The sequence below is a fragment of the Bacillus sp. FSL R5-0585 genome, from assembly GCF_038004545.1.
GTDB lineage: Bacteria > Bacillota > Bacilli > Bacillales > Bacillaceae_G > Bacillus_A > Bacillus_A cereus.
Window position 1 is genome coordinate 1 of the sequence record NZ_JBBORJ010000003.1, and the last position, 115,343, is coordinate 115,343.

The following is a 115,343-nucleotide window of genomic DNA, read 5'->3' on the forward strand; positions in this document are numbered from 1 at the left end:
TTTGAGATGTGGTTGCGAACTGTCTTTTCACTTATAAAAAGTTCACCTGCAATTTCCTTCGTTGTTTTATCTTGAACCAGCAATTCAAATACTTCTCTCTCTCTCTTTGTGAGTAAAGGTTTAGATTGATACGCTTTTTCCTTCAACTGGTATAACCCTCCTTGCTTAAGCCAGAGCTGTGTATGTGTAAGTTGGGTGTTTATTTAGTCAAGATATTGTATGAACGAAATGTGCAGGTGGTGAATGAAAATGGGCTTTATTTCCTATGTTATTTTAGACTTTTATACAGTGCGTACACTCTTTTTATCCACTTACTTTCCAACGCGCCATATTTGTTCTAGCAATATACTTACAACCGTACCTACAAATAAACCATTACCGAATATATATTGCATAACAGACGGCAAGGATTGGAGTGCTCCAGACGGTAAAAACATAACGCCGCTGCCAAATAATACTGCAACGCCTAAAATCGTCACATTCCTTTCACTCATCGGCACTTGTTTTATATTATTAAATCCAATTCCAATTAACTGTACGAACGAAGCCATTAAAACAGCCGATGCGACAGCTGATGGTAAAGATGCTAAGTAACGAATAATACTTGGAAAAAGAGACATTACGACTAGTAACGCACATGCCATTAAGAACGATCGTATATACTTTTGTTTTGTTAAACGTATAAATCCTGCCGTTGCTGGTAACGGAACGACACCTACAGTTGAAAATACAGAAGAGATGATATGCGAAATCCCTCCAACCCATGTTCCATCTTTCAACTGTTTTTGTTCAATAGTCGCTTTATGAATAGTTGCTTGATTAATTGCTATAATAGCTGCCACCGTATTCGAAACTAAAATACATACCATAACAAAACTTGATACAGCCATACCTGTATTCCATTTTGGAAGTCCCCAAGCAAATATATGTGGAAGTTGCACAAAATGAGTTACTTGAGATGGGATTGTCACTTTTCCTGCAATGAGAAAAATAACCCACCCACTAATTAATCCTATTAAAACTGCATAACTTTTGACAAAGCCTTTTCCAAAATTAGATAGTATAATAACGAACAGAAATATACTAAACGCGATCATTGCTGTAAATCCGTCGATTTGAGAAATAGTAGCTGTAATTCCTAACATTCCTTTTAAAAATACACCACTTAATTGTAAACATAATAAAAGTAAAAACGTCCCTGTCACAAGCGGCGTAAATAAAAATAAAATACGTCCTATAAAACCAGTTACTCCTAATCCTATTAAAATAACACCGGAGATTATCATTCCTAATTCTAAAATTTGCAGTGTACTATGTAATTGATCTTGTCCGGCCGTTGCATAAGCAAGTACGGTAAATACACCAACCCAAGATCCAGCCGGCCCATCCGCAATTGGCAGTCTATGCCCAAGCCATCCTTGTAAAAAAGAAGATATACCAACTACAAAAAATGTACGCTGCATTAAATAAAATATTTCTTCCGTCGTAAGATGAAATAATCCGCCAACGACAATTGGTAGTGCGATTGAATTTGCTAATAAAAATATAAACCATTGTAAAGTTCCCATAATATGATTTTGGTTATGTTGATTGTCCAATTTTTTCATCCCTTCTAGCTTTCCTATAAAAATATATTGTAAGAATAAAAAAGAAGAGTTCTATACTCACCATTAGAACCCTCCTCAAAATATTTAAACGATTCTTCTACACAAGATTATTTAATTCCACCTCATTTAAACTTCCAACAACAATATTTCCTTTATACACGACTAAACGTTTTTCTGTTTGACGCGCTACTGCTTCAGCAGCGCATGTCGCATTCGTCAAAACAAAGCTCGCTTCATCCCCTACATTCGGCCATACTCGCTTCCCTTCCTTATTTAACGTTTCTTTTCCTCCTGTAATAAAGCGGAGTGCTTTTCCTAAAGACCTTTCGTCACTCCACCCAAAACGCTCTGCTAATCGATTCGCCTTTTGAAGCATATCACCTGTTCCAAACGGTGACCAATGATCTGTAATGCTATCATTGCCTAATGAAACCTTAACACCTTTTTTATCTAATAACGGAATTGGGATTACTTGTTTACCAATTGGCACCGTTGAAGTAATATCAATATTTACATTTGCGAGTCTTTCTGTCACTTCTTCAGCCTCTTTATCAGTAACACCACCAAGTCCAAGTGCATGACTAATCGTTACACGGCCTTGCCATCCTGCTTCTTCTGTTAAACTTGCCAATCTCTTCATCGTAAACGTTCCAAGATTATTCGCATCGTGCAAATGAATATCAACATCCGCATTAAATTCTACTGCGATATCCATAATTGTATGTAATGACTTTTCAATGTCATTATCCACTGTAGCTGGATCTACTCCTCCGACTAGATGAGCCCCCATACGCATCGCATCTTTCACGAGTTGCACAGAATTACTGCGCAATAATCCATGTTGCGGAAACGCAACAATTCTACTAGATACTCGATTTTTATATGTTTCTAATGCCGCTAACGTCGCCTCCAAATTACCAAGCCCAATAATTGGATCAACATTACAATGCGTTCTAATATTCGTTGCACCATTTTGCAGTAGTAACTCTAGCATATTTTCCGCTCTATTTTGGGCAGTCGCTAATTGCTTTGGTAAAATTTTTTCTTCTTCATTAAAACGTGTAAAAATACTTTCTGCTGGCATACAAGCTTTCCATGGGCCACTATAATATGTTTTATCAATGTGAATGTGCATCTCTTTGAAAGCTGGCAACATTAATAAGTTCTTAGCATCAAAAGTTACTATCTCTTCCTCTTGAACAATCCCTTTTATAATTTTTTTAATTCGACCATCTTCAATAAGTAAACTGCATAATTCTGTTTCTGTTTGTGAAATTCTCTCTTCTTCATATGTATATCCTGATTCAAGCATTACGTTAGTCAACCAATATACTGTCATCTCTATTTCCCCACCCTTTATTAAAAATCACCTCATAACTACAAGTTTAATATCCACTGAAAATTAAGACAATTAATACGATCACTTCTCACAAAAAAATGTAATACAACCCCATAGTCTTCTCATAAATTTCCATATAGAATAAAAGTATGCAGTTTGATATAAAAAGGAGTTGATTGGAATATGTCAAAAAAGTTATGTAAATCCGAAACTGATAAAATGCTATTTGGTATATGTGGTGGTTTAGGAGAATATTTTGATATTAGCTCTACTCTTATTCGTATCATTTGGGTTATTGCTGTTTTATGTTTTGGGACAGGATTTTTAGTTTATTTCATTTGTTTATTACTTATGCCACGTTCGTACTAACGGCATTATTTCACATACTTAAGAAGAGCAAATCACCTATAGAATCCTATAGGTGATTTTTTCATGAAGAATATTTCATCGTTAAATGTAATACCGCTACTACTTCTTCTTCATTTTTATAAATATGCTTCTTATTCGCTTCAAATTGAATGGAATCAAACTCATTTAATTCGTATACATCATTCTCCACTTGAATAGACACTTTCCCTTTCATTACCGTTACAAGCTCAATCGCACCTTCATGATGAGCTTCTGGCTCATATATACTATTTGATCGTAAACAAGCGCGGTGCATTTCCATCCCTGTTTCTTTCGTATAACGGAACATCGTTTCTAAATGCCACGCTTGTCCTTCATCTACTGCAAATCCTTCTCCACAGCGCGCAACAGCTACAGGTTCTCCAACAACCATTAATCTGGATAAAGGAATTGATAACCCTTTCGTTATTTTCCAAATGACAGCTAGTGTCGGATTTGTTTCCCCTCTTTCGATCTTTCCTAATGTTAATTTACTAACTCCTGTTTTATGGGCTAATTCTTCTAAACTTAATTTCTGTTCATTTCGAATTTGTCTCAATAACTGTCCAACTTGTTGAATGACTTCTTTCGTTTGCATATCTTCATTTTCTTTCATATATAAAACCACCTTAAAGTATAAAATAGTTTACTTCTAATAATAAAAAGTATATTATACTATACATAATTATTTATTTTCGAAAGGAGTGCTATACTTCATGCGCGCAATTTTATTAGGTCTTTTATCATCGGCCTTTTTTTCTGCAACCTTTATTATTAATAGAGCAATGAATGTATCTGGAACGAGCTGGGCTTGGACAGCTTCCTTCCGTTTTTTATTTGCTCTTCCTATTTTATTCCTTATCGTTTTATTTCGCAAAAACTTTAGGGGATTATGGGAAGAGTTAAAAAAACATCCATTGGCATGGATCGGATGGGGTTCTGTTGCCGGTATTGGTTTTTATTCTTTATTAAGTTTCGCAGCTGTCTTTTCTCCAGCTTGGCTCGTTGCTGGAACTTGGCAAGTTACGATTTTAGCTGGTTTACTACTATCACCACTATTTTTCGTGAAAATAGAAAAAAAATCAGGTACGAAACTTGTACGTGGAAAAATTCCACTTCGTAGCTTATATGTTGCATTATTTATTTTACTTGGTGTAATTTGTATGCAAGCAACTGCCGCAGGCCATATTACAATGACTCAGTTCATTTCAGGTTTCTTACCTGTCGTATTAGCCGCTTTCTTATATCCGTTCGGTAACCGAAAAATGATGGAGCTTGTTGGTGGACGCCTTGATACGTTCCAACGTGTATTAGGAATGGCAATTGGAAGTCTTCCTATAACAATCTTGCTTGGTATATACGGATTTTCTACTACTGGCATTCCAACATCCAACCAAATGCTTCAAGGATTTTTGTTAGCATTATGTTCCGGCGTTATTGCAACGATGACATTTTTCTTTGCTACTGACTTAGCAAAAGATAACCTCGCTCTACTTGGAGCTGTTGAAGCAACACAAGCTGGAACGATGGTCTTTACCGTACTTGGAGAAATCATTTTCTTAAATGGTTCACTCCCTGGAGGACTTTCTCTCATCGGAATGATTATTATCATGTTAGGAATGGTTGCAAATAGTATTTTAAACCGTTCTGTTCCAGTCGTTAAACAGAAAAAATCGGCATAAAAAAAGGGTATGGTTCTATAGAGATGAACCATACTCTTTTTTATTGTCCCCCTATTTCGCCTTATCAGAATAGTATTTCATTGGCTGTTTATACTAAAACTTATGTTATAATACGTTTCATGCGCATTAATAGGAGGTAAATTATGTTAAAAAAAGCAATCGCTGAATTTATTGGTACATTTGTACTTGTATTATTCGGAACTGGAGTGGCTGTCACTGGCGACGGAATTGAAGGAATTGGAACATTAGGAATCGCCATGGCTTTCGGCTTATCTATTGTAGCTATGGCATATAGCATCGGAACAATTTCTGGATGTCACATTAACCCAGCAGTATCAGTAGCTATGTTCATCAACAAACGAATGAACGCTATGGAACTTTGTTATTATGTATTAGCTCAAATTTTAGGTGGTTTATTAGGAACTGCAACGTTAGTAACAATTTTAAAATCTGCTAAAACACCTTTAGATAATTTAGGACAAAATGGTTTCGGAACTCTTGGTTTATCTGGAGCATTTTTAGTTGAGTTCATTTTAACTTTCGTATTTATTTTAGTTATCGTTGCTGTAACAGGTAAAAAAGGAAGTTCTTCTTTAGCTGGACTAGTAATTGGTTTCACATTAGTTTTAATTCACTTATTAGGAATTCCGTTAACTGGAACATCTGTTAACCCAGCTCGTAGTATCGCACCAGCTTTATTTGTTGGTGGAGAAGCACTTTCTCAACTATGGGTATTCATCGTAGCACCAATTCTTGGTGGTATCTTCGCAGCTATCGTAGGTAAATTCATTTTAAATACTGAAAAATAGAATTTTCAATATTTCTGAATAAAAAAAGGCGAGCCCTCATTATGAGGAAGCTCGCTTTTTTTTATTCTTTCATTTTAGACTTTAAATTTGTAACTAATTGATCTACCGTTACATTTGCAAGTACGTTTTCCATCGCTTCTTGCGCTTGCATTAAAATAATTTCTAATACTGATTGAATATTAGCTCCTACTGGACATTCAATGTTGGGATTTTCATGGAAGGAAAATAGCTGTCCTTCTTCTACAACTTCCACTGCTTTATATACATCAAGTAATGTAATTTCTTCTAAATCTCGAGCAAGTGTCGTACCACCTTTACCAGCTTGTACATCAACAAGTCCTGCTCTCTTCAACATTCCTGTAATGCGACGAATCACAACTGGATTTGTATTCACACTACCGGCAATCCATTCAGAGGTACAGCGAGAGTTTCGATCTATCGCAAGTAATGTCAGCATATGAACACCTACTGTAAAACGACTACTAATCCCCATCTGCACACCCTCCTTTTTATTCATTCTATTAAAAGACGACTCTTATTATTATATACTATTTTTAATTTATACATAAAGAAAAAGCATGATTTCAATAGGAAATCATGCTTTTCTCTCATTATTGACGCTTTATAAATTTCGCTAAATCTTTAAATTTCACCTTATCTGAGTAATTCATTACGCCGTTTACGTAAATGCGGCTTGTAACAGCATTTAATACCGCAATTGTCGCCAATAAGACTGCTAATGTTATCGTAATTTCTAGCATACCTGCTTCACCAGCTACAATACGTGAGAAGGTAACCATCGGTGTAAAAAATGGAACGTAAGAACTTACAACAACGATAGTACTATTCGGATCACTTAATGATTTAATACTAATAAAGAATGCAGCCATAATTAAAATCATTACCGGGAAAGATACAGCTTGTAAATCCTCCGTCTTAGACACGACAGCTCCAGCAGCAGCATACATCATCGCATAAAGTAAATATCCCGTAATGAAATAAACAAGAAACATGCTGATAACCTTTGCATCTAATTTCGTAAAGTCAATTGGAATACCAAATAGTGAGGCACTTTCTAAATCGACCCAGCCTAACAAATATGGAATAAGATAACCACACGCCAATATGACAAGTTGCAATAACGCCGTTGAAACAACCGCTAAAATTTTCGCATACATCATCGTAAGAGGCTTCACTTTCGGAAGCATTACTTCCATTACACGTGACGCCTTTTCAGATGCAATATTCATTGCGATTGTATTTCCGAACGCTACAATAAACATATATAAAGCAAATGTAAAGAAATAGGCAATTCCGAAAGAAGATGTACGATCTTTTATCGCTTCTTGCTTTACTTGAATTTCTGTTTGTAATTGCTGTGCAATTTCTGGTGAAACATTATTTTTGGCAATCGTCACCATCGTATATTGTTGCTTTAAATATCCTGCCATAATTGCAGAAGTTGCTTGGCTTGGAAATCCATTATACATATATGTAATCGATGGAGCCCCACCCTTTTCCGTCACATGGAATAGACCATCTAAATCGCCTTCTTCTACTTGCTTATGCAGTTTATCAAAATCATCCTTTGAACCAATTGTTATTTTTGCTGATGGCAATAGCTTATTTAGCTCATCTTTTTGTACTTTATATGTGGAACTCTCTACTACAACTGCAATTTTATCTTTATCCTTATTTTTATCATCGCCTGAAGTAAAATGATTAAATGCAAAAATCCCAAACACAACTAAAAATAAAATCGCACTCGTAATTAATGATTTCTTAGATAAAAACGCTTCCCTAAAATAAAATGAAAATACGTGAGAAAATTTACGCATCGTTATTTCGCCCTCTCTACAAAGATTTCGTTTAACGTCGGCTCTAACATTTTGAATTGTCGTAAGCTAACACCTTGCTCTTGCAACTGTTGCAAAATCTTGAGAGCTTCCGCATCGTCTTGTACTTTCACATAAAGAAGGCCTTGTTGTTTTTCATACGATACATGTATAGCTTCTAATCCCTTTTCATTCTCTACTGTATCTTCAATCGTTAAATTACGGAAACCGTATTCTTTCTTAATATCACTTAGCTGTCCTTTTACGACTGCTTCACCTTTTTTCAAAATACATACATGTTGGCAAAAAGCCTCTACTTGTTCCATACGATGACTTGATAAAATAATCGTCTTTCCGCTCTGTACTTGTTCTTCAATAATACTAGCTAGCATCCCAGCATTAACTGGATCAAGGCCGCTGAATGGTTCATCTAGAATGAGAAGTTCCGGATTATGAAGAAGAGCAGCAATTAATTGTATTTTTTGCTGATTCCCTTTTGAAAGCTCTCCAGCCGTTTTAAATTTATATTCTGGTATCGCTAAACGCTCTAACCAGTGATCAATAGCGTGATCCACTTCTTTCTTCGACATTCCTTCTAATCTACCAAAATATCGCAGCTGATCTATTACTCTACTTTTTGTATATAAACCTCTTTCTTCTGGTAAATACCCAATTGTTACAACACTATTTCCAAATGCTTTTCCATCCCATGTAATCGAACCTTCATTAGGCGTTAATAATCCGAGAAGCATTTTGATTGTTGTTGTTTTCCCTGCACCATTTCGTCCAAGTAACCCTAGTACTTCACCTTTTGGTAACGAAATTTGCAAACCGTTAACTGCTTTTGATTCCCCAAATTGTTTCGTTAAGTTTTGAATTTGTAAACTCAAGTATAAAGCCTCCCCTTTAGTATCATTCGTACTCTCTTTCAAAGACTATGTTTATTCAAGACAAAATATAGCACCACGCTTCATCCTCTTATATGTAAACATCGTCATGAATCCATCATTTACTCTATTTAGTTAAAATTGTAAATAACAAAGTTCTTTTTGTCAATTATAATTGTCATTACGACAATAAAACTTGTCAAAACAACTATTATTATTTTGCTCATCTTTCTAATATAGGACATACTACTATATATACAAAAGACAATATGCAAATGTTCATATAAAAATATTATATTTTAATATATAATATAAAATGATTTTCTAACATCAAGGAGGATACATATGAAGATGAAGAGGGGCATTACCACTTTATTATCTGTAGCGGTTCTATCTACATCACTTGTAGCATGTTCAGGAACACCAGAGAAAACAGTGGCGAAAGAAGAGAAAGTAAAATTAACAGAACAACAATTAATGGCTGATTTATGGTATCAAACAGCCGGTGAAACGAAAGCACTTTACTACCAAGGGTACAACATTGGTCAATTAAAGCTTGATGCAATTCTTGCAAAAGGGACAGAGAAAAAACCTGCTATCGTGCTTGATTTAGACGAAACTGTTTTAGATAACAGTCCTCATCAGGCAATGAGCGTAAAAACAGGCAAAGGCTATCCTTACAAATGGGATGATTGGATTAACAAAGCTGAAGCTGAAGCCCTTCCAGGTGCAATTGATTTCTTAAAATATACAGAGTCTAAAGGTGTAGATATTTACTACATCTCAAATCGTAAAACGAATCAACTAGATGCAACAATTAAAAATCTTGAGCGTGTAGGTGCTCCTCAAGCAACGAAAGAACATATATTACTACAAGATCCGAAAGAAAAAGGAAAAGAAAAACGCCGTGAACTCGTTTCTCAAACCCATGATATTGTCTTATTCTTCGGTGATAACTTATCTGATTTCACAGGTTTTGATGGAAAATCTGTAAAAGATCGTAACCAAACAGTAGCAGATTCAAAAGCACAATTTGGTGAGAAATTCATTATTTTCCCGAATCCAATGTATGGCGATTGGGAAGGCGCTTTATATGATTATGATTTCAAAAAATCAGATGCAGAAAAAGATAAAATCCGTCGCGACAACTTAAAATCATTTGATGTAAAATAAAAGAGGATGGCATTCGCCATCCTCTTTTATTTTACTTTCTCTGTTAAAGGCAAGATAAATACTTCCACACGTCTATTCTTTGCCTTTCCTTCTTGTGTATCGTTTGGAGCAATTGAACGGTATTCTCCGTATCCAATCGCACTAAATTTTTCTGGTTGTAATTCTTTATTTTGCAGTAATACTTGCATAAAATTAACTGCCCGCTGCGTACTTAATTCCCAATTCGACGCAAACTGCGCATTGGCAATAGGGACATTATCCGTATGACCCGATACTGTAATTTCACGAGGTGACGCTGAAACAAGTAAGCTAGACATCTCTTTTGCAATCCCTAAAGATTCTAATTTCACATCTGCTTTCCCCGAATCAAACAGTATATTTTCTAATATTGTCACCATTAATCCCTTTTCAGTTAATTTAGTTTGAAAAGAAGAAGATAATTGTTTTTCATTAATATATTGATCAATCTTTTTTTGTAATGCTTTCAATTCATCCATCTCTTTTTTTTCTTTAGCTCTAGCTTCTTCTTGTTTTTTTGCTTGTTCTGCCTCAAGGCTACTTGCTGATAATTCTTTTTCATCATTTGGCTTTTGATCACTTAAAAATTCTTTGTTACCTGTTCCCCCAGCTAATTCACTTCGAAAAGCAACTGCCATCTGTTTAAACTTCGCAGCATCTATACTACTCATTGCGAATAAAACGATAAACAATGCAAATAACAACGTTAACATATCAGAATATGGGATTAACCACGTTTCATCGATATGCTCATCATGTTTTTTCTTTTTGCCTCTTCTATTTTTCTTACTCCGCATTTTTTTCTGCTCCTTTTTCTAGCTTTTTACGCTCAGTTGCAGAAAGTGCACCTAAAATGCGGTTCTTCATAATAAACGGATATGTACCTTCTTGTAACATTAATAAACAATCAATGATTAAACGTTTTTTCTCAATTTCAGCTGAAGATTTTTGCTTTAACTTATTTGCAAATGGATGCCATAATACATAACCTGAAAAAATACCAAAAATCGTTGCAATAAACGCACCCGAAATAGCATGACCTAACTTTTCAATATCAGTTAAGTTACCAAGCGCAGCTACAAGACCGATAACAGCACCTAAAACTCCTAATGTCGGTGCATACGTACCAGCTTGTGAAAAAATAGCAGCTCCCTTTGCATGTCTTTCTTCAATTGCTTCTAATTCAGATTCCAAAATCTGCTCTAAATCTTCTGCGGATACGCCATCAATCACAAATTTCATACCGCGCAAAAGAAATTCATCTTGAATTTTGTCTAATTGTTGCTCTAAAGACAAAATACCGTATTTTCTACTTTCAGATGTCCAATGAACAAATAATTCTAGCAACTGTTCATAACTTAAATCCTTTTTATTTGAACCAAAAAGAACTTTAAATAGTTTTGGAACCCTTTTTAGTTGATTCATCGGAAATGCAATACATACTGCAGCAAATGTACCGATAAAAATAATTAATGCTGCGGCAGGATTTAATAAGGCTGTTACGTCAGCGCCCTTGACGACCATCCCTACTACCACTGCTACAAATCCTAAAATAAGTCCAATAATTGTTGCAAAATCCATTCCCATTCACTCCTAGTCTATACAAGAAGTTCTTTATTCTCGATAATCGCTACATCTTCTTATGTATATATATTACATAAAAAATGCAAATCATGAAAGATAAGAAATGAATTATATAAAAAAATACTACAAATTCACACATTTTCTGACATTTTCTTTGCATTTCTATTACGTTATGACTCTTATATTCCTTTTCCAACAAACTAGATTTATAATAAAAAAAACAATATACATTTTATGAAGAAGGGACTGTGATTACAAGGCATCATGAAAAAGATAATAATTATTTCTGCCACTACTATTGTAATCGGGATCACATCTTTCGCTTACTTTGGTTCTAAAACACCACTACATAATGAAGCAAAAGCTGTCGAAAGTCAAAAGCATAATAACCATAAAAAAGAAGAGATTCCTGTTTTTCCAAAAGCTGATCATAATGCAAAGAAAATAGACGATGACTTTTCAGTTGTAACAAATCCAAAATCTAATCTTGTCTTAATTAATAAACATCGAAAACTACCAGATGGATACATTCCTGAAGACTTAACGAGACCAAATGTACCATTTATTAGTCCAAAAGATAAAGAAAAAACATTGCTGCGCAAAGATGCTGCCGAGGCACTTGAAAACATGTTCAAAGCTGCGAAAAAAGAAGGGCTTGATCTTACAGCTGTATCTGGTTATCGTTCATATAAACGCCAAAAATCGTTGCATGATACATACGTTAGACGTCAAGGAAAAGCCGAAGCTAATTCGGTAAGCGCAATTCCTGGTACAAGTGAACACCAAACGGGTTTAGCAATGGATATTAGTTCAAAATCAGCTAAATTTCAATTAGAGCCTATCTTCGGAGAGACAGCAGAAGGAAAATGGGTCGCGGAACATGCTCATGAATTCGGCTTTGTCATTCGTTACTTAGAAGATAAAACAGATACAACAGAATATGCCTATGAACCATGGCACTTACGCTACGTTGGTAATCCATACGCTACATACCTATATAAACATCACTTAACATTAGAAGAAGCGATGGAAGACAAAAAATAAGAGAGCAAATTGCTCTCTTATTTTTCTTTCACTCTATTATTGTAGTAATTTCTTCTTCCATTCTTCAGGCCATGGCTCGCCTCTTCCTGTTTTTTTCGACGCTTGAACCATCATTCCACGACCTACTAAACAAATCTCTCCTTCTGCATTCTTCACCATATAATGTAAATCTAAAGAAGAATTCCCGACCGATCCTGCCTTTACATACACCTTCAGCTGTTCATCAAAATATATTTGCTTAATAAAATTACATTGTAAATCCGCAACAACGATCATCGTTTCTGATGATGCATGTGTCCACTCTTGCATAAATCCAAGTTCTTTAAACAACGCAATACGAGCTTCTTCAAAATAAGTAAAAGCAACGACATTATTTACATGTCCAAACATATCTACTTCACCAAAACGAACCTTTACAGGGTTGTAAAACGAAAAACCACTTTCCCATTGCTCAAAGTCTTCAATATAAGAAATCCTCTTCATTGTTATCTCTCCTTTTCACCTCGAAATAAACAGAATAAACAGAAAAATACAGTTATAAATATTGCCTCTTCGATATGAAGAGGCAATATTTATTAATAGTTATTATCGCTACCAAAGAAATCTTTGAACGATTGAATTGTTGTATCACGGTTTAATGCCGCAATTGAAGTTGTTAAAGGAATACCCTTCGGACATGATTGCACACAGTTTTGAGAGTTACCACAGTTTGCTAGTCCTCCATCTCCCATAATTGCACGTAAGCGATCTGCTTTATGCATTTCACCCGTTGGATGTGAGTTGAATAAGCGAGCTTGTGATAACGGTGCTGGTCCAATAAAGTCAGACTTACTGTTTACGTTTGGACATGATTCTAAGCAAACACCACATGTCATACATTTTGAAAGCTCATAAGCCCATTGACGCTTTTTCTCAGGCATTCTAGGTCCTGGACCTAGGTCATACGTACCATCAATTGGAATCCACGCTTTAACGCGTTTTAGAGCATTAAACATGCGACTACGATCAACTTGTAAGTCACGTACAACCGGGAACGTCTTCATCGGTTTTAAGCGAATTGGTTGCTCTAATTGATCAATAAGTGCCGTACATGATTGACGTGGTTTTCCGTTAATCACCATCGAACATGCACCACATACTTCCTCTAAGCAGTTCATATCCCATGCAATCGGAGTTGTTTGGTTCCCTTTTGAATCAACAGGATTACGACGGATTTCCATAAGTGCTGAGATAATATTCATATTCGGACGATATGGAATTTCAAATTCTTGGTCAAACGCTTGCGCATCTGGCCCGTCTTGTCTCGTAATGATGAGGCGGATTGTTTTCTCAGACATGTTGTTTATCCCCCTTCTCTTCACCCTTAGCAGCTACATCGTGTTTTGAAGAATAATCACGTTTACGTGGTTTAATTAACGAAATATCAACGTCCTCGTAATGGAATGCTGGTGCATTTCCTTCTCCCTCAAATTTTGCCATCGTAGTTTTTAAGAAGTTTGCATCATCACGATTTGGGAATTCAGGTTTGTAATGCGCCCCACGGCTCTCATTACGGTTATATGCGCCAATTGTAATAACACGTGCTAACTCAAACATATTTGCAAGTTGGCGTGTAAATGAAGCACCTTGGTTACTCCATCTTGCTGTATCGTTAATGTTAATACGTTTGTAACGAGCCATTAATTCTTCAATTTTCGCATCTGTTTCTAATAATTTTTTATTTTCACGAACTACTGTAACGTTATCTGTCATCCATTCTCCAAGCTCTTTATGAAGAACATACGCATTTTCGTTACCATCCATCGTTAAAATATTGTTAAATTTCTCTGTTTCGATTAATTCATTTTGCTCATATACAGTAGATGAAACAGCATCAGATGATTTAGAAAGACCTTTCATATACTCAATTGCGTTTGGTCCTGCTACCATACCACCATAAATTGCTGATAATAGTGAGTTCGCACCAAGACGGTTACCACCGTGCATAGAATAATCACACTCACCTGCTGCAAATAAACCTGGAATATTTGTCATCTGTTTATAATCAACCCATAGTCCGCCCATTGAATAGTGAACAGCTGGGAAGATTTTCATCGGTAGTTTACGAGGATCATCCCCTGTAAATTTCTCATAGATTTCAATAATTCCACCTAGTTTAATATCTAGTTCTTTTGGATCTTTATGAGAAAGATCTAAGTACACCATGTTTTCACCGTTAATACCTAGTTTTTGCTCTACGCAAACATCAAAGATTTCACGCGTTGCGATGTCACGAGGTACAAGGTTTCCGTAAGCCGGATATTTTTCTTCTAAGAAGTACCATGGTTTACCATCTTTATATGTCCAAACACGTCCACCTTCACCACGTGCAGATTCACTCATAAGACGTAATTTATCGTCTCCAGGAATTGCCGTTGGATGAATTTGAATGAACTCACCGTTTGCATAATATGCGCCTTGTTGATATACAGCAGAAGCTGCTGTACCTGTATTGATAATGGAGTTTGTTGATTTTCCGAAAATGATACCAGGGCCCCCTGTTGCCATAATCACGGCATCTGCTCCGAAACTTCTAATCTCCATAGTTTGTAAGTCTTGTGCAACGATTCCTCGGCACACACCTTCATCATCAACAACAGCTCGTAAGAAATCCCAACCTTCATATTTCGTTACAAGTCCTGCTACTTCGTGACGACGTACTTGCTCATCTAATGCGTAAAGTAATTGCTGTCCAGTTGTTGCACCAGCAAATGCTGTACGGTGATGTTGCGTTCCACCAAATCGACGAAAATCAAGAAGTCCTTCTTCCGTACGGTTGAACATAACACCCATACGGTCCATTAAATGAATGATACCAGGTGCTGCTTCACACATTGCTTTAACTGGTGGTTGGTTCGCTAAGAAGTCCCCACCATAAATTGTATCGTCAAAGTGGATCCATGGAGAATCCCCTTCACCTTTCGTATTTACGGCACCGTTAATTCCGCCCTGAGCACATACAGAATGTGAACGTTTTACTGGTACTAAAGAAAACAGTTCAACATTTACTCCTGCTTCTGCCGCTTTAATCGTTGCCATTAAGCCAGCCAAGCCACCGCCGACTACTATAAGTTTCCCTTTCATGCTCTCCCACTCCTTACTGGTTTGCTAGCTGTGGATCGATGAACGCTAATAATGCACTCACACCTACATAAGATAAACCTAAGAAAATAGCTAATGTTACATAAGTAGAGATTCTTTGTGAACGTGGAGATACTGTAATTCCCCAGCTGATGCAGAATGTCCATAGTCCATTTGCAAAGTGGAAAATTGTTGAAACAACACCAACTAAGTAGAATGCAAACATAGCTGGATTGTTTAAAATATCTGCCATCATATCATAGTTTACCTCTTTACCTAACATTGCTTGAATACGAGTTTCCCAGACGTGCCAAGAAATGAAGATCAGCGTAACGATACCTGAAATTCTTTGGAAGACGAACATCCAGTTACGGAAATAACCGTAAGAAACCGCATTGTTCTTAGCTGTAAATGCAATATATAAGCCATATATAGCATGGTACAGTATCGGTAAAAAGATGATGAAAATTTCTAGCGCATACCGGAATGGAAGGAGCTCCATAAAGCCTGCAGCTTTGTTAAAAGCCTCTGCTCCTCGTGTTGCAAAGTTGTTTACAATTAAATGTTGCGTCAAAAAGACACCAACCGGGATGACCCCCATTAATGAGTGCCACTTACGAAACGTATACTCGCGGCCTTTCATGTCCCCATTACCCCCCTTGAATGTTTGACTGCTGTTTTCAGATTAGTTTATGACAATAATGTTTTTTCACTATTGGCATAAGAAAAACTGAAAAAATTATTCGAAATATTTCAGCATAATTTGATACCAAGTTCATTTTACTCCTATTTTTGTCGAAGCGTCAAGAAAACGTATACATAATTTGCATATAATTTGCCAATTCTTTTTTTCTTCTTATATATTCAGATTTTCCTAAAGAAAAATCTGTTTTTATAAATGTGAAATGTTATATAATAATCCCTATAGAAAGAGGGGAATATTGTGAGTAAAAATACAATCGATACAACATCTTTAGAAGATGTTTCATTGAACGCCTTCGCTTATGAATTGCTACGTGAAGAATTACTACCTGATTTAATCGGCAACGATTTAGATGGTATTTTATACTGGTCTGGTAGAAACCTTGCAAGAAAATATCCGCTAGAAACAATTGAAGAAGTCATTCAATTCTTTGAAAAGGCTGGCTGGGGCACTTTAAGCATTGTTGAACATAAGCGTCGTGAAATGCAGTTCCAACTTAAAGGCACACTCATCGCAGAACGTCAAAAACAAAAACGACATTCTTCTTATCAACTAGAAGCCGGATTCATCGCTGAACAAATCCAAAAGCAACGGAACGTCGTTGCGGAGTCATACGAAGAAAAGAAAAAACGTTCTGACTCTATTACATTTCTTGTAAAATGGGATATAAAAGATCTCATTGAAGTGTAAGCATTACCTACAGTCAACTAGACATATCAGTTTAGTTGACTTTTTTGTATTTTCATTCAGATACGTTTATTTTAAATCTTCAGAAATTATACCAAAAAACAGAAGACGTTGTAAACTACAACGTCTTCTTATCTGTTAAATACGTATAAATCGTCTCCGCGACATTTTTCGGCATACCCGCTTCGACAAATTCCTCTATAGAAGCTTCTTTCATCTTCTTTAATGAACCAAAATGTTTTAACAATACCTTTTTCCGTTTATCACCGATTCCTGGAATATCATCCAATGCTGATTGAATGACAGATTTCCCATGTAATTGACGATGGAATGTAATCGCAAATCGATGCACCTCATCTTGAATACGCTGCAATAAATAAAATTCTTGGCTATTTCTCTCAAGCATCACAGGTTCCGGTGGATCCCCAATAATTAAATGGGAGGTTTTATGTTTATCATCTTTTACAAGACCTGCCATCGGAATATATAATCCGAGCTCATTCTCTAAAATATCACTTGCAGCCGCTAGATGGCCTTTTCCTCCATCAATAATAATCAAATCAGGTAAAGGTGAATTTTCTTTAAGCGCCCTTGTATAACGGCGCCTCACAACTTCTCTCATAGACTCATAATCATCTGGTCCTTGAACCGTTTTAATTTTATATTTTCGATACTCTTTCTTCGCCGGTTTCCCATCGATAAAAGCAATCATTGCAGAAACGGGATTTGTTCCTTGAATATTTGAGTTATCAAACGCTTCAATACGATATGGCGTTTCAATCCCAAGCTGCTTCCCTAAATGATCTACCGCTTTAATCGTTCGTTCTTCATCACGTTCAATTAAGTAAAACTTCTCTTCCAGAGCAATCTTCGCATTTTTATTTGCCAATTCTACAAGGTCTTTTTTCTTACCACGTTTCGGCTGCGTCGCTTCCACTTCTAAAAAGCGCTCTACTAATTCCGAGTCTATACTTCCTGGAACGACAATTTCCTTCGGCTTAAAATGACTACTGTTTTCATAAAATTGGCCGATAAACGTTAAAAAACCCTCTTCTGGTTCATCGTAAATTGGAAACATAGAAACATCACGTTCAATTAGCTTTCCTTTTCGAACGAAGAAAACTTGAACACACATCCATCCTTTATCCACTGCATACCCAAACACATCACGATCCACTAAGTCACTCATAATCATCTTTTGTTTTTCCATAATCGCATCAATATGAGCAATTTGATCACGCAACTCTTTTGCACGTTCAAACTCTAGTTTCTCTGAGGCCTCATACATTTTTATTTCTAGTTCTGAACGAACTTCTTTATGTCCACCATTTAAAAACTTAATAATTTCATCTACAATTTCTTTATTTTGTTCTTCCGTCACTTCTTTCACACAAGGCGCTAAACATTGCCCCATATGATAATACAAACAAACTTTATCTGGCATATTCGTGCATTTCCGAAGTGGATACATACGATCTAGCAGTTTTTTCGTTTCATGAGCAGATTGTGCATTTGGATAAGGACCAAAATATTTCCCTTTATCCTTTTTTACGTTTCGAGTAATGAGTAAGCGCGGTTGCTTCTCCGCCGTAATTTTAATAAAAGGATATGTTTTATCATCTTTTAATTGAATATTATATTTCGGATCATATTTTTTAATTAGATTTAACTCTAAAATAAGTGCTTCTAAATTCGAAGAGGTTACAATATATTCAAAATCAACAATTTCTCCTACAAGCCGCAGTGTTTTCCCATCATGTGAACCAGTAAAGTACGAGCGCACACGATTTTTAAGCACTTTTGCCTTTCCGACATATATAACCGTTCCTTGCTTATCTTTCATCAAATAACAACCAGGTTGATCTGGTAAAATAGCCAACTTCTCTTTCAAATGTTCGTGCACTCGTCTCCCTCCATTTCTACATACTTAGCATTTTTATTTTCCCTTGAAAACATACTATGCCCAAACACCCAACATACGTTCTTTCATTGTAACGGAAAGACTGTAAAAAAGAAAATAAAAAAAGCTACCAAATGGTAGCTTTTTTTATTTTAGAAGTGTTTAGAAACTAATTCTACTAACGCTTCTTTCGGTTTGTAACCTAACGCTTGATCAACTACTTTACCGTCTTTTAATACGAAAAGAGCTGGAATGCTCATTACTTCGAATTGACGAGCAGTTTCTTGGTTTTCATCAACGTCTACTTTTACTACTTTTACTTTTTCGCCTAGTTCTGCATCAATTTCCTCTAATACAGGAGCGATCATTTTACAAGGTCCACACCAAGGTGCCCAGAAATCTAATAATACAACACCTTCGCTAGTTTCAGCTGCGAAGCTTTGGTCATTTGCGTTTACAATTGCCATTTTATTTCCTCCTTCAAGTATATTCTACCAAGAGTATATCATTAACTTATATACGTGGCGAATAATATGTATCGTTATGTATTGTAACAAAAAAATGTTCCTTTATACTATATAAAAATATGGATTAAATACTAAAAAGATGAGAGACAGGGGATCTCTCACCTTTTTCTATATATAGGGGTACTTCACTTGGAACTCAAGGGTACTTAAATCATGAATGTACTTTTAACTTTTTAAACTCTTCTGTTAAAAGAGGTACAACTTCGAACAAGTCACCAACAATACCGTAGTCAGCTACTTTGAAGATACTTGCTTCTGGATCTTTATTAATCGCAACGATTATTTTTGAGTTAGACATACCTGCTAAATGCTGAATCGCACCAGAAATACCACATGCAATGTATAAGTCTGGCGTAACAACTTTACCAGTTTGACCAATTTGTAATGAGTACTCACAGTATTCAGCGTCACAAGCACCACGAGATGCCCCAACAGCGCCGCCTAGTACGTCAGCTAACTCTTTTAATGGTTTAAATCCTTCTTCACTCTTCACACCGCGTCCGCCAGCGATAATAACTTTCGCTTCAGAAAGATCCACACCTTCTGCTGTTTTACGGACAACATCTTGAATAATTGTACGTAAATCTTTCACATCAACTGTAATAGAAGATACGTCACCGCTGCGAGACTCATCTTTTTCCAGAGTTGCAATGTTATTTGGACGCACTGTCGCAAATAAGATGCCGTCTGTTACAATCTTCTTCTCGAATGCTTTACCAGAGTAAATTGGACGAGTGAAGATAACATTTCCACCTTCAACCTCTAAAGCAGTTACGTCAGAAACTAAACCAGCTTCAAGCTTCGCTGCTAATTTTGGTGATAAATCTTTACCAAGTGCCGTATGTCCAAAGACAATACCTTCTGGATTTTCTTCAGCATGTACAGCTAAAAACGCTTGTGCATAACCATCAGATGTATATGATTTTAATTTATCATTTTCAACTGTCACAACGCGATCTGCACCGTAATGAATCAATTCATTTGCAAAAGAGGCAACGCTGTCTCCAATTAGAAGACCTACTACTTCACCGCCTTCTGCAATTGTTTTTGCTGCTGCTACCGCTTCAAACGAAACGTTACGTAGCGATCCATCACGAACTTCACCCATTACTAATACTTTACGAGCCATAGATTTTCCCTCCTGCATATATAATTTCGTATTTTATTAGATTACTTTCGCTTCTGTATGGAGCAACGATACAAGTTCTTTTACTTGATCTTGCAGCTCGCCTTGTAACACTTTTCCTGCATCTTTCTTAGGAGGCAAATAGATTTCAATTGTTTTTGTCTTTGCTTCCACATCATCTTCTTCTAAATCTAAATCATCTAATTCTAATTCTTCTAGTGGCTTTTTCTTCGCTTTCATAATACCTGGAAGCGATGGGTAACGAGGTTCATTTAAACCTTGCTGTGCTGTTACTAAAACTGGTAATGAAGTTGCAATCACTTCTGTATCACCTTCAACATCACGCTCAATCTTCACATTTGTACCGTCAATTTCAAGTTTTGTAATTGTCGTTACATATGGAATATTTAACGCTTCAGCTACGCGTGGCCCTACTTGTCCAGATGCACCATCAATTGCAACGTTTCCGCCTAAAATTAAATCTGCATCTTTATCTTTTAAATATTCAGCAAGTACTTTTGCTGTCGTGAACTGGTCACCATTTTCTACATCATCTTCAATATTAATTAATACCGCTTTATCACAGCCCATTGCTAATGCAGTACGAAGTTCTTTCTCACTATCTTCGCCACCGACTGTTACAACTGTAACTTCTCCACCTTGTGCGTCTCTTACTTGAATTGCTTCTTCAATTGCATATTCATCGTAAGGGTTGATGATGAATTCCGCTTCGCCATCGTAAATTGCACCGTTTTTAATTACGATTTTTTCTTCTGTATCAAATGTTCGTTTCATGAGTACGTAGATGTTCATTCCATTTACCCCCTTGTTTTTCAGAAAGATTCTATCAATTTTAATTTTCTGTTAATTTATATTAAAAAATAATTGAACTACCTGCCACTAAATGAAGGTTTACGCTTTTCTAAAAATGCGGCTACACCTTCTCTTCCATCTTCACTCGTAAATACTTCACCAAAAATTTGTGATTCACGTTGTACACCTTCATAGTAATGAGACGATTTTGTCGTTTGCAATAACTCTAGTACAGCACGAGTTGTTGCTGGACTTTTTCCAGCAATTTGTTTTGCAACTTTAAGCGTATCATCTAAAAATGATTCTTCAGAGAACAATCCGTTAACAAGTCCCCACTTTAATGCTTCTGCACCAGTAATTGGTGTACTTGTTAACATCATTTCACAAGCTTTCGCTTTCCCAACATAACGTGGTAAGCGCTGTGTACCTGCAAAGCCAGGAATTAATCCAAGTGTTAATTCAGGTAAACCAAGTTTTGCACTTTCAGTTGCAAAGCGCATGTGGCAAGACATAGCAAACTCAAGGCCGCCGCCCAGTGCCGCTCCATGAATTGCCGCAATAACTGGTTTTGAACATTTTTCAACACGCTCAAACGTAACTTGTCCAAGCTGTGCTAATTCTGTTGCTTGCTTCGCTTCAGTAACAGATGTAAATTCTTTAATATCTGCTCCTGCTGAGAAGAAACGTCCTTCACCGTGAATAACAACAACACGAATGTTATCATCCTTTTCCACTTGATCAATTAATTCAGTAACGTCATGCATAACTTGTGAAGACATCGCATTCGCTGGTGCGTGATTTAACGTCGCCACCGCAATATGATCTTCAACTCTTACAGATAGGAATTTCAACATGATCCCTCCCATTATTGACGATAACCACAAGCTGCAATAAGTAGCCCGTGTACCGTTTTTGAAAGTGCGACCAGATCATACTTATGATCGCTCATTACCCAATTGGTCACAACTTCATCTACTGTTCCAAAGATCATTTGTCTTGCCACGCGAACATTTAAATCTGCTTGAAATTCACCTTGTTTTATACCAGTCTCTAAAATCTCATCCATAACTTGTAAGTAGCCTTTTAATACTTCATTTATTTTAAGGCGCAAGTCTTGATTGGACTGCCTTAGCTCTAATTGCGTAACGATAGCAAGAGGATCATTTTGCGACAACAGCAAGAAGTGCGTTTCTACCAACATGAATAACTTCGATACAGCGCTTTCAATTCCTGCTGTTTTTTGACGAATTGTTTCGACAAATTCTCCCATCTTCTCTTGGAATAAGGATATTAATATATCTTCTTTATTTTTAAAATATAAATAAATCGTGCCATCAGCTACCCCAGCTTGCTTTGCGATTTTAGAAACTTGCGCTTGGTGGTACCCATTCTCCGCAATCACAATGACTGCCGCATCAATAATTTGATTGTATTTCGGTCTATTTTTCTTCACTTTACTGTCCCCTTCAAGAAGATGACTGAATGAATAGTCATTCATATTCTTATAATACTGACTATTTAGAAAAGTGTCAATCCTATTTTTTCAAAAAGAAAGGGCCTTAGCCCGTTTGCTCATCCTCATTCTTTCTCTTCTCTTCATCTATTAGAACACGGCGCAAAATTTTCCCTACTGTCGTTTTCGGCAATTCATCTCTAAACTCATATACTTTCGGAACTTTATAAGCCGCTAAATATTTACGTGCAAACTGATTTAATTCTTCCTCAGAGCATTCCGTACCTTCTTTTAACACAACAAATGCTTTAACTGTCTCTCCTCGGTACGGATCTGGAACTCCAATTGTCACTACTTCTTGCACTTTTTCATGCTCATATAATACTTCTTCAACTTCACGAGGATACACATTAAATCCACTCGCGACAATCATATCTTTCTTGCGATCTTTTACATAGAAGAATCCATCTTCATCCATGTAGCCAACATCACCTGTATGGAGCCAGCCATCTTGCAATACAGCCGCTGTTTCCTCTGGCTTATTCCAATATCCTTTCATAATTTGAGGGCCTTTCACTACAATTTCACCTATTTCTCCTGGCGGTAATGCCTCACCAGTTTCAAGCGACATAATGATTGCTTCTGTATCTGGCCACGGAACTCCGATGCTACCTGGCACTCGCTTTTCCCATAAAAAATTACTATGTGTAACCGGAGAGGATTCTGTTAAACCATATCCCTCTACTAGTTTACCACCTGTAACTTTTTCGAACTTTTCCTGTACTTCTACTGGCAGTGGTGCTGATCCACTAATACAAGCACGAATAGAAGAAATATCGTATTCTTTTAAAAGCGGACTATTTAAAAGAGCGATATAAATAGTTGGTGCCCCTGGAAACAATGTCACTTTATGCTTCTTAATCGCTTCAAAAACCATTTTCATATCAAACTTTGGAATAAGGACCATTTTGTATCCTTGCATAATACTTAAATTCATAACAGCTGTCATACCATAAACATGGAAAAATGGAAGAACCCCAAGAACGACTTCTTCTCCTTCTTTGCAATTATATAACCATTGAACTCCCATTAACGTGTTAGAGACGAGGTTTTTATGCGTTAACATAACTCCTTTCGGAAATCCGGTTGTTCCTCCTGTGTACTGTAAAAGAGCTAGATCATTTTCAGGATCACAAGGCACCTCAACATTCGTATTCACTTCTTTTTCTACTGAATTCCAAAGATGAATTGTTTCACTCTCTGATACTTTCACAACTAAATTCGACTGTTTTTTCTGCACAAATGGATACAATAGATTTTTAGGGAATGGTAAAAAGTCTGCAATACGAGTTACGATAATATGCTCAATTTTTGTAGCAGATTGAACATTCGTTACTCTTGGAAACACTAAATCGAGACAAAGAATTACTTTTGCTCCCGAGTCATGAAGCTGATATTCTAATTCCCTTTCTGTATACAGTGGATTGGTTTGTACTACGATACCTCCCGCAAGTAATGTACCGTAATAACCAATTACAGCTTGCGGACAATTCGGCAACATAATAGCAACTCGATCACCCTTTTCCACACCGAGTTTTTGAAGATAATTTGCAAACCGCTTCACCTTATCATGGAAGTCCGAAAACGTAATATCCTTCCCTAAAAAGTGAAGCGCTTTCTTTTCTGGGTAGCGAGAAGCCATCTGTTCTACATATCTATGAAGCGGCTGAATATCATAAGAAATCGTACTCGGAATTTTCTCTGGATAACTTTTCAACCATGGTTTTTCCACCTTCATTCCCCCTTCAAATACATAAAAAATAAATGAATGTTCATTCATGATGGTTATTTTCATTATATTATAGTCACCATAGCGTTACAATCATAATATTCTGACTTTTGTATAACTATGCTTTACTTCATTAACTTCTTATTATATGTAGAAACTCTCTTAATCTTAAAAGAGTAAGAGAGTTATGGCTTAGCTCAATCTTATTATCGTTAACACTGCTCCTGGAGTAGTTGTTGATAATGTTGCGACAGCTAACAAACCAAATAATTGCAAGCTAATAGCATCTCCTGCTGCAAGAGTTGTAATGATTGTTGCGCTAAATGATGTAGTTGCTAACGCAGGAGAATTGATTGTTCCAGCAAGTGGTGCTCCATTGATTGTAATCCGTGAACTAACTAATAATGAAGCCGTTATATTAATCGAATATGAAATATAGTAATTTCCAGCATTTGCAACCGTAAATACTGTATTTCCCCCGGAAACCGTAATACCTGGACCGATATTTTGATTATTCGGAAGCGGGACATTCGTTCCACCTAGAAGTACTGATATCGCTGTTCCTGACGTATTATTTGCAAATGCATATGTCGCCGTGATACTTGTACCTGTAGCCCCGGTTGAGCCTGTTGCTCCTGTTGGACCCGTTGCTCCTGTTATTCCCGCCGCTCCCGTTGGACCTGTTGAACCCGTTGCTCCTGTTATTCCTGTCGCTCCCGTTGCTCCCGTTGGGCCTGTTGAACCTGTCGCCCCCGTTGAACCTGTCGCTCCCGTTGGACCTGTTGAACCCGTTGCTCCTGTTATTCCTGTCGCTCCCGTTGGACCTGTTGAACCCGTTGCTCCTGTTATTCCCGTCGCTCCCGTTGGACCTGTTGAACCTGTCGCTCCTGTTGGACCCGTTGCTCCCGTTGGACCTGTGTCGCCTGTCGCTCCCGTTGGACCTGTTGAACCCGTTGGACCTGTTGAACCTGTCGGACCAACCTTAGGAACTGTCCCATCGCAACTAAAACAGCATGAATCAACATGTACACCATTTTGATTATTACACCCACAATATCCATTTATGTTATTGCTCCATGAAGACATGTTGATCACTTCCTTTACATTCGATCTTTTTAGTGCAATCACCGAATTAAAAAACACCTATCTAAATAACAAAGAAATACTTTGCCTAGTCGGGGATAAAACACAGATTTCCTCCATACATTCTAGTAATTATTACATGCAATTCTCACTCCTTTTGCTTGTACTTTCGCCCCATCTCCACAGATTATTAACCATACACATTACACTTTCGTACACAGCCAAGTTCCCATTTAAACTTTTCACATTTGCCAATATTTTTAGTAAAGAGACTTACTCTCCATAAAGTGAAACTTTAATCAGCCCGACTCCCACCTAACTTCTTTGCTCCATCCAAATTTTGAGATGTGAATCTTACAGCCGGGCAAATAGAGGGATAAATAACGACTATAATATATAAAAATTCATATAATTTGTTATTTTTCGTCAAAATTTTAAAAATATATTGACACTTAAAATACCCTCATAGTATGATTTGGGTGTTGTAATTGATAACCATTTTCACTTATGGTGCTAGTTATAAAAAACACTTAATTTGGGGGCAGAAGATGAAGAAAATTCTCAGTATTTTCATAGTAGTTCTTCTATTCGCTGTTGGATGCGGACAGCAAAAAGAGGAGAAAAAAGAAACAAAAGCGGACAATAAAAATCAAGCTATAACAATTAAACACGCTGAAGGGGAAACGAAGTTAGATAAACCAGCGAAAAAAGTAGTTGTACTTGAGTGGGTATATTCAGAAGACTTATTAACACTTGGTGTTCAGCCAGTAGGGATGGCAGACATTAAGAATTATAATAAATGGGTAAATACAAAAACAAAACCGAGTAAAGATGTTGTAGATGTAGGGACACGTCAACAACCAAACTTAGAAGAAATTAGCCGTTTAAAGCCAGACTTAATTATCACAGCTTCATTCCGTGGTAAAGCAATTAAAAATGAATTAGAGCAAATTGCACCAACAGTTATGTTTGATCCATCAACAAGTAATAACGATCACTTTGCTGAAATGACAGAAACATTTAAACAAATTGCAAAAGCAGTTGGAAAAGAAGAAGAAGGTAAAAAAGTATTAGCTGATATGGATAAAGCATTCGCTGATGCAAAAGCAAAAATTGAGAAAGCAGACTTAAAAGATAAAAACATCGCAATGGCACAAGCATTTACTGCTAAAAACGTACCAACATTCCGTATCTTAACTGACAATTCTTTAGCTTTACAAGTTACAAAAAAATTAGGTTTAACAAATACTTTTGAAGCAGGAAAATCTGAGCCAGATGGTTTTAAACAAACAACTGTAGAATCATTACAAAGTGTACAAGATTCAAACTTCATTTACATTGTAGCGGATGAAGATAACATTTTTGACACGCAACTAAAAGGCAACCCTGCTTGGGAAGAATTAAAGTTCAAAAAAGAAAACAAAATGTATAAATTAAAAGGCGACACTTGGATTTTCGGTGGTCCTGAGTCTGCAACATCTTTAGCAACACAAGTAGCAGATGTAATGACAGCGAAGAAGTGATTACACAATGAATAGCTTACAACGTACACTTCGAGCAAGTCTTGTATTCGGAGGAGGAGCAGCTCTCTTGCTCCTCCTTTTCTTTATCCATATCGGACAAGGTCAAGCAAACATTTCCTATAGTATGATTATTGATGCTCTTATCTCACCGAACCAATCGCTAGAACATCAAACTTTAATCATGCTTCGATTACCTAGAGCCGTAATTGCCATTTTAGCAGGAGGCGCTCTTGCTGCATCAGGGGTTATTTTACAAACGTTAACGAAAAATCCACTTGCTGAATCCAGTACAATGGGTATTCACTCTGGCGCATATTTCTTTCTAGTAGCGGCTACAATTTTCTTACCGAAAGGTTTACAAATTAATTCTCTTCTGTTCACATTTATCGGCGGTGCTATTACTGCTTTATTTGTATACCGTATTTCTGGTGGAAAAAAGGGAACCCCACTCAGAATGGCATTAGCTGGTATGGTCGTTACATTAATGCTCTCTGCCTTTACCGGAACGATGCAGCTTTTCTATGAAAATGAAACAGCTGGTTTATTTTTATGGGGAGCTGGATCTCTTATTCAAAATAACTGGGATGGCGTTCAATTTGCTTTTCCATTTATCATTATTTCTTTCCTAGTTTTACTATTTATATCTCGTAAACTCAACATTCTCTTACTTGGTGATGATGTTGCTGTTTCTCTTGGTGAAAAAACAGCAGTAACACGTCTTATCGCCTTCATTGCTGCAATCTTTTTAACAGCAGTAATTGTTACTGTTGTTGGACCAATTGGATTTGTCGGCTTAGTTGCACCTCATTTAATGCGCCTTATCGGATACCGTCAACACTTTACTCTTCTTCTCTCTTCTTTCTTATGGGGGGCAGTATTATTGCTTGGAGCAGATGTTGTCGGTAGATTAATAGATCCAACCGGTGCAGAACTTCCTGTTGGGGCAGTCACAGCAATGATTGGATCTCCTTGGCTTATTTACTTAGTGTACCGAATGATGAAATCGAAACAATATATGAATGATAACGGTGCGAATGCAGCTGGAGCTAGCTCCCGCTATTACTCTTATAAAAAGGTAATCATTATATCTATCACACTTTGTATTGTGACGATTGCTCTTGGTATTACAATCGGTAGTAACGCTTATATCGAAAGCATTACTAATGTTATATCAGGTCAATTAACACAATTTGACAAAAATATGATGATGAATCTTCGTTTACCAAGAATGCTCGTTGCCGCTATTGCTGGTGCATGCCTTGCAATAAGTGGGCTTGTTTTCCAAGGTATACTACGAAACCCACTTGCCGATCCTTCTATTATTGGTATTTCATCGGGAGCTGGTGTCGGTGCTTTAACTGTTATGTATGTCTTTCCTGCACTTCCTGGTTTCTTCCTACCAATTGGTGCATTTATTGGTGGACTACTTGCAGTAGGAATTGTCCTCTTCTTCTCATGGAAATCAGGGTTTAGCCCCACAGCTCTTGCTTTAATAGGGATTGGTATTTCTGCACTTGGCTCAGCAATTATTCAAATCTTTATCGTTAGAGCCAATTTGAATGTTGCCGCTGCTTTAACATGGTTATCTGGCAGCACGTATGCAAGAGGGTGGAATCACTTAGAAAATATCATTCTATATCCATCTCTAATTCTTGTATTCATTATCTTTTTCTTAATAAAACAACTTGACGTTCTCGTACTGGGAGACGATTTAGCAACTGGACTTGGGCAACCAGTAAATAAAACACGTCTTGCTCTAATTGTGCTAGCGACACTACTTGCATCAGTAAATATCGCTGCTGTCGGTACAATTGCCTTTTTAGGCCTTGTCGCACCTCACTTAGCAAGAATTGTTGTTGGTATGAACCATCAAAGACTATTCGTTTGTTCAGCACTATTTGGAGCAATCCTTCTTTCTGTTGCTGACTTACTTGGACGTACAATCGCATATCCGAAAGAAATCCCTTCTGGCCTTGTCGTCGCTGTACTTGGAGCACCTTATTTCTTATGGTTGATGAGGAAGAGTGGGAAGAAGGTTAATTAAAAGACGGCTTCATATATGTGAAGCCGTCTTTTCCTATTATGGCATAAAATTAACATAGGCTTTGTACATAATATATATAACAAGTAAATACATGATTATATTGAACACACTTCGTTTTAAAGTTAACTTTCTCTTTAATTTCTTATCTTGTAATCTCAATTCTATTCCATTCGCTATTTTCAACCTACCTACTATTTGAAATAACTCTCTGTAATCATCAGCATTTCCCAATAATACGTATTCGTTATCATTTTTATACTTTATATGCAGAAACTCACTTCCACCTTTACGGTCTAATATTGTTTTCATATAAGCTACTTCATTCAATACACATACTTTTAAATCAACTTCATTATAATAACGATCCATAAAAAACACATACAACCGTTAACACCTTACTCTGTGCCGTATCTAAAATACTATGAACTACCTTATAAATTAAATCTCCATATCGATCAATTGCTGTATGTAATGCTAACATATCTTGTTTCCGAAGACCTTCTACTATTTCTATACCCTTCACCCTTATCACCACTCTTTATCCTATTCTTTATTCATTATATATACGAATGAGCACATTCGTTTCCTGACACTTTTACAAATATTTTCTAATTGTTTTCATATTGTAGCAATGCTTAATTAATTATTTCTTGTGGAACAGGGATTATATTATCTCTCACGAATTTAATCTATGAACAAAAATAGGAGGGATAACTATGTACCAAACAATTGAAGGCTTTTTACAATCATGGACATACGAAGCAGAGTCTACTCAGAAAATGCTTGATTCATTAACCGATGCATCTTTATCACAAGAAATTGCACCTGGGCACTGGACGTTAGGTAGAGTTGCTTGGCACATCGTGACGGCAATTCCTGTTATACTATCTGGCACAGGGCTAAAGTTTGAAGGAGAAACGAAAGATTATCCTGTTCCAACTTCTGCAAAAACAATTGCAGATGAGTACCGTAAAGTGAACGCGGCTTTTGTTGAAACACTTCAAAATAAATGGACTGATAAAGACTTAGCTACTATTAACAACTTCTTTGGTCGCCCTATGCCGAATTCCATATTTTTAATGACACTTATTAATCATCAAAATCACCATCGCGGGCAAATGACGGTTTTAATGCGACAAGCCGGCTTAACAGTTCCTGGTGTGTACGGCCCCGCAAAAGAAGAGTGGGCTGCGGCTGGAATGGAAGCTCCTAAAATGTAACGAAAAAAAAGACAAGGTGTTTACACATCTTGTCTTTTTCTGTAACTTGTTTCATGTGAAACTATTTTTTAAAATGGTTGTTTTATGGAATATATAGGTTAAAATGAATACATATTACGAAGAGGAGTAACCAAATTGAATACAAAAAATAAAAAAATAGCTATGGGAACTATTTTACTAACTTCCCTTATTGGAGTTATTAGTGTATCTCTTTATTTCACCTATTATGGTACCCCTTGGGGAAAACAAGCAGCAATTACGGACTCAAAAGAATATATTACAAAATATTTTAATCTAGATGCAGAAGTCAAAAATACTTCTTACGATGCTAAAATGAATAGCTATGCCATCTCCTTTGAGACAAGTAGAGGCGGAGATTTTACTATCGAATATAAAAGTCCTAATAACTTTAATATCTCTCCAGGAGTTCAAGAGTATTTAAGCAAACACTCCAAATTTACAGAGTAGTAACGAAGCATACATATACAAAAAAGAGTTAGTGTAACCCAACTCTTTTTTCTTATTCTTGTCATACAGTTATATCTTCCTTCTCTATATTTTTAATTCCGTAATATGCAATCACAGCTCCAATTGCTGCGAGTGCTAGTTGAAGGGGAAATAAAGTTGCTGTAGGAAACGCTGGGTTGCTATTCATTGCAATTGCTACAACGATAAGAGATGAAACAATTGTAGTTGGCACTGAACGTTTACGCATTCCAAAATATAATGGGATTAAACTCATTCCCGCAGTTGCAATAGCTAAAGGAACTAGTTTTATTCCTTCTTGCACCAATTGATCTACTGTGAATGAATGAGGAAGAATTGAAAAATAACTATCTATCCCAAAGAAAATTCCTACTACTAAAATGTTAGATACAATAACTGTTATAAATGTTACTATCGCTGTAATAGCCAACTTACTAGCCATCATTTTCTTTCGGTTAATAGGATAAGAAAACATAAGTAGTATTGTTTTATTTTTATATTCACCAATTATTAACCTTGCGATTAACACACTACCAAAAATAATAAACGTTGCTCTTACTACTGTACTAGCCATTAGCAAAATCATCTGCGGATCTCTTATTTCTGAATCTCCTTCTATTTGTGCAATGAAACTAACAAAGATTAATAATGCCAGTATAATGATATTTGCAATAACTGCTCCCCTCACATACCATCCAAACTTAAACTTCTTCAATTCTAGCTTCATAAGACGTAGCATGATAGTCCTCCTTTCATTTAAACTTTAATCAATATAAATTACCCCTGTTTTACTTAAAATCTTCACTTCGTTTTTTGCATCACCAACAGTTCCTTCTTTTATCTTTTCTGTATTTTTATCTTTCTTAAGTCCTTTTAAATCCACTATTACGTCAGCCGAATTACTTTTAGCCATAAGCTTCAATGATGCAGGGACACCTTTATACCGTACGCCAATATCCCCTGATTTTGTTTCTATAAATAATGATTTTCCTTCTGTCATATCTTTCAGTAATACTTCCCCAGATGTTGAAGTGATGTTCATATTTGAGTTACTTACATTTGTTATATAGTTATCACCAGTCGTAGACTTTATATTTAATTCTTGTACTGAACTACCTTTTAAAACTAACTCTCCACTTTGCGATATGAATTCACCTTTCTCGGCTGATAGTCCTACAATCATTTCATCTCCAGACTTGCCTTTTGTCATGATATTTTTTACTACTATATCTCTTATTTTCACATCACCCGATTTATTATTTAATACAATTTTATCTATTTCTTTCTTCGGAATAGCTATAGATATACTATTTTTCTTCCTAAACGTGAAACCATTAAAAAATCTGTTCATCTTTTGTTTTTGTTTAATCACAATTTTATTTTCATCATTTTCTATTTTGACAGGATCTATCTCTTTATCTACTTGTTCACCTTGAGCGGAAATTACTATTTTATTAGCGTCTGTACTTTTAAATTCAAGATTCCAGTTTTCATTATCTACTTCTATTTCTTTTATATTATTTATCTCAAAAGACTTTTCTTTCTTAAAACCTTTCCCCTGAAACACCTTAAAACCAAAAACCGCACTAGCAATTGTAATGAATAATATTGCAATTACTATTATCTTTTTCACCATTCATACCCCAGTTCATTGTTGTTTTAAGCTTGCTTCACACCACATCAATCTTATCGATTTTACGAAACGATAAATAACTAATGAAGATCCCTAATAAACAGAGTACGATTGGGATAGCTATAAAATCAAACATACTTACTTGATCGTTTCCAGGACCAACGTTACCACTAATCAGCATACCAATTATTACTGCCGAAGTAATCGTTGTCGGTGTCGATTTCTTTCTCATTCCAAAAAATAAAGGAATTAAACTTATACCAGATATCATAAATGCACTTATAAAAGTATCTGGAACGATAGCTATTATTTCACCCATCGTAGCTGGCGTTTCAATCAGTCCCATCATGGGACTCACAAAATATACGAGTAAACTAATAATAAAAGTAGCGATAATGGTACTCACAAAACAAAAACAAAAAACAATTGTTAATTTCGCCCTCATTAGCATTTTCCTTTGCAGCGGGTACATAAACGATAATTGCATCGTTTTATTCTTATACTCATCAATTACTAAACGTGATAAAATGACCGAACTAAAAATAATGAATGTTATCCTAATAAAAATATTTGCTGCAGCCATGTTCTGCGTGAAGTCAGAGAAGAGCATGTTTTCCTCGGCTTTCATTCCCAATGCCATAAGGCTTACTGCAGCGAAAATTGCTATAATACAAATTGCTACACTTTTAAAGTAACGAGATAATTTATGTTTCTTCCATTCGAGCTTCATTAATTTAAACATATAAATTACGCCTCCATTCTTTATATACCTGTCTCTATGCTGCTAACATTCTAATTCCAGCAGTAACGAAGCTTAACATTCCTATCACTAGTACAATGAACAACCATTTCCGCTCTGGTTTTCTATAATATAAAATTCCACTTATTAGCATTACGATAAATCCACTTACCAGGTTCAGCCACAGTCCATTAAGCATGAATACCTTCTCCATCCATTACATTTAAGAAATATTCTTCTAAGGAACTATGTTTCTTATTAATACTTTCAATTTCCACATCGTTCATAATAAGTGCTTTTGAAATGGCCTGCTGAGACGCTGACGTATCATACACACGAATCATGGTTCCACTCATTATTTTGTAGTTTTTTATACCAAGTTTATCTTCTAAAATATAAGCTGCACGTTTCACATCAGGAACAGTAATTTCAATATACTCTGTTTGTTTTCCGTTAATACTCTTCATTGAAACTTCTTTTATTAGTTTTCCATTTTGAATCACACCAATTGTATCGGCCATTAGTTCCATCTCACCTAAAATATGACTAGAAACTAATAATGTAATGCCATATTCTTTGCAAAGCATTTTAAATAAGTCTCGTAACTCTTTAATACCAATTGGATCTAAACCGTTAATTGGTTCATCTAAAATGAGCAATTCTGGCTTTGTAACGATTGCCCTTGCAATACCGAGTCGTTGTTTCATTCCTAATGAAAAATCTTTTACTTTTTTATTATCTACCCCTTGTAGTTTCACTAAATGTAAAGCATGTTCAATTGCATTTTTATCGTAGTAGCCCATGTATTCACAATGTAGGTCTAAGTTTTCTTTCGCCGTTAATTTATCATAAAAGATTGGGTATTCAATAATTGTCCCCATTCTTTTTAATACTTCATAAGATGTATCTGTTAATTTATCACCGAAGATTTCAATATCACCACTCGTCGGTTTTATTAAATTTGTAATCATTTTCATAATCGTTGTTTTACCAGCACCGTTTGGTCCTAAAAAACCGTATATCTCTCCTTTTTTCACATGCATGTTAACAGTGGAAATAACTTCTTTCCCTTTAAACACTTTCGTTAACTGATTTGTTTTTAATATATATGTCATGTTACTTTCCCCTTTCGCAATACTCTATATTTCTATAATAGACAACGGAAATCTCTTTTTTCTTACCCGTTTCTTACAAATTCCTTACGCTGAAAAAAGCTTGTAGAATCTACCGCTCTACAAGCTAAAACTGTATCTTTGTTAATACAATTGTAAAAATTGTTTTTTCATACGGTTTACTAGAAAGATGAATTTTTCCGTCCATCGCTTCCACAAGCCGTTTCGTAATCGTTAATCCGAGACCGCTTCCTTGGTACAATCTATTTCTTGAATCTTCAAGTGTATACATACGTTCAAACACTTTATCAATATGAGATTCATCAATTCCTTTTCCTGTATCCCATATATCTATATACACGCTCGTGTCATCATCTCTTAACGTCATACCGAGTACCTTTCCATCGTCTCCATATGTAATCGCATTTGATATTAAATTATTCAATACCCTACCTAATACTTCCACATTTCCAAGTGCGTATATATTTCTTTCTGGTATATCAATATGAACCTGAAAACCTTTCGTCGTCACTAAATCATAAAATGATAAAATCTTCTCGCGGCAAACTTCATTCATATTTACTTTTGTCATTTCAATTGCTTTGTCACCAGATTCTAATTTTGCTAAATCAAAAAACTTATGAATTAGCTCCATCACTTCTAGTGTTTTCGTATGCACTTTCTCAAGTAATATTTGTTGTTCTTCTTTATTCATCGTGTTATCCTTATTTAACATTTCTGTATATCCAAGAATAACTGTTAGTGGTGTTTTCAAGTCATGCGAAATATTTGAAAGCATTTTTCTCATCGAAATTTCTACTTTTGCATGATCTGCATTCGTTTTCTGTTTTGCATCTAATAATTGATTAATTGCCACTAATAATTTTTGCAATTCTAGATCATCTGTCATAACGAGTAACGTCTCGCCTGTTTTTTCATTTACAATACTTTCTAACTTTTCATATGTGTATCGTAAATTTTTACTACTATTTTTTCTCATTTTATATTGCATATAAATAACACATAACAATATAAAAATAATACCTATTAACAAATTGATCATATTACATCACTTCCAGCTTATAGCCGATGCCCCATAACGTTTTAATATATTCTGGATTAGATGGATCACTTTCGATTTTTTCACGCAATCTTCTCATATGAACATTGATAACGTTATCGTCACCGTAATACTCTTCATTCCAAACTAATGTATATATTTGCGCTTTCGTAAATACACGATTTTGGTTCTTTACGAATAGCTTTAAAATCTCAAATTCTTTTAAAGTAAGTTTGAGAGACTTCCCGTTTTTTTCAACTGTAAAATTAATTGGATCAATTGTTAAATCACCAATTTGAATCATCTTTTCTGTTGTTTCTGTAGCCGAATATTTCGTAGACCTCCGAATACCCGCTTTTACACGTGCAGCTAATTCAATCATAGAAAACGGCTTACAAATGTAATCATCTGCTCCAAGTCCTAATCCAACAGCTTTATCAACATCTGTATCTTTTGCCGACATCATTAAAATCGGAACAGCACTTTTTTCTCGAATGATTCGTACAACCTCTAAGCCATCTAGCTTTGGCATCATAATGTCAAGGATAATCAAATCAAATGAACCTTTTAAATATGTGTTCACACCTTCTTCTCCATCAGACGCAATTGTTACTTGAAAACCCTCTTTTATTAAATACTTTTCCACCATCTCTTGAATTGAGATATCATCTTCAACTAATAAAATATGATGTGACATATGTCTATCCCCTTTTTACAAACGTTAACAATCCAATTGTATCGTAACTACTACAGACTGGAAACAATTATATGAATTTTCAAACCAACTTCCCTTCCTTCCTTAACAATGATATGATGAAATTCACTACGATTGTTCATAATTAACTTTATATAAAGGAGACTTATCATGTCAGAAAACAAAAAAGTAAGCTTAGCTGATTTAATGCGCGAACAACTTGCTAAGAAAAAGCAAGGAAATGGAAATGGTCAAAATGCAAAAAATCAAAGCCAAGAAACAAAAAAATTACAAAACCAACAAACAAAGAAAACAAACAACCAACGTAGACGTACAGGTGTATAAATGAACGGACAAAAACGTTCTAATATCGCCCCCGGTCTTGAAGTTGATATTGTATTAAAACAAGATCAACGAACAGGCAAATTAACACGTGGAATTGTAAAAGATATTTTAACAAACTCCCCTTCCCATCCGCATGGCATTAAAGTGCGATTGCAGGACGGGCAAGTCGGTAGAGTACAAAATATCGTTCAATAAGAAAAGGAGCTCAAGTAAACTCGAGCTCCTTTTCTTTATTAACCTTTAATTTTCTCGATGAAAACTACTTTTAAGTAGTCTCCTTCTTTAAATTGATCAATGGTACGGAAATCTTCTGGTAAAGAATGTTCTTCTAATATTTTATATTTGCCATTCATTTCTTTAAAGGCTGTATCGATAAAGCCTTTAAACTTTTTCATATCGAATGCGCTACAGTTTGTAGAAGCAACGATAATACCGTTATTTTCTGTAATAGCAATTGTTTCTTTTAATAAATTTTTATAATCTTTTGCTGCACTAAATGTATATTTTTTTGAGCGTGCAAAGCTTGGAGGATCAAGTACGACCATATCAAATTTCATTTTTTTCTTCGCTGCATATTTGAAGTAAAGAAATACATCTTCTACAATAATATCTTGCGCTTCATAATCCACTTCATTTACACTAAACTGCTCAATCGTTTTACTTAAACTACGATTTGCAAGGTCAACACTCGTCGTTTTACTCGCTCCGCCAAGAGCTGCAAATACAGAGAAAGCACCTGTATAAGAGAACATATTTAACACTGTTCTTCCTTTTGCATATTTATCACGAATTTGTTTTCGAACGTTACGTTGATCTAAAAATACCCCAACCATTGCCCCATCATTTAAATAAACCGCAAAGTTTACACCGTTCTCTTTTACGATAAGTGGGAACTCGCCGCGCTCTCCTGCTACGAAATCATCCCCCTCAATATATTTCCCTTTCGTATCAAAACGCTTTTTCTCATAAATACCTTTAAAGTTTGCTACTTTTTGAAGAGCGGCTATAATCTCGTCTCTGAAAGTGTAAATCCCTTCACTATACCAACTTACTACGTAGTAGCCATCATAATAATCGATAATTAGTCCTCCAAGACCATCACCTTCACCATTCACCACACGGAATGCTGTCGTATCACTTGATTTGTAAAATTGCTTTCGTTTATGTAAGGCAGATTTGATTTTACTTTCAAAGAAAGATTGATTAATTTGTTCACTCTCTTTTCTCGTTAAAATCCAGCCGTATCCTTTATTTTGTTTTCCATAATAGCCTTTTCCGATAAATTGGTTCTTCTCATCTACTACTTTAATGATTGTTCCTTCTTCACGAACATCATTTAAATTTTGAATCGCATCTTTTAAAATAAGCGGATATCCACTTTTAATTTCTTTTATAAATTTCGGTTTTATTTTTACAGTTACTTCTGATCGCATATAATAACTTCCTTTCCATTTGCATGCTTTCTCTACAGGAAGCATTTAAAAAACGAGACTGAAAAAACAGCCTCGTTTCACTATACCATATTATTGCTTTGCTAGTACAACTCGCTCATTCTCACACTTAACCGCCACATATTTACTACATTTTGAACCGGAAATCTTACTGTCCAATATAATATAAAAAACTTTTATATTTCACATTTAGCATTGACAATGATAATGATTTTCATTATCATTTAATGTATATGAGTTCTCGAAAATAAAGGCTATATTTAATAGGAGGAATAAACATGATTATTGTTACAAATACAGCTAAAATTACAAAGGGAAATGGACATAAATTAATTGAGCGTTTTAATAAAGTAGGTAAAGTTGAAACGATGCCAGGCTTTTTAGGTCTAGAAGTTCTTTTAACGCAAAATACAGTTGATTATGATGAAGTAACAATTAGCACTCGCTGGAATGCAAAAGAAGATTTCCAAGGTTGGACAAAGAGCGCTGCATTTAAAGATGCTCACTCACATCAAGGCGGAATGCCAGAATATATTCTTGATAATAAAATTGCTTACTATGATGTAAAAGTTGTACGTATGCCAATGGCTGCAGCACAGTAAAAACAGTCCTTTTTTAAAGTATAGAATATGAGAAGCGTTATCTATCACTTCTCATATTCTATACTTTTTTCTTTAATTTCTTTTTACTAATTTTGCGTGTACAACTAGCCTTCCAGCCTCTGGATCAAGCGCATAGTCACAAGTAGAAAGTGTTACGATTTCATCATTAGCCGTCAATTCCGTATCCGTTTTGTACAGTGATTTTTCTTGAATTTCCTTTAAGAACGATGTATATGCTGCATCATTTTCAAAATCCGTTTCAATGTAATAAAAGTCCGTTGTTGTCGTGTATACTGAAAAAACTTCCACGTCGTATCCTTCAAATAATGTATCGTAATATAATTTATGATGAGACATAAAAAAGTCTTCATCCAACATCTTTTTTAAACTACCAAACATAGAACCGTCTTTCATACGATGGCCATATAAAATCGTATTTCGATTTTGAGATTTCACATCATTACGATGGTCCATAAAAATGCTTCCCGCTCTCATATCTTCACCTTTATAATTACGAAATAAATAGTAATCATTATCTTTTGCTTGAACGATTGGATAATTAATTTGTGTATCATCCATCGTAATCCATCCGACTATCTCTGGATTAATTTTCTGGAGATCCTGAAACTGTTTACGTACCTCTCCATCTTCTGATTTTTCTTCCATTGGACTTCTTTTATAAATATGTTGTGCCTCAGCCATTACTTTACGATTTTCATAATAATCCATGAAAATCCCGCCCAACTCATACATTGAATAGAAAAAGATTCCTAAAAACACAATTGTAAGTATGCGTTGAAAAAAAGAATTCTTTTTCCGTCCTTTCTTACTATTCAAATTATCACCTCAAAACGGATTATGCTCAGCCTTTAGATTCCCATAGGTACCATGTACAATCCGGTATCTTCATCCTGCTTTACAATGACATCTACACCATATATTGCTTTAACCATTTCTTCTGTTATTACATCATTAGGATTACCTTTCGTAATGATTTCTCCATCTTTCATAACGATAATATGGTCGCTATAACGAATGGCTTGATTAATATCATGTAATACCATTACAATCGTTAGTCCATGCACTTCATTTAACTCTTTCACTAACTCTAATATTTCTAGCTGATAGTAAATATCTAAATATGTGGTCGGCTCATCTAAGAAGAGCATTGGTGTATTTTGAGCTAATGTCATTGCGATCCAAACTCGCTGCCTCTCTCCACCAGATAAAGCATAAATTGGCTTATCACGCTTACTTTGTAAATTCGTACATACTAGCGCAAGCTCAATCGCTTCTCTATCTTCATCTGTTTGCGGAGAGAATATATTTTTATATGGCATACGCCCGAAGCTTATTAGCTTTTCCACTGTAATATCTGCTGGAGCCTCATTTTGTTGATGGACAACCGCTAGTTTTCTAGCAAACTCTTTCGGTTTATATTCACTAATCGCTTTCCCATCAAGTATTACTTCTCCACTGCTAGGAGCGTGGTTTCTAGACATGACACTAAGTAATGTTGATTTCCCACATCCATTCGGTCCAATGATTGTTGTAATTTTTCCAATTTCTATTTCACTACTAACAGACTTTAATCGATTTGTTACGTTATCGTATGAAAAGGTTACATTTTTAATTTCCATGAACTTTATCACTCTTTCTAAGCAAGAATATTAAGAATGGACCACCAATAACCGCCATAATTGTTGCTGCTGGAATTTCGTTAGGTGGCACAATTAACCTTCCAATCGTATCTGCCGTCAAAATTAATAACGCCCCTGCAAGAGCAGAAAATGGAATTAATACTTTATGGTCTGAACCGACTAATTGTCTTGAAATATGCGGAACTAGTAATCCTACAAAAGCAATAACACCTGCAATCGCTGTTGATACTGCCGCTAAGAGTACTGCAATGGCAGAAATAATAAGACGAACTCTCGTCACGTGCAAGCCTAAGTTTTTCGCAGTCTTATCTTGTAGCGATAATAAGTTACACCAAGCTCCTACGAACAGAGCAAGAATAAGACCAACCGTTCCATAAGTCACCATTATTTCTACATCGCCCCATGTCTTCATTGTTATGTTAGAAGTCGTCGTTTGCTTAATACTCTTAATAAAATACCCACAAATCGTAACGAATGATTCATTTAATCCAGTAAACATCGCATTAATGGCAATACCAATTAAAATAATGCGAAGCGGGCTTAACCCTGACTTCCATGAAAACGAATAAACGAGATAACACGCAAACGCACCACCTAAAAAGGCGAATACGGGTGTCCAGAAAAAGAATTGCGGGAACAACGTAATAATAACGAGTGTCATAAAACTTGCTCCTGAAGATATACCGATTACCCCAGCATCAGCGAGTGGATTTTTCATAACAGCTTGAAAAAGCACACCTGAAACAGCGAGAGCCGCTCCAGTGAACAACGCAATAATAATACGCGGAAAACGTAAATCTTTAATGACTTCAACATCTTCATTTCCACCTGTAAATATCCCTTGTACAAGTTCAACAATACCTACTTCTAAACTACCTTTCATCGCTGACAATGATGTCATAACAATAAGCAATGCAGTAACAATGAGGAAACTCCAAGTTTTTTTATTCATTCTACTCTTCCTTTATATTAAAATGCATCACGGATACATCATTTTTTTCAATTCATCTAATGCTTCAATTGCTGCTAAGTTACCTGTCGTTCCAAATAAACGCTCTTCTAAATCGTAAACACGGTTATTTTTAACCGCAGCAAAGTGTTTCCAAATATCATTTGTTTTAAATTCTTTATCAAACATTTTTACAACTTCATCAGGCATACCATGAGCTGCTCGTAAAATAATATCTGGATCAGCTTTCTTTAAATACTCTGTATTAGAAGCTAAATATTCTACTTGTTCACCTTGTACAATATTTTTACCACCTAGTTGTTTCACTAAATCTCCAATATAAGAATGCTCTGTTGCTACTAAATAACTTCCCGGCACACCTAATAAAATAAGCACTGTCGGTTCTTTCTTTCCTTTTACTTCTTTTTGAATGCTAGCAACCTTTTTATCTAATTTAGTTACTACTGCTTCGGCCTGTTTTTCACGCCCATATTTCTTACCTAAATCGCTAATAGAACTTTGCATATTTTTCAAACTCGTTAAATCTAAAAAGTTTGCTTTCATACCCACACCATCAAAAACTGGCTTTAATTCATATTCAAGTGTTGTCACAGATAACACTTCTGAAGGCTTTAATGACTTTACCTTTTCCATATCTGGACTCATTGGATTCCCAACTTCAGGTAAACCTTTATATCTCTTCGGTAAAGTTTTAGAACTTGTTGGAACGCCGACTAAATCTACTTCTAACGCATCCATAATTTCAGTAACAGCCACTGTTGTTGCAACGACGCGCTCTTTACTTTCACTCTTTACCTGCTTTGCTGATTCTTTTTTTGGTGATGAGCACCCGGCTATACTCATTAACAAAATGATAGCCATTAGTACACTTGCAATTTTCTTCACTCTCAATCACCACTCCTTTCCATACAATATGAAACAAGTCTTGATGCACGCGAACATGCATCAAGACTCCAAAAATTACAATCTACCTGCTCTATATTTACGAACTAGTAAAGCAAGTGAACCTAGCAGTAACACCATGTATAAACCAAGTTGTGCTGTATCTGCAGTTTTTGAGTTTTTCTCTTTTTTCGAATCATTTTTTGTATCTTCTTTTTTCTTGTGACCATCTGCATTTCGATTAAAATCAGGAGTACCTACTGTTTTTACATTATCTACTTTCGGTGTAGTCACTGGATTTTTCGGTTCCTCTTTAATAGTTCCTAACGCGCCGATATTATTTGTATCAAATTGAATTTGTACATCGTAGAAATGATGGTAGTTCATCTCATCGATGTCTACCTTTACTTTTGCGTTTAATTTTTTAAATAGATCTTCTACTTCAAACTGTACTACTCGCGTATTTGCATTTTTATCTTCGCTTACTACTTTCGCATCAGCGAATAGTTCATTGTTTTCCGCTTGGAATTTCGTAATCCACGCACTATTTTTCAGCGTCATCTCAATATATTTTTTACCATCTTTTACGATTAATTTCGCTGGATTTACAACATAGTCATGCATCTTTGAAATCTCATCTGTTTTATCTTTTAATACTTTAAATGTAATATCATATTGGCCATCTACTAAATTTTTCGGATCAACTATTACCCTCGGTTTATTATTTTCATCTTGGTTGTTGTTTCCACCTTGGTTGTTGTTTCCGCCTTGGTTGTCGTTTCCGCCTTGGTTGTCGTTTTCGCCTTGGTTGTCGTTTTCACCTTGGTTGGTGTTTTCACCTTGGTTATCTAACGGCTTAATGCTACCTTTATCAAATGCAAATTGAATATCGTAAAAATGGTGATAATTCATTGAATCGATATCTACTTTTACTTTTGCATTTAACTTTTTCGATAAATCTGGTACTTCTACTTCCACTACGCGTGTATCAGTTTTTTTATCTTCACTTATTACATTTGCATCAATAAACGAACCATTTTTCTCAAATTCAAATTTTGTAATCCAAGAACTGTTCGTTAACGTAAATGATACATACTTCTTACCATCTTTTACTTTTAGCACACCTGGACTTTTTGTATATGTGTTCATCATTGAAATTTCGTCTGTTTGATCTTTTAATGCTTTAAAATTGATGCTGTATTCACCATCTTTAATTGTTTCAGCATCTGTTTTTTTATTTTCATCTGGTTTTTCTACTTCTGGTTTTTCTGCTTCCGGTTTTTCTACTTCTGGTTGTTTCTCTTCATTTTTAATTTGTTCATGTTTATCTTGTTCAAATAAAAGTTGTACATCATGCGTTTGCTTATAATTTCTTGATGCCATTTCGATAAATACTTTTGTATTTAGTTTTTTAGATAAATCGTTTACTTCAAACTCTACTACTCTTGTATCTTTTTCCTTATCCTCACTCACTACTTTTGCATCAACAAATGCGCCATCTTTTTCCGTTTGGAAATTTTTAATTAATGAGCTACTTTTTAGTGTTACAATTGCTTTTTTCTTACCGTCTTCTACTTTTAATACTCCTGGATTTACCATGTAACTATTCATCTTAGATTCTTCATCTGTTTGATCTTTTAACACTTTAAATGGAATGCTGTACGCACCATCTGTAATTGTGTTAGAATTTGGTTGTTGATCTGGGTCAGGCTTTTGGTCGGGCTTCTGACCTGGATCGGTAGTTTCATTTGGATCTGGCTTATTAGCTGGGTCCTCTTTTTCATTTGGTTTTTCTACATGAATTGGTGTAATGCTATTTTGATCAAATGCAATACGAACGTCGTACTCATGATGATAATTTAAAAAATCAATATCTACTTTTACTTTTGCATTTAATACCTTTTCTACATCTTCTACATCAAATTCTACTACTCTTGTATCTTTTTCTTTATCTTCACTAATTACATTTGTCGCAACTAGCTTACCTGCTTTTTCTGTTTCAAACTTCGTAATCCATGAACTATTCGTTAATGTAAAGGATACTTTCTTTTTCCCATCCTTCACTTTTAAAGTTCCCGGACTTACTGAATATTGATTCATCATCGATTCTTCATCTGATGTATCTTTTAAAACTTTGAAGCCAATTGAATATTCACCGTCAGCCAACTTGGTAGCTGCTTGAACTGCAAGTGGTTGTAATGTTGATACGAATGTAAATATCATTAAAAACATAGCAACAATAATTTTTGTATACCTGTTCAATGGAACGACTCTCCCTTTTGAAAATTATTTAATACTGTTCCCATCAAATACAAAGCGAATATCATACGAAGCATTATAATTAATAATTGGAATATTAATTTTCACCTTGCCATTTAGTTTTTTTGACAAGTCAGCAACTTCAAATTCTACTACTCTAGTATTATCTTTTTTGTTTTCACTTAACACGTTTGTTTCTACAAATTGACCATCTTTTTCTACTTGGAAACTTTTAATAGAAGCACTATCTTTCACTTTAAATGAAACGTATTGTTTTCCATTTTTAACTGTTAATGTTGCTGGGCTTTCAAAATAACTATTCATTCTAGACGATTCATCTTTATCGCCTTTCCATACAGTAAAAGCAATATTATATTTTCCATCAGCTAGTTTTGTAGCAGCCTTTGCATCTTGTAAACCTAGTGTTGCGATAAATGTAAATAAAACAGCAAATACGGCAATAATCATTTTAAATTGTTTAAACATATATTCATCACCCTTCAAAAGATTTATTTACTCAATTTCACTTTACGAATTAAGAAAGCACCTGAAATAAGAATTAACGCTGCAAACAATCCAATACGTGCTTCATCGCCTGTTTTTGGGTTATCTGTTTTTTCAGCTTTTCCATTTTCATTTTTTGTTTCTTTATTCACTTCTTTAGCTGTTTCCTTACTCTCTACTTTTGTTTTCTCTTCTTTTACTTGTGTATCTGTTTTCGCTTGATCATTATTTTTTGTTGTAGCAGCTACGCCATTATCGCCACCTACAGCTTTTACATTTGCATCAAATGCAAAACGAATTGTGTAGTGGTGGTCATAGTTTGCACTTGGTACAACAACATGAATTTTTACAGCTGCCGGTTTGGATAAATCATCTACTTTAAACTCTACTGTTCTTTTATCTGCCGATTCATCTTTACTAACAACTTTCGCATCAACAAAATTTCCGTTCTCTGGTGCTTTAAATTCTGTAATCCAAGCACTATGATTCATCGGAACTTGTACTCTCATCTCACCGTTTTTCACTATTAATTTTGCCGGCTTTTCAAAATAGTCATTTGCCATTGAAGCTGAATCATTTTCCGCTTTTTGAATTACGTAATTAATATCGTAAGTACCATCAGCTAGTTTTGCTGAAGCATTCCCGTATGGCATTACAAGAAAAGCTAGCATACATACGAACGTTATAATAAAAGCGGGTAATACAGAAACCTTTTTCATTTTTCTTGTTTCCTCCTTGGTTATCTTTCATTTCATTTTTTCCGAAAATGATAATTATTCTCAATTCATAAGAAAAAAATAATATCTTCTACCTATTATTTAATTAGCATTCTTTTATGTAACATAAGCGTTATTGATTATCATTCTCATTTAATATTAAAAATAATATCTCACCCTATTCCTTATACGAAGGCATAGAAACTGAGAAAAAATGATAAAACGTATTTATTGATTATCATTCTCAATGTAAGCCAAAAAAAATAAACTTTCTCTTCTCCTCTTCTTTCACCTCTTTCCATAACAACACTATAGTTATAGAAACCCCGTTTCCCTCACTTCCCTTCCAATATTTCCACAACTAAGTCAATCTTAGCCTACTCATAAATTTTTTGTCAACTATATTACGTATAAAATTTTTAATATCTAAATTTCTCTATATGCGGCTTTTTTTACAAAAAAAGAGACTTTCTATTATAGAAAGCCTCTTTTCTCTATTTTTCTACAGCAATTTCCTGCTTTTGAAACTTAGAAACTATATAACCAAATCCTATACCGATTATGCCTGGAACTAACCAACCAATTCCTACACTATATAATGGAATCTTATCTAAAATAGGTGCTAGCGCTGCAATTTGAAGGTTTGCATTGTGTAACCCATCAAAGAAACTTATTGCAAATGCTCCTACAATCCCGCCCACATACATCGCTAATGGAAGACGAACGTAGTTTTCAACAAGTGATAATACGATAAGTACGATTCCAATTGGATAAATTGCGATTAAGATTGGTAATGCTAATGCATTTAACTGAGTTAACCCAAGGTTTGCTACCATAAATGCTAATACACAGAAAATGAAAACGACTTTTTGATAAGAAAGCTTTGGTAATAAAGAAGAGAAGTAATCACCACAAGCTGCAACAATACCTACAGAAGTTGTTAAACATGCTGCTGTAATTGCGATCCCTAGTAATAAAGTTCCGTAGCTACCAAATAAATGATTCACGACATTTGTTAAAATAATTCCTCCGTTTGCGCCCATTCCAAGTGACACACTAGAAGCTCCAAGATAAGCAAGTGCTAAATAGACAAGTAGTAGACCTAGCGCTGCAATAAATCCCGCAAAGATTGTTACTTTTGCAATACTGTTTTTATTTGTAATGCCTTTTTCTTTTAACGCATGAATTACAACATTTCCGAATACCAGTGCTGCAAGTCCATCTAAAGTTAAATATCCATCAATAAATCCTTTAAAGAGAGGAGCACTATACGCTTCTGTCGGTGCACCAAATTCTCCAATTGGTGTAATAAGTGCTTTACCTACGATAATTGCAATAACAGCTAATAATATTGGAGTTAGCACTTTACCAATACGACCCACTAATTTCGAAGGGTTTAAAGCTAAATAGAAAGTTACGGCAAAGAAAATGAATGTAAAGATAACAAGTGGATACGATTGACCAGCTATGTCACTTGGTAAAAACGGTGCGACACTCATTTCATAAGCAACAGTTCCTGTACGCGGCACACTTACGAATACGCCTAAACATAAATAAATTGCAGTGATAAAAACAAGTGCGAATATAGGGTGCACACGCCCTGCTAGCTCATTTATATCTCCCTTTAAAGCTATAACAATAACTCCTAATAAAGGTAATCCAACACCCGTTACGATAAAACCAAACAATGCGATCCATACATCTGTTCCAGCCCCTTGTCCTAATGCTGGTGGAAAAATCATATTACCCGCACCGAAAAATAGTGCAAATAACATTAAACTTATTGCAAACATCTCAGAAAACTTTAAAGATGATTTCATTTCTACTAACCTCCTAAATAATTATAAATTAACAAAATATTCTGAATTGAAATCCGTCACATATCCTCTTTCAAGCATACTTCCCCGTAAAAGAACGCAAAAAACACCCGTCCCTAACAAAGGGACGAGTGTTGAAATCGTGGTTCCACCCTTATTCTAATAAAATGAATTTATAACGAAATAAGCTCATTTTATAGCTCGTGTAAATTGATAACGGTTTTATCCGCCAAGAATTACAATGCATCATGTATGCAGTTCACTCTTGAAGTTTAGAGGTGGTAAGCTTGTCTTTTCGTATTAGGAAGCTCACAGCCTAAGGCTTCCCTCTCTGAGAATCGTAAAATACAACTCATGTCCTCATCATTACTTTTATAAAATATCTTGTCGAAACTTGTTGTTTTTTATTATATGGGCTATTTTTTAAAAAATCAATAGTTTTATTTTTTCTGACAAAAAAATATAGGGAGAAAATTTCCCCTCCCTATAACTGCCCTATTAAAATTTCTAACTCTTCAGCTGTAACGCTCCGCCACTTTCCAACTTCAAGCTCATTTAGCTCTATATTCATAATGCGTACTCGCTTTAGCTTTATTACAGTAAATCCGAAAGCACGACTCATTCTACGAATTTGCCTGTTCATTCCTTGCGTTAAAACGATACGAAATGTTGATTGATCGACTCTTGTCACTTTGCACGGCTTCGTCATTCCATCTTTAATCTTTACACCGCGGGACATCTCATCAATAAACCAGTCCGTAAAAGGTTTATCGACTGTGACAACATATTCTTTCTCGTGCTCATGATCACCGTGTAAAATTTGATTCGCAATGCCGCCGTCATTCGTTAATAAGATAAGTCCTTCCGATGCTTTATCTAATCGCCCAACTGGAAAGATTCGCTCTGGGTAATTGATATAATCAATAATATTATCTTCAATATGATCGGCTGCTGTACAAGTAATTCCGACTGGTTTATGAAATGCGATATACACTTTTTCTTTCTCTTCTTTTACAATAACTTGCCCATCAATCGTTACCCTATCACCATCGCTTACGAGTGCACCGTGCGTACATATTTCGCCGTTAATAGCCACGCGTCCAGCTTTAATGAGACGATCTGTTTCACGTCTGGAGCATGATTTTGCTTCGCTTATGTATTGGTTGATTTTCATGTTCTATTCCTTTTCACATATATTAAAAGCGTCAATCTATGGCAATATCATTCTGCCACGATTGACGCTTTTTCACTTCGCAAAAACAACTAAATAAATAACCCCAATCACCAAAAATATTCCACAACAAGCTAACAATACTTTTGCAAGTTTGTCCATAAACATATAATGGTTTCCCCTTTGTTTCGTTGTTTTCTATTTTAATTCGACAACTGTTACGCCTAGGCCTCCCTCGCCCATGTCACCGTAACGGAAGGTTTTTACACCGCGATGCTTCTTCAAGTAATCTTGTACACCTTGGCGAAGTGCTCCTGTCCCCTTACCGTGAATAATTGATACGCGAGGATAGCTTGCAAGCTGGGCATCGTCTAAGTATTTCTCAACGCGCGCCATTGCATTTTCAAATCGTTCACCACGAAGGTCAAGTTCTAATGAAACATGATAGTCTCTACCTTTTACCGTTGCAACTGCTTTTTTCTCTGTTTGCTTCGGTGTGTTAATGTATTCCATATTAGATTCTTTCACTTTCATCTTCAGAATACCGATTTGTACGCTCCACTCTGTATCGCTTACTTTTTCAAGTAGTTGACCTTTTTGACCGAACGTTAATACTTTCACTTCATCACCTGCACGTAACTGTTGTTTCGGTGCAGTATTTTTCACATTTACTTTTTGTTTCTTAACAAGCTCTGGCGCTGCGCCTTCTAGACGACTCTTCGCTTCAATTAGCTCGTGGTCTTTCACATTTGCAAGCTGTGCTTTACGCAATTGACGAAGTTCTTGAATAATGCCTTCTGCTTCTTTCTTTGCAGCTTCGACTTTTTCTTCTCCTTCTTTTTGCGCTTTTAATAATCGTTCATCACGATCTTCGTTAAATTCAATGATTTGACGTTGTAATTCACGATGCAGTTTTTCAGATTGTTTGCGAAGTGCTTCTGCTTCGTTCCAGTCACGCTCTGCGTTCTTCTGGCTTTCTTCTAACTTCGCAATCATATTTTCAATTTTATTCGTATCTGTACTAATGTGGTTGCGTGCTTGGTCAATAACGCGATCAGATAATCCAAGACGTTTCGAAATTTCAAAGGCATTACTACGGCCTGGTACACCGATTAATAATTTATAAGTTGGACTTAATGTATTTACATCAAACTCAACACTCGCATTAATAACTTGCTCACGGTTATATCCGTATGCTTTTAATTCTGGATAATGCGTCGTTGCAACAACGCGAGCACCGCGATTACATACTTCATCTAAAATTGAAATGGCAAGTGCAGCCCCTTCCTGTGGGTCTGTTCCAGCACCTAATTCATCGAATAAAACTAAGCTTTCAAAATCAGCTTTTTCTAAAATATCAACGATGTTCACCATATGTGAGGAGAACGTACTTAAACTCTGTTCAATCGATTGCTCATCACCGATATCAGCAAAGATATTTTTGAATACACAAATCTCTGACTCATCCATTACTGGAATGTGAAGGCCAGATTGCGCCATTAACACACAAATACCAACTGTTTTCAGCGTAACTGTTTTACCACCTGTATTCGGTCCTGTAATAACAATTGTCGTGAAATCTTTACCTAACATAATGTTATTTGGCACGATTATTTCTGGATCGATAAGCGGATGGCGTGCTTGTCTTAAGTCCATGTAACGCTCGTTATTTACAATCGGCTTTGTCGCTTTAATTCGCTTCGCATAAAAAGCTTTCGCAAAGATGAAATCAAGATTTGCAACTACTTCTACGTTTGATAAAACGATATCCGCTTCTACTGCCACTTCTTCTGTTAACATTAATAAGATGCGTTCGATTTCTTGTTTTTCTTTCACACGTGCTTCTTGCAGTGCATTATTTAATTCTACAATGACTTGTGGCTCAATAAATAACGTTTGTCCAGAAGCCGATTGATCGTGAACAATACCACCATATACGCCGCGATATTCTTGTTTTACTGGGATTACGTAACGTTCGTTACGAATCGTTACAATCGAATCAGACAGCATCTTTTGCGCGTTTGAAGAGCGCGTCATATTTTCTAACTTTTCACGAATACGACTTTCCGCAGTACGAATTTGAGTACGAATACCACGCAGTTTATCACTTGCGCTATCGACTACTTCACCGCCGTCACCGATGCAATTTGTAATTTTCTTTTCTAAATCATATAAAGATACAATTTGAGCGACGTGAGTTTCTAAAATCGGAAGCTCGACACCGTTATCAGCCATATCTTCAATGAAGCGTTTCATATTACGACTACCATACATCGTATTTGCAATATCAAGTAATTCATTTGGACTTAACATACTCCCAATTTTTGCACGCTTCACATTTGAGCGAATATCCGTAATACCACCTAATGGTGCACTACCTTTTAAACGAATAACTTTCGCTGCTTCATCCGTTGTATCTTGCATTTCTACAATTTCTTCAAAATCAGTGCTCGGCACTAAATGCTTCACTTTGTCACGACCAAGTGAAGATGCTGTATGTTCAAGTAATTGTTCTTTTACTTTATTGTATTCTAATACACGCAACGTTCTTTCTAACATGTTGCAGGTCCCCCTTGCGTTACTTATTACGTTTAATATAGTCTAATAAACGTTCAATATCCCATGTGTTAATCACGTTATCTTTTTGAATCCAACCTTTACGTGCTGCTGCTACACCTGTTTCCATATCTTCCAACATTTCAAGTGTATGAGCATCTGTATTAATCGCTACTTTTACACCAGCATCTTGTGCTTGTTTTAATAATTTCGCGCTTAAATCTAGACGGTTCGGATTCGCATTTAATTCTAAAACTGTATTTGTCTCTTTTGCGAGTTCAATTAATAAATCTGTATCTACATCATAACCCTCACGGCGCCCGAGAAGACGTCCTGTCGGATGAGCAATCATTGTGACATGTTTATTCTCAAGTGCAGTACGCAGACGCTTCATGATCGTTTCACGGTCTTGTGAGAAGCTAGAGTGAATCGCTCCAATGACATAGTCTAATTCTTCTAATACTTCATCATCAAAATCAAGCGAGGCATCTGGTAAAATGTCCATTTCAATTCCGCGTAAAATTGTAATGTCTGGATACTTTTCATTCATACGTTCAATTTCTTTTGCTTGCTCACGAAGACGCTCTTTCGTTAAACCATTCGCTACTTTTAAGTATTGCGAGTGATCAGTAATCGCCATAAACTTATATCCACGAGCACGGCACGCTTGTACCATTTCTTCAATAGAAAAAGCACCGTCACTCCAAGTTGTATGCATATGTAAATCACCTTGTATATCGGAAAACTGAATTAAGTTCGGATACTCTTTAATTAATTCAATTTCTTTTCCATCTTCACGCACTTCTGGCGGAATAAATGGTAGACCGAAATGAGCAAAGAAGTCTTCTTCAGTCTCAAATGTTTTCACTTCACCTGTTTCTAAGTTCTCTACACCGTACTCACTAATTTTCTCGCCTTTATCTTTTGCGATTTGACGCATTTTTACGTTATGGTCTTTTGATCCTGTGAAATGGTGAAGTGTTGTAATAAACTCTTCTGGTTTTACTAAGCGGAAATCGATTGAAATATCATATTCATATTGAAGACGAACAGAAACTTTCGTATCCCCACTTGCGATTACCTCAATCATATTATCGAATTGTAGTAAATGCTCACGTACCGCTGCTGGTTCTGTCGTTGCAATGATAAAATCTAAATCTTTCACTGTTTCACGAACACGGCGCAAACTACCAGCGCGAGAGAAACGAATTACTTCAGCAATATTCGACAATTTCTCCTCTATTTCCCCGGCAATAGGCAATACCATCGCAATTGGTAAACGCTCTGGACGAGAGCCTACTTGATCGATTGCTTCTAATATTTTCTCTTCTGTCTTCTTACCGAAACCAGCTAAAGCTTGTACTTTATTTTCCTCACAAGCAGCTTTTAACGTCTCCATATCAATAACGCCTAGCTCTTTATATAACTTAGCCACCTTTTTACCACCAAGACCTGGTAGTTTTAATAACGGCAATAAGCTACTTGGTACTTCTTTTTCAAGTTCTTGTAATACTTCAGATGTTCCCGATTCTATATATTCTTGAATAACGGCTGCTGTTCCTTTTCCGATGCCCGGAATCTTTGTGAAATCTTCAATCTCAGAAAGACTACGATCGTCACTTTCTAATGCTGCTGCCGCTTTACGAAATGCAGATATTTTAAATGGATTCGCACCCTTTAGTTCCATAAAAAGCCCGATTGTCTCTAATAATTTGATAACTTGTTTTTTATTTACTTTCATCATTACCCCGCCTTTCTTTCATAGAAAAAAACTTCTCTTTCCGAAAAAAGAGAAGTTATACTCTGCTACCTGTCTGCCATAGTTCCTTCACCTTTTCAGATAGAATCGGTGTATCGTCTACAATTATTTTGCTAATTGATGATTTTTGTAATGGTGTTTGTACTTGTTCAATCGGAAGAATGTTTCCAATGATAATTAAGACAAACAAAACAATATATACTTCTAAAAATCCGAGGATTGCCCCCGCAAACGCATTTACTTGCTTTAAAACCGGTATTTCTGCAAACATATTTAACAAATTACCAAGTAATGAAAGTGCTATTTTTGTAATAATAAACAATATGATAAACGCAAGCGCTTGATAAAATACTGTCTCAATATTATTTGCATCAATCCATTCTGGAACAGATACGTTTTTATCAAATGGATACGGAATAAATTTCGCAAGTGCTGGCGCTAAATCTTTACAGTACCAGTATGCAACAAGGTATGCGATAATAAAGCTTGTTAACTTTACAAGTTGCAGAATAAACCCTCTGCGTAAGCCGAGGAAAAATCCCATAACAAGCAGTAAAATGATAATAATATCAATCATGTTATTCCATTCCTTTTTTTGTCATACTTTCTTTCAATTTCTCATGTTCTTCTTTTAATTTTATGTAATCGTGTATGACGTTTACCGCCGTCAATACCGCTAGTCTACTCGTGTCAAGCGAAGGATTCTTGGCATTGAGTTCGCGCATTTTATCATCCACAATCGCTGCTACCATGCGGATATGACTTGTACTTTCATCGCCAACAACTGAATATTGCTGACCATAGATTTCTACATTAATTCGACTTTTCTTTCCCTTTTGTTGTGACAACTCACCGGCCTCCAATCACGTACAGAATCCTAAAGTTTATCATACCATGAACCTTCATAATATGGAAACAGAAAGAACAATCCGATATGATAAAAATAACAATATAAAAAAAGGGGCGACCATTATGTCAAATTCTATCGTAATTCAAACAAATTCTACAGTAATTGAAGACATGAAACAACAATATAAACATTCGCTTAGCCCGAAAATTCCGCAAGGCGGTATCTTTATGGCTAAGGTGCCATCTTGCACGATTACAGCGTATAAATCTGGAAAAGTAATGTTCCAAGGAGGCCGCGCTGAAGCAGAAGCTTCTCGTTGGCAAACTGTCTCTCACGCGTCGAAAACAGCTGTAAAAAAATCTGTCGATTCCCATCGTTATGCGCCGCCTACTTCCATCAGTACAATGTCTATTGTAGGGTCTGATGAAGTTGGTACTGGTGATTTCTTTGGACCGATGACAGTCGTTGCTGTATATGTGGATGCGAAGCAAATTCCACTACTAAAAGAACTTGGTGTAAAAGACTCTAAAAACTTAAATGACGATCAAATTACTGCCATTGCGAAACAACTTCTACACGTTGTTCCTTACAGCTCTCTTGTCCTTCATAATGAAAAATATAACGAGCTATTTGATAAAGGCAACAACCAAGGTAAGTTAAAAGCCTTGCTACATAATAAAGCTATTACAAACTTATTAGCGAAAATGGCACCTACAAAACCTGAAGGCGTCTTAATCGATCAATTCACACAACCTGATACATACTATAAATATTTAGCAAAACAAAAACAGGTACAGCGTGAAAATGTTTATTTCGCTACGAAAGGTGAAAGCGTCCATTTAGCAGTAGCCGCTGCTTCTATTTTAGCTCGCTACTCATTCGTAAAACAATTTGACGAACTAAGTAAAAAAGCTGGTATGCCACTTCCAAAAGGTGCTGGTAAACAAGTTGATATCGCCGCTGCTAAATTAATTCAAAAAGTAGGTAAAGAAAGATTACCTGAGTTTGTAAAACTGCATTTTGCTAATACAGAGAAAGCGTTTCGCTTATTGAAATAGTATCGACAAAAACAGGGGCTTACAAACTCCTGTTTTTTGTTTCATGTGTTCTCGATTCAATGTAATTGCATTTACTATTTTCCTCTTCTAACTATATCGCTAAATTAACTCATTTTTAGTAATTCCCCTATAAAAAAGGAGAGCCGCCAAGACTCTCCCTTTTTTATATTAGCTTCGTTTCTGCTTCTTATTTGATGAAGATACTTTATGAGAACCCGTTTCATGTGTTGTTGTCCCTTGTCCTTCCACTTCTGGAGAACCTAGGATTGATCTTGAATGGTCTTTTTTCACTTTTTTACTCATTGCACTCACCCCCAAGGTTACTTTTTACTTAAGGGTAAAAAACTATTCAACATAATAATCTGAACATATACTCGCTACTCTTTTACTCTCGTGTTTGGTTTTCGCTTATGTCCCATAGACGCTTTGCTGCATCCTTATCCAAGGCAGCTTCAGACATTTCCCCTACTTGTTTATCGGCATAGTAATAACCACTCTGATTAGTAAATCCAGTTGATTCTGCTAGCCATACTAAAGTTTCAGCACCTTTCTCCGGCGTACGGGAGAAAGGTTTCATTGCTGCCATAGTTAAGCGAGCAGCTAGACCATTATCCTGGTTAAAATTTGTATTCACTAGCCCCGGGTCAAAGCTATAAGCACTAACACCCGTTCCCTCCAACCGCTGTGCCAATTCAGAGGTGAATAAAATGTTAGCTAGTTTTGTTTGTGCATAACGCATTGTAGGACCGCCCATGAACTTCTTAATACCGCGATACAGTTGTTCTGCATCTAGATCATCGAAATCAATTCCCTTTTTAGCCATTTTATGACCGTGAGATGCAGTGGTAATGACGCGAGCAGGAGCACTTTCTTTTAAACGCTCCAACAACAAATCTGTAAGTAAGAATGGACCTAAATGGTTTACCGCCCAGGTCATCTCCAAACCGTCCTCTGTAATTTGTCTTGTTTGAAATAAAGCACCCGCATTATTTACTAATATATCAATTCTCGGACATCTTTCTAAAATATTGGTAGCTACCTGGCGTATAGATTGTTGGGAAGACATATCAGCGAAAAATATATCTACCACTGCATTCCCATCCGTTATATTTTCAAGTTGAGTCATAACATCATTCGCTTTTGCTTCATTACGTGCAATGATTCCTAGCTTAGCACCGCTTTTTGCAAACACCTTAGCTGCCGCTAATCCAATACCACTTGTTGCACCAGTGATTACTATATACTTGTCACGCAATGTCCACTTTGTATGACTTGGAATTTCCCCCATTGTATAAAAACCCCTTCCCTATATAAATGTCGCATTCATTTTACTTATATATGAAGTGGGAATTGAACTATGAACAACATCTTTTCTAGTCGTGAAATACTTTATAAAGTTCAGGTTGCAATTACAACCTTTCTCAATAAAAAAAGCGAGAGCAGTTGCTCTCGCTTTTTTTATATCTTAAAACTCAGAAGAACCTGGAGTTCTTGGGAATGGAATTACGTCACGGATGTTAGCCATACCAGTGATGTACATTAGGAAGCGCTCGAAACCTAGACCGAATCCAGCGTGTTTTGTACCGCCGTATTTTCTAAGTTCTAAGTACCACCAGTAGTCCTCTTCGTTCATACCTAATTCTTTAATTCTGTCTACTAAAACGTCCATTCTTTCTTCACGTTGGCTTCCGCCGATTAATTCGCCGATGCCAGGAACTAGAAGGTCAGTAGCAGCTACTGTTTTACCGTCTTCATTTAAACGCATGTAGAATGCTTTAATGTCTTTCGGATAGTCAGTTACGAATACAGGGCGTTTGAAGATTTCTTCTGATAAGTATCTTTCGTGCTCTGTTTGTAAGTCAATTCCCCATTCTACTGGGTATTTGAAATCAGCACCTGATTCTTGAAGCACTTTAATTGCTTCTGTATAAGTGATGCGACCAAAGTCAGAGTTAATTACGTTGTTCATGCGCTCAAGAACTGTTTTATCAACGAAGCTGTTGAAGAATTCCATTTCTTCTGGTGCATGCTCTAATACGTATTTCATTGCATATTTCAGCATATCTTCTGTAAGGTTCATTACATCCCCTAGTTCCGCGAATGCAATCTCAGGCTCAACCATCCAGAACTCAGCAGCGTGGCGAGTTGTGTTTGAGTTTTCTGCACGGAATGTAGGTCCGAATGTGTATACATCACGGAATGCTAATGCATAAGCTTCAGCGTTCAGCTGTCCACTTACTGTTAAGTTTGTTTCTTTACCGAAGAAGTCTTTTGACTCATCAACTTTTCCGTCTTCACCTTTTGGTAGGTTATTTAAATCTTGCGTTGTTACGCGGAACATTTCGCCAGCACCTTCTGTATCACTACCAGTGATGATAGGTGTATGAACATGTACGAATCCACGCTCTTGGAAGAATTGGTGAATCGCAAATGCTGCGATAGAACGTACGCGGAACGTTGCAGAGAATGCATTTGTTCTTGGACGTAAGTGAGCGATTGTACGTAAGTATTCAAATGTATGACGCTTCTTTTGAAGTGGGTAATCAGAATCTGATAAGCCCTCGATATCAATTTTTTCTGCTTTAATTTCAAATGGTTGCTTCGCTCCCGGCGTTGCAATTACTTTACCTTCTACTTTAACTGAAGAGCTAAGTGGAAGTTTTGCAATTTCTTTGAAGTTCTCTAATTCTGTATCGAAAACGATTTGAACGCTTTTAAAGAAGCTACCGTCGTTTAATTCGATGAAACCAAATGCTTTTGAATCACGTAAGTTACGAATCCACCCTGATACTTGTACTGTTTGATCTGCATACTTTTCTGTATCTCTATACAGACTTTTTACTAATGTGTTTTCCATAGTGAAATTCTCCTTTTCTCATATATTTAAATACAAAAAAACCTTTCATCCATAAAGGGACGAAAGGTTAAACTTCGCGGTACCACCCAATTTGTCATAAAGACCAACTTTAACTCGTATGTAATACATACTTCCCGGTTTGTAACAGGCCGGATTCCCGTCTAAGTCTACTCTTGAATACAAAATTCAATTTCGGTTAGCAACTCCAAGGTGTTCTTCACATATACCGCCTCATCAGGCTCTCACCGTCCCTGACTCGCTTTGGATTATAGTATATACTACTTTTCCTTATCATCGTCTTTCATTTTGTTAAACTAAAATTAATGTACTACATTCGAGAGAAAGATGCAAGGTGTCGGAAAATATATGAGCGATTTTTGTAATATATCGACTTACCGACAGTGTCCGACAACCAATCCAATAAAAAAATTGCCGGAATGAATCCGGCAATTTTCTAATTACTTACGTAACTCCGCACCGAATTTCTCTTCTACCGTTGTTAGTACACGGTTATGTGCTTCTGTTACTTCTTCGTCTGTTAATGTACGTTCTGCATCGAAGTAAGTCATAGAGAATGCAAGTGATTTCTTGCCTTCTTCCATTTTTTCACCTTCGTATAAGTCGAATAGTGTCACGTCTTTCAGAAGTTCTCCGCCAGCTTCAGCAATGACTTGCTTCATTTCACCAGCTTTTGTTTCTTTTGTTACTACAACAGCCATGTCACGTGTCATAGATGGGAAACGTGGAATTGCTGAGTAGTAAGTTTCTTCAGCGTCTGCACCGAATACTTTTACAAGAGATAATTCAAATACGAATGTATTTTTCACATCTAATTGTTTTTCTGCTTCTGGGTGCAATTGACCGATGAAACCAATTACTTCGCCATCTAATACGATGTCAGCTGTACGGCCTGGGTGCATACCTTCACGTTTTGCTGGTGCATATGTGATTTGGTTTGAAACGCCAAGCACGTCAAATAGTCCTTCTAGTACACCTTTCACAACGAAGAAGTCTACTACTTTCTTCTCACCTTGCCATGCATGGTGAAGAGCAAGACCTGTCATAACACCTGCAAGATGTTGTTCTTCTTTCGGAAGTTCTCCTTCTTCTGTCGGTAAGAAGATAGAACCTACTTCGTATAAAGCAACGCTGTCGTTTTTACGAGCGACATTGTATGAAACTGCTTCTAGTAATTGCGGTACTAAGCTTAAACGAAGTTGGCTACGTTCTTCACTCATTGGAAGTGCAAGACCTACAGGCGCCTTTTCGTTTGGCTCAACCATATATTGTTTCGCTTTGTCAGCGCTTGTTAATGAATACGTGATTGCTTCATATAAACCAGCACCCTCTAAGAAGCGGCGTACTTTACGACGTTTCGTTTGTGCTGATGTTAATTTACCACGAGTCATCGTTCCAGAAGGTAATGTAACTGGAATGTGGTCATAACCGTATAGACGGCCCACTTCTTCTACTAAGTCTTCTGAAATTGTAATATCAGGACGACGTGCTGGTACATTTACATGGAATGTTCCTTCTACTTCTGTAAATGGGAATTTCAAGTTTGTGAACATTGTACCCATTTCACTCGCAGAAATATTTGTACCTAATACACGGTTTACTTTTTCAGCAGTAACAGATACTGTACGCTCTTGTACTTGTAAGTTGTCAGCTTCTACTACACCTTCAAGTGCTTCACCGCCAGCATATTTCGCCATTAAAGCAGCTGCGTGTTGAATTGCTTCAAATGTACGTGTTGGATCGATTCCTTTTTCGAAACGTGCACTTGATTCACTACGAAGACCTAAGTCTTTTGATGTACGACGTACTGTTTGACCTGCAAAGTATGCAGACTCAATTAGAACGTTTACTGTCTCATTTGTAACTTCAGAATCCGCCCCGCCCATTACACCAGCAACAGCTAAAGCTTTCGTGCCGTTTGTAATTACAAGATGGTGGCTTTGTAATGTACGCTCTTGATCATCTAACGTTTCAATTTTTTCGCCTTCTTTTGCAAGACGAACAACGATTTCTTTTGAACCTAATTTATCGTAATCGAATGCATGTAACGGTTGACCGTATTCCATTAAAATGTAGTTTGTAATATCAACTACGTTGCTAATTGGACGAATGCCAGCTGCCATAAGACGAGTTTGCATCCACATTGGTGATGGACCAATCTTTACGTTTTTAACCATTTTTGCAATGTATAATGGGTTTTCTTCTTTCGCTTCTACGCTTACAGAAATATAATCAGAAGTTTTTTCTGCTGTTTCTTGTAAGTCGATAGCTGGAAGTTTTACTTCGCGGCCATAAATAGCAGCTACTTCGTAAGCAACACCTAACATGTTTAAGCAATCTGCACGGTTTGGTGTTAAGCCAAGCTCAAGTACTTCATCGTGTAAGTTTAAAATTTCAAGTGCATCTGCACCAACTTCAGCGTCACTTGGGAAGATGAAGATACCATCTGCGTATTCTTTTGAAACTAACTTTCCATCAATACCAAGCTCTTGAAGAGCACAAACCATACCGTGAGAAGCTTCACCGCGTAGTTTTGCTTTTTTGATTTTGAAGTTACCAGGAAGTACAGCTCCAACTTTTGCAACTGGTACTTTTAAACCTTTTGCAATGTTAGCAGCTCCACAAATAATTTGAACTGGCTCTTCTTCACCGATATCGATTAAGCATTTGCTTAATTTATCAGCTTCTGGGTGTTTTTCACATTCTAATACATGACCAACTACAACACCTTTTACACCTTTATTTAATACTTCAACGCCTTCTACTTCAATACCACTTTTCGTGATTTTGTCTGCTAGTTCTTGTGCTGTTACATCTTTAATATCTACATACTCTTGTAACCAACGATATGATACGAACATATTTATCCTCTCCTTCCCTTACGCTCGTTTGAATTGTTGTAAGAAACGTACATCATTTGTATAGAAATGACGAATGTCATCTACTCCGTATTTCAACATTGCGATACGCTCTGCGCCCATACCGAATGCGAAACCTTGATATTCTTTTGAATCATAACCAGCCATTTCAAGTACGTTCGGGTGAACCATACCTGCGCCTAGAATTTCAATCCAGCCAGTTCCTTTACAAGTGCCGCAACCTTTGCCATGACACATCATACAAGAAATATCCATCTCTACAGATGGCTCTGTGAATGGGAAGAAACTTGGACGAAGACGGATTTCACGATCTTCACCGAACATCTTTTTCACGAACACTTGCAGTGTACCTTTTAAGTCACTCATACGAATGTTTTTATCAATTACAAGACCTTCAATTTGCATGAACTGATGTGAATGCGTCGCATCGTCGTCATCACGGCGATACACTTTACCAGGACAAATAATTTTGATTGGGCCTTTTTCTTTATTATTTTCCATCGTACGTGCTTGCACAGAAGATGTATGTGTACGTAGTAACGTTTCTTCTGTAATGTAGAATGTATCTTGCATATCACGCGCTGGATGATCTTTCGGTAAGTTTAGTGCTTCGAAGTTGTAGTAGTCTTTTTCTACTTCTGTTCCTTCAGCTACTTCATAACCCATACCGATGAATACATCTTCAATTTGCTCAACAACAGCTGTTAACGGATGGTGACAACCTGTTTCAACAGGACGACCTGGCAGTGTAACATCGATTGTTTCAGTAGCTAATTTCGCTTCGATTACTGCTTTTTCTAAGTTACTAATTTTGTCATCTAAACGCGTTTGAATCGCTTCACGCACTTCATTTACTAATGCTCCCATACGTGGACGCTCTTCTGCTGACAATTTTCCCATGCCGCGTAATACTTCTGTAATTGGGCCTTTTTTTCCTAAATACGCTACGCGTACGTCGTTTAAGCCCTTTAGCTCTTTCGCTTCTTCAATAAGCTCTAACGCTTTTTGCTTTAGCTCTTTTAAACGTGCTTCCATTTTGGAACCCTCCTAATTTTAAAAATAAAAAAACCTCGCTCCCAAAAAGGGACGAGGTAAATTCGCGGTACCACCCTAAATTGACAGAACAAGTCTGCCCACTCATTAGTTATAACGATCAATTCTGACCGGAACGCCTTTACATATACATGGTCCTGGCGTCAACTCCAGAGGTGAATTCACTTCCGTCTACCATAAGAATGCTTTCAGTCTACGGCACTCTCTCCCTACATGGCGATTTTGTAAGCTACTCTTCTCTATCAACGTTTTTCGTTATTTAACTTTTAATATAATGTACTTCAACTTATTATAAGAAGTTTTTTATTTGTTCGCAACCGGGCTTTGCAAATAATACGTTAAAATCCCTGCTGCAACCGCAACATTTAATGATTCTGCCCCGCCGTAAATCGGAATATACAAGTTTTGATCCGTTTTTGCAAGAATTTCTTGGCGTACGCCATTTCCTTCATTTCCTACAATTAATGCAAAACTGCCAGCCGGCGTTACTTCACCATACGGAACTCCATTTTCAAGAGCTGTTCCATATACAGGAACGTTGTTTTCTTTTAACTTGTCTACCCATTCTTCTAAGTTCCCTTTTACAATTGGTAAGTGGAAAATAGAGCCTTGTGTAGAGCGAAGTACTTTACTATTGTAAACATCAACACAACCTTCTCCAAGCACAACGGCGTGAATACCAGCTGCATCAGCTGTACGAATAATTGTTCCTAAATTACCTGGGTCTTGCAGGCCATCTAATAAAAGGAATTTCCCATCAGTAAGAGCTACTTCTTTCTCATGCTTCTCACAAACAGCAAATACACCTTGTGTCGTTTCTGTTTCACGAAGTATTTTGACAATCGCCTCAGGTACGATATACATTTCCACATCATTAACTGTCCAATCTTTCGGAAGGTCTGTCTGATCTGAAACGATAAGTTCTGTTACAATTCCTGCCTTCAAAGCTTCCTCGACTAAGTGGAATCCTTCTACAAAAAATAAACCTTTTTTATCGCGTTCTTTTTTCGTTTGCAGCTTTTTCCACTGCTTTACACGCGGATTTTGTACTGAATCAATGTTTTTCATAATATGTATTTCCCTCTCTTCTTGTCTTATCATTATAGCCTATTTTTCATACATATTTACATAAAAAAGAACAAAAACTAACGTCAGTTTCAATTCTGAAGAAGAGGTGAAAGCAATGAGTTTTAATTTACGCGGTGCTGTATTAGCGAATGTATCTGGAAATTCACAAGATCAATTACAAGAAACAATCGTCGATGCAATTCAAAGCGGTGAAGAAAAAATGCTTCCAGGTCTTGGCGTTTTATTTGAAGTCATTTGGAAAAACGCTGATGAAAATGAAAAGCACGAAATGTTAGAAACACTAGAGCAAGGATTAAAAAAATAAGCAATTTGAAAATCACCTTTGCATAAGCTAAGGTGATTTTTTTGCAGAAATTTTTTTCTTCTCCTAAACATTTCTACTTTACTAACGAACTATGATGGAGTACAATGTTCAAAATACATTTAAACCGATCGATTTTTCTTCATATACACCATAAGATAAAAGGAGTGAATGTTTTATGCACCGTATTACGCTTGAACAAATTTTTAAACACCACATTACACAAAAATACGTAAACCGTTCTGGAATGGTCCACGCGATCGCTGTCGCTTACCATGCGTTTCACCTAGCCAAAAAGCATCACGCCTCAGTCGATGCTGCCACAAAAGCTGGCTTCCTTCATGATATCGGACATCATACGTGGTACACAGGCGGCGAATGGGATTATGACTTATATAAAAAGAATGATATCCATGCAATTAAAGGTGCTGAAAGAGCACATAAATTACTTATTAGATTAGGAGAACATCCAAAACTAGCAAAAGAAATTTCTATTGCAATTCTTCTTCATACAGATTCTTTCTTAGTGGAACAAGAAATTGAAAGAACATCTCTTCAAAATATTATTAAATGGGCAGACGAAGCAGATGAAGAACCGGGCGGAGCGCATCATTATCGAACAATTTCTTATGAAAAAGCACTTAAAGCAATTCAGCAATTAGATCGATTGGTAGAGCGTGAATTGCAAATAGAGCAAGAAAAATTGAATAACAAGACAGAACATAGTTATCAATGAGAAAGAGGCATCACTACAGGGTGATACCTCTTTTATTATTTTATGGAAAATACACCTTTATATGTAATATTTAAATATTACGCCTGAAAACAAAATGCCTTATAATTAAATATACAAATATAAAGAGGTGATTCTACATATGCAACACGCTACACAACTTTCTAATGGACAGAAATACTCTATGTCATGGGGACAATTTATTAGCTCCGTTGTATTCGCTTTTTTCGGAACCGGACTTATTACTGTGTTCCTCGCAATGCCCTTAACAATTTATACAGCCGGTCTTACAGATAAAAAACAAATTGCCCTGTATGAATCTATCATAAATACTGCAAGTATTGTATTACAGCTAGCCGTGTTGTTATTCTTCATTTTTAAATTCGAACCCGCAAAAAAATTACTACTACAATCATTTAACTTTAAAGCACTGAGAGAATGGCGTACATACGTATACTTACTTCTTTTCTTCGCTATAAACATTTTACTCAATTACATCTTGTTAAATTATGTGTTCCAAGACGCAACAAAGCAGCAATCTTCCGCACTAAACTTAGATGTCTTTAAGCAGTATCAAATATTATTACTTCTCGGCTTTGCAATACTCACACCAATTTTTGAAGAGCTTATTTTCCGTGGCTTTATACTTCGCTTTTTCTCAGAACGCTTTCCATTTTGGATTGCAGCGATTATAACAAGCTTCTTCTTCGGTATCGCTCATACATACTCACTTGGCGTAATGGTCATTACTTTCTTCATGGGATTATTAATGGCTATTTTATGTAAAAAAACAAAATCCATTATTCCAGCTATGTTATTTCATATTATGAATAATTTGTTGGCATTCTTGAATTAGAAAGAGGTATCCTCACGATACCTCTTTTATTAATTCGTATGATCACTTCTCATCTCTATCAATTTATACATATTTATTAATAATATCCAAAATAAACCTCATGTAGTAAAATATAACTTAATTCATATAAAGGAGTTTACATATGTTCAGTGTTATTTGGATGCTTTTCACGCCACTTCTCTTACTATGCGGGATTGCTGGTGGTATTTTTTTAATAGTAACAGGAATTAAATATCGGAAATTACTCGTTGGTTTAATGGGGCTACTTAGCCTATCCTTTGTCACACTACCTTTTGTTTTTTTAAGTATAGGAATTAATATGGATACAATCTTCCCCATTCCAACTGCTCTTTACTGGACCCTATTTTCTTTAACTGGATTATTAGCAGGGATAAGTGGATTCCAAGCAAAGATTAAAAGTATCCGTAATATGGGATTCATTATTTTTATCGCTGGTATATTAGGAGTTATCTTCTGGTTACTCATGACTGTGGGTGATTCATACCATATATAATATTTTTTGAAACTCACAAATCGGAGGTAACACAGAAGTGTTCGGAATATTAACTTGGATGATTTTAGCTCTTACTTTAATGGTATGCGAATTCATCGTTGGCATTTTTTTAATTATTTTTGGTATTAAATGTCGTAAATCACTTACCATTATAGCTGGTTTCATTAGCATATCGCTTATCGTTGTTCCTATCGTTTGTATAGGTTCTGGAATAGATTTAGAGGGGATGATTCCAATTTCAGGAACTTTATATTGGGGTCTCTTCTCTTTAGCTGGACTATTAGCTATTATAAGCGGCAGACAAATAATCAAGTATTCGTGCTATGGGAACAATTTTGTTTATAACAGGGCTATACTCCGTAGCTGGTTACCAACTTTTATATTTAACTGCATAAAGAACACAAAAAAGCAGGGAAATTAATTCCCTGCTTTTCTATTTGGTTTATTGCCTGATGGTAAGAAGAACGATAACACCCAAGCAATCCCTGCGAGTATCGTTGCAATTAAGAAGGCATCGTTAATACCGTTAATTGCAGATAGCTTTGAAATTTGTCCATATAATAGTTGTGTGCTCATCGCGTCTCCTGCTTGAGCTGATCCAGCTAAGGCCGCTAAACTTTGCCCCATGCCGTGTATTTTATCAACTAAAATTGGGTTTGATGTTGTTAACATGTTGCCGTAATCTGCTACGTGAGCAGTCGTTTGTTGCGTCATAAGTGTAATTAAAATCGCTGTTCCGATTGAACCCGCTACTTGTCTTGACGTATTTTGCGTTGCTGTACCGTGAGAAATTAATTTCATCGGCAGCGCGTTCATACCAGCCGTCATAATTGGCATCATAATGAATGACATACCAATTGAACGTATAATATAATCCGTCATAATAACGCTATACGGTGTATCCATCGATAATTTTGTAAATTCATATGTCGCATACGTCGTAATTGCCAATCCAATTATCGCTAATGGACGAATGCCATATTTATCGAATAATTTACCCGCTACTGGTCCCATGATCCCCATAATTAATGATCCTGGAAGAAGTAGTAAACCAGATTCAATTGGCGTAAAACCACGAATGTTTTGCAGATATACTGGAAGCAATAACATACCTCCGAATAATGCCATCGTAACGATTGCGTTAATTACTAAAGTGAAAGTAAATACTGGATATTTAAATACTTGTAAATCAAGCATTTTATTGTCCGTTGTTAACTCTCTCCAAATAAATAACGCTAAACCAATTACACCAATGATAAGTGAAATAACAACTTCTGCACTAGTCCAACTATTATTTCCAGCTTCACTAAATCCGTACAATAAGCTTCCTAGTCCAATACTTGAACTAACCACACCGAATATATCTAATTTCGTTTTAGACACTGGCTGAGCTAGTGTAAAGAATTTTAAAGATAGGAACGTAATAATTAAACCGATAATAAACATCGCATAGAACATTAAGTTCCAGCTGTAATTTTCAATTACCCAACCTGTTACAGTTGGTCCGATAGCTGGAGCTAAAATCATCGCTACACCTAGTAACCCCATCGCTGCTCCGCGCTTATGAGGCGGGAATAATGTCATGAAGATATTCATACCAACCGGCATTAAAATACCCGCACCAACCGCTTGAATAACACGGCCCGTCATCATCATCGTAAAGTTTCCGGAAGTAGCACAAATGATAGATCCTACCGTGAAGAATAACATTGCTGCTACGAATAATTTACGATACGTAAATCGTGAAACTAAAAATGCACTAATCGGTACTAAAATACCATTTACAAGCATGAAGCCTGTAATTAACCATTGTGCTGTTGAAGTTGATACGTTAAATTCATTCATTAACGGAGGTAATGCAACGTTAATAATTGTTTGGTTTAAAATAGAAACGAACATGCCGAGAATTAATACAGCTACAACTGCTTTTACGTTCACATTCTCTACAGGCGTAGACATTTGTTTTTTCGGCACTTCTTTTTCTTGTTTTACTTCTTCTTGCTTTCCTGTTTCTAACTCAACTACATTAGAAATTTCCGATTCTTGCTTTCGTTCAATTTCTTTCTCTTCTGTTTCAACTTTACTTATTTCTATTTTACTTACGGCTGGGACTTGTTCTTCTCCCATTTTCGTTTTTTTCTTTCGTAAAAGACGATTTACAAGGAAGAAGACGATTATACAAAATAGTGCATATCCTGCAATTACAATTGAGGACATCTCATCTCCCCCTTACTTATGAATACGAACTGTCACATTCATGCCAGGAACAATATTTACTGATTTGCTATGATCTAAAGAAATTTTAACTGGTACTACTTGTGTTACTTTCGTATAGTTCGCTGTTGCGTTGCTTGATGGCAACATAGAGAATGTATTCGCTGTTGTTAAGCCAACTTGTTCTACTTTTCCTGTTAACGTTGTATCTGGGTATGCATCTACATACACATCTACATCTTGACCTTTTTGAACATCATCAACATCTGTTTCTTCAATGTTTGCTGTTACCCATAAATTGTTCATATCGAATGCGTAAGCAATCGGGCTACCAGCTCCAACGAAAGCATTTGTTGTTGCGTTTGATTGTACAACCGTTGCATTTTGTGGAATTGTTACATCTACTGTTTGTTCTCCATTAGCTGCCGCTACAGTAACAGTACCTAGTTTATCGTTCTCATTATAATTTTTTCCTACTTCAGCTTTCCAGTCAGTTAGTTTACCTGCTACTGGTGAAGCAACCGGAATTACCTTCCCATCAATCTTTGCATTGTCTGTTTTTAAGTAATTTTCCGTTTGGTTGTAATAGTAATAACCACCAATACCGCCGCCAACTAGTACAATTAATGTGATAATGTTGATAATTACCATTCTTCGAAACTGATTCATTGCATTCCTCTCCTTATATCGCATATAATTTTTTTCTAAACTATTTATGTCCTTATTGTTTAGATTGTTTAATTGTTAATTATATTAACCTTTTAACAAAAAAATCACACCATCTGCAGCGTAAATCGAAATTTATCTACCTGCGAGCGGTGCTGATTTCTGAAGGACTATCGTTTATAATTATAAATAATTATTTTGAATCTACAACCGACAATTTACGTATGAAATGTCGCTTAAACAACAATATAATACCAATATGTTGTTTAAGTATAGAAAATTAAACGAGGAGAAGAAAAATGTCTATTAAAAATACAAATGATCCACGTGTAAAGCGAACGAGACAACTCATTCAGGATGCTTTTGTCGCTTTAGTAGGCGAAAAAGGCTTTGAAAATGTAACTGTGCAACATATCGCAGAACGCGCTCCTGTAAATCGCGCTACATTTTATAGCCATTACCATGATAAATATGACCTATTAGACAAAAGCATTGAAGAAATGTTAGAGAAGCTAGCAGAAGTAATTAAACCGAAAAATAGAAATAAAGAAGATTTTCAACTTACATTTGATTCACCTCACCCTACATTTTTGGCTTTATTCGAACATATCGCAGAAAATGTAAACTTTTATAACGTTATGCTTGGGGATAAAGCTGCCGGAAACTACTCTTATAAAATGATGAAAACAATACAAGTGCATTTAACATTAAGCTTGTCTATTTCACAACCAGATGATGAAGATCTTATGGTTCCTCGTGATATTTTGATTAGTTATGTTACAGGGGCTCACATCGGAATGATTATGTCATGGTTAAAAAGAGGAATGATATATACCCCGCATTTTATGGCGATGCAATTAACTCGTTTAATTATTTTAGGTGCTCATACTGCAGCAGGATTAGAACGGCCTTTTTAAAACATAAAAAAGCGAAGGAGAATCTCCTTCGCTTTTTCTATTAATTAAATGTAATGTTATGTACAGCCTCTTTATCAAGACGTTTAATAACTTCTACAATTAACTTCACCGCATTTTCATAATCATCACGGTGTAACATTGCCGCATGAGAATGGATATAGCGCGTTGCAATTGTAATTGCCATAGAAGGAATACCATTTACAGCAATGTGAATCGCACCCGCATCCGTTCCTCCGCCCGCTACTGAATCATATTGATACGGGATTTGTAATTCATCAGCAACATCAACTACGAAATCACGTAAACCTGTATGTCCAATAACAGAAGCATCATATAAAATGATTTGTGGTCCATCGCCCATTTTACTTTGCGCTTCTTTTGACGTTACACCCGGTGTATCTCCGGCGATACCAACATCTACTGCGAACGCGATATCTGGTTTAATATAATTCGCAGATGTTTTTGCGCCACGAAGACCAACTTCTTCTTGTACAGTTCCAACGCCGTATACAACGTTTGGATGCTTTTCATCTTTTAATTGTTTTAATACGTCAATTGCAATTGCACAACCGATTCGGTTATCCCATGCTTTTGCAAGTAACATTTTTTCATTCTTCATCACTTGGAATTCAAAGTAAGGTACAACTTGATCTCCTGGTCGTACGCCCCACTCCATCGCTTCTTCTTGGCTAGAAGCACCGATATCGATGAACATATCTTTAATTTCAACTGGCTTTTTACGAGCTTCTGGAGGTAAAATGTGCGGTGGTTTTGAACCAATTACACCTGTTACATCTCCTTTACGCGTTACAATCGTCACGCGTTGCGCAAGCATAACTTGTGACCACCAGCCACCAACCGTTTGGAAACGAAGGAAACCTTTGTCATCGATTTGTGTAATCATAAAGCCAACTTCATCTAAATGACCTGCAACCATAATTTTCGGGCCGTTTTCTTCCCCTACTTTTTTCGCAACTAAACTCCCTAAATTATCAGTAGAAAGTTCGTCCGCAAACGGCTCGATATATTTCTTCATTACTTCACGTGGTTCACGCTCGTTACCAGCAATACCACGTGCATCTGTTAATTCTTTTAGCATTGTCAATGTCGCGTCTAATTTTGTCATTGCCAACACCCTCCTTTTTCTTCAGTCAATTCATTATACAATAATTAAATTGAAATATTCAAAAATTAAATTAGTATCCTTGTGTTTGACGCTGATGATTTACTTCATTTTTATCTAAATATGCTTTTTCAATCTCTTCTTGTTCAAATTCAAGTGCTTGTCCAAGTCGAAGATAGCTCGTAAATAATTCAATATAGTTTGTAATAGATGGTTGATCTGTAAAACGAATTACTTTCGCATATGTGTCTAAGAAAATTTCCACTTGTGTTTTATTCGTCTGTGCACATTTATAGAATAGGAAGTTTTTATCAATACCTAAATCAATTCCGATTGATAAAATAAAATGCAAACCATCTACGTATTCTTCTAATATTACTTCACGTTCTGATGCTGGTTTGTTGCTCCAATATTTAAAACAACGTGTTTCATTTGCAAGTTCTCCAATTTCTACAAGAAGAGCTAACATTTTTTCTTTTAACAATTTTTTCGGTTGTAAGTCATGTTCTTTTGCAATACGGTCATCTAATTCTTTTTGTAATTTAAATAGTTGTAGTAAGTCCATTCTATTGTCCTCCTCCAACATCGCATTTTACGCAACAATGTTGTTTCATCTCAAAGTTCATTATTATGTTTCAGTTCTTATGAATAAGTCAGCTATCTAACTCTTTATAAAATAGCTTGTCCTTAATTTACAAATACGTTTCAGTCATCGCTCTTAAATTGTTCATCTGATGAAAGTTCCATATCATCTTTCCATTATAGCAGTGTCGTTTCAGCTAGGAAAGATACTCTTCTTTCCAAACGGGCAGAATTGAAAAAAGCCAGGAGTATTCTCCTGACTTCATATGTATATTCTTCTATACTGCTATAACTTTTATATTGATTTTGTCATATTGATAACAACATAGCCGTTAATCTTTAGAATTTCTTTCACTTCTAACTTCTATTTGAATACAAATAAAAAAACCTTAGAAGAAAATTCTTCTAAGGTTTCAACTAATTAATTAGTTAATGTTGTTTTTTGCAACTGTTGCTAATTCAGCGAAAGCTTTTTCGTCATGAACAGCTAAGTCAGCAAGCATCTTGCGGTTAACTTCGATGCCAGCATTTTTAAGACCGTGCATTAAGCGGCTGTAAGAAAGACCATTCATACGAGCTGCTGCGTTGATACGTGTAATCCATAATTTACGGAAGTCACGTTTCTTTTGACGGCGGTCACGGAATGCATACATTAGAGATTTCATAACCTGTTGGTTAGCAACCTTGAATAATGTATTTTTTGAACCGTAGTAACCTTTTGCTAATTTAATTACTTTTTTACGACGTTGACGAGTAACTGTACCACCTTTTACTCTTGGCATAATATTACCTCCTAATTGTTCTATATATCAGCCGAACTTATTTTAAGTTGTCAAGCATTTGACGAATGCGTTTGAAGTCACCAGCGCTTACTACACCAGCTTTACGTAGTTTACGTTTAGCTTTTGTAGATTTGTTAGCGAATAAATGGCTTGTGTAAGCGTGAGAACGTTTCAGTTTACCTGATCCAGTCTTTTTGAAACGCTTTGCAGCGCCGCGATGAGTTTTTTGTTTAGGCATAGGTATTTCCTCCTCTATCTATTACTTATCGTTTTTCGGTGCTAAAACTAAGAACATACTGCGTCCTTCCATTTTAGGCTTAGATTCAACTGTGCTAACTTCAGCACAAGCTTCTGAGAAGCGATCTAAAACACGTTGACCGATTTCTTTATGAGTAATGGCACGTCCTTTAAAGCGAATTGATGCTTTAACCTTGTCGCCTTTCTCTAAAAACTTGATAGCATTACGAAGTTTTGTGTTAAAGTCGTGTTCATCAATTGTTGGACTTAAACGAACTTCTTTCATGCTAATTACTTTTTGATTTTTGCGCTGCTCTTTTTCTTTCTTCTGTTGCTCAAAGCGGAATTTACCGTAGTCCATAATGCGGCATACTGGCGGTTTCGCATTTGGAGCAACTAATACTAAATCAAGATTAAGATTTGCAGCTAAGTCTAAAGCGTCATTACGAGACTTGATTCCAAGTTGATCGCCATTTGCGCCAACTAAACGTACTTCACGTGCACGAATTTGCTCGTTAATCATCATATCCTTGCTAATAGTAAGCCACCTCCAAGGTTTTCTCAGAACATATTTTGTAGTCATAGAACCCGAACAAAAAAAGTGCGGGCATACGACACCCACACTTGTAAAATCTTAAGTAAGAAATACATTTACCTGTTAACTGCGAATGCGTCCATCAGGTGAGAAGCGGGTGCTTCTACTTGTTCCACAAAACAATATTCTATTATCCTTGATGAGTTTATCATAGGACATGACGTCTGTCAAGAAGACGCGATGTGTTTTACTAACAACAAGAAATATTGTAACAAACAACTAACATACTTGCAATACTTTTTTATGATAAGTGTTACATGGTTATTTTTTCTAATTTTCCTCAAGTATATTACATAAAAAAGCCGCGGTATACCGCGGCTTTTTCTTATCGTTTTCCTTCTACTTTAATCATGTCAACAAAAGCATCTAATGCGATTGTTTCTGATTTTTGTTCACCATATTTACGTACGTTTACGCCGTTTTCAGTTACTTCATTGTCACCTACTACAAGCATGTACGGAATTTTTTGCATTTGTGCTTCACGGATTTTGTAACCGATCTTCTCTTCACGAGTGTCTAATTCAACACGGATACCAGCACGACGCAATTCGTCTTGTACTTTCTTCGCATAGTCTAAATGTACTTGCGGAGAAACTGGAATTACTTGTACTTGAACTGGAGCTAACCATGTTGGGAATGCACCTTTGTATTCTTCAATTAAGAAGGCTACAAAACGTTCCATAGTTGATACAACACCACGGTGAATTACAACTGGACGATGTTGTTTACCGTCTTCACCAACGTATGATAATTCAAAGCGTTCTGGAAGCAAGAAGTCTAATTGTACAGTTGAAAGTGTTTCATCTTTTCCAAGAGCAGTACGAACTTGAACGTCAAGTTTTGGACCGTAGAATGCCGCTTCACCTTCAGCTTCATAGTAATCAAGACCCATTTCATCCATAGCTTCTTTTAACATACCTTGTGCTTTTTCCCACATCTCATCATCCGCATAATACTTTTTAGTATCTGCTGGGTCGCGGTAAGATAGACGGAATGAGTAGTTCTCTAAACCGAAATCTTTGTACACTTCTAGAGTTAAGTTTACAACACGTTTTAACTCTTCTTTAATTTGATCTGGACGAACGAAAATATGCGCATCGTTTAAAGTCATTCCGCGTACACGTTGTAATCCAGATAACGCACCTGACATTTCATAACGGTGCATTGTTCCAAGTTCCGCAATACGGATTGGTAATTCACGGTAGCTGTGAATATCATTTTTATAAACCATCATATGATGAGGACAGTTCATTGGACGAAGAACTAATTCTTCGTTATCCATTTCCATTGATGGGAACATGCCATCACGGTAGTGGTTCCAGTGACCAGAAGTTTCATAAAGCTCTCTGCTTCCTAGTACTGGAGTATATACGTGATCATAGCCTAAGCTTGCTTCTTTATCAACGATATAACGCTCGATAATACGACGAATTGTTGCACCCTTTGGTAACCAAAGTGGTAAACCTTGTCCTACTTTTTGGCTATTAGTAAATAGTTTTAATTCTTTACCTAATTTACGGTGATCGCGCTCTTTCGCTTCTTCAAGCATACGTAAGTGCTCATCTAATTCCGCTTTTTTAACGAATGCAGTACCGTAAATACGTTGTAGCATTTTATTATTGCTATCGCCGCGCCAGTAAGCACCTGCAACGCTTAATAATTTAAACACTTTAATTTTCCCTGTAGATGGAAGGTGAACACCACGACAAAGGTCGAAGAATTCGCCTTGCTCATAGATTGAAATAACTGCATCTTCTGGAAGATCGTTAATTAAATCTAATTTTAACTCATCGCCGATTTCTTCAAAGCGACGAATTGCTTCTGCACGTGGTACTTCATGACGAACGATTTCTAAGTTCTCGTTCACGATTTTTTGCATTTCTTTTTCGATTTTCTTGAAGTCTTCAACTGTAATTGCTTCTTCCATATCAATATCGTAGTAGAAGCCATTTTCAATTACTGGACCAATGCCAAGCTCAACCTTAACATCTTTATATAAACGTTTTAACGCTTGTGCTAAAAGGTGGGCTGTTGAATGGCGTAAAATATATAGGCCATCTTCAGAATCTAATGTAATGATAGAAACTGCACCATCTTCTTCGATTGGTGTAACAAGATCGATCATCTCATCGTTTAATTTTCCAGCTACAGCTTTTTTCTTTAAGCCTGGGCTAATAGAAGCTGCGATTTCTTCAGTTGTTACGCCTTTTGGAAACTCCTTCACAGCTCCATCAGGGAAAGTAATTTTAACTACATCTGCCATCACTGGTCACTCCTCTTTTTCTCAAAATAAAAAACACTCACCCCGTAAAAAGGGACGAGTGTTGAATTCGTGGTTCCACCCTTGTTCCAATTAACATAATTGTTAATTGCTCAAGTTCAACATAACGGTGTTGTCCGTTAGCAATTACTAGAAAAACCGTTCACTGCTAAAGTTTAGAGGTGGTAAGTAATAATCCCGTACTAGGAAGCTCACACCCTAAGGCTTCCCTCTCTGAAAATCGTAGAAAACTACTCATGTCCTCATCATGACATTTCAATATATTTCATTTATGTAGGTAATTATATGCTCAAAAACTTAGAAAATCAAGGGCGTTACCTTTATTTTTTAAATTTTTCACATTGCGCTCAAAATCATGTAATCCATGTAATTGGACCCGTTCTTGGAACACATTTCGCAAAGTAATAATCATATTATGATCTTGTTCTTTCGTATATAAATAAATCTTTTTAGGCGAAATAGAAAGAAGCGGCGCAATTACTTTCGTATCAATATATACATCATTTTGCTTTAATAATTCCTCATCTATATATTGGACCAACTTCTCCTGTTTTAAACGTCTACCTTTATCATCATAAAAGATAAAGCTTTCATCAAAAATAAGATGCACGCAAGACAAACGTGATTTACGGCTACTTACTTGTTGCCGAAGCGTCTCAATGAACATTTGGTATTCTTGCTCCATCTTATATTCATCAATTGCCACTTCCGCAAGTTTAGCCACCATTTCCCTATATGTACGAAGACGAAAACGGATATATGATGAAAACGAGAATGAGAGCGGATCACAAAGCCAATTATTTAAAGAAGACTTAATATATGACTCAAATGCGTTACGCGTTAAATCCTGAGCTACACCTTTTCTTTTTCCCTTTAAAATCTCATGTGCCATGTGCAATATTTGATGACACTCTTCTTGTTCTTCATAAAAAAACTTTTCTTTTAAAATCGTATAAATCCACTCATTTTGTTTCACATTCACAATGAAATACACCATTACTGGCAATAAGATCTTTTCAATATAATTCGATTCACGTACTGGTATGTGAATCACCACTTTTTGTTCCTGTAAATACACACTCGTTTCCTTATATAATACTTCCGCTCTTTTCAGCAATTGTCTATATACGTGCATAGCATCATTTTTTTCTTCGAAGCAAATTTCAATCACTTTTGTCCCCCCTTTTATCCCCGCTCTAAAGGACTGTATCTATACGTTACAAATCCTATAAGAGTCCGTTCCGCGTGAAGTTCACTCTTAGTAGAATTACATTTCCTATCGTTAGAAAACCCACTCAATATGGCTTGCTAATTTTATATATATTAAGGGAGGGAGAAAAAAATGATACAAGCTACTATGAATTTTTATTGTATACTTTACTCATCAATAAAAGGGGGTATCCGAATGTTTGAATATAAATTCGTAAAAGTCGAATTACATTGGGGGTTCACTCGCTCAAAACCAGCTGAAGACTACCAAGAAATTATTCAAGAACATGCTAGAAATGGCTGGAGGTTCGTACAGATTGTTGCCCCTACGATTGGCAGTTCTGGACAACCTGAATATTTCGACCTCATATTTGAAAAGAAAATATCACTATAATACAAAAGAGCAAGCTTCTCAGCTTGCTCTTTTACTTATGACGACGGTTTTTCCCACCAATTGGAATTGGTTTCGCTAAATATTTAATTCGTTCCATAATACGTGCTGCCTTCATTTCTTCAGCCTCGCCACGCTGCGTATACGTTAAATGGTGTTCCAGTTGTTTAAAATCAAAATTAGACGTAAAGAACGTCGGTAAGTTTTCTAACATACGGAATTGTAAGATTGCACCGAGCACATCGTCACGGACAAAGCTTGACATCGCTTCTGCCCCGATATCATCTAACATTAAAACTTGTACGCGTTTAACCGCATCAATCTTCTCACCAATCGAATTATCTTGAATTGAACTTTTAATTTCACGTAAAAATTCCGGGAAGTATACGAGCATCGAACTTATTTTCTTTCGAGCAAGCTCGTTCGCTATTGCTCCTAACAAATACGTTTTTCCTACACCAAATTTACCGTACAAATATAAACCTTGTGCTTTTTTACCTGGTTCATATGTACTTAAAAATTCATTCGCTGCACCAATCGCATCGATACGTGCATTTAAATCAGAAGGATCTAAGTTTTCCATAGTTGCCTGTAAAATATCCGTTGGCATATATACACTTTGAACAAGTTTTTCATATTTCTTTCTCTCGTCATGCGCTACTTTTCTAACGCAGCGATCGTATTGAATATCAATCATCTTCCCTTGAATAACAAGCTTTGGCTCGTACCCTTGTAGCATATTTTTACATGAGCCTAAATCCGGACAATCCACGCAACCTACACTTTGTCCAATATATTCATATAACTTCACAAGACTGCGCTCAATCATAGAAGTCGTTACTTCACCCTTATGTTCATCTATAAATTCTTTCACACGCGGATGCGCCATTACTTCTGCCTTTAATACTTCATATCTATTTTTAAAGTTTTCATTTTCCATTAATTTTGCAAATGAATTTTGAATATGCTCCATTTTCTCACCTCAAAGAGCGTTCATTCTCTTCTATTAATCACGCTTATATTTTTTTAACACTTCTTCTAGTCGTTTTCGTTCATCTTCTAGCGTACTTGCATCTTTTTCTACACTTATATCTTTCTTCACTGTTTCTTTCTCTTGTTCTTTCGGCTCTTCTTCCTTAAGCCAATCTGGCACCATTTCTTTCCGCACCGTTTTCTTCGCCGTACGGCCTTTTTTCTTCGTCTCAGCCCACTCTTGATATTGACGGTTCTCTTCTTTCGCTAACGCCATCGCGTCCGCTACTGTACCGACCTTTTTACGTGCCCAATGCCCAGCAATCTTCTCGACATACGTTTTCGCAAGTTTCATATCTGAGCGTAGCATAACGTAATAAATAAGTACATTCACAACTCCTGGTGTCAATTTTTGATTAATCATGACATCTTCAACAATCTGCAAGTCCGCTTTCGTTGCCTCTGCACCACCAGAAATCTCTTTCAATAGTTGTTTTGGTGAGATTTCCTCTAGCTGCTTTATTAGCATCTCCTCTTGCGATGAAGGCTCTTTCTCTTTCATCGTACGTGCAGCATGAGGCTGTACTCTTTCACTTAATACCGGTAATGCTTGACCATTTTCAAATTGATACCAATCGCGCGCTCCTTTTCTAAGCCTCTCCATATCAATTGTTTGCATCTCTGTCACTGCACCAAGAACGATATTTTGCATCGATAACACATCTACACCATACACGTAAGCAAGTGTTATAACGCAGTCTCTCACTTGATCTGTAATCGCCTTTTTAGGAACAAGAGCGGACAATCCATCTATAAATAAAGAGAAATCAAAGAAATCATTCCAAACTTTCGGAGCGTCTCCCTTCTCGTTACTTGGCATAGTTGTCGTTTTTGGAATACGAAGGTCTTCTTGCGCATGCTCAAGCTGTCCTGGATTAAACGAACCAAACACATCATTGAAAGAACGCGTAACATTTTCATAAGAAGCAAAATCAAATTCTTCTTCTAAGAAATATTGCTTTACTTGATTATATTTTGTCCTGCTCAATCGATTGTATAAAAAGATACTTAAAACAATATCATCAAAAAACTGCTTCGGAGATAAAGGTGGTTGCAACTCATATATGAACATTCGAATATCTTTTTCTTTCTTAATATATACCTTCAAAAGCCCAATTGCCTCTAACTTTACTCGTTCCTCATATACTTCAGGAAGTTGCATTTGCATAGTCACCATAAGGGAATGATGCGTATTCTCTTTTCCAAATACACGATCTTGCTCAAGCTCTCCCCATAGTGTCATGTATAAGCTAAAAGCTCTACTACCTATTAACGGCTGATACAACATCGTTAACACTTTTCGGTCGTAATTGTGCAGTAGTCCTTTCGCACTTACTTTATAACGATCAATCGGCAATAGCTCCATCCATGACTGTTTTTCCATTCTTGCTTTTCCTTTCTCTCATCCAATCTATCCTCTACTTCATTCGTTCTATCTTCATTATATAAATTCTTAGTGAAAAAGAGCTATTAGCTTGCGCTTCTAGCTCTCTTATCCTATTACTTACGGTATGTAAAGAGAATAAAATACAACTTCTACTCTCTTTCTTTTTGCAGTATATCTTTTAATTCTTCAATAAATACATTTAAATCTTTAAATTGACGATATACAGAAGCAAAACGTACGTAAGCAACATCATCAATATCGCGAAGTTCTTCCATAACAATTTCACCAATCATATCACTTTTCACTTCTGATATACCTAAATTACGCAGTTCACGTTCCACGCTTTGTGTTACTTCTTCTAATTGTCTTAAAGATACTGGTCTTTTTTCACACGCTTTAATTAAACCGCGTAAAATCTTTTCTTTATTAAACTCTTCTCGTGTGCCTTCTTTTTTTACAACGATAAGAGGTGACTCTTCTACCCTTTCAAAGGTCGTAAAGCGACTTAAGCAGCTTTCACACTCTCTCCTTCTTCGAATAGAGCGTCCCTCGTCTACCGGACGCGAATCTAACACTCTTGTACCATTATGAGAACAGGATGGACAACGCAATTCATTCACTCCTTTACACTATACTCTTTATTTTTCTCTACTCACTTCACCTAAAATATATATATACAATATTATATAACTCATTCTAACTCTCTTACCACTTTAAGTTCCAGCGCATCACTTTATCATCTCATCCTTAAAAATAAGATGGTATATAGGGCACTACCTCATTTGCAAGAGTCCAATTTATTCAACTAACGAGTACGTTATATTTTCCCTTTTTTATAAACTAAAAAAGAGGTGCATTATACACCTCTTTACATTTTAAATCAATTATGTTCTTTTTTAAAGAGCTTTTGTTTCTCTCTGCTTAATTTCGAAGCTACCAGTGCCTCGAGGAAGCTCGATGCTCTCACGCGTTTTCGCGTTTAAACCCTCTGCAATATATTCTGCAGCAACATTTGGATCAATACGATCCCCACAAGTATAAACATCAATACTTGCGTAACCGTGCTCCGGAAAGCTATGAATTGTTAAATGTGATTCTGAGATAATTACCACTCCACTTACACCTTGTGGTGCAAATTTATGGAAAGCAACCTCACGCACTTCAGCACCAGCTCTTAGTGCTGCATCCACAAATAATTGTTCAATATACGGCATGTCATTAAGCTTGTCGAAATCGCAATCCCAAAGTTCAGCGATCACGTGACGACCCATCGTATCCATAGTATCCATTCTACAGTTCCCCCTTGTAAATTTATTCTAACTGTTCGAATTGAAAACTAATTTGCAATTTGGCTTGCTCCACTACCACGGGGGAAAGTTAGTCCAGAGAGGTCCTAACCCTTTAAGTAGTGACTACGTACCTCAGCTCTTAAGTTTACGAGTGTTAGTATACTTTGTTTATTTTCATTTTGCAACAACAGTTTTTTCGATTTTCTGTCATATTTTCTTCTTTACTTTTCCCTAAAAAAAATAAACGATTCACAAATGCAGTAATCACAACGTTTCGTGGTATGTCCACCTTTTAAAATATACTTATATAATTTTTTTCCTTTTCAGAAAAAATTAAAAAAAGAGGGCAAATATTGCCTTGCCCTCTCCTCCCTTATTCACTTAAATGTGTTGCACATTTTCTTGTTTCGCTAACTCTTGAACAACTAACGTTACAAGATCTACAACACGACGAGAGTAGCCCCACTCGTTATCATACCAAGCAAGTACTTTCACTTTACGATCACCCATTACCATTGTAGATAAACCATCGATAATAGCTGAGTGTGTATTTGTATTAAAGTCGATAGATACTAAAGGCTCTTCGCTGAATTCTACAATACCTTTTAACGCACCGTTTGCAACAGTTTTGAATGCATCGTTAATAGCTTCAACTGTCACATCGCGTTTTACATCTACTACTAAATCAACAAGAGACACGTTTGGTGTTGGTACACGAAGTGCCATACCATGAAGTTTTCCGTTTAAATGTGGAAGAACTTTTGCTAGCGCTTTCGCAGCACCTGTCGTTGTCGGAATGATTGATTGTCCGCAAGCACGTGCTCTTCTTAAATCTTTATGTGGGTTATCAATATTTTTTTGGTCATTTGTATAAGCGTGAACTGTCGTCATTAAACCGTTTTCAATTCCAAACTGCTCATCTAACACCTTCACAACAGGCGCTAAACAATTTGTTGTACAAGATGCATTTGAAATAACAGTATGTTTTGTAATATCTAATTGGTCTTCGTTCACACCAACTACAATTGTTACATCTTCATTTTTACCAGGCGCTGTTAAAATAACTTTTTTCGCTCCAGCTTCAACGTGAAGAATTGCTTTTTCTTTTGAATTAAATTTACCAGTTGCTTCAATTACAACTTCAACACCTAAATCTGTCCAAGGCAATTCCTTTGGATCGCGGTTGTTTAAAAGGCGAATCATTTTTCCATCAACTAATAAGTGATCTTCAAATGCTTCTACTGTTCCGTCAAACTTGCCATGAACTGTATCATATTTAATTAAGTGTGCTAACGTTTCAGATGGATAGCTTGCATTGATTGCTACAATTTCGAATGCGCTTTCTTTTATTGCTTGACGAAATACCATTCTCCCAATACGTCCAAATCCATTAATTGCCACACGAGTCATAATATGTTATCCCCCTTGAATGCGTTATACTATTTATCTCCAATCCCAATAATAGTATAACACAAAAAGGGGATATGTCACTAAGCATTTTCATTAATTTCACAATTTTTTAGTCAATAATGTTCCACTTCTTTAAAATTACCTGCAATTGTGTTTTCGTTCCCATAATTGTGCCATCATTATTTATCACTTCATCTGCATTTTCCACTTTTTCTTCTAACGGCATTTGAGATTGAATACGAGCTGTTGCTTCTTCTTCTGAAAAGTTATTTCGTTTCATTAAACGTTCTAATTGCGTATGCGGCTTAACCGCTACAACTAAAATGCGGTCAACGAGACTTGTTAATTTGCTTTCAAATAAGAGAGGAATATCTAACACAACCGCTTGCATACCTTCTTTTATGTACATTTCCTTTTGCCTATTCATTTCCTCACGCACTGCAGGATGAACAATTTTATTTAACTGCAATCGTTTTTCTTCATTATAGAAAACGACACTTCCTAGTTTTGGACGATCTAGTTCTCCATCTTCTTGTAACACTTCCGTTCCAAATACTTCTACTATTTTGTTATATGCTGGTTTTCCTCGCTCTACAACTTCTCTTGCGATAATATCTGCATCAATAACTGGTATGCTCAGTTCACGAAACATTTCTGATACCGTACTTTTTCCGCTTGCAATGCCTCCCGTTAATCCAATTACTACTGTCATAATAATCCTCCTCATAATAAAAGGCGCGAAACTAATGTTCCACGCCCATACTTACATTTTCCAAATTCCAATAATGATGAGTAATACTCCAGGCAGGAATGTAAATTTTTGTAACCACTTCATATTTGATAAAACCGTTCCAAGTTTCATTCCAATAAATAAAAACAAAGAACTCATAACTGCAACTAATATCGCCATCATAGCGGGTGCATACCCTAATAAAGATGCACCAATTCCGGCACCAAATGAATCTACAGAAAGAGCTATACCAAGAAGTAATGCTTCTCCTGCAGAAATGGTGCCTGATTTATCAAAATCTGCAACAGTCGGTTTCCGTAAAATTTGAATCACTAGGCCTAGCGAGGCAATCTCTAATTTCCAGACCTTCTCCTCTTGCTTCGGTTCTTCTTTTTTCTCACTTCGAAAAAATTGATATAATACCCAAATCCCTATTCCAATAAGAACAAGCCCACCGATACGCGTTGCGATAACAGGTGAAAATACTTTCGCGATCATATGTCCAATTCCCATTGAAACAAGCATAACAGCCGCTGAACACATTCCGATAATTATAATTGATCTTAGTGGAATTCTTACGCTTCTTAAACCATATGTTAGCCCTACACTACAGCTATCTAAGCTTAATGTAAAAGCTAATAAAATAAGAGATAAATAAAGGTACATCGGTAAGCTCCTCCCTTATACATAGCTCTGCTGTATGTATATGACAAATGCCTATCCGATGTTATCTCTTTTCTATATTCTAGGCTGACAAATTGGGCAGTAATGCGTTCCTCGCCCGCCAACAACTGTTTTTTCTAATATCGTGCCACAAGTTACGCACGGCTCTCCTTTTTTCCCATATACATTTAGGAGTTCTTGGAAAGAACCAATTTGCCCTTGTGAGTTGATATACGTCCGAATTGTACTTCCGCCACGCTTTACTGCTTCGCCTAGCGTTGTAACGGTAGCCTCATAAATTCGCTCAATTTCTTCTACTGTTAAAGACGAAGATTCTCGTTCCGGATGAATTTGAGAACGGAATAAAACTTCATCTACATATATATTTCCAAGCCCTACTAAAAGACGCTGATCCAGTAGCACAACTTTTATTTTACGATTTGTCTTTTGTAATCTTTCTTGTAAATACTGCGGTGTCATTTCAGCATCAAATGGCTCCGGACCTAAGTCCGCAAGAGGCATTTGGTTCATTTCTTCACCTTTCTTAAAGAGATGCATCGTACCAAACTTTCTCACATCTTTATAATGTAATTCCGTTCCATCTGTAAATAAGAAACGGACGTGCGTATGTTTATCAATCGGCTCATCCTCTTGATGTAGTAAAAACTTACCTTCCATACGCAAATGTGAAACAATAACATAATTCGTTACATATAGAAGCAAAAACTTACCTCTTCGCTTTATATTTTCAATCTTCTCGCCTTTTAGCATTTCTTTAAAGATTTCTGCATCATCCGGTCGTTTCACTATTTTTGGATAAGTAACAATAACATCTTCAATCGTTTTTCCTGTTACAAGATTTTCAAGTGTCCGTCTGACGTTTTCAACCTCTGGTAATTCAGGCATTTCATCACTTCCTTATTTTGCGTCGTACCAAGTTGGACCGTAAGAATAATCAACTTTCAGCGGAACTGCAAGTTCAATCGCATGCTCCATTACTTCAGGTACAAGCTTCTCTAATTTTTCAATTTCTTCTTTTGGCGCTTCAAATATCAATTCATCGTGTACTTGTAGAAGAAGACGTGCTTGTAATCCTTCTTCTTCTAAACGATCTGCCATAATAATCATCGCTTTTTTAATAATATCTGCTGCAGTACCTTGAATTGGTGTATTCATCGCTGTACGCTCAGCGAAGCTACGCAAGTTGAAATTACGACTCGTAATTTCTGGAATATAACGGCGACGATTTAATAATGTAGCCACATATCCTTTTTGTTTCGCATCTTTTACGATGTCCTCCATGTATTCTTGTACACCAGGGAAACTTTCTAAATACTTTTCAATAAATTCCGCCGCTGCTTTTCTTGTAATTCCTAAGTTTTGCGAAAGACCATAATCACTAATACCATACACAATTCCGAAGTTAACAGCTTTCGCTTGTCGTCTCATATTTGAAGTTACTTCATCTTTTTCAACGCCAAATACATCCATAGCTGTTTTCGTATGAATATCCATATCATGTTGGAACGCTTCAACTAGCCCTTTATCATTTGCAATATGAGCTAATACACGTAGTTCGATTTGTGAATAATCAGCCGCATACATAATCCATCCTTCTTCTGATGGAACAAATGCCTGACGAATCTTTCTTCCTTCTTCTAATCGAATCGGGATATTTTGCAAGTTCGGATCCGTTGAACTTAATCGACCTGTTTGCGTTAACACTTGATTAAAGCGAGTATGAATTTTAGATGAATCTTCATGTACAACTTTCAGTAAACCTTCAATGTAAGTTGAATTTAGCTTCCCTAATTGACGATAATGTAAAATATTTGGAATAATTTCATGGTGATTCATAAGCTTATCTAGTACATCAGCTGACGTAGAATAACCTGTTTTCGTCTTTTTAATAACCGGTAAGTTTAAGTTCTCAAACAGAATAACACCAAGCTGCTTCGGTGAGTTAATATTAAATTCTGTTCCCGCAAGCTTATAAATTTCCTGTTCCATTTCCTTTAATCTACCCGCAAGTTCTTCTCCCATATTACGAAGACGCTCTGTATCAACTTTTACACCCTTTACTTCCATATCAGCTAATACACGTGCAAGCGGCAATTCTAATTCTGTAAACAGTTCATATTGCTCATTCTTCTTTAACTCCTCAACGAATGTTTGCTTTACATCATATAATACATGCACTTTACGAGCCACATGCTCCGCTACTACCTCTAACTTTGGAACAGCACGCTTCGCACCTTTTCCGTAAACTTCTTCATCAGATTTCACAGCATGCGTTTCTTTCATTTTCGCTACAGTACGGAAGTCTTTATCCGTATCAGCTGGATCAAGTAAATAAGCAGCGATTAATAGATCAAAGTCAATCCCTTGCATATCTATCCCATTCCATTTCAGTGCAACGATTGCACGCTTCGCATCAAATGTATGCTTTCTCATTTCTCCATCTGCAAGCCACTCTTTAAAAGCATCTGACTTAAGAGCAATGTCTGTCTGAATAAAGTAACATCCATTTTCATTTTGAATACCGAAACCTTGAATGTCTGCTTTATGATAGTTATCTTCTTGTACTTCAACGATAAGCGCACTATCTTGCTGAAGCATTTCTTCTGTAACTTCTTCCACAATATCAAATGTAATATCATCTAATTCAGCTGGAGCAGTTTCTTCTGGCGTAACGCCTAATTTATTTAAAAGAGATGTAAATCCTAAACTCTCGAACATTGGAATGACATCACTTGCTTCATATCCTTTATACGCCATATCATCCACATGAACTGTAATCGGCGCATCTGTAATAATAGTTGCAAGATCCTTACTCATAAGAGCTTGTTCTTTATTTTCTTCCAGTTTTTCTTTTAATTTCTTCCCACTTACTTGATCTATATTTTCATACACCGCTTCAACCGTTCCAAACTGTGTTAACAATTTAATTGCCGTTTTTTCACCAACTCCTGGTACACCCGGTATATTATCTGACTGGTCTCCCATTAAACCTTTCATATCGATAATTTGCTTTGGTGATAAGCTGTATTTTTCAAATAAAGCTTCTTTCGTATATTCATCCACTTCTGTAATCCCTTTTCGCGGAATACATACAAGCGTGTTATCAGAAACAAGTTGAAGTAAATCTTTATCTCCTGAAATAACTTTTACACTTGCCCCTTGCTCACTCGCTTCTTTCGCTAACGTTCCCATGATGTCATCCGCTTCATAATTTTCTAATTCATAACGCGGTACATTGAACGCATCCAGCATCTCACGAATAAACGGGAACTGCTCTGATAATTCAGGTGGAGTCTTTTGACGCCCTCCTTTATACTCACTATACGTTTTATGACGGAACGTTGTTTTGCCTGCATCAAACGCCACTAACATATGAGTCGGCTTTTCTTCCTCTAATATTCTCATTAACATCATTGTAAAACCGTAAATTGCGTTCGTATGTATACCTTTGTCGTTATTTAAAAGCGGTAGTGCAAAGAAAGCACGATACGCGATATTATTACCATCTACTAATACGACCTTTTTTTCCAAAATTAAAACCTCCCCATACAAATTTGAAATGATTTTTTTCACAGAAAAAAACCGTTCCTTTCCTCTCTCTATATTAACATGACTAATAGAGAGAAGAAAAATAACGGCTATTTTCTTTCATATATAAAACAGACTTATATTGGCATAAAGGGAAGTGACGAGAACAGCTTAACTATTCTCGTCCAAAATTACTCCTTGGATGAAGGGGTTTTCATGTATTATATTAACAGAGCTTTATTAATATTTAATTAAGCCATTGTTAATATATTGTAAACATCCTTCATCCTATTTTTCAGTTGCTGATTTCGGTAAAACAACTGTAAACGTTGTCCCTTCTCCAACTTCACTATCTACTGTAATCGTACCTTGATGCGCCTCAACTAAATGCTTTACGATCGACAATCCAAGGCCGGTACCACCAGTATTTCTACTTCTTGCTTTATCCACCCGGTAGAAACGTTCAAAAATACGCGGAATTTCCTCTTTACTAATACCAATTCCAGTATCCGATACTTTTATATAAGCATTATATTTATCTTCCGCTAACTCTACTGAAACAACGCCTCCAGCCGGTGTATATACGATTGCGTTATTAATTAAATTAATAAAGATTTGTTTCAAACGACTTGGATCTCCAATAACAGAGGCACGTTTTAATACATTCACTTGTAAAGAGATTTCTTTTTCTCCTGCTTTATTATCAAGTACCATATGAATATCTTCAAGCAGCCCCTTCATATCAACGGTTCCCATATTTAATTTAAATCCTTGTTGTTCGATCTTCGACAAATCTAATAAATCTTCAATTAATCCTTGCATGCGCTCACTTTCTTTTAAAATAATGTGCAAGAAATGTTCGCAGAATTTTTTATTATCCATCGCTCCGTCTAAGAGTGTTTCTGAAAAACCTTTAATAGAAGTAATCGGTGTCTTTAATTCATGAGAAACATTCGCTAAAAAGTCTTTTCTCATTTGTTCTAATTTCTTTAACTCTGTTATGTCATGGAATACGAGAACAATCCCTTTCCATTCATGGTTTGTCCCGATAATCGGCGCTCCATATACTTCGAAATGCTTCCGTTCAATTCCAAGTGGCAATAACATTTGTTTACGCACTTTCACTTCTGTCATAAAGATTTCTTCTACAAGCTCAATAATTTCTGTATGATGAAACGATTCATAATATAAGCGATCTAAATATTCTTCATCTGTTACGTGGAAAGTTTCCTTATAAGAGCGGTTTACAAGGTTTATATATCCTCGGCTATCAATTAAAATCATTCCGCTTCCCATATTTTCAATTAACGTATGCAGACGATCTTGCTGCATTTCTTGTTCAAGTGTCATCTCTTGTAAATTTCTTGCTAAAATATTAATCGCTTTACTCAGCATTCCTGTTTCATCCGAATGACTTTCGTATGCACGTGCTTTATAATTACCCTTTGCCAATTCAATTGCAACTTTCGTAACCGATTCAATTGGCCTAATATATTGCCCTGTAATTTTCATACCTAAAAATACAACTACGAGACAAGCAATGACAAATCCGATAATTAATAATCCCCACGTTTTTTGATGTACATCTCTTAAAGGATCAATTATACTTTTCACCAAAATGTATCCTTGTTTTCCTTCTACATCTTGAACGAACACCGCATGATAAAATTCATTCTTTCGATCCGTTTCTTTCGTAATTACTTTACTTCGTTGTTTTGCCACTTCCGAAGAAAGTTCTTTAATCGTCTCTGGACTAAATGCCAATTCTTGTCCTTTTCTATATTGAACTTTCTTTTTTTCATCTAAAAATGCGATAGAAACTGGTATTTTTTCTTCTAACTTTTCAAATACGTATGGATTTTTTAAGACATTATTAAAACCTTGCTCTTCTGCTAACGTCGCAACATACTCCGTCTCTTTTACCATTCTCTCTTTAGCATGATCTATATAGTAGTTTTCAAACACAGTTTCTAGTAATAAACCTAGTCCAACTAAAATAAATACAATAAGAGAAACAAATGTAAAAAGAAGCCTGGAACGAAATTTATTCATTCCCTTTTGGCTCCTCTAATTTATATCCTAAACCACGTATCGTTTTAATGTACGCCGGTTTTTTCGTATTTTGTTCAATTTTATCGCGCAAATGGCTAATATGAACATCAACAATTCGTGTATCACCAGCAAAATCATAATTCCATACAGCACTTAATAATTGATCACGTGTCAACACGCGACTTTTATTTTTCGCAAGATACACAAGTAGTTCAAATTCTTTTGGTGTTAATTCAAGCTTTCTTCCTTGGAAATAAGCCTCATAAAACTCCGGTAAAATTTTAAGTTCTGCAATTGTGATGCTATCTTCGTCTGGCGCTTCTGCAACTTGTTCTTCTTGTTGTAATTTCGTGCGGCGCAAAATTGCCTTCACACGAGCAACAACTTCTCTTGGACTAAATGGCTTTGTCATATAATCATCTGCCCCAAGTTCAAGGCCTAGCACCTTATCAAACTCATCATCTTTTGCCGTTAACATTAAAATCGGCGTCATAACGCGCTGCAATCGTAATTCTTTACACACTTCCATACCATCCATTTTCGGAAGCATTAAATCTAATATAATTAAATCTGGGCGTTCTGTTGTCGCTTTTTGAAGCGCCATTTCTCCATCCATCGCTGTTATAACTTCAAACCCAGCTTGTTGTAAATTAAATTCGATTAAAGTTAAGATAAATTCCTCATCATCAACTACTAAAATACGATTGTTCATTCTTTTCCTCCAAGTTATAGACTTGAAACCTTCTTCATCCTAGTATTTTCCCCGTTATTCTCATCATACTAGAAAACAAGGTCCCTCTCAATATAATTGTCTATTCATGGAGAGCGTTTGTGTAGAATTGAGAAAATAGAAGTAATTACAATTCACCTGCAACTACACAGGATTTTGCCAAACTTTATAGATTGCTCTCTCTTCTTTAAAGCTCACTTCCGTATGAACTATAAAATCTTAATTTTGTGCTAGGAAAAACGAAAGAGCATACGCTATTTTATAATCTGGTGTTTCATATCCATCAAATACTCTCCCGTACATTTCATTCACAAACCCGTCTGCCCACACTTCAGCTTCTCTTACCGTTTCAAAGATCACGTCTTCTCTTTTCCACCTTACCTAAAAAACCACTCCTTTAATTGACTTCAATTACCGATGATTATATCATTAATCTTAATATATGAATTAACAATATACGGAGGTCTATTATGCGACTAATACTATCCATTCTATCTTTAGCAGTCACATGTATCCTTGCTTTTAACGCTCCGAGCTGGGATACGATTAAAATGGGGTGCTCAGAATTTGCTGAAGGGTTCTTCAACTAAAAATAGCGCTAGCATCCTTATTAAAGGTATGCTAGCGCTATTCATATTTTCATCTTTTTAAAAATTATCTAATGCTTTTTCCATAATAGAAACTGATTTAAAAGGTGGCGTTACTGTTAATGAACCTTTCACAACAGTTTCTCCTTTTTCATCATGAGCAGATACAAGCATATCAATTGTATGTTCCTCCTCAGAAACAGCCACAACTTCAAAGTGGATTTGTAACGTTTCATAATGGTGAACATGTTTCACGAATGTAAGGTCCTTTCTCGTAATATGACTTCCTGGACCCGGTAAATATTTCGTAACCGCCGTTGTAATCATTCCCGTTAGCATAATGCTTGGTACAATCGGCTTTTCATACGGAGTTTGGGATGCGTAATCATGCTGAATATATAATGGATTGGCATCATTCGTTAACCCTAAGTACAATAACAAATCTTTATCCTCAATTTTTTCAGTGATAGATAATTTCTCTCCTACTGTAATTTCATCCATTTTACGACCAATTTGAACTTTTTTCTTTAACATGTTACAACCCCCTCCGATTTTTTCACCTTATTATCCTACTAAAAGCGATACCTTATCCGAAATTTACTATGATGAGGGCAATGTATAGTATAAATCTACAGTTTCATTATAGGATATTACAAATGATAGCGTTTTCATATTATTTCAAAAAAACAATTCGGTAAATAGTAGAAAAAGATTCGGAATCCCGAATCTTTTTCACTACTATTCAATTATTAAACAAGAACTTTCATTACGTTACGTACAGATTCTACAGAGCGATCTAACGCTTCTTTTTCATCTGCAAGAAGTTCTAATTCAATAATTTTTTCAATTCCGTTACCACCTAGAATTACTGGTACCCCTAAGTAAAGGTCACTATAACCATACTCACCTTCAAGGTACGCAATAGCCGGTAATACACGGCGTTGATCTTTTAAGATTGCTTCTGTCATTTCAACTAAAGAAGCTGCTGGTGCGTAATATGCACTACCGTTTCCTAATAAGCCTACAATCTCACCGCCACCTTTACGTGTACGTTCTACGATTGCTTCTAAACGCTCTTTCGGAATTAACGTTTCTAACGGAATACCGCCTGCATAAGAATAACGCACAAGAGGTACCATGTCGTCACCGTGTCCACCAAGAACAAATCCTGTAATATCTTTTACAGAAAGATTTAATTCTTGTGCGATGAATGTACGGAAACGAGCTGTATCTAATACACCCGATTGACCGATAACACGCTCTTTCGGGAATCCTGCTTCTTTAAATACAGAATATGTCATTGCATCAACTGGATTTGTTAACACAACAATAATTGCATTTGGTGAATGTTTTGCAATGTCGCGCGTAATACTTTTCATAATTTTAGAGTTTGTTGCTACTAAGTCATCACGGCTCATACCAGGCTTACGTGCAATACCTGCTGTAATAACGACAACGTCAGAATCAGCAGTATCTGCGTAATCAGATGTTCCAATAATGTTAGCATCAAAACCTTGTACTGGGCTCGCTTCTAACATATCTAACGCTTTCCCTTTTGTTGGATTTTCCAGTTGTGGAATGTCCACTAATACAACATCTGCAAGTTCTTTTTGTGCTAATAAGAATGCCGTTGTTGCTCCTGTAAATCCTGCACCGATGACTGAAACCTTCTTGCGTTTGATTGTCATAATTTACCCCCCGCTTTAATTATGCGTTTTTGATTATCGCTACATCCATGTTTTTAATAAGTTCATTAGCGAACTCAGAACATTTCACTTCTGTTGCACCTTCCATTAAGCGTGCGAAATCATAAGTTACTACTTTTGAAGCAATTGTTTTCTCAACAGAAGCAGTTACTAATTTCGCAGCTTCGTTCCATCCTAAGTGTTCTAATAATAATACACCTGAAAGAAGAACAGAAGATGGGTTTACTTTATCTAAACCTGCATATTTTGGAGCTGTACCGTGTGTAGCTTCAAAGATAGCATGTCCAGTCACATAGTTAATGTTTGCACCAGGTGCAATACCAATTCCACCTACTTGTGCAGCAAGTGCATCAGAGATATAGTCACCATTTAAGTTCATTGTTGCAACAACATCGAACTCACGTGGACGAGTTAAAATTTGTTGTAAGAAGATGTCTGCAATAGAATCTTTTACGATGATTTTTCCAGCCACTTCAGCGTCTGCCATCGCTTTATTCGCTGCATCTTTACCATCTTTTTCAACAATACGATCGTATTCAGCCCAAGTAAATACTTTGTCGCCGAATTCTTGTTCCGCTACTTCGTAACCCCAGTTTTTGAAAGCACCTTCTGTAAATTTCATAATGTTTCCTTTATGAACTAATGTAACAGAAGAGCGTTTTTCGTTAATTGCATATTGAATTGCAGCACGAACAAGACGCTTTGTCCCTTCTTCTGAAATCGGCTTAATACCAATACCAGATGTTTCTGGGAAGCGGATTTTATTAACACCCATTGCTTCTTTTAAGAAAGCAAGAACTTTTTCTGCTTCTGGAGATCCTTGTGCATATTCAATTCCAGCATAAATGTCTTCTGTATTTTCACGGAAAATAACCATATCAGTATCTTCCGGACGTTTTACAGGTGAAGGAACACCTTCAAAATAACGAACTGGACGTAGACATACATATAAATCTAATTCTTGACGAAGTGCTACGTTTAGAGAACGAATACCACCGCCAACTGGAGTTGTAAGTGGACCTTTAATCGCGATTAAATATTCACGAATTAAGTTTAAAGTTTCTTCTGGTAACCACTCGCCTGTTTGGTTGAATGCTTTTTCCCCTGCAAGCACTTCTTTCCAAACGATTTTCTTCTCACCATCATAAGCTTTTTCAACTGCTGCTTCTAGTACGCGAGATGCAGCTGCCCAAATATCAGGACCAATTCCATCTCCCTCGATAAACGGAATAATCGGATTGTTTGGTACATTCATAACACCATTAGTTACAGTAATTTTTTCACCTGTCTTCAATGTGATAACCCCCATGTTTGAAATTTCATATGTATGAAACTGAGGGAATAACCCCTCAGTTCAAACCGTTAGTCAAATTAAAATATTCTAATCATTACATCTTTCCGAAAAAATCAGACTTTTGAAAGCGTATTTTCACTATCAAAATAGTGTTATTCGCTTATCGTTGTGCAATTGGAACATACACTTGATGCGTTGGTCCATTATAATCAGCACGCGGACGAATTAAACGGTTGTTTTCATATTGTTCTAGAATATGAGCTAACCAGCCTGACATACGGCTAATTGCAAAAATAGGTGTAAATAAGTCATGGTCAATTCCTAAACAATGGTATACAGAAGCTGAATAGAAATCAACATTTGGTGGAAGACCTTTTTCTTTTGTTACAATGTCTTCAATTTTGATAGACATATTATACCATTTCTCTTCTCCTAAAAGCACGCATAATCTCTTAGACATTTCACGTAAGTGTTTTGCACGTGGATCACCCTGCTCATACACACGGTGGCCAAAGCCCATGATTTTCACTTTATTTTGAAGAGCATTATGAATATATGACTCTACATTTTCTTCTTCACCAATCTCAGTTAACATCTTCATTACATTTTCATTTGCCCCACCGTGAAGAGGACCTTTTAATGCACCGATTGCTGCTGTAATACCAGAATATACATCTGAAAGTGTAGCTACGCAAACACGTGCAGTAAATGTAGAAGCGTTTAACTCATGATCTGCATGAAGTACAAGCGCCTTATCAAAAGCTTCAATTTCAACTTCATTTGGCTCGCGATCATTTAACATGTACAAGAAGTTTGCAGCTAATGATAAATCCTTTCTTGGCTCAACAATATCTAAACCTTTACGGATTCTCGCGTAAGCAGCAACTAAAGTTCCGACTTGCGCCTGTAATTTAACCGCTTTCAAATAATTGGACTTTTCATCCATAATTTCAGCGCTCTCATCGTATAATGATAGCATGGAAATTGCAGTTCGTAAAACAGACATCGGATGTGCAATTTTTAAATCTACTTGTTTCAAATATGTTAAAATCTCACCTGGAACTTTATAGTATTCTGATACAATTTCATTAAATTCCGCTAGTTCTTTTTCATTAGGAAGCTTGCGGTGCCATAATAAGTACACTACTTCTTCAAACGTAGCATTCTCAGCTAAATCATCAATATTATACCCAACATAAGTTAATGTATCATCAATAATAGAGCTCACAGATGATGTTGTTGCTACTACCCCTTCTAAACCTCGAATAACAGTCATGACATTCTCTCCTTTTCCTGAAAATTCTCCCAACCTTGCTCCTTATATCTATTTGCTCCCCTTTTGAATTATGAACGCCCGTTCACTCTTTAGGCAAGCAAAATGCACGATCATGCAAATTTGTTGCGATGTTCCCCTCTTATTGTCCATTGTTTACATGGAAAGCATGAGCGTGAATGTCTCCCCGAATCCTCACGCTCAAAACAACAAGTTAGTGAGGAAAATACATTCCGAAGAGTTTTATGATAAAAACAACATAAAACAATATCATTATAAAATTGTTTTATGTTGTTTTTATTTTATCTGGTGTAAAGTCTCTGCTGTTATGTAACTTTTCAAAGTTTCTAATCCTATTATAAACAATTATCTGACTTTTGTGAACAGAAAGAATTCAAAAATTTTATATTACTATAAAATTCCTTATTTAAACATTTGTATAATACTCATAACCGCATAGGCAATTCCAGCCCCAATTAACGGACCAACAGCAACCCCATTAAATAGCGCAACCGCTATAATTGTCCCAAAAACAAGCGCAGTTGTAATGTGAGGATCCGTCGTCAACAATTGTACGCCGCCTTTCGCTAACAAAGCGACCGCTACACCTGAAGCTAAAGCAATCCACGCATAATAAGATTTCGCCGCTTCTCCAAGTTGTTTAAAACCTATTTCCCCTGTCGCAATCGGTACGAGCACCGCTATTGTAATGACCGTTACACCTAGGTTAATTCCTTTCGTTTGTAAATAAGGAAAGACCTTATCTCCTAAAAACGTAAACTTCAATAAAAATAACACACCAATAGCTACAGTAAGCGATTGGTTTTTAGCAATAAGTCCTATAATAAGTAGTATGAATAAAAATAACGTTGACTGACTAATCATGTTTGCACTTCCTTTCTGAAAATAATGAACTCATTTCCAAACAAAAATACCTTTAAACCTATCGTTATACATGCTATATCGATGCCTATTCAACATGAATCACTTCATTTTTTATGTATTTTAAAATGACAAACTGAGACTTTCACCATCAAAATTTAAGCATGTATACATTTTAAAAAACGGGCGTCTCTTCTTTCTTTTCTAATTAGAAACAGGTAAAATAAAAAGAAGAGAAAATGAAGTTTTTACCATATAGTAGAAGCATCAACACCAAGCTTTCACAGTCACTCACATACTGAAAAAGCAGGAAAAATCCATCATTCCACTATAACATAAAGTGAAACTTTAATCAGTGGGGCATTTTCCACTGATTATTAGTTGAACCAATCGGGCTTTTACGGGCAGTTTATCTCCAGCTAACTCCTTTGATCCAGCCGCACTTCGGGTAGGAGATTTACTTGCCCGCAAATAGCGGGATAAAGTGCAACTTTAATCAGTGGGGCACACTCGTTATAAGTTGAACGAATTAGGATAATCCAAATTGGAATGGGAGGTATACATCTTTGAACCGAAACTTACTATATATGATATTGCGACTCATATTTGTCATTGTAGCAACGGTAGCTGGGTTCTATGTATTACTATACATGTCAGGGCTTATCTATCCTTTTATTATCGCTTTTGCATTTGCTTATTTGATTAATCCTGTCGTCAATTTCCTTAATCAAAAACTACAATTTCCTCGCGCACTAGCAGTACTCGTTAGCTTAATTCTCGTATTTGGAGCTATCGTTGGACTTGTTACATATCTTGTGACTGAAGCAATATCTGCCACAACATACTTACTACAACTTGTTACAGTAAAGTTTCCAGATATCGTTACATTCGCTCAGCAATTTGCACTTAATCATATTATGCCTCTCTACGATGATTTAATCTCTAAATTTAATCATCTTGGAGAACCACAGCGCTATACAATTACACAAAACATTCAAAACTTAGGAACAGAAGCAACAACACAAATGAAAGAACTTTTAACCGCCATTATAAGCGGGTTAACGAATTTCATTAGTGCACTGCCAACAACTTTAACTGTCCTTGTATTCATTTTATTAGCCACTTTCTTCATTAGTTACGATTGGCACCGTCTTGCTCAGAAAGCGAGAAAATTGCTACCGAATCGTGTACATGGCTATGGAAAAACTATTTTTGTCGACTTAAGAAAAGCTTTGTTTGGTTTTGTGAAAGCACAACTTACACTCGTATCTATGACAACCGTCATTGTACTAATCGGACTTTTAATATTACGCGTACCATACGCCATTACTATTGCGATTATTACAGGAGTTGTAGATTTACTACCATACTTAGGAACAGGCGCAGTCTTCGTTCCATGGGTTATATACGTATTTTTCACTGGCGATACCGCATTCGCCATTGGTCTTCTCATTTTATACATCGTCGTGATTGTCCAAAGACAAATTATGGAGCCGAAAGTACTTTCATCTAACATCGGTCTCGATCCATTAGCAACACTCGTCGCTCTATTTGTCGGCTTTAAACTTTTTGGCTTTTTAGGATTAATCATCGGCCCAGTCACCTTAGTACTACTTAATACATTACACAAAGCTAATGTCTTCCATGACTTGTGGAAATATATTAAAGGTTCACCTTCAAAATAATAGTTTCTAATTCATACACAACAAAAAACTTACATGTAATCAGTGGGAATTTCCCACTGATTATTCCTTGTACTTATTTTTCATACTCATTACATAAAACAAGAGAATTGCACTCAAAAAAGATAATTCTCTTGTTTTTTTGCATGAAAAACGCATATTTCGTGGCGTTTTTACATATTTATTCTATTTATTTCATAATTATCATTTACATTTATTACTTTTTATGTAAATGAATAAATATACAAAATAGCATAAAACAAGACTTCAACTAACAATCTCCGCCTTTTATATGAATTTTTTACACCAATCGTTCCTTTATATAAGAAAGCAAAACTTTAATTTAGCAGCGTTTCCCTCCATCTTATTCATCTAAATTAATAGCACTAAAAAATCACAAGTTTAATCGAAGTACACACAAGAGTTCAAACGAAAATTATATAGCACATATAATAAGCGAACGTTTTGTTCATCCCTGCTCATCATTCGCCCCACATCAGACACTTACGAGCAGCCCAATTTCGAGATAGAAATTCCACCCCACAAATAGCGTGGTAAAACAAAGCTTCAATCAGAAAGTTCCTCTCCTCTTACAAGACAAAAAATAGCACTTAGATTTCTACAATCTAAGTGCTATTTCTGAATAATAATAGTAGAGTTCTTTCTAAATTTCCATTCCATCCACTTCATAACAAGCGGCTTCAATAAAGCTCTCGTAATAGGGATCACGCAGATAAACCCTAGCACATCTGTCACATACCCAGGAAGCACCAAGAGAATACCTCCTACAAATACAAAAATACCATCTAGTACCGCCTCACCTGGCATTTCCCCTCTATTCAACTTAGATTGAATCTCTCCAAGCACTTTAAACCCTTGTCTTTTCGCCAAATACACACCTACAACACCTGTAAATACAATCATAGCGAACGTAGACCATAAACCTATTACATGACTCGATCCAATTAAGACCGTAATCTCAATCGCTGGTATTAAAATAAACAAGAATAGCAACCACTTCATAGTTCTACACCTCTCTCACATCTCACTTTTAACACCCTCACAACGCCTATATACATCATATGAAATATAGATATCCTTTCATATTAAAACCCATAACAAACAGCTTTTAAAAGCAATTCTAGGCGCTTTAAGCTAATTCTATCTCGTTTTTGTGTAAAAAAAAGAGAAGGACTCCGATCCTTCTCTCCGTATTACTTATAGCACTTCCGCATGTCCATTATAAACAATTCCGCGTGCTGCATCAACTGTTACTTCTTGGCCATTTTTTAAAGTTGCTGTTACGCCGTTTACACCAACGATAACAGGAATACCGATTGATACGCCTACAACAGCTGCATGGCTTGTTAAGCCACCTTCTTCTACAACTAAAGCCGCAGCTTTTTCGATTGCAGGAATCATATCTTTATCAGTGCTTGTTGTAACAAGGATATCACCTTCGTTTACGTTCGCTACAGCTTCAGCAGCTGTTTTTGCTACAACTACTTTACCTTTTGCAGCTTTACGACCGATTCCTTGTCCTTTAGCAATTTCTTCACCAACAACGTGGATTTTCATTAAGTTTGTTGTACCAGTTTCAGCAACTGGAACACCAGCAGTAATCACTACAGTATCTCCAAGTCCGATTAGACCTGCATCCATACCTGTTTGAATTGCTGTATCTAACATTTCGTCAGTTGAAGCTGCACGCTTCTCAGCCATAAATGCTTGTACACCCCAAACAAGTGCAAGACGACGTCCTACTTGCTCGTCAGATGTTACAGCTACGATTGGAGATTTTGGACGGTATTTAGAGATCATTTTCGCAGTATATCCACTTTCTGTTGGAGCTACGATTGCAGCTACATCAAGAGCAAGTGCTGTATGCGCAACAGATTGGCTAATTGCATCTGTAATTGTTGGAGTGAACTCTTTAATACGTTTTTTGAACATATCTTCATATTGTAATGATTTTTCAACACGTACCGCAATGTTAGCCATCATTGTTACCGCTTCTACTGGGTATTGTCCAGCAGCTGTTTCACCTGAAAGCATGATTGCATCTGTACCATCGAAGATTGCGTTAGCTACGTCACTTGCTTCCGCACGAGTTGGACGTGGGTTACGTTGCATAGAATCTAACATTTGTGTTGCAGTAATAACTGGTTTACCTAACACGTTACATTTTTTAATTAGACGTTTTTGTACTAACGGTACTTCTTCTGGTGGAATTTCTACACCCATGTCACCACGAGCTACCATTAAACCGTCAGAAACTTCTAAGATTGAATCGATGTTGTCGATACCTTCTTGGTTTTCGATTTTTGGTACGATTTGGATGTATTGAGCGTTATGCTCTTCTAATAATTCACGGATTTCTAATACGTCAGACGCTTTACGTACGAATGAAGCTGCAATGAAATCAACTTTTTGCTCGATACCAAAGATGATATCTTTTACGTCTTTTTCAGTGATACCAGGAAGCTTAATGCTTACGTTTGGTACGTTAACACCTTTTTTATTTTTTACAGTTCCGCTGTTAAGAACTTTTGTACGGATGTTTCCGTCAGCTTTTTCGATTACTTCTAGTTCAATAAGACCGTCATCGATTAGAATACGAGAACCTGGGTCTACATCGTCATAAAGACCAGCATAAGATACAGAGAACTTCTCTGCAGTACCTAATACTTGCTCAGTAGAAAGAACTACTTCTGCACCTGTTACAAGCTCAGCTTGTCCGTCTACGAAGTCGTGAGTACGGATTTCTGGACCTTTTGTATCAAGTAAGATACCAACTGTTTTACCAGTTTTCTTTGAAGCTTCACGAATGTTTTTAATACGAGCTCCGTGCTCTTCATGGCTACCATGAGAGAAGTTTAAACGAGCAACGTTCATACCCGCTTCGATTAATTGCTCTAATTTTTCAATACTTTCACTAGCAGGACCTATAGTACATACAATTTTAGTTTTACGCATATTGCACCTCCGAAAATTATGAAACCGTTCCCAAATATCTGACATTACGCCGATTAGATGGATAATTCTTTAGATAATTGATACATGTCTTTATCGATTGTATGCTTTTGAGCTAACGCTTCGATAATATCATGATCAACAAGTTTGTTATCTTGAATACCTACACAACGTCCACCTTTACCAGCAATTAACAATTCGACTGCTCTTGCGCCAAGACGACTTGCTAATACACGGTCTTGTGCACTTGGTGATCCACCACGTTGTACGTGACCTAATACAGTTACACGAGTATCAAAGTTTGTTGCTTCTTCAATGTGCTTACCGATGTCAATTGCACTTCCAACACCTTCAGCTACAACGATAATACTGTGTTTTTTACCACGTTCGCTACCACGCTTCAGACGAGCGATAACATCATCCATGTCATACTCTTCTTCTGGAATTAAGATTGTTTCCGCACCATCAGCTAAACCAGCCCATAATGCGATATCACCAGCGTGACGTCCCATTACTTCGATAACATATGTACGTTCATGAGATGTAGCTGTGTCACGAATTTTATCAATTGCATCAATAACAGTGTTTAAAGCTGTATCGAAACCAATTGTGAAGTCTGTTCCAGGGATATCATTGTCGATTGTACCTGGTACACCAACACATGGGAATCCTTGTTCAGTTAATTTTTTAGCTCCTTGGTAAGAACCATCTCCACCAATAACAACAAGTCCTTCGATACCGTGTTTCTTTAATTGCTCGATACCTTTTAGTCGTACTTCTGGATCTTTAAACTCAGGACATCTTGCTGTATATAATTTCGTACCACCGCGGTGGATAATATCGCCAACAGAACCAAGTTCTAATTTTTCAATGTGACCAGAAATTAATCCAGCGTATCCATGGTAAATACCATATACTTCAATATCATGGAAAATCGCTTTACGAACAACTGCACGAATGGCAGCATTCATACCAGGTGAATCTCCACCACTTGTTAATACACCAATACGTTTCATTTGTACTCACCTCATAAAGATTATTTGCCTTATAATAAAATAACACGAAAAAATATAAAAATACAATGGAGAAGATGTGTCTTTTCATAATAAAAACGTGCATTCGCGAAGTGGAACGCACGCTTTTCTTATTTTATCCAAATGGAAGCGTTTGAAAACGAAACTTGCCCAATTTTCATATATTTTTCATAACGTTTTTCGATTAATTCATCTTTCGAAATTCCGTTTAATTGTTCAAAAGTTTTTCGAATCATTAAGTCTATATTTTCTGACTGTTTCAAAATATTACGGTGAGCTCCGCCTCTTGCTTCTGGAATAATTTCGTCAATTACACCTAATTCTTTCAAATCTGCTGCTGTAATTTTCATTGCCTCTGCAGCTTCCTTTGCTTTTCCTGCATCTTTCCAAAGAATTGCCGCCGCACCCTCCGGTGTAATAACAGAATAAGTGGAATTTTCTAGCATATGAATGTAATCTCCTACTCCAAGGCCTAGCGCACCACCACTACCGCCTTCACCGATAACGATACAAATGACTGGTACCGTTAAACCTGCCATCTCAAATAGGTTGCGGGCAATAGCTTCACTTTGTCCACGTTCTTCAGCTGCTTTACCAGGATAAGCTCCCTTCGTATCGATGAAACAAATAATAGGACGATTAAACTTTTCCGCTTGTTTCATGAGACGCAGTGCTTTTCGATATCCTTCTGGATGAGGCATTCCAAAGTTACGGCGAATATTTTCTTTCGTATCTTTTCCGCGCTGATGCCCAATTACAGTTACAGGCATCCCTTTATATTTCGCAATGCCGCCGACAATCGCTGCATCATCGCCAAATAGACGATCTCCATGACATTCGAAAAAATCAGTAAATAAGTGCTCAATATAATCGAGCGTTGTCGGTCGTTCTGCATGACGAGCAATTTGAACACGGTCCCATACTTTTAGATTGCCGTATATATCTTCCTCTAAATTTTCTAGCTTTTCTTCCAAAATACGAATCTCCTCACTGAAGTCCATCTGGCTGTTTTTCGTATAGTCTTTCAGTTCACGAATCTTATTTCTTAGCTCAACAACTGGTTTTTCAAATTCTAGCTCTGCCATACAGCCATTTCCCCTCCTTGATGAACTTCTAAAATCTTGCGAAGCGATTCTCTCATATCATCTCGATGCACCACCGCATCTAATTGACCATGATCTAGTAAGAATTCTGCCGTTTGGAAATCTTCCGGTAGTTTCTCACGCACCGTTTGTTCAATTACACGTCTACCAGCAAATCCGATAAGTGCACCTGGTTCTGCAAGATTATAATCACCAAGTGAAGCGAAACTCGCTGAAACCCCGCCCGTCGTTGGGTGAGTCATAACAGAAATAAATAATCCTCCTGCATTACTATGCTTTTTCAAAGCTACGCTTGTTTTTGCCATTTGCATTAAACTTAATATCCCTTCTTGCATACGGGCACCACCCGAAGCAGTAAAGATAATAAATGGAACTTGTAAGTCGTACGCCTTTTCAACCGCACGGGCGATTTTTTCTCCTACTACAGAGCCCATGCTCCCCATTCGAAAACGAGAATCCATTACTGCAACAACAACAAGCATGTCATCAATTGTTCCTTCACCAGTTACAACCGCTTCGTTCAATTCAGTCTTCTTACGATCGCTCTCTAGTTTCTCTTCATAACCTGGAAACTCGAGTGGATTTAATGAAACCATTTCTTTGTCATACTCACGGAATGACCCTTCGTCCAATATACTATTAAGACGTTCCCATGCATTCATAGGATGATGATATCCACAATTCACACATACTTTTAAATTTTTTAGAAGTTCTTTCGTATACATGATTTTTTTACATTCCGGACATTTTGTCATAACGCCATCTGGCACATCTTTTCGTACTTGTTCTGAAGGTATTGCAGCGTACTTTTTCTTTTTCACGAATAAATCTCTTAGCACAATTTGACCCCCTTCGTTGAGAGCTAAGGTTAGCGTAAGAAGAAAATGGGGCTAACACCAAAGTTTGATGTTAGCCTTATCTTCTCAATCTGTCTAATAACCTCACTCTTTACGTTTAACTTTAACCGCTAAGCGGTAGAATGTTTGTCATAACGTGTCATGGTCATTTCGACAAATTTTATACATTACGAGTGAAACTGTATATTCTCTACTAATTCATCGTAAATTTTTAGTGCATCATTTTCTTGTTTTTCTTCCAAAGTAGCATAAAGCTTTCTATACATATCGATAGAATCTCTTGAAACTTTACAAGAAAGAGTTGCTACGTAATCATTTACGATCATCCAAATGCGATATAGTAAATAATTATCGACTTGTTCAATAAGTGTTTTAAAGAACGTTTGATGAAGCGTTGGGACTGAGCTTTCATTTCCTTCAAGTACTTGGTGTAATCTACTTAGTACTTTAGAAAACGTTTCTTTCGGTAAATTACATACAATTCGAATCATATCTTTCTCAAGTAATCGTTTCGTTTGTAATAAATCACGAATTGTTTTCTCATCTTGCAATAAGAACGGAGCAATTAATTGTACAAGACCGTTATCATAAAAGTTTCGAATAAACGTCCCTTCACCACGTCTCGTTTCAATCAATCCTACCAGTTCTAAAGCACGCAATGCTTCTCTTACAGAGGAACGTCCTACGTTTAAGCGTGAACTTAACTCACGCTCAGACGGCAAACGATCCCCCGCCACCAATCCATCCTCTTCCATAATGGAACGGATTTTTTTTACAATTTCGAGATATACTTTTGTATTTGATGATGTCAATGGAAATTCCTCGCTTATTCTTTACCAATCAGCGCTAATTGTTTTGTTTTTTCAGCGATCTCATTTGGATCTACTTGACGGCGAGCTACTCCTGTCTCCATTGCTGCTTTTGCAACGTAAGCCGCTACTTGAGGCGCTACACGCGCGTCAAATGGTGCCGGAATGATATAGTCTGCATTTAACTCATCTTCTGCTACAAGCTCAGCAATAGCCTGTACAGCTGCCATCTTCATTTCTTCGTTAATTTGTGTCGCATGTACGTCAAGTGCACCGCGGAAAATACCAGGGAACGCCAATACATTATTTACTTGGTTCGGGAAGTCAGAACGACCTGTTCCAACAACAGCTGCGCCCGCTGCTTTTGCCAATTCTGGCATAATTTCTGGAACTGGATTCGCCATTGCAAAAATAATCGCATCGTCATTCATTGTACGAACCATCTCTTCTGTTAATGCACCTTCTGCAGATACACCAATGAATACGTCCGCACCTTGTACAACATCAGCTAAAGAACCTTCTATACGATTCTTATTTGTATATTTTGCAACTTCATCCTTCACCGGATTCATACCTGTAGGACGACCATCATAGATTGCGCCTTTACGGTCACACATAATAATGTCGCGTACACCATAGCGATATAAAAGTTTAATAATTGCAATACCTGCTGCACCTGCGCCATTTGCGACAACTTTAATGTCAGACATTTTCTTTCCAACTAATTTCAGTGCATTTACAAGACCTGCTACTGTTACGATAGCTGTTCCGTGTTGATCATCATGGAAGATAGGAATATTTGTTTCTTTTTTCAAACGCTCTTCAATAATGAAGCAGTTTGGTGCTGCGATATCTTCTAAGTTAACGCCGCCAAAAGTTGGCTCCATTAATTTTACAGTTTCAACAATTTTATCTACATCGTTTGTATTTAAGGCAATTGGGAATGCATCTACACCAGCAAAGCTCTTGAATAATACAGCTTTACCTTCCATTACTGGAAGAGATGCTTCAGGTCCAATGTTACCAAGACCAAGTACAGCTGTTCCATCTGTCACAACTGCTACCATATTTCCCTTCATCGTATATTCATATACCTTACTTTTATCGTCATAAATTTCTTTACAAGGTTCTGCAACCCCTGGAGAATATGCAAGACTTAAATCTTTTGCATTTTCTACTTTTACTTTTGATACAGTTTCTAATTTTCCTTGATGCACTTTATGCATGTGAAGTGCTTCTTCACGAAGTGTTGACAAACTATCCACTCTCCTCAAATTATTCTTGCTGATATCAATTTCTCCAAGTGGTCTGACCACGAACACTACTACTATAATAATCGAAGTGTAGGGAAATTGTCCATTATATTTTCACAACTACATTTTCTTCCCCTACAATTTCACGAAGTGCTCCTAAACATTCTTCACTTGGATGAATCGATAAACTCCGAGATAATTGTACCATTTTATGTTCCTTTTCATAATAAATTAGTACTTTCGCAAAACCTGAATAGTCGAACAATATTTTCGTAACCTGATTTAAAAGCTTTTTCTCATACTGAGATGGCAATTTCACGTAAACAGATGCGTCTTTCTTTTCTTCATAAACATCCATTTCCTCTAGCGGATATAGTCCATTTACAATCCATTGCAGCTTATGATTTCTTAGCTCAATCGTACCGTCAACTAAAACAATTGCTCCTTCTTGCAACTTATCCGAGAAATGTATATACGTTTCCGGGAAGAGGACCGCTTCCATTTCATCATTTTGATCACAGAATGTAATAAATGCCATCTTTTGAAACTTTTTCGTACGAATCACTCTCACACTTGTTATATACACAATCGCTCTTTGTACTTTTTTCTTGTTTCGCATCGCCTGAGCGAGAGATGGAATTTCTAATTCTTTTGCTAACTTCACATACTGCGCTGTCGGATAACTTGATAAATAAAAGCCAAGCGCTTCCTTCTCTTTATTTAGTTGTTCAATAAAAGATAACTCTTCTCCTTGTACATATTTTGATTTTGGAACAGCATCTCCTAAATCACGTGCGAGATTCGCGTACTCTAACGCCCCTTTAATACTTTTCCATAAATTCGTTCTCGAAACACCAAAATCGTCAAAACATCCCGACCAGACGAAAGCTTCTAAATTACGCTCCGTTATGAACTTTGACGGCATACGGAGACAAAATTCAAATAAATCTTCAAACATTTTTTTCTCTCGTTCTTCTAATAATGCCGTCACTGTAGCCATTCCAATATTTCGGATCGAAAGTAAACTGTAACGTATCGCATTCCCTTCTATTTGGAAGTTGTAACCACTTCTCTGAAGAGACGGTGGCAAAACGTGAAAACCTTTCCGCTTCGTTTCTCGTATATACTGTACAATCTTATCTTCATTTCCAATTGCGCTTGATAATAATGCCGTCATAAATTCCAGCGTATAGTTCGCTTTCAAATAGGCAAGCTGATATCCGATCATACTGTAAGCTACAGCGTGACTTCGGTTAAAACCGTAATTCGCAAATCTGACAATTAAATCATAAATTTTCTCTGCGGATGTCTCATCGTATCCATTTCGCAAACATCCTTGGACGAAATGCTTACGTTCCTGATCTAAAATATCACGATTTTTTTTACTCACCGCACGGCGCAGTAAATCTGCTTCTCCGAGCGAAAACCCTGCTAACTTCGATGCAATTTGCATAATTTGTTCTTGGTATACAATGACGCCGTATGTTCTTTCTAAAATTGGCTTTAAATCCGGATGTAAATATTCAATTTTTCTTTTTCCATGTTTCGATTCAATAAAAGTCGGTATCTGTTCCATCGGTCCTGGTCTGTATAATGAGTTAACAGCTACGATATCTTCAAACTCATTCGGCTTTAACCCGCGAAGTACATTTCGCATACCACCCGACTCAAGCTGGAATACACCTGTTGTATCCCCTCTCCCTAATAATCGGAACGTCTTTTCATCTTGAAGAGGTAAGTTTCTTATATCGATTTCTTTCCCTGTTTTGTTCGCGATAAATTTTATAATATTTTCAAGTAACGTTAAATTACGTAATCCTAAAAAGTCCATCTTAAGCAACCCAAGTTCTTCTAGCGCATCGGCTGGATATTGCGTAACATAAACATCGTTATGTCCTTCTTGAATTGCTACACTTCCTGTTAGCGGTTCTTGACTCATAATAACACCAGCCGCATGAATAGACGTATGACGTGGTAAACCTTCTACACGTTTTGCGATTTCAAATACACGCTCATGCAGAAGATTCCCTTGTATAAACTCGCGAAGTGATTGTGATTCTTCATATGCATCTTTTAACGTTATACCAAGCTTTGATGGGATAAGTTTTGAAAATATATCAATATCTCGCGGCGGAAGCCCCATTACGCGGGCAATGTCTCTAATTGCCGCTTTTGCTGCAAGCGTACCAAACGTTACAATTTGCGCAACACGGAGCTGACCGTATTTATCTTTCACATAGCGAATCATCTCATCACGTCTTACGTCTGGAAAATCAATATCAATATCGGGAAGTGTCACACGTTCAGGATTTAAAAACCTTTCAAATAATAGATCGTATTCAATTGGATCAATATCTGTAATTTCTAATACGTATGAAACGAGTGAACCAGCTGCCGATCCACGACCTGGTCCTGTTAGAATATGATTTTCATGTGCATACTTCATAAAATCCCATACGATGAGGAAATAATCACTAAATCCCATACGAGAAATAACATTTAATTCATGATCCAAACGCTTTATATGCACTTCTTTCGGTTCACCATATCGTTTCCGCAAACCTTCTTCACAAACACGACGCAAGTATATATCACTCGTTTCATTAAACGGAACAGGAAACTTCGGAAGTTGATTTACATGGAACGGTATTTCTACTTGGCAACGCTCTGCAATTTTCATTGTATTTTGGATTGCTTCCGGCGCATGGGAAAATAGTGCTTCCATTTCATCCGATGACTTTAAATAATACTGATCTGTTTTCAGCCTCGGCCTATCTGGATCAGTCATTTTCGTTCCACTTTCAACAGATAGTAAACATTCGTGAACAAGCGCGTCACTTTGATTGATATAGCGCACATCGTTTGTTGCAACGACTGGAATATTAACCCTACTAATAAATTCAGGTAGTTTCTCTTGTAAAAGCAACTCATCTTGAATCGCATGATGCTGCAAACTCATATAAAAATGGCCAAACATATTTTGATATGTGCGAGCTACTTCTTCAGCCTGACTCTCATTGTCTTCTAGTAATAATTGCTCAATTTCGCCATCTTTACCTGGTGAAATTGCAATTAATCCTTTCGCATAATGCGCAAGCCACTTCTTAGGAATACCTTCTTTGGACTTTGTCATAATACTGCTAGAAATCTTTAATAAATTTTGGTAGCCTATTTCATTCTCAGCAAGTAATACAAGCGGATAAGACCTTTCTTCTTCTTCACTAAAAATAGAAGCGGTTAATCCAATAACAGGCTGTATACCATGTTTCTTACATGCTTTATAAAACGGAATAACGCCATACATAACATTTTCATCCGTAATAGCCAGCGATGAAAAACCGAGTTCTTTCGCCCTCACTACAAGCTCATCAATTTTACAAGCACTTTTTAATAAACTAAAAACGGTTTGACATTGTAAATGCACAAACTTCACTGTTGTACCCTCTCTTTACCTATTTGACTACTTTTATTATAGGTGATGAGGAAAGCGGAAATCAAAACATACTTCTTATACTTTGTCCATATATATGAAGAAGAAAGGGGAATGACGATGGATGTAAGAGAACATACTTTTTTCTCTCTGCTTATTATTAGTTATTTTATTGCCTTTGGGGTTATACTTGGCGGTTCATTAATTGGTGGATTTGGTGCGTTTCTTATCGGAAAACCAGCTCTAACTTACATTAATCAATTCGCCCAAAATTTAAGAATTTGGGCACTAGTTGCAGCAATCGGCGGAACATTCGATACCTTTTATAGCTTTGAAAGAAGTTTCTTTGGCGGAGATATGAAAGATATCGTAAAGCAAATTCTCCTTATTTTTTTCGCAACTGGTGGTATGCAAACAGGTCTCATTATTATTAAATGGCTAACGCAGGAACATGTATGAGAGTACCAAGTGCCAATACAGCAAAAAGATGGTACTTAGTATTAGCTGGGGCTGCTGTTGGAGGCGTGTTGAGCTGGTTTATTTTTTTGTACATATACGGTGTTTTTCAAGAAGAACAAGCTAGTAAAATAGCAGAACAAAGAGAAATTATAGAAAAACAAGAAGCAAAGCTCCACGTCCTTCTCGAAGATCAAGAAAAATTGAACACTGAAAATAAACGGCTCTTAACCATTCAAGAGATTAAAATAAAACTTATCAATCGAGAAAAATACGATTTAGACAATCTCACACTCGAAAATATGACTACATCTATCCATAATGACCTCCAACATCTTTTAACGAAAAACATTCAAAGTATCGCAAAAAATAAAGACCTACTTAAAAAGGTAATCGAAAATAAAACGTACAAACATTACGATCGGCTATACCGTTTTAAAGTCGATACAATATCTTTTGATACAGTGCTTGAAATTAGCATTACTATAGAGAAAGAAAAATAAAGAAGGAGGGCTTTAGCGCCGCTCCTTCTTTTCGTTCTAACATATAGTCTCTTATTTACAAATCTCACGTAAATCAGCAAAAAGACGATCCGCTTCTTCCCAAGAAGATGCCTTCGCACCAGAAGCCATCGGATGCCCCCCGCCGTTATATTGCATTGCTAATTTGTTTATAACTGGTCCTTTTGAACGAAGACGAACACGAATTACGTCGTCTTCCTCTAAAAATAGAACCCACGCCTTTAATCCATCAATATTGCCAAGCGCTCCAACAACACCAGATGCTTCAGAAGGAAGTACATCAAACTCTTCTAATACTTCTTTCGTTAATTTAATGTAAGCTGCTCCTTCTTCTACCATCGTAAAGTTTTGTAAAATATAACCGTTTAAACGAGCAATTTTTTCTTTTGTCTTATACATTTCATTGTATAAATCTGTGAATTTCACACCCATGTCAACAAGCTCACTTACGTAACGAAGTGTTTTTGCTGTCGTATTCGGGAATAAGAAACGACCTGTATCTCCAACAATTCCTGCTAAAATAAGGCGGGCTGCTTCTTTTGTTATTTTTAATCCTTTATCTTTTCCATAGTTATAAAACTCATAAATCATTTCACTTGTAGAACTCGCTGTCGTATCTACCCACGTAATATCTCCATATGGATCTTCATTTGGATGATGATCAATTTTAATTAACATCTTCCCTTTTGTATAGCGTTGATCGTCAACACGTTCTTGATTCGCAGTATCACAAACAATAACAAGCGCATTTTCGTATACACTATCTTCAATATCATCCATTACTCGTAAGTATGCTAGTGACGGTTCATTGTACCCAACCGTATAAATATTTTTCTCTGGAAACGATTCTTGTAGAATTGTACCAAGACCACCCTGTGAACCTAACGCATCTGGATCCGGACGCACGTGGCGATGAATAATAATTGTATCAAACTCTTTAATTGCTCCTAAAATTTGCTCATGCATATGTATAATCTCCTTTTTAATCAACTTCTTCACTTTATCCTCCATTATAACGGAAAGTATTTCATACATGCGAACAATTGCTTTATAATAAAAGTTAGAAAGTTTAGATATTTCTTTTTCTTTTCTATTATTTTTCACAAAGCGATGGGAGTGTTCATTATGCCAGTATTAGTCTTCTGTATTATCGTCTCATTTATGTTGTACCTCTTTTACAAAACAAAATACTTTCGTACAAACCGCCCAATGGAGAAAGGTTGGCTCTCAGGAAAATCCGCAATGGCACTCGGTTCATTCGTTTTATTTTTCGGGATAAACCAATTCTTTTTAGAACTTTCAACCGCTCGTATTATCGTTGGTGTTTTATTCGTTCTATTTGGTAGTGCAAGTGTATTTAACGGGTTTCGCCAATACAAACATTTCTTGCCATTAGCAGTTAAAGAAGCTGAAGTCTATGAAGCAACGTAAAAAAGCATCAATATTGTGATGCTTTTTTACGTCCCTTAACTTTCAAAATCATATACGCAACAAACGCAGATGGTATATTAAATGGGTTCCCTTGTACGTGAAAATGTAATTGTTCTTCTCCAAAAGACATTTTTTCATATAGCTCTCGCTGAGATAATCCTGTCTTTTCCTTTTTTTCATGTAAACCTTGTAAATATAAATATTGAATCGGTATCATTACAAGAAAGTAAAATAGTGCGATACTACCAAAAAAGAGTACGGCTGACGACATAATGCATACCACCTCTCACGATTCCATTTTATTACAATATAATCATAACACAATATACAACTGAATTGAATTATTATTCCGTCTTTTCTCACATTACTTTTCCACTCCATCCCATACATATTTCACTAAAACTCCCATCTAAAATCATGCCTTTCAAATTTAAAACAACAAAAAAAGATGGAACAAATCAAAACGATTTGTTCCATCTTTTTATTTATCGATTAACTGAACCATAAGTAATGCTTTTCCAACAACATTACCTTCATGATGCACCTCTACATCGACCTTACCAAATTTACGTCCAATTTCTAATACTTTCGGATGAACAGATACAACATTATCAATTTGAACCGGCTTTACGAAATAAATCGTTAAGTTTTCAACAATTAAATCGCTTTTCTTTTGCGCACGAATGACGCGATTTGTCGCTTCTGTCACAATTGTTGCAAATACACCGTACGATAACGTCCCGATTGAGTTCGTCATTTGCGGCGTCACCGAAAATTGATATAGATGCTCATTCTTCGCTTCTTTTGGTGTCATAAATTGATTCGTTACAATATCATCAATGGTTTCTCCAACTTGTGGCTGACGTTGAATCATTTGCAGTGCCTGAAGTACATCTTGACGGCTAATAATACCTTGCAGTTTGTTTCCTTCCTCAACGACAGGAAGTAATTCAATTCCTTCCCACACCATCATACGTGCCGCAGCTGCGACAGACATTTTACCGTTCACTGTAATTGGGTGTTTTGTCATTACTTTATCAATTGGTGTTTCTTTCGCTACTCCGATCATATCTTTTGAAGTTACGATTCCTAGTACTTTGTTACTTTCATCGACAATTGGATATCTTCCGTGCATTGTCTCTTCGTTATATGCATGCCATTGCTGTACTGTATCACTCGGCTTTAAATATAACGTTTCTTCAATTGGCGTTAAAATATCTTCAACGAGTACAATTTCTTTCTTAATAAGTTGGTCATAAATTGCACGATTAATTAACGTTGCGACCGTAAATGTATCGTAGCTACTTGAAATGATCGGCAGCTTTAATTCGTCTGCTAATTTCTTCACATGATCTTCCGTATCAAATCCGCCCGTAATTAATACAGCGGCTCCAGTTTCTAGCGCTAATTCATGTGCATTGGTACGGTTACCAATAATGAGTAAATTCCCAGCTTCTGTATAGCGCATCATCGCTTCTAATTTCATAGCTCCGATTACGAATTTATTTAATGTTTTATGTAGTCCTTCTCTGCCCCCAAGTACTTGACCGTCGACAATGTTAACGACTTCTGCATATGTCAGTTTTTCGATATTCTCTTTCTTCTTTTGTTCAATTCGAATTGTTCCGACACGTTCAATTGTACTAACATATCCTTTATTTTCTGCATCTTTAATTGCACGGTAAGCGGTCCCTTCACTTACACTCAAATCTTTCGCAATTTGTCTTACAGAAATTTTATGGCCTACTGGCAGGCTATTAATATGTTCTAAAATTTGGTTATGCTTGGTAGCCAAATGGTTTCACCATACTTTCTTTTCCCTAAATTCTTCATGTGTTGTACTTTCAGTATACTATATTTTCAAAACTGTTACACTCTCTCTTTGCATACCTGTACTATTTTTTTTATAACAAAATGACTCTTACATTCCACCAGTCATTCTATTACAACAATGTAATGCTATTGTCATCTCATTCGATAGTTCGTCCACTTAATTGCCTATACAATTAAGACAAGAAATAAAACAAAGGAGCGAACACATGATGAAAAAATTTTTAGAGGTTGTAGGTGCTGTATTTTTAGCTTTCGTAGATGGGAAAAAAGTTGCAATGGAATTGAATGAAACACCTGAACAACCACGTACCAAAAGAAAAGAATCACCAAAACAAATACAAGCATTAAAAGCTGTCCTACACACGTAAAAAACCCTTCACTTTTCTTTTCAAATGAAGGGTTTCTTTTCTATAGTGTAATACTTTCTCCAGCTTCTAATACTTTCCCTGTACAATTTTGTAGCTTTTCTACAAATTGATATGGATCTTGTTCAATAACTGGGAACGTATTGTAATGCATCGGTACAACAGTTTTCGCATTAATCCATTTTGCCGCTAGTACAGCATCCTCTGGTCCCATTGTGAAATTATCACCAATTGGTAAAAATGCTACATCAACTTTATTTAATTCCCCAATTAACTTCATATCAGAGAATAGTGCAGTATCTCCTGCGTGGTATACAGTTTTCTCTTCTGCTGTAAATAAAATACCTGCTGGCATACCTGTATATGTAATCGTCTTATTTGCTTCATCAATATAACTAGAGCCGTGGAATGCTTGTGTAAACTTCACTTTTCCGAAGTCAAATTCATGTGAACCACCAATATGCATCGGGTGTGTATTTACACCTTGCCAACTTAAAAATGTTGCTAGTTCAAATGGCGCTACAATAACTGCATTATTTTTCTTCGCAAGTTCTACTGTATCTCCAACATGATCACCGTGTCCATGCGATAAAAGAATTGCATCCACTTTTACATCTTCAGCTTTTAAATCTGTTTTCGGATTACCTGTTAAAAACGGGTCAATTAAAATAACTTTTCCATTCGCCTCAATTTTCACAACTGAATGTCCATGATAAGATACTTTCATTATTACATTCCTCCCCTATTCACATTCTCACTTTTTATTCTACATGATTTTTCAATTCCCTGTCTTTTCTAACATCTATTTACTTGTCATAACGCTTTCTTCCGAGTTAAAGTTATATTTGTAATTAAATATCTCGGGGGTGCCAATCGATGAATGCTAGATTAGAAAATTTAATGCAATGGCTAAAAGAAAAAAACGTAGAAGCTGCGTTCTTAACTTCTACACCGAACGTTTTCTACATGACAAACTTCCACTGTGAACCACATGAAAGATTACTTGGTATGTTTGTATTCCAAGAAAAAGAACCTATTTTAATTTGTCCTAAAATGGAAGAAGGTCAAGCACGTAACGCTGGCTGGGCACATGAAATTATCGGATTTACTGACACTGATCGACCATGGGATATGATTGCAAAAGCAATTAAAGACCGCGGCATCAATGCAAATGCAGTTGCAATTGAAAAAGAACATTTAAACGTAGAACGCTACGAAGAATTAACAAAACTATTCCCAAATGCAGCTTTCAAATCAGCTGAAGAGAAAGTTCGCGAACTTCGTTTAATTAAAGATGAAAAAGAGCTTTCTATTTTACGCGAAGCAGCTAAAATGGCGGACTATGCTGTTGAAGTTGGTGTAAATGCAATTAAAGAAAACCGCAGCGAGCTAGAAGTATTAGCAATTATTGAACACGAATTAAAAACAAAAGGCATACATAAAATGTCATTTGATACGATGGTATTAGCAGGTGCGAACTCAGCTCTTCCACACGGTATTCCTGGCGCAAACAAAATGAAACGCGGCGATTTCGTACTATTTGATTTAGGCGTAATCATTGATGGTTATTGCTCTGATATTACACGTACAGTAGCATTCGGTGAGATTTCTGAAGAGCAAACTCGCATTTACAACACTGTACTTGCTGGACAACTACAAGCAGTTGAAGCATGTAAACCAGGTGTTACACTTGGCGCAATCGATAATGCTGCTCGTTCTGTTATCACAGATGCAGGTTACGGAGACTTCTTCCCGCACCGACTTGGTCATGGACTTGGAATTAGCGTACACGAATATCCAGATGTAAAAGCTGGTAACGAGTCTCCATTAAAAGAAGGTATGGTCTTCACAATCGAACCTGGTATTTATGTACCAAACGTAGGTGGCGTTCGTATTGAAGATGATATTTACATCACAAAAGACGGATCAGAAATTTTAACGAAATTCCCGAAAGAGTTACAATTTGTAAAATAATAAAAAAGGCAGCGGGAGTGCTGCCTTTTTCTATTTCTCTACTATTTCAAATTTCTCTACAATCATTTTCGCTGGATAACTTTCAAGTATTTGAGAAAACCATACTTTTATTTTATCCCCTGTTTTTAACTGTTTATATGCGTCTTTGTCCTTAAAGCTCAAGACTATATGTGCTGGATGCTCTTTATTCATTTGTTGTTCTATATAATGTTGCAACTCTACTTTTGTTTCAACCGTTTTATCATCGGCAAAAAACATCGTGTCATTTCTTAATATGATATACCCTTCTTTAGGTACTTCTTTTACCGTTACTTGCTCTACTTGTTTTGTATCACACGCTGATAATACGACTAGAAATACACTTAAAAACATAACAATTTTCATATGCCTATTCATTTTTAACTCCTTACTCTAGGCTATTTCAAATTTAACACCATCTTCTCCTCATACTTATCATCCCATTTAATCACAACTTCTATAGGTTCATCTTTAGAGATAGGCGCGCAACTTACACAAGAAGACTTCATTTCAACCTTTGCTCCTCTATGAACTTCTGACGTTTGTGTCATTGTACTAAAGGCTCCATTAATAGCAATCTCTAAGTTTTTAAATTCTGTCTTTCCATCCCCGCCCTTATATTGAAACGTAAACATTCCATCTTCACTGTCATCCTTAATATGCCCTTTATATTGTCCAGTCCAACTTTTGCTCTCGCTAGAAAAAGTAAAATACCAAATCGAGCAGCTTCCTAAAAAGAAAATACTTATAAAAAAGACTAATGCTCTCTTCATCATGCCCCTCCATTCAAAAGCACTTATTTATTGTCTATTTCTTCCTCTTATTATATTATAAAAATACAGAATTTTCTAAAATAGGAGGTTTATATGTTACAAGAACAGTTAGAAAAAATTCGTAAAAATAATTACATACTAGATAACACACTTAACATTGATTCTTTAAGTTCCAATATGCTTGAACATATCGGTGTTACTGATAGCTATTTAAGGGATAAACTTATTTACTCTACTTTTTATCATCTCATCAAGAAGGACTATATTTCACA

General features: G+C 36.4%; 114 protein-coding genes, 4 pseudogenes and 5 other annotated features (1 of these 123 running past the window's edge). Of the genes and pseudogenes, 28 read left to right on the forward strand and 90 right to left on the reverse strand.

Annotation, left to right across the window (positions count from 1 at the left end; all coding sequences use genetic code 11):
- The 3 genes and pseudogenes from gerE to MKY38_RS27885 form a co-directional block, all read right to left on the reverse strand.
- A pseudogene (gene gerE, locus MKY38_RS27875) lies at positions 1-146 on the reverse strand (spore germination transcription factor GerE); the annotation flags it as partial.
- A 165-nt stretch (positions 147-311) separates the two neighbouring features.
- Positions 312-1,607: a purine/pyrimidine permease gene (locus MKY38_RS27880; RefSeq protein WP_046393012.1), complete on the reverse strand. Its 1,296-nt coding sequence runs from the start codon at positions 1,605-1,607 to the stop codon at positions 312-314.
- Positions 1,608-1,704: 97 nt separating this feature from the next.
- Positions 1,705-2,946: an amidohydrolase family protein gene (locus tag MKY38_RS27885; protein WP_065222777.1), complete on the reverse strand. Its 1,242-nt coding sequence runs from the start codon at positions 2,944-2,946 to the stop codon at positions 1,705-1,707.
- Between the two features lie 183 nt (positions 2,947-3,129).
- Here MKY38_RS27885 and MKY38_RS27890 point away from each other — a divergent pair, with 183 nt between their 5' ends.
- Positions 3,130-3,315, forward strand: a complete 186-nt coding sequence (locus tag MKY38_RS27890) for a PspC domain-containing protein (RefSeq protein ID WP_000038411.1) — start codon at positions 3,130-3,132, stop codon at positions 3,313-3,315.
- Between the two features lie 61 nt (positions 3,316-3,376).
- Here MKY38_RS27890 and MKY38_RS27895 read toward each other — a convergent pair whose 3' ends face one another.
- The gene (locus MKY38_RS27895) at positions 3,377-3,949 is read right to left on the reverse strand and encodes a helix-turn-helix domain-containing protein (RefSeq protein WP_065222775.1); all 573 of its coding nucleotides are present in this window, start codon (positions 3,947-3,949) and stop codon (positions 3,377-3,379) included.
- Positions 3,950-4,049: 100 nt separating this feature from the next.
- Between MKY38_RS27895 and MKY38_RS27900 the strand changes: the two genes are divergently transcribed.
- Both MKY38_RS27900 and MKY38_RS27905 read left to right on the forward strand, forming a co-directional pair.
- Positions 4,050-5,015, forward strand: a complete 966-nt coding sequence (locus MKY38_RS27900; RefSeq protein ID WP_070180529.1) for a DMT family transporter — start codon at positions 4,050-4,052, stop codon at positions 5,013-5,015.
- A gap of 143 nt (positions 5,016-5,158) precedes the next feature.
- The gene (locus MKY38_RS27905) at positions 5,159-5,824 is read left to right on the forward strand and encodes an aquaporin (RefSeq protein WP_000913209.1); all 666 of its coding nucleotides are present in this window, start codon (positions 5,159-5,161) and stop codon (positions 5,822-5,824) included.
- 61 nt (positions 5,825-5,885) lie between these two features.
- Here the strand turns inward: MKY38_RS27905 and MKY38_RS27910 are convergent, their stop codons facing one another.
- The 3 genes from MKY38_RS27910 to MKY38_RS27920 all read right to left on the reverse strand — a co-directional run bounded on the left by MKY38_RS27910 (position 5,886) and on the right by MKY38_RS27920 (position 8,549).
- Positions 5,886-6,317: an Rrf2 family transcriptional regulator gene (locus MKY38_RS27910; RefSeq protein WP_000512998.1), complete on the reverse strand. Its 432-nt coding sequence runs from the start codon at positions 6,315-6,317 to the stop codon at positions 5,886-5,888.
- 118 nt (positions 6,318-6,435) lie between these two features.
- A complete protein-coding gene (locus tag MKY38_RS27915; RefSeq protein ID WP_001224980.1) occupies positions 6,436-7,662 on the reverse strand; it encodes an ABC transporter permease in 1,227 nt (408 codons plus the stop codon).
- A 2-nt stretch (positions 7,663-7,664) separates the two neighbouring features.
- Positions 7,665-8,549, reverse strand: coding sequence for an ABC transporter ATP-binding protein (locus MKY38_RS27920; RefSeq protein WP_070180530.1), 885 nt, complete (start codon positions 8,547-8,549; stop codon positions 7,665-7,667).
- A gap of 342 nt (positions 8,550-8,891) precedes the next feature.
- On the opposite strand from MKY38_RS27920, the gene MKY38_RS27925 reads away from it, so the two are divergent.
- On the forward strand, positions 8,892-9,719 hold the full coding sequence (locus MKY38_RS27925) for a 5'-nucleotidase, lipoprotein e(P4) family (RefSeq protein ID WP_000782767.1): 828 nt from the start codon (positions 8,892-8,894) through the stop codon (positions 9,717-9,719).
- A 26-nt stretch (positions 9,720-9,745) separates the two neighbouring features.
- Here the strand turns inward: MKY38_RS27925 and motB are convergent, their stop codons facing one another.
- Positions 9,746-10,534 carry a flagellar motor protein MotB gene (gene motB, locus MKY38_RS27930; protein WP_001256734.1) on the reverse strand — a complete coding sequence of 263 codons (789 nt, stop codon included), beginning with the start codon at positions 10,532-10,534 and terminating at the stop codon, positions 9,746-9,748.
- A complete protein-coding gene (motA, locus tag MKY38_RS27935) occupies positions 10,524-11,318 on the reverse strand; it encodes a flagellar motor stator protein MotA (RefSeq protein WP_000344859.1) in 795 nt (264 codons plus the stop codon). Before motA ends, motB begins: the two co-directional genes overlap by 11 nt.
- A 267-nt stretch (positions 11,319-11,585) precedes the next feature.
- Here motA and MKY38_RS27940 point away from each other — a divergent pair, with 267 nt between their 5' ends.
- A complete protein-coding gene (locus MKY38_RS27940) occupies positions 11,586-12,365 on the forward strand; it encodes a M15 family metallopeptidase (RefSeq protein ID WP_065222773.1) in 780 nt (259 codons plus the stop codon).
- A gap of 36 nt (positions 12,366-12,401) precedes the next feature.
- Here the strand turns inward: MKY38_RS27940 and MKY38_RS27945 are convergent, their stop codons facing one another.
- From MKY38_RS27945 to sdhC, 4 genes are all read right to left on the reverse strand, one after another.
- A complete protein-coding gene (locus MKY38_RS27945) occupies positions 12,402-12,848 on the reverse strand; it encodes an acyl-CoA thioesterase (RefSeq protein ID WP_000822735.1) in 447 nt (148 codons plus the stop codon).
- 92 nt (positions 12,849-12,940) lie between these two features.
- Entirely contained in the window at positions 12,941-13,702 is a 762-nt protein-coding gene (gene sdhB, locus MKY38_RS27950) for a succinate dehydrogenase iron-sulfur subunit (RefSeq protein WP_001291827.1), read from the reverse strand.
- Positions 13,695-15,488, reverse strand: coding sequence for a succinate dehydrogenase flavoprotein subunit (gene sdhA, locus MKY38_RS27955; protein ID WP_000676750.1), 1,794 nt, complete (start codon positions 15,486-15,488; stop codon positions 13,695-13,697). Before sdhA ends, sdhB begins: the two co-directional genes overlap by 8 nt.
- Positions 15,489-15,501: 13 nt before the next feature.
- Complete coding sequence (sdhC, locus tag MKY38_RS27960) at positions 15,502-16,128, reverse strand: succinate dehydrogenase cytochrome B558 (protein WP_000678354.1); 627 nt, start codon at positions 16,126-16,128, stop codon at positions 15,502-15,504.
- Between the two features lie 300 nt (positions 16,129-16,428).
- Here sdhC and MKY38_RS27965 point away from each other — a divergent pair, with 300 nt between their 5' ends.
- Positions 16,429-16,878, forward strand: coding sequence for a YslB family protein (locus tag MKY38_RS27965; RefSeq protein ID WP_000042226.1), 450 nt, complete (start codon positions 16,429-16,431; stop codon positions 16,876-16,878).
- Positions 16,879-16,993: 115 nt separating this feature from the next.
- Here MKY38_RS27965 and uvrC read toward each other — a convergent pair whose 3' ends face one another.
- From uvrC to MKY38_RS28005, 8 genes are all read right to left on the reverse strand, one after another.
- The gene (gene uvrC / locus MKY38_RS27970) at positions 16,994-18,778 is read right to left on the reverse strand and encodes an excinuclease ABC subunit C (RefSeq protein ID WP_000544296.1); all 1,785 of its coding nucleotides are present in this window, start codon (positions 18,776-18,778) and stop codon (positions 16,994-16,996) included.
- A gap of 149 nt (positions 18,779-18,927) precedes the next feature.
- The gene (gene trxA, locus MKY38_RS27975) at positions 18,928-19,242 is read right to left on the reverse strand and encodes a thioredoxin (RefSeq protein WP_001018943.1); all 315 of its coding nucleotides are present in this window, start codon (positions 19,240-19,242) and stop codon (positions 18,928-18,930) included.
- A 211-nt stretch (positions 19,243-19,453) separates the two neighbouring features.
- Positions 19,454-20,431, reverse strand: coding sequence for an electron transfer flavoprotein subunit alpha (gene etfA, locus MKY38_RS27980; RefSeq protein ID WP_000101946.1), 978 nt, complete (start codon positions 20,429-20,431; stop codon positions 19,454-19,456).
- Positions 20,432-20,467: 36 nt separating this feature from the next.
- Positions 20,468-21,241: an electron transfer flavoprotein subunit beta gene (gene etfB, locus MKY38_RS27985; RefSeq protein ID WP_001029028.1), complete on the reverse strand. Its 774-nt coding sequence runs from the start codon at positions 21,239-21,241 to the stop codon at positions 20,468-20,470.
- Between the two features lie 77 nt (positions 21,242-21,318).
- The gene (locus tag MKY38_RS27990) at positions 21,319-22,095 is read right to left on the reverse strand and encodes an enoyl-CoA hydratase (RefSeq protein WP_000911291.1); all 777 of its coding nucleotides are present in this window, start codon (positions 22,093-22,095) and stop codon (positions 21,319-21,321) included.
- A gap of 11 nt (positions 22,096-22,106) precedes the next feature.
- Entirely contained in the window at positions 22,107-22,694 is a 588-nt protein-coding gene (locus MKY38_RS27995; protein ID WP_000742223.1) for a TetR/AcrR family transcriptional regulator, read from the reverse strand.
- Between the two features lie 106 nt (positions 22,695-22,800).
- Complete coding sequence (locus MKY38_RS28000; protein ID WP_341050837.1) at positions 22,801-24,486, reverse strand: long-chain-fatty-acid--CoA ligase; 1,686 nt, start codon at positions 24,484-24,486, stop codon at positions 22,801-22,803.
- A gap of 189 nt (positions 24,487-24,675) precedes the next feature.
- Complete coding sequence (locus MKY38_RS28005; RefSeq protein ID WP_341050842.1) at positions 24,676-25,569, reverse strand: BclA C-terminal domain-containing protein; 894 nt, start codon at positions 25,567-25,569, stop codon at positions 24,676-24,678.
- A gap of 545 nt (positions 25,570-26,114) precedes the next feature.
- Between MKY38_RS28005 and MKY38_RS28010 the strand changes: the two genes are divergently transcribed.
- Together MKY38_RS28010 and fhuB are read left to right on the forward strand one after the other, a co-directional pair.
- On the forward strand, positions 26,115-27,089 hold the full coding sequence (locus MKY38_RS28010; RefSeq protein ID WP_025709894.1) for an ABC transporter substrate-binding protein: 975 nt from the start codon (positions 26,115-26,117) through the stop codon (positions 27,087-27,089).
- A 7-nt stretch (positions 27,090-27,096) separates the two neighbouring features.
- On the forward strand, positions 27,097-29,133 hold the full coding sequence (gene fhuB, locus MKY38_RS28015) for a Fe(3+)-hydroxamate ABC transporter permease FhuB (RefSeq protein ID WP_078385148.1): 2,037 nt from the start codon (positions 27,097-27,099) through the stop codon (positions 29,131-29,133).
- 36 nt (positions 29,134-29,169) lie between these two features.
- Here the strand turns inward: fhuB and MKY38_RS28020 are convergent.
- Both MKY38_RS28020 and MKY38_RS28025 read right to left on the reverse strand, forming a co-directional pair.
- Positions 29,170-29,520, reverse strand: a pseudogene (locus MKY38_RS28020) (septation ring formation regulator EzrA); the annotation flags it as partial.
- Entirely contained in the window at positions 29,486-29,665 is a 180-nt protein-coding gene (locus MKY38_RS28025) for an RNA polymerase subunit sigma-70 (protein WP_241677402.1), read from the reverse strand. The gene MKY38_RS28025 and the pseudogene MKY38_RS28020, both read right to left, overlap by 35 nt.
- A gap of 184 nt (positions 29,666-29,849) precedes the next feature.
- Here MKY38_RS28025 and MKY38_RS28030 point away from each other — a divergent pair, with 184 nt between their 5' ends.
- Together MKY38_RS28030 and MKY38_RS28035 are read left to right on the forward strand one after the other, a co-directional pair.
- On the forward strand, positions 29,850-30,353 hold the full coding sequence (locus MKY38_RS28030) for a DinB family protein (protein WP_137050178.1): 504 nt from the start codon (positions 29,850-29,852) through the stop codon (positions 30,351-30,353).
- A 135-nt stretch (positions 30,354-30,488) separates the two neighbouring features.
- Positions 30,489-30,821, forward strand: a complete 333-nt coding sequence (locus MKY38_RS28035; protein WP_137050177.1) for a YfjL-like protein — start codon at positions 30,489-30,491, stop codon at positions 30,819-30,821.
- Positions 30,822-30,882: 61 nt separating this feature from the next.
- Here the strand turns inward: MKY38_RS28035 and MKY38_RS28040 are convergent, their stop codons facing one another.
- The 7 genes from MKY38_RS28040 to MKY38_RS28070 all read right to left on the reverse strand — a co-directional run bounded on the left by MKY38_RS28040 (position 30,883) and on the right by MKY38_RS28070 (position 36,080).
- Positions 30,883-31,578 carry an ABC transporter permease gene (locus MKY38_RS28040; protein ID WP_000945183.1) on the reverse strand — a complete coding sequence of 232 codons (696 nt, stop codon included), beginning with the start codon at positions 31,576-31,578 and terminating at the stop codon, positions 30,883-30,885.
- A gap of 24 nt (positions 31,579-31,602) precedes the next feature.
- Positions 31,603-32,475 carry a DUF4097 family beta strand repeat-containing protein gene (locus tag MKY38_RS28045; RefSeq protein WP_137050175.1) on the reverse strand — a complete coding sequence of 291 codons (873 nt, stop codon included), beginning with the start codon at positions 32,473-32,475 and terminating at the stop codon, positions 31,603-31,605.
- Between the two features lie 34 nt (positions 32,476-32,509).
- Positions 32,510-33,214 carry an ABC transporter permease gene (locus MKY38_RS28050; protein WP_000475530.1) on the reverse strand — a complete coding sequence of 235 codons (705 nt, stop codon included), beginning with the start codon at positions 33,212-33,214 and terminating at the stop codon, positions 32,510-32,512.
- 34 nt (positions 33,215-33,248) lie between these two features.
- A complete protein-coding gene (locus MKY38_RS28055; RefSeq protein ID WP_000931813.1) occupies positions 33,249-33,410 on the reverse strand; it encodes a hypothetical protein in 162 nt (53 codons plus the stop codon).
- Positions 33,403-34,326: an ABC transporter ATP-binding protein gene (locus MKY38_RS28060; protein WP_341050858.1), complete on the reverse strand. Its 924-nt coding sequence runs from the start codon at positions 34,324-34,326 to the stop codon at positions 33,403-33,405. The genes MKY38_RS28055 and MKY38_RS28060 overlap by 8 nt, the downstream gene beginning before the upstream one ends.
- Positions 34,327-34,450: 124 nt before the next feature.
- A complete protein-coding gene (locus MKY38_RS28065) occupies positions 34,451-35,386 on the reverse strand; it encodes a HAMP domain-containing histidine kinase (protein WP_341050861.1) in 936 nt (311 codons plus the stop codon).
- Between the two features lies 1 nt (position 35,387).
- Entirely contained in the window at positions 35,388-36,080 is a 693-nt protein-coding gene (locus MKY38_RS28070) for a response regulator transcription factor (RefSeq protein ID WP_000018035.1), read from the reverse strand.
- Positions 36,081-36,248: 168 nt separating this feature from the next.
- Between MKY38_RS28070 and MKY38_RS28075 the strand changes: the two genes are divergently transcribed.
- Both MKY38_RS28075 and MKY38_RS28080 read left to right on the forward strand, forming a co-directional pair.
- Positions 36,249-36,422, forward strand: coding sequence for a hypothetical protein (locus MKY38_RS28075; protein ID WP_001293578.1), 174 nt, complete (start codon positions 36,249-36,251; stop codon positions 36,420-36,422).
- The gene (locus tag MKY38_RS28080; protein WP_001014310.1) at positions 36,423-36,617 is read left to right on the forward strand and encodes a YwbE family protein; all 195 of its coding nucleotides are present in this window, start codon (positions 36,423-36,425) and stop codon (positions 36,615-36,617) included.
- Positions 36,618-36,655: 38 nt separating this feature from the next.
- Here MKY38_RS28080 and MKY38_RS28085 read toward each other — a convergent pair whose 3' ends face one another.
- A complete protein-coding gene (locus MKY38_RS28085) occupies positions 36,656-37,855 on the reverse strand; it encodes a class I SAM-dependent rRNA methyltransferase (protein ID WP_001255971.1) in 1,200 nt (399 codons plus the stop codon).
- A gap of 296 nt (positions 37,856-38,151) precedes the next feature.
- Here MKY38_RS28085 and isdG point away from each other — a divergent pair, with 296 nt between their 5' ends.
- Positions 38,152-38,475, forward strand: a complete 324-nt coding sequence (gene isdG, locus MKY38_RS28090; protein ID WP_000587818.1) for a heme oxygenase — start codon at positions 38,152-38,154, stop codon at positions 38,473-38,475.
- Positions 38,476-38,547: 72 nt separating this feature from the next.
- Here the strand turns inward: isdG and srtB are convergent, their stop codons facing one another.
- The 13 genes from srtB to zapA form a co-directional block, all read right to left on the reverse strand.
- The gene (srtB, locus tag MKY38_RS28095) at positions 38,548-39,312 is read right to left on the reverse strand and encodes a class B sortase (protein WP_137050172.1); all 765 of its coding nucleotides are present in this window, start codon (positions 39,310-39,312) and stop codon (positions 38,548-38,550) included.
- A gap of 32 nt (positions 39,313-39,344) precedes the next feature.
- Positions 39,345-40,115 carry an ABC transporter ATP-binding protein gene (locus tag MKY38_RS28100; protein ID WP_078439441.1) on the reverse strand — a complete coding sequence of 257 codons (771 nt, stop codon included), beginning with the start codon at positions 40,113-40,115 and terminating at the stop codon, positions 39,345-39,347.
- The gene (locus MKY38_RS28105) at positions 40,105-41,088 is read right to left on the reverse strand and encodes a FecCD family ABC transporter permease (protein ID WP_078439440.1); all 984 of its coding nucleotides are present in this window, start codon (positions 41,086-41,088) and stop codon (positions 40,105-40,107) included. Before MKY38_RS28105 ends, MKY38_RS28100 begins: the two co-directional genes overlap by 11 nt.
- 27 nt (positions 41,089-41,115) lie before the next feature.
- Complete coding sequence (gene isdE, locus MKY38_RS28110) at positions 41,116-41,997, reverse strand: heme ABC transporter substrate-binding protein IsdE (RefSeq protein ID WP_002098036.1); 882 nt, start codon at positions 41,995-41,997, stop codon at positions 41,116-41,118.
- 69 nt (positions 41,998-42,066) lie between these two features.
- A complete protein-coding gene (locus MKY38_RS28115; RefSeq protein WP_341050873.1) occupies positions 42,067-44,250 on the reverse strand; it encodes an NEAT domain-containing protein in 2,184 nt (727 codons plus the stop codon).
- 24 nt (positions 44,251-44,274) lie between these two features.
- Complete coding sequence (locus MKY38_RS28120; RefSeq protein WP_330939730.1) at positions 44,275-44,733, reverse strand: NEAT domain-containing protein; 459 nt, start codon at positions 44,731-44,733, stop codon at positions 44,275-44,277.
- A gap of 23 nt (positions 44,734-44,756) precedes the next feature.
- Positions 44,757-45,470: a heme uptake protein IsdC gene (isdC, locus tag MKY38_RS28125; RefSeq protein ID WP_000757953.1), complete on the reverse strand. Its 714-nt coding sequence runs from the start codon at positions 45,468-45,470 to the stop codon at positions 44,757-44,759.
- A gap of 491 nt (positions 45,471-45,961) precedes the next feature.
- Complete coding sequence (brnQ6, locus tag MKY38_RS28130) at positions 45,962-47,287, reverse strand: branched-chain amino acid transport system II carrier protein BrnQ6 (protein WP_006926500.1); 1,326 nt, start codon at positions 47,285-47,287, stop codon at positions 45,962-45,964.
- Between the two features lie 117 nt (positions 47,288-47,404).
- Positions 47,405-47,660: a binding site (T-box leader), on the reverse strand.
- Positions 47,661-47,768: 108 nt separating this feature from the next.
- Complete coding sequence (locus tag MKY38_RS28135) at positions 47,769-48,458, reverse strand: 23S rRNA pseudouridine(2604) synthase RluF (RefSeq protein ID WP_000700729.1); 690 nt, start codon at positions 48,456-48,458, stop codon at positions 47,769-47,771.
- 195 nt (positions 48,459-48,653) lie between these two features.
- Positions 48,654-51,014 carry an endonuclease MutS2 gene (locus MKY38_RS28140; protein ID WP_000893713.1) on the reverse strand — a complete coding sequence of 787 codons (2,361 nt, stop codon included), beginning with the start codon at positions 51,012-51,014 and terminating at the stop codon, positions 48,654-48,656.
- A 19-nt stretch (positions 51,015-51,033) separates the two neighbouring features.
- On the reverse strand, positions 51,034-52,752 hold the full coding sequence (gene polX / locus MKY38_RS28145) for a DNA polymerase/3'-5' exonuclease PolX (protein ID WP_000867517.1): 1,719 nt from the start codon (positions 52,750-52,752) through the stop codon (positions 51,034-51,036).
- A 55-nt stretch (positions 52,753-52,807) separates the two neighbouring features.
- Complete coding sequence (locus MKY38_RS28150; RefSeq protein ID WP_000565412.1) at positions 52,808-53,347, reverse strand: CvpA family protein; 540 nt, start codon at positions 53,345-53,347, stop codon at positions 52,808-52,810.
- A gap of 1 nt (position 53,348) precedes the next feature.
- On the reverse strand, positions 53,349-53,618 hold the full coding sequence (gene zapA, locus MKY38_RS28155) for a cell division protein ZapA (RefSeq protein ID WP_000082701.1): 270 nt from the start codon (positions 53,616-53,618) through the stop codon (positions 53,349-53,351).
- A gap of 124 nt (positions 53,619-53,742) precedes the next feature.
- Here zapA and rnhC point away from each other — a divergent pair, with 124 nt between their 5' ends.
- Positions 53,743-54,678: a ribonuclease HIII gene (gene rnhC, locus MKY38_RS28160; RefSeq protein WP_070180540.1), complete on the forward strand. Its 936-nt coding sequence runs from the start codon at positions 53,743-53,745 to the stop codon at positions 54,676-54,678.
- Positions 54,679-54,846: 168 nt separating this feature from the next.
- On the opposite strand, the gene MKY38_RS28165 is transcribed toward rnhC, so the two are convergent.
- From MKY38_RS28165 to MKY38_RS28190, 6 genes are all read right to left on the reverse strand, one after another.
- Positions 54,847-54,981, reverse strand: coding sequence for a YuzL family protein (locus MKY38_RS28165; RefSeq protein ID WP_000039591.1), 135 nt, complete (start codon positions 54,979-54,981; stop codon positions 54,847-54,849).
- An 82-nt stretch (positions 54,982-55,063) separates the two neighbouring features.
- Entirely contained in the window at positions 55,064-55,966 is a 903-nt protein-coding gene (locus MKY38_RS28170; RefSeq protein ID WP_000503915.1) for an SDR family oxidoreductase, read from the reverse strand.
- Between the two features lie 177 nt (positions 55,967-56,143).
- A complete protein-coding gene (gene asnS / locus MKY38_RS28175) occupies positions 56,144-57,535 on the reverse strand; it encodes an asparagine--tRNA ligase (protein ID WP_000432177.1) in 1,392 nt (463 codons plus the stop codon).
- Positions 57,536-57,587: 52 nt separating this feature from the next.
- Positions 57,588-57,839, reverse strand: a binding site (T-box leader).
- 154 nt (positions 57,840-57,993) lie between these two features.
- On the reverse strand, positions 57,994-60,414 hold the full coding sequence (gene pheT, locus MKY38_RS28180) for a phenylalanine--tRNA ligase subunit beta (RefSeq protein ID WP_000498191.1): 2,421 nt from the start codon (positions 60,412-60,414) through the stop codon (positions 57,994-57,996).
- Between the two features lie 18 nt (positions 60,415-60,432).
- The gene (gene pheS / locus MKY38_RS28185; RefSeq protein WP_000388219.1) at positions 60,433-61,467 is read right to left on the reverse strand and encodes a phenylalanine--tRNA ligase subunit alpha; all 1,035 of its coding nucleotides are present in this window, start codon (positions 61,465-61,467) and stop codon (positions 60,433-60,435) included.
- Between the two features lie 44 nt (positions 61,468-61,511).
- Positions 61,512-61,740: a binding site (T-box leader), on the reverse strand.
- Positions 61,741-61,788: 48 nt separating this feature from the next.
- On the reverse strand, positions 61,789-62,586 hold the full coding sequence (locus MKY38_RS28190; protein WP_001986644.1) for a TrmH family RNA methyltransferase: 798 nt from the start codon (positions 62,584-62,586) through the stop codon (positions 61,789-61,791).
- Between the two features lie 82 nt (positions 62,587-62,668).
- Here MKY38_RS28190 and sspI point away from each other — a divergent pair, with 82 nt between their 5' ends.
- From sspI to MKY38_RS28215, 5 genes and pseudogenes are all read left to right on the forward strand, one after another.
- Positions 62,669-62,878, forward strand: a complete 210-nt coding sequence (gene sspI / locus MKY38_RS28195; protein ID WP_000009509.1) for a small acid-soluble spore protein SspI — start codon at positions 62,669-62,671, stop codon at positions 62,876-62,878.
- Between the two features lie 175 nt (positions 62,879-63,053).
- A complete protein-coding gene (locus MKY38_RS28200) occupies positions 63,054-63,611 on the forward strand; it encodes an HD domain-containing protein (protein ID WP_070180542.1) in 558 nt (185 codons plus the stop codon).
- Positions 63,612-63,750: 139 nt separating this feature from the next.
- A complete protein-coding gene (locus tag MKY38_RS28205; RefSeq protein ID WP_341050891.1) occupies positions 63,751-64,464 on the forward strand; it encodes a CPBP family intramembrane glutamic endopeptidase in 714 nt (237 codons plus the stop codon).
- Between the two features lie 142 nt (positions 64,465-64,606).
- Entirely contained in the window at positions 64,607-64,978 is a 372-nt protein-coding gene (locus tag MKY38_RS28210; protein WP_070180544.1) for a DNA-binding protein, read from the forward strand.
- A 37-nt stretch (positions 64,979-65,015) separates the two neighbouring features.
- A pseudogene (locus MKY38_RS28215) lies at positions 65,016-65,373 on the forward strand (ammonia permease).
- A gap of 22 nt (positions 65,374-65,395) precedes the next feature.
- On the opposite strand, the gene MKY38_RS28220 reads toward MKY38_RS28215, so the two are convergent.
- Positions 65,396-67,195: a DHA2 family efflux MFS transporter permease subunit gene (locus MKY38_RS28220; RefSeq protein WP_000095271.1), complete on the reverse strand. Its 1,800-nt coding sequence runs from the start codon at positions 67,193-67,195 to the stop codon at positions 65,396-65,398.
- Positions 67,196-67,207: 12 nt separating this feature from the next.
- The gene (locus MKY38_RS28225; protein ID WP_001071419.1) at positions 67,208-67,861 is read right to left on the reverse strand and encodes an HlyD family secretion protein; all 654 of its coding nucleotides are present in this window, start codon (positions 67,859-67,861) and stop codon (positions 67,208-67,210) included.
- Positions 67,862-68,157: 296 nt separating this feature from the next.
- Here MKY38_RS28225 and MKY38_RS28230 point away from each other — a divergent pair, with 296 nt between their 5' ends.
- A complete protein-coding gene (locus tag MKY38_RS28230; RefSeq protein WP_000023661.1) occupies positions 68,158-68,775 on the forward strand; it encodes a TetR/AcrR family transcriptional regulator in 618 nt (205 codons plus the stop codon).
- Positions 68,776-68,815: 40 nt separating this feature from the next.
- Here MKY38_RS28230 and MKY38_RS28235 read toward each other — a convergent pair whose 3' ends face one another.
- The 7 genes from MKY38_RS28235 to ytxC all read right to left on the reverse strand — a co-directional run bounded on the left by MKY38_RS28235 (position 68,816) and on the right by ytxC (position 75,546).
- Entirely contained in the window at positions 68,816-69,901 is a 1,086-nt protein-coding gene (locus MKY38_RS28235; RefSeq protein WP_000163555.1) for a M42 family metallopeptidase, read from the reverse strand.
- 70 nt (positions 69,902-69,971) lie between these two features.
- Positions 69,972-70,463: a dUTP diphosphatase gene (locus MKY38_RS28240; protein WP_000365050.1), complete on the reverse strand. Its 492-nt coding sequence runs from the start codon at positions 70,461-70,463 to the stop codon at positions 69,972-69,974.
- A gap of 442 nt (positions 70,464-70,905) precedes the next feature.
- Positions 70,906-71,262: a 50S ribosomal protein L20 gene (gene rplT / locus MKY38_RS28245; RefSeq protein WP_001138362.1), complete on the reverse strand. Its 357-nt coding sequence runs from the start codon at positions 71,260-71,262 to the stop codon at positions 70,906-70,908.
- Between the two features lie 37 nt (positions 71,263-71,299).
- The gene (gene rpmI / locus MKY38_RS28250) at positions 71,300-71,500 is read right to left on the reverse strand and encodes a 50S ribosomal protein L35 (protein ID WP_001125945.1); all 201 of its coding nucleotides are present in this window, start codon (positions 71,498-71,500) and stop codon (positions 71,300-71,302) included.
- A gap of 21 nt (positions 71,501-71,521) precedes the next feature.
- Positions 71,522-72,025 carry a translation initiation factor IF-3 gene (gene infC / locus MKY38_RS28255; protein ID WP_000973215.1) on the reverse strand — a complete coding sequence of 168 codons (504 nt, stop codon included), beginning with the start codon at positions 72,023-72,025 and terminating at the stop codon, positions 71,522-71,524.
- A 63-nt stretch (positions 72,026-72,088) separates the two neighbouring features.
- Positions 72,089-72,209 (reverse strand) — a sequence feature (ribosomal protein L20 leader region).
- A 210-nt stretch (positions 72,210-72,419) separates the two neighbouring features.
- Positions 72,420-74,357, reverse strand: a complete 1,938-nt coding sequence (gene thrS, locus MKY38_RS28260; RefSeq protein ID WP_000786083.1) for a threonine--tRNA ligase — start codon at positions 74,355-74,357, stop codon at positions 72,420-72,422.
- 47 nt (positions 74,358-74,404) lie between these two features.
- Positions 74,405-74,633, reverse strand: a binding site (T-box leader).
- A gap of 31 nt (positions 74,634-74,664) precedes the next feature.
- Positions 74,665-75,546, reverse strand: coding sequence for a putative sporulation protein YtxC (gene ytxC / locus MKY38_RS28265; RefSeq protein WP_000569625.1), 882 nt, complete (start codon positions 75,544-75,546; stop codon positions 74,665-74,667).
- Between the two features lie 234 nt (positions 75,547-75,780).
- Between ytxC and MKY38_RS28270 the strand changes: the two genes are divergently transcribed.
- Positions 75,781-75,978: a DUF4177 domain-containing protein gene (locus MKY38_RS28270; protein ID WP_000464458.1), complete on the forward strand. Its 198-nt coding sequence runs from the start codon at positions 75,781-75,783 to the stop codon at positions 75,976-75,978.
- A gap of 31 nt (positions 75,979-76,009) precedes the next feature.
- Here MKY38_RS28270 and dnaI read toward each other — a convergent pair whose 3' ends face one another.
- From dnaI to MKY38_RS28355, 17 genes and pseudogenes are all read right to left on the reverse strand, one after another.
- Positions 76,010-76,948: a primosomal protein DnaI gene (dnaI, locus tag MKY38_RS28275; RefSeq protein WP_000400104.1), complete on the reverse strand. Its 939-nt coding sequence runs from the start codon at positions 76,946-76,948 to the stop codon at positions 76,010-76,012.
- Positions 76,949-76,981: 33 nt separating this feature from the next.
- Positions 76,982-78,391, reverse strand: a complete 1,410-nt coding sequence (locus MKY38_RS28280; protein WP_065222748.1) for a replication initiation and membrane attachment family protein — start codon at positions 78,389-78,391, stop codon at positions 76,982-76,984.
- 152 nt (positions 78,392-78,543) lie between these two features.
- Positions 78,544-79,005 carry a transcriptional regulator NrdR gene (gene nrdR / locus MKY38_RS28285; RefSeq protein ID WP_001203687.1) on the reverse strand — a complete coding sequence of 154 codons (462 nt, stop codon included), beginning with the start codon at positions 79,003-79,005 and terminating at the stop codon, positions 78,544-78,546.
- Positions 79,006-79,290: 285 nt separating this feature from the next.
- On the reverse strand, positions 79,291-79,674 hold the full coding sequence (gene speD, locus MKY38_RS28290) for an adenosylmethionine decarboxylase (protein WP_002003660.1): 384 nt from the start codon (positions 79,672-79,674) through the stop codon (positions 79,291-79,293).
- 390 nt (positions 79,675-80,064) lie between these two features.
- The gene (locus MKY38_RS28295; protein ID WP_000198975.1) at positions 80,065-81,093 is read right to left on the reverse strand and encodes a glyceraldehyde-3-phosphate dehydrogenase; all 1,029 of its coding nucleotides are present in this window, start codon (positions 81,091-81,093) and stop codon (positions 80,065-80,067) included.
- Positions 81,094-81,202: 109 nt separating this feature from the next.
- Positions 81,203-81,805, reverse strand: a complete 603-nt coding sequence (gene coaE, locus MKY38_RS28300; RefSeq protein WP_016123436.1) for a dephospho-CoA kinase — start codon at positions 81,803-81,805, stop codon at positions 81,203-81,205.
- Positions 81,806-81,856: 51 nt separating this feature from the next.
- Complete coding sequence (ytaF, locus tag MKY38_RS28305) at positions 81,857-82,489, reverse strand: sporulation membrane protein YtaF (protein WP_000281744.1); 633 nt, start codon at positions 82,487-82,489, stop codon at positions 81,857-81,859.
- Positions 82,490-82,561: 72 nt separating this feature from the next.
- The gene (mutM, locus tag MKY38_RS28310) at positions 82,562-83,392 is read right to left on the reverse strand and encodes a DNA-formamidopyrimidine glycosylase (protein ID WP_341050900.1); all 831 of its coding nucleotides are present in this window, start codon (positions 83,390-83,392) and stop codon (positions 82,562-82,564) included.
- 12 nt (positions 83,393-83,404) lie between these two features.
- Positions 83,405-86,038: a DNA polymerase I gene (gene polA, locus MKY38_RS28315; RefSeq protein ID WP_000412803.1), complete on the reverse strand. Its 2,634-nt coding sequence runs from the start codon at positions 86,036-86,038 to the stop codon at positions 83,405-83,407.
- 285 nt (positions 86,039-86,323) lie between these two features.
- A complete protein-coding gene (gene phoR / locus MKY38_RS28320) occupies positions 86,324-88,087 on the reverse strand; it encodes a sensory box histidine kinase PhoR (RefSeq protein ID WP_341050903.1) in 1,764 nt (587 codons plus the stop codon).
- On the reverse strand, positions 88,080-88,799 hold the full coding sequence (gene phoP, locus MKY38_RS28325) for a two-component system response regulator PhoP (RefSeq protein ID WP_065222744.1): 720 nt from the start codon (positions 88,797-88,799) through the stop codon (positions 88,080-88,082). The genes phoR and phoP overlap by 8 nt, the downstream gene beginning before the upstream one ends.
- Positions 88,800-88,961: 162 nt before the next feature.
- Positions 88,962-89,177, reverse strand: a pseudogene (locus tag MKY38_RS28330) (hypothetical protein).
- 287 nt (positions 89,178-89,464) lie between these two features.
- The gene (locus MKY38_RS28335) at positions 89,465-89,938 is read right to left on the reverse strand and encodes a MaoC family dehydratase (protein ID WP_000914180.1); all 474 of its coding nucleotides are present in this window, start codon (positions 89,936-89,938) and stop codon (positions 89,465-89,467) included.
- Positions 89,939-90,153: 215 nt separating this feature from the next.
- Positions 90,154-91,092, reverse strand: coding sequence for a malate dehydrogenase (gene mdh, locus MKY38_RS28340; RefSeq protein WP_000153232.1), 939 nt, complete (start codon positions 91,090-91,092; stop codon positions 90,154-90,156).
- 19 nt (positions 91,093-91,111) lie between these two features.
- Positions 91,112-92,404 (reverse strand): NADP-dependent isocitrate dehydrogenase, encoded by a 1,293-nt coding sequence (icd, locus tag MKY38_RS28345; protein WP_144572740.1) that lies wholly within the window; start codon positions 92,402-92,404, stop codon positions 91,112-91,114.
- A 160-nt stretch (positions 92,405-92,564) separates the two neighbouring features.
- Positions 92,565-93,713 carry a citrate synthase gene (gene citZ / locus MKY38_RS28350; protein ID WP_000503652.1) on the reverse strand — a complete coding sequence of 383 codons (1,149 nt, stop codon included), beginning with the start codon at positions 93,711-93,713 and terminating at the stop codon, positions 92,565-92,567.
- A gap of 387 nt (positions 93,714-94,100) precedes the next feature.
- Entirely contained in the window at positions 94,101-94,562 is a 462-nt protein-coding gene (locus MKY38_RS28355) for a DUF441 domain-containing protein (protein ID WP_000625507.1), read from the reverse strand.
- A 563-nt stretch (positions 94,563-95,125) separates the two neighbouring features.
- On the opposite strand from MKY38_RS28355, the gene ytvI reads away from it, so the two are divergent.
- On the forward strand, positions 95,126-96,244 hold the full coding sequence (ytvI, locus tag MKY38_RS28360) for a sporulation integral membrane protein YtvI (protein WP_001081388.1): 1,119 nt from the start codon (positions 95,126-95,128) through the stop codon (positions 96,242-96,244).
- 630 nt (positions 96,245-96,874) lie between these two features.
- On the opposite strand, the gene MKY38_RS28365 is transcribed toward ytvI, so the two are convergent.
- From MKY38_RS28365 to dnaE, 8 genes are all read right to left on the reverse strand, one after another.
- Complete coding sequence (locus MKY38_RS28365; RefSeq protein ID WP_000871631.1) at positions 96,875-97,264, reverse strand: FxsA family protein; 390 nt, start codon at positions 97,262-97,264, stop codon at positions 96,875-96,877.
- Positions 97,265-97,459: 195 nt separating this feature from the next.
- Positions 97,460-99,217 carry a pyruvate kinase gene (pyk, locus tag MKY38_RS28370; protein ID WP_001232673.1) on the reverse strand — a complete coding sequence of 586 codons (1,758 nt, stop codon included), beginning with the start codon at positions 99,215-99,217 and terminating at the stop codon, positions 97,460-97,462.
- A gap of 53 nt (positions 99,218-99,270) precedes the next feature.
- A complete protein-coding gene (pfkA, locus tag MKY38_RS28375; RefSeq protein ID WP_000821157.1) occupies positions 99,271-100,230 on the reverse strand; it encodes a 6-phosphofructokinase in 960 nt (319 codons plus the stop codon).
- 128 nt (positions 100,231-100,358) lie between these two features.
- On the reverse strand, positions 100,359-101,333 hold the full coding sequence (accA, locus tag MKY38_RS28380; RefSeq protein ID WP_000818804.1) for an acetyl-CoA carboxylase carboxyl transferase subunit alpha: 975 nt from the start codon (positions 101,331-101,333) through the stop codon (positions 100,359-100,361).
- Positions 101,321-102,190 carry an acetyl-CoA carboxylase, carboxyltransferase subunit beta gene (gene accD / locus MKY38_RS28385; protein ID WP_000942859.1) on the reverse strand — a complete coding sequence of 290 codons (870 nt, stop codon included), beginning with the start codon at positions 102,188-102,190 and terminating at the stop codon, positions 101,321-101,323. The genes accA and accD overlap by 13 nt, the downstream gene beginning before the upstream one ends.
- A gap of 185 nt (positions 102,191-102,375) precedes the next feature.
- Positions 102,376-103,020 (reverse strand): FadR/GntR family transcriptional regulator, encoded by a 645-nt coding sequence (locus MKY38_RS28390; protein ID WP_000204448.1) that lies wholly within the window; start codon positions 103,018-103,020, stop codon positions 102,376-102,378.
- A gap of 14 nt (positions 103,021-103,034) precedes the next feature.
- Entirely contained in the window at positions 103,035-104,243 is a 1,209-nt protein-coding gene (locus MKY38_RS28395; protein WP_161508111.1) for an NAD(P)-dependent malic enzyme, read from the reverse strand.
- Positions 104,244-104,376: 133 nt separating this feature from the next.
- The gene (gene dnaE / locus MKY38_RS28400; protein WP_065222743.1) at positions 104,377-107,703 is read right to left on the reverse strand and encodes a DNA polymerase III subunit alpha; all 3,327 of its coding nucleotides are present in this window, start codon (positions 107,701-107,703) and stop codon (positions 104,377-104,379) included.
- 42 nt (positions 107,704-107,745) lie between these two features.
- Between dnaE and MKY38_RS28405 the strand changes: the two genes are divergently transcribed.
- Together MKY38_RS28405 and ytrI are read left to right on the forward strand one after the other, a co-directional pair.
- Complete coding sequence (locus MKY38_RS28405; protein ID WP_002005839.1) at positions 107,746-108,159, forward strand: YtrH family sporulation protein; 414 nt, start codon at positions 107,746-107,748, stop codon at positions 108,157-108,159.
- Complete coding sequence (ytrI, locus tag MKY38_RS28410) at positions 108,156-108,659, forward strand: sporulation membrane protein YtrI (protein ID WP_001265736.1); 504 nt, start codon at positions 108,156-108,158, stop codon at positions 108,657-108,659. Before MKY38_RS28405 ends, ytrI begins: the two co-directional genes overlap by 4 nt.
- A 51-nt stretch (positions 108,660-108,710) precedes the next feature.
- Here ytrI and MKY38_RS28415 read toward each other — a convergent pair whose 3' ends face one another.
- Positions 108,711-109,643, reverse strand: a complete 933-nt coding sequence (locus MKY38_RS28415) for a DHH family phosphoesterase (RefSeq protein WP_000545136.1) — start codon at positions 109,641-109,643, stop codon at positions 108,711-108,713.
- A gap of 159 nt (positions 109,644-109,802) precedes the next feature.
- Here MKY38_RS28415 and MKY38_RS28420 point away from each other — a divergent pair, with 159 nt between their 5' ends.
- Entirely contained in the window at positions 109,803-110,108 is a 306-nt protein-coding gene (locus MKY38_RS28420) for a YtpI family protein (RefSeq protein WP_001144776.1), read from the forward strand.
- 7 nt (positions 110,109-110,115) lie between these two features.
- On the opposite strand, the gene MKY38_RS28425 is transcribed toward MKY38_RS28420, so the two are convergent.
- A complete protein-coding gene (locus tag MKY38_RS28425) occupies positions 110,116-110,379 on the reverse strand; it encodes a DUF3949 domain-containing protein (protein ID WP_000093045.1) in 264 nt (87 codons plus the stop codon).
- A gap of 210 nt (positions 110,380-110,589) precedes the next feature.
- On the reverse strand, positions 110,590-111,903 hold the full coding sequence (locus MKY38_RS28430) for a CBS domain-containing protein (RefSeq protein WP_000201572.1): 1,314 nt from the start codon (positions 111,901-111,903) through the stop codon (positions 110,590-110,592).
- A 247-nt stretch (positions 111,904-112,150) separates the two neighbouring features.
- Here MKY38_RS28430 and MKY38_RS28435 point away from each other — a divergent pair, with 247 nt between their 5' ends.
- Positions 112,151-112,309: a hypothetical protein gene (locus MKY38_RS28435; RefSeq protein ID WP_170925758.1), complete on the forward strand. Its 159-nt coding sequence runs from the start codon at positions 112,151-112,153 to the stop codon at positions 112,307-112,309.
- Between the two features lie 40 nt (positions 112,310-112,349).
- Here the strand turns inward: MKY38_RS28435 and MKY38_RS28440 are convergent, their stop codons facing one another.
- Positions 112,350-113,033, reverse strand: coding sequence for a metal-dependent hydrolase (locus MKY38_RS28440; RefSeq protein ID WP_078384869.1), 684 nt, complete (start codon positions 113,031-113,033; stop codon positions 112,350-112,352).
- A gap of 149 nt (positions 113,034-113,182) precedes the next feature.
- Between MKY38_RS28440 and pepQ the strand changes: the two genes are divergently transcribed.
- On the forward strand, positions 113,183-114,280 hold the full coding sequence (gene pepQ / locus MKY38_RS28445) for a Xaa-Pro dipeptidase (protein ID WP_000994033.1): 1,098 nt from the start codon (positions 113,183-113,185) through the stop codon (positions 114,278-114,280).
- Positions 114,281-114,310: 30 nt separating this feature from the next.
- Here the strand turns inward: pepQ and MKY38_RS28450 are convergent, their stop codons facing one another.
- Together MKY38_RS28450 and MKY38_RS28455 are read right to left on the reverse strand one after the other, a co-directional pair.
- Positions 114,311-114,676, reverse strand: a complete 366-nt coding sequence (locus tag MKY38_RS28450) for a DUF3221 domain-containing protein (RefSeq protein ID WP_078384868.1) — start codon at positions 114,674-114,676, stop codon at positions 114,311-114,313.
- Between the two features lie 20 nt (positions 114,677-114,696).
- Complete coding sequence (locus MKY38_RS28455; protein WP_114555657.1) at positions 114,697-115,071, reverse strand: hypothetical protein; 375 nt, start codon at positions 115,069-115,071, stop codon at positions 114,697-114,699.
- Positions 115,072-115,164: 93 nt separating this feature from the next.
- Between MKY38_RS28455 and MKY38_RS28460 the strand changes: the two genes are divergently transcribed.
- Positions 115,165-115,343 carry the 5' portion of a DUF2785 domain-containing protein gene (locus MKY38_RS28460; protein WP_065222740.1) on the forward strand. The gene runs 649 nt beyond the window's last position, so the window shows 179 of its 828 coding nt (coding positions 1-179); its start codon is at positions 115,165-115,167; the stop codon falls past the right edge of the window.

Bases quoted from the DNA above. Each gene is read 5' to 3' on its own strand.
- MKY38_RS27880 (WP_046393012.1), bottom strand. From the start codon at position 1,607: ATGAAAAAATTGGACAATCAACATAACCAAAATCATATTATGGGAACT.
- MKY38_RS27885 (WP_065222777.1), bottom strand. From the start codon at position 2,946: ATGACAGTATATTGGTTGACTAACGTAATGCTTGAATCAGGATATACA.
- MKY38_RS27890 (WP_000038411.1), top strand. From the start codon at position 3,130: ATGTCAAAAAAGTTATGTAAATCCGAAACTGATAAAATGCTATTTGGT.
- MKY38_RS27895 (WP_065222775.1), bottom strand. From the start codon at position 3,949: ATGAAAGAAAATGAAGATATGCAAACGAAAGAAGTCATTCAACAAGTT.
- MKY38_RS27900 (WP_070180529.1), top strand. From the start codon at position 4,050: ATGCGCGCAATTTTATTAGGTCTTTTATCATCGGCCTTTTTTTCTGCA.
- MKY38_RS27905 (WP_000913209.1), top strand. From the start codon at position 5,159: ATGTTAAAAAAAGCAATCGCTGAATTTATTGGTACATTTGTACTTGTA.
- MKY38_RS27910 (WP_000512998.1), bottom strand. From the start codon at position 6,317: ATGGGGATTAGTAGTCGTTTTACAGTAGGTGTTCATATGCTGACATTA.
- MKY38_RS27915 (WP_001224980.1), bottom strand. From the start codon at position 7,662: ATGCGTAAATTTTCTCACGTATTTTCATTTTATTTTAGGGAAGCGTTT.
- MKY38_RS27925 (WP_000782767.1), top strand. From the start codon at position 8,892: ATGAAGATGAAGAGGGGCATTACCACTTTATTATCTGTAGCGGTTCTA.
- motB (WP_001256734.1), bottom strand. From the start codon at position 10,534: ATGCGGAGTAAGAAAAATAGAAGAGGCAAAAAGAAAAAACATGATGAG.
- motA (WP_000344859.1), bottom strand. From the start codon at position 11,318: ATGGATTTTGCAACAATTATTGGACTTATTTTAGGATTTGTAGCAGTG.
- MKY38_RS27940 (WP_065222773.1), top strand. From the start codon at position 11,586: ATGAAAAAGATAATAATTATTTCTGCCACTACTATTGTAATCGGGATC.
- MKY38_RS27945 (WP_000822735.1), bottom strand. From the start codon at position 12,848: ATGAAGAGGATTTCTTATATTGAAGACTTTGAGCAATGGGAAAGTGGT.
- sdhB (WP_001291827.1), bottom strand. From the start codon at position 13,702: ATGTCTGAGAAAACAATCCGCCTCATCATTACGAGACAAGACGGGCCA.
- sdhA (WP_000676750.1), bottom strand. From the start codon at position 15,488: ATGAAAGGGAAACTTATAGTAGTCGGCGGTGGCTTGGCTGGCTTAATG.
- sdhC (WP_000678354.1), bottom strand. From the start codon at position 16,128: ATGAAAGGCCGCGAGTATACGTTTCGTAAGTGGCACTCATTAATGGGG.
- trxA (WP_001018943.1), bottom strand. From the start codon at position 19,242: ATGGCAATTGTAAACGCAAATGACCAAAGCTTCGCAGCTGAAACTAGC.
- etfA (WP_000101946.1), bottom strand. From the start codon at position 20,431: ATGGCTCGTAAAGTATTAGTAATGGGTGAAGTTCGTGATGGATCGCTA.
- etfB (WP_001029028.1), bottom strand. From the start codon at position 21,241: ATGAACATCTACGTACTCATGAAACGAACATTTGATACAGAAGAAAAA.
- MKY38_RS27990 (WP_000911291.1), bottom strand. From the start codon at position 22,095: ATGTTGAAATTCCTATCTGTAAGAGTTGAAGATCATATTGCGGTGGCG.
- MKY38_RS28005 (WP_341050842.1), bottom strand. From the start codon at position 25,569: ATGTCTTCATGGAGCAATAACATAAATGGATATTGTGGGTGTAATAAT.
- MKY38_RS28010 (WP_025709894.1), top strand. From the start codon at position 26,115: ATGAAGAAAATTCTCAGTATTTTCATAGTAGTTCTTCTATTCGCTGTT.
- fhuB (WP_078385148.1), top strand. From the start codon at position 27,097: ATGAATAGCTTACAACGTACACTTCGAGCAAGTCTTGTATTCGGAGGA.
- MKY38_RS28030 (WP_137050178.1), top strand. From the start codon at position 29,850: ATGTACCAAACAATTGAAGGCTTTTTACAATCATGGACATACGAAGCA.
- MKY38_RS28040 (WP_000945183.1), bottom strand. From the start codon at position 31,578: ATGCTACGTCTTATGAAGCTAGAATTGAAGAAGTTTAAGTTTGGATGG.
- MKY38_RS28045 (WP_137050175.1), bottom strand. From the start codon at position 32,475: ATGGTGAAAAAGATAATAGTAATTGCAATATTATTCATTACAATTGCT.
- MKY38_RS28050 (WP_000475530.1), bottom strand. From the start codon at position 33,214: ATGTTTAAATTAATGAAGCTCGAATGGAAGAAACATAAATTATCTCGT.
- MKY38_RS28055 (WP_000931813.1), bottom strand. From the start codon at position 33,410: ATGCTTAATGGACTGTGGCTGAACCTGGTAAGTGGATTTATCGTAATG.
- MKY38_RS28060 (WP_341050858.1), bottom strand. From the start codon at position 34,326: ATGACATATATATTAAAAACAAATCAGTTAACGAAAGTGTTTAAAGGG.
- MKY38_RS28065 (WP_341050861.1), bottom strand. From the start codon at position 35,386: ATGATCAATTTGTTAATAGGTATTATTTTTATATTGTTATGTGTTATT.
- MKY38_RS28070 (WP_000018035.1), bottom strand. From the start codon at position 36,080: ATGTCACATCATATTTTATTAGTTGAAGATGATATCTCAATTCAAGAG.
- MKY38_RS28075 (WP_001293578.1), top strand. From the start codon at position 36,249: ATGTCAGAAAACAAAAAAGTAAGCTTAGCTGATTTAATGCGCGAACAA.
- MKY38_RS28080 (WP_001014310.1), top strand. From the start codon at position 36,423: ATGAACGGACAAAAACGTTCTAATATCGCCCCCGGTCTTGAAGTTGAT.
- MKY38_RS28085 (WP_001255971.1), bottom strand. From the start codon at position 37,855: ATGCGATCAGAAGTAACTGTAAAAATAAAACCGAAATTTATAAAAGAA.
- isdG (WP_000587818.1), top strand. From the start codon at position 38,152: ATGATTATTGTTACAAATACAGCTAAAATTACAAAGGGAAATGGACAT.
- MKY38_RS28100 (WP_078439441.1), bottom strand. From the start codon at position 40,115: ATGGAAATTAAAAATGTAACCTTTTCATACGATAACGTAACAAATCGA.
- MKY38_RS28105 (WP_078439440.1), bottom strand. From the start codon at position 41,088: ATGAATAAAAAAACTTGGAGTTTCCTCATTGTTACTGCATTGCTTATT.
- MKY38_RS28120 (WP_330939730.1), bottom strand. From the start codon at position 44,733: ATGTTTAAACAATTTAAAATGATTATTGCCGTATTTGCTGTTTTATTT.
- isdC (WP_000757953.1), bottom strand. From the start codon at position 45,470: ATGAAAAAGGTTTCTGTATTACCCGCTTTTATTATAACGTTCGTATGT.
- brnQ6 (WP_006926500.1), bottom strand. From the start codon at position 47,287: ATGAAATCATCTTTAAAGTTTTCTGAGATGTTTGCAATAAGTTTAATG.
- MKY38_RS28135 (WP_000700729.1), bottom strand. From the start codon at position 48,458: ATGAAAATCAACCAATACATAAGCGAAGCAAAATCATGCTCCAGACGT.
- MKY38_RS28140 (WP_000893713.1), bottom strand. From the start codon at position 51,014: ATGTTAGAAAGAACGTTGCGTGTATTAGAATACAATAAAGTAAAAGAA.
- polX (WP_000867517.1), bottom strand. From the start codon at position 52,752: ATGAAAGTAAATAAAAAACAAGTTATCAAATTATTAGAGACAATCGGG.
- MKY38_RS28150 (WP_000565412.1), bottom strand. From the start codon at position 53,347: ATGATTGATATTATTATCATTTTACTGCTTGTTATGGGATTTTTCCTC.
- rnhC (WP_070180540.1), top strand. From the start codon at position 53,743: ATGTCAAATTCTATCGTAATTCAAACAAATTCTACAGTAATTGAAGAC.
- MKY38_RS28165 (WP_000039591.1), bottom strand. From the start codon at position 54,981: ATGAGTAAAAAAGTGAAAAAAGACCATTCAAGATCAATCCTAGGTTCT.
- MKY38_RS28170 (WP_000503915.1), bottom strand. From the start codon at position 55,966: ATGGGGGAAATTCCAAGTCATACAAAGTGGACATTGCGTGACAAGTAT.
- asnS (WP_000432177.1), bottom strand. From the start codon at position 57,535: ATGGAAAACACATTAGTAAAAAGTCTGTATAGAGATACAGAAAAGTAT.
- pheT (WP_000498191.1), bottom strand. From the start codon at position 60,414: ATGTTCGTATCATATCGTTGGTTACAAGAGTATGTAGATATTAAAGAT.
- pheS (WP_000388219.1), bottom strand. From the start codon at position 61,467: ATGGAAGCACGTTTAAAAGAGCTAAAGCAAAAAGCGTTAGAGCTTATT.
- MKY38_RS28190 (WP_001986644.1), bottom strand. From the start codon at position 62,586: ATGATAAGACAAGAAGAGAGGGAAATACATATTATGAAAAACATTGAT.
- sspI (WP_000009509.1), top strand. From the start codon at position 62,669: ATGAGTTTTAATTTACGCGGTGCTGTATTAGCGAATGTATCTGGAAAT.
- MKY38_RS28200 (WP_070180542.1), top strand. From the start codon at position 63,054: ATGCACCGTATTACGCTTGAACAAATTTTTAAACACCACATTACACAA.
- MKY38_RS28205 (WP_341050891.1), top strand. From the start codon at position 63,751: ATGCAACACGCTACACAACTTTCTAATGGACAGAAATACTCTATGTCA.
- MKY38_RS28210 (WP_070180544.1), top strand. From the start codon at position 64,607: ATGTTCAGTGTTATTTGGATGCTTTTCACGCCACTTCTCTTACTATGC.
- MKY38_RS28220 (WP_000095271.1), bottom strand. From the start codon at position 67,195: ATGTCCTCAATTGTAATTGCAGGATATGCACTATTTTGTATAATCGTC.
- MKY38_RS28225 (WP_001071419.1), bottom strand. From the start codon at position 67,861: ATGAATCAGTTTCGAAGAATGGTAATTATCAACATTATCACATTAATT.
- MKY38_RS28230 (WP_000023661.1), top strand. From the start codon at position 68,158: ATGTCTATTAAAAATACAAATGATCCACGTGTAAAGCGAACGAGACAA.
- MKY38_RS28235 (WP_000163555.1), bottom strand. From the start codon at position 69,901: ATGACAAAATTAGACGCGACATTGACAATGCTAAAAGAATTAACAGAT.
- MKY38_RS28240 (WP_000365050.1), bottom strand. From the start codon at position 70,463: ATGGACTTACTACAACTATTTAAATTACAAAAAGAATTAGATGACCGT.
- rplT (WP_001138362.1), bottom strand. From the start codon at position 71,262: ATGCCAAGAGTAAAAGGTGGTACAGTTACTCGTCAACGTCGTAAAAAA.
- rpmI (WP_001125945.1), bottom strand. From the start codon at position 71,500: ATGCCTAAACAAAAAACTCATCGCGGCGCTGCAAAGCGTTTCAAAAAG.
- infC (WP_000973215.1), bottom strand. From the start codon at position 72,025: ATGATGATTAACGAGCAAATTCGTGCACGTGAAGTACGTTTAGTTGGC.
- thrS (WP_000786083.1), bottom strand. From the start codon at position 74,357: ATGGCAGATGTAGTTAAAATTACTTTCCCTGATGGAGCTGTGAAGGAG.
- MKY38_RS28270 (WP_000464458.1), top strand. From the start codon at position 75,781: ATGTTTGAATATAAATTCGTAAAAGTCGAATTACATTGGGGGTTCACT.
- dnaI (WP_000400104.1), bottom strand. From the start codon at position 76,948: ATGGAGCATATTCAAAATTCATTTGCAAAATTAATGGAAAATGAAAAC.
- MKY38_RS28280 (WP_065222748.1), bottom strand. From the start codon at position 78,391: ATGGAAAAACAGTCATGGATGGAGCTATTGCCGATTGATCGTTATAAA.
- speD (WP_002003660.1), bottom strand. From the start codon at position 79,674: ATGGATACGATGGGTCGTCACGTGATCGCTGAACTTTGGGATTGCGAT.
- MKY38_RS28295 (WP_000198975.1), bottom strand. From the start codon at position 81,093: ATGACTCGTGTGGCAATTAATGGATTTGGACGTATTGGGAGAATGGTA.
- coaE (WP_016123436.1), bottom strand. From the start codon at position 81,805: ATGACAGTAGTAATTGGATTAACGGGAGGCATTGCAAGCGGAAAAAGT.
- ytaF (WP_000281744.1), bottom strand. From the start codon at position 82,489: ATGTACCTTTATTTATCTCTTATTTTATTAGCTTTTACATTAAGCTTA.
- mutM (WP_341050900.1), bottom strand. From the start codon at position 83,392: ATGCCTGAATTACCAGAGGTTGAAAACGTCAGACGGACACTTGAAAAT.
- phoR (WP_341050903.1), bottom strand. From the start codon at position 88,087: ATGAATAAATTTCGTTCCAGGCTTCTTTTTACATTTGTTTCTCTTATT.
- phoP (WP_065222744.1), bottom strand. From the start codon at position 88,799: ATGAACAATCGTATTTTAGTAGTTGATGATGAGGAATTTATCTTAACT.
- MKY38_RS28335 (WP_000914180.1), bottom strand. From the start codon at position 89,938: ATGTTAAAGAAAAAAGTTCAAATTGGTCGTAAAATGGATGAAATTACA.
- mdh (WP_000153232.1), bottom strand. From the start codon at position 91,092: ATGACAATCAAACGCAAGAAGGTTTCAGTCATCGGTGCAGGATTTACA.
- MKY38_RS28355 (WP_000625507.1), bottom strand. From the start codon at position 94,562: ATGATTAGTCAGTCAACGTTATTTTTATTCATACTACTTATTATAGGA.
- MKY38_RS28365 (WP_000871631.1), bottom strand. From the start codon at position 97,264: ATGAAGTGGTTGCTATTCTTGTTTATTTTAATACCAGCGATTGAGATT.
- pyk (WP_001232673.1), bottom strand. From the start codon at position 99,217: ATGCGTAAAACTAAAATTGTATGTACTATAGGTCCTGCTAGTGAAAGT.
- pfkA (WP_000821157.1), bottom strand. From the start codon at position 100,230: ATGAAACGTATTGGTGTATTAACAAGTGGTGGAGATTCACCTGGTATG.
- accA (WP_000818804.1), bottom strand. From the start codon at position 101,333: ATGGCAGAGCTAGAATTTGAAAAACCAGTTGTTGAGCTAAGAAATAAG.
- MKY38_RS28395 (WP_161508111.1), bottom strand. From the start codon at position 104,243: ATGCATAAAGTGCATCAAGGAAAATTAGAAACTGTATCAAAAGTAAAA.
- ytrI (WP_001265736.1), top strand. From the start codon at position 108,156: ATGAGAGTACCAAGTGCCAATACAGCAAAAAGATGGTACTTAGTATTA.
- MKY38_RS28415 (WP_000545136.1), bottom strand. From the start codon at position 109,643: ATGCATGAGCAAATTTTAGGAGCAATTAAAGAGTTTGATACAATTATT.
- MKY38_RS28420 (WP_001144776.1), top strand. From the start codon at position 109,803: ATGCCAGTATTAGTCTTCTGTATTATCGTCTCATTTATGTTGTACCTC.
- MKY38_RS28425 (WP_000093045.1), bottom strand. From the start codon at position 110,379: ATGTCGTCAGCCGTACTCTTTTTTGGTAGTATCGCACTATTTTACTTT.
- MKY38_RS28435 (WP_170925758.1), top strand. From the start codon at position 112,151: ATGAAAAAATTTTTAGAGGTTGTAGGTGCTGTATTTTTAGCTTTCGTA.
- MKY38_RS28440 (WP_078384869.1), bottom strand. From the start codon at position 113,033: ATGAAAGTATCTTATCATGGACATTCAGTTGTGAAAATTGAGGCGAAT.
- pepQ (WP_000994033.1), top strand. From the start codon at position 113,183: ATGAATGCTAGATTAGAAAATTTAATGCAATGGCTAAAAGAAAAAAAC.
- MKY38_RS28450 (WP_078384868.1), bottom strand. From the start codon at position 114,676: ATGAATAGGCATATGAAAATTGTTATGTTTTTAAGTGTATTTCTAGTC.
- MKY38_RS28455 (WP_114555657.1), bottom strand. From the start codon at position 115,071: ATGAAGAGAGCATTAGTCTTTTTTATAAGTATTTTCTTTTTAGGAAGC.